We start from the raw sequence: 92,062 nt of genomic DNA, 5'->3' as shown, positions 1-92,062 counted from the left end.
CCTGCCCCACGGGCCCCAGCAGGTACCCACCGCCGGCGCCCGCGCCTGTCCACGCCTCACCACCCCCGTCGGCCCCCCCGGGTTATCCCGCGGGGGCGCCGACGTATCTGTGCCTCATTTACGCGGGCCGGGCTCGACGATCTCACCCTCGATGGCCCGACCGCCGTCCACCACGACCGGCGGCGGCTCCGGCTGCGGACGTGGCGTCGGTTGCGGCGCGCCCTGGCGCACCCGCACCGTACGCGGCCCGAACAGGTCACCGGCGACCATCGACGACACCCGCCGCTCGGCGGTGCGTTGCACCCCGGCGCGGGCCAGACGACGCAGCGGCGGCACCATCAGCAACAACCCGACCAGGCCACTGACCAGCCCGGGAACCGCCAGCAGCAGCGCACCGGCCAACCCGACAAGGCCGTCGGTGACCTGCCGCCCCGGGGGCTGCCCGGCCTGCGCGGCCGTCCGGAAGCCCCGCCACGCGCGCATCCCCTCACGGCGCAGCAGCACCAACCCCAGCAGAGACGCGGCGAACACCACAAGCACCGCCGCACCGAACCCCACCGCCCGCCCCAACAGGACGAACGCCGCCACCTCCACAAGCACCGCCAGCAGCAGGGCAACCGGTACGAACCTCAGTCCTCGCCGCATCTCACCTCATCGCTAATTTGGGCGGCACACCGACACGCGCCGCACATCCAGCATGACACGGCCGTGCTCACGGCCACCGCACCTGACCTGTGGAGGTGCCGTTGAGGCCACGCCGTACCGCCTGACGGCGGTCCTGCACACCCCACCTGGTGATCCGCCACAACGCCTCGGCGACGATGCGTGGGCTCATCTTGCTGTCCCCGTGCTCCCGCTCGGCGAACGTGATCGGCACCTCGACGATCCGCACACCGGCCTGGTGGGCCAGACGGGACAACTCCACCTGGAACGAGTAGCCCTGGGAGCAGACCGACTCCAGGTCGATGGCGTCCAGGGCGCTGATCCGGTACACCCGGTAGCCGCCCGTCGCGTCGGACACGGGCATGCCCAGCGCGAGGCGCGCGTACAGGTTGCCGCCACGCGACAGCAGCAGACGCCGCAGCGGCCAGTTCACCACCCGCGCCCCGCTGGTCCAGCGGGATCCGATCACCACGTCGGCGTCGCGGGCGGCCTCCAGCAGCGCCGGCAGGTCCTCGGGGGCGTGCGAGCCGTCGGCGTCCATCTCCACGACCGCGTCGTAGCCGCGCTCGCGCGCCCACCCGAAACCGGCCAGGTACGCCGCGCCGAGGCCCTGCTTGCCCTCACGGTGCAGAACCCGCACATGCGGGTCGTTCTCGGCCAGAGCGTCGGCGATCGCGCCGGTGCCGTCGGGGCTGTTGTCGTCGGCGATGAGGATCCGCACGGCGGGCGCGGCACGGCGGACCCGGCCCACGATCGCCGCCACGTTGTCGGCCTCGTTGTAGGTGGGGATCACCACCAGCACCTGACCCACGCCGGGCACCTCGTCGGGTCGCCGGATCGTATCGGTCGCCTGGATCACGGTTCCTCCGCTCCGCCGGCGTACCGGCTGCTGCTATCCGGGCACGACCCGCTGCCGGCGGCGCAGCACCCCCGCGCCGACCAGGGCGGCCACTGCCAACCCGGCCAGGGCCAGCTCCGGCCACCAACCGAGACGGGTGGCGAGGGTCCGTCCGTCGTGCAGCCGCAGCTCCCGCACCACGACCTCCCGGGTGTTGAACCCGGTGGCGTCGCTTACCCGCCCGTCGGGGGCGACGAACCCGGACACCCCGACAGTGGACGCCATCAACGCCGGCCGGCCGTGCTCCACCGCCCGCAACCGCACCATCGCCAACTGCTGGCGGGCCTCGGCCACATCGAACGTCGCGTTGTTCGTCTGCACCACAAGCAGCTGCGCGCCGCCGGTGACGGTGTCGCGGACCACCTCGTCGTAGGCCACCTCGAAGCAGATGACATCACCCAGGACGATCGGGCCGGCGCGTACCACGCCCGGGGTGCTTCCGGGTACGAAGTCGTTGCGGACCAGGTCGACCTTGTCGCTGACCATCCGGGCGATGTCGCGCAGCGGCACGTACTCGGCGAACGGCACCGGGTGCCGCTTCGTGTAGAGCTGCGACATGTCCGCCCCGGTGTCGGGCTGCCACAGGATGCCCGCGTTGCGGACCTGCCCCGGGCCGGGGCCGAGCAGCACCGCGCCGACCAGGATGGGTGCGCGGATCGTGTCGGCGGCCTGGGAGATGCGGGCCCCGGCGGTGGGGTTGCGCAGCGGGTCGATGTCGCTGGAGTTCTCCGGCCACACCACAAGGTCGGGTTGGCGTTGCGTACCGGCGGCGACCTGAGCGGCCAACTCGATTGTGGCGTCGACGTGGTTGTTGAGCACCGCCTGGCGCTGGGCGTTGAAGTCCAGCCCGAGGCGGGGGACGTTGCCCTGCACGATGGCCACGGTGACGGGCGCGCCGCTGCCCGTGGCGGCGAGCGGCACGAGCAGGCCCGCGGCGACCACTGCCACCGCGGCGACGGCCGGCGCGATCACCGGCGCCCACCGCCGCGCGGGCGCAGCCCCGGTAAGGGCGTTGCCGTCCGGCGCGGGGTCGCGCCCGTCGGTGTCGGCTGGTGCGGTGTCGGCTGGTGTTTGGCGGGCGGCCCTGAGGGTGGTCCAGGCGTGCCACGCGGCGGTGACCAGCAGCCCGCCGGTGAGGGCCACCGCGAAGGTGACAAGCGGAGCGCCGCCCAGCGCGGCCAGCCGCAGCAGCGGGGAGTCGTCCTGGCTGAACGCCAGCCGCCCCCACGGGAACCCGCCGAACGGCGTACGGTCGCGCAGCGCCTCCTGCCCGACCCAGAGCAGCCCGGTCAGCGCCGGCCACGCCCAGCGGCCACGGTCGGCCAGCGGCGACACCCAGGCGGTGGCCGCGCCCAGCAGGGCAAGGTAGCCGGCCTGAAGCAGCGACAGCAGCACCCACGGCAGGTAGCCGGTGTGCAGGTTCGTCCAGGACAGCAGCGGCGCGAACAGCGCCACCCCGGTGAGGAAGCCCACGCCGGCGCCGGCGCGCAACCTGCGGCGGTGCGCGGCGGCGGCCAGCAACGCCACCCCGACGGGCGCGAGCGGCCACATCCCGTACGGCGGGAACGCCAACAGCAGCGCCAGACCGGCGACGACGGCCATCGGCGCGGCGACCTTCAGCGGCAGCGGCCGCCCCGCGGCAACCGGAGGCGGCGGCACCGCCGGGGAGTGGGTCTCGTCCCGGTCCAGCATCGTCACCGCAGCATCCCCTCGATCACGGGGCGAAGGCTACCTGGCCGGGCGGCACATCGGCCGCATCGGGCTGCCGGGGACAGACCACCCGGCGGACATGAAATCGGGGCGCGGCTCGCGCCGCGCCCCGATGCTCCCAGGCCCTCCCCGGCCGGTGTGGCGAGGACGAGGAGCGCCGACCTTCGGACCGACCGGACGCGGACTGGCTGCCCCCGCCGGGCCGTTGTCTACTGGCCGTGCACCTCACCCTGCCCGTACACCGGTAACCGCGACCGGTTCGCGCCGCCCCGCCGACCCCCGCCCGCTGGACCTGGCCGCTGCGACGATCACGCTCAACTGTCGCTCGGCCAGCGGACGAAGGGACGAAGCGAACAACAGCCGCTTCCCGTGGTAGGACTCAAAGACGGTACGTGCCGACCCCCGCCTCCTGTCAACCCACCCCCGGCCTGTCGTGTGTTGTACCACGGCGTGTCGGCCGGTGTTTCTCACTGCGTGCCCAGATGGTGGCGCAGCAGTGCCCCCGCCGCCGCCCGGTGCTCCTCGGCGAGCAGCCCGCCGGCGGCTAACACGTAGTCCACGTCCACCACGGCGCGGGCCGCCCGCGGCAGCGCCCACCCGCCGGCGTGGTCGGCGAGGACCGCCGCCAGCACCTCGGCGGACACCGGCGCGGCGGCGTGCCGCAGCACCCCACCGGAGCCCACCAGCAGCCTCACGTCGCGCAGATCCCGGCCGGCGCGTTCCCCGGTGGCGGCCCCACGGGCGTGCCGCCGCAACGCGACGGTCGCGGCGAGCGTGGCGATACGCCGGTCCACGGCCCGCTCGGCGTCGTCGCCGGCCAGGAACGCCGGGTCGGCGGCCCGCCGTTCCGCCGCGACCGCCAGATCGTCGGCGTCGGCGGCGGCCAGCAGCCGCTCCTCGACGGCTGCGCGCACCACACCGGGGGCGCTCCACCGCATACCCAGGTCACCCTCGACGGTGCGGGCCCGCCACAGGCTCCCGGCCACCTCACGGCCCGGCCCAGCGGCCCGCTCGTCGGGGGTGAGCACCGAATACACGTCGGTGGTGGCCCCACCCACGTCGACCACCGCGAGGTCCCCGCCGATCGTGTCGGCGAGCACCTCCACACCGGTGAGCACGGCGTCGGGGGTGGCCGCGCGCACCAACCGGGCGAACCGGCCGCCCTTGGACAACCGTTTACCGCCGATGACGTGGCGCAGGAACACCGCCCGGATCGCCGCCCGCGCCGACGCGGGCGACAGCACACCGATGCGGGGCAGCACGTTGTCCGCGCCCGTCACCGGCACCCCGGCGGCCTCCAACAGCCCTGTCAACTCGTCGCGCACGTCACCGTTGCCCGCCAGCACCACAGGTATCCGGAAGCGGGCCCGGGCCAGCCGTGTGGCGTTGTGGGTGATCGTGTCGGCGTCACCGCCGTCGGTGCCACCCACGAGCAGCACCACATCCGGTCGGGCCGCGCGCAACGCCGCCAGATCTGCCCCACCGAGGCGCCCGGCGGCAACGTGCACCACGTGCGCCCCGGCGGACAACCCGACCCGCCGACCCGCCTGCGCCGTGACCAGCGGCTCGTAGCCGACCACGGCAAGCCGCAGCCCACCGCCGGCCGACGAGCACACGTACCACGGCACGTCACCCACGCCCAGCCCGGCGGTCGCCGCCGCGACCGCGGCGTCCAGGCCCCGCAGCACGTCGCTGCCCACCGTCGTGGGAGCGGCCGCCGCACCCACCAGCACACCGGCGGCCAGATCCACCACGGCCGCCTTGGTGTACGTCGAGCCGACGTCCGCGCAGACCGCCAGGGTCACAGGCCTCCCCTGTTCGCGACTGCGGGGCTCGCAACCCCGGCTCACTCCTCGCGACTCGCACCTGCGGCGGGAACGACCACGGTGCCGGTCGCGGTGACCGCCACGATCGGCGGGTCGAGGACCTCGGCGGCGGACTCGGAGCGGTCCGGGCGGCCCCGGCACACCACCGCGCAGCTCAACTCCAGGGTGCGGCTGCGCGAGCCCACCTTCGACACCCGCGCCGTCACCTCCACCACGTCACCGGCGCGGATCGGCGCGAGGAACCGCACATCGGCGTACCCGGCGAACAGACCCTCGTCGCCGTCGGTACGGATGCACACCTCAGTGGCCACGTCGCCGAACAACCCGAGGGCGTACGCCCCGTCGACGAGGTTGCCGGCGTAGTGGGCGTGCGCGTACGGCACATACCGCCGGTGCGTCACCGTCAACCCGAGCCTGGAGTCGGTCATGCCATCGCCTTCCGCTGCGTGATCAGGGCGTGCACGAGGTAACTGGCCACCTCGCCGGGCGTGGTGCCCCTACCGAAGATCCTGTCCACACCCAACTCGTCGGTCATCGACTCGTCGAACCGGGGACCACCGACGATCAGCAACGGCCGACGGCCCGCCGGCATCGCCTCCCGGAACGCCGCCGACATCTCCCGGGTGTTGTGCAGGTGCGCGTCGCGCTGGGTGACGACCTGCGACACGAGCACCGCGTCGGCCTTCTCCACCCGCGCGGCCTCCACCAGCTCCGGCACACTGACCTGCGCACCCAGGTTGGTGACCTTCAACTCCCGGTAGTACTCCAGGCCCTTCTCCCCCGCGATGCCCTTCACGTTGAGGATCGCGTCGATGCCCACGGTGTGCGCGTCGGTGCCGATGCACGCCCCCACCACCGACAGCTTGCGCCGCAGTCGCTGCTTCACCACAGTGTTGACCTCCTTGGCCGACAGCAGCGCGAAGTCCCGCTCCACCACCTGCACCGCGTCCAGGTCCACCAGGTGGTTCACCCGCCCGTACACGACGAAGAACGTGAACCCGTCGCCCATCGGTTTGGCGTGCACCACCATCGCCGGGTCGATGCCCATCCGGTTGGCCAACTGCACCGCCGCGCCCTCGGCCCGTTTGTCGTGCGGCACCGGCAGCGTGAACGACACCTGCACCATCCCGTCACCTGTGGTGTCCCCGTACGGCCGCACGATCTGCCCACTCACGCCGCCGCCTCCAGGATCTCGGTGGCCGGGTTGCAGTAGTCCGCCTCGTGTGCGGCGACCCCCGCGAGGCCCTTACCCCGGTCAGCGGGCCGTTTCATGATCCCGAACGTGCCCTCGGCGATCGCCGTGAGAAGCGTCTGCTCCCCGATGCGCTCCAACAGGTCCAGCGCCTCACCGAGAACCTGGTTGGCCCGGCGGCGGATGAACCCGCCCGGCGCCGGCACGAAGTCCTCGTGCAACCCGCCGGCCGCGCCCAGCACGTACCGCACGTTCTGCAGGGCGATGTCCCGGTCCGACAGCCACGGCGTCACCACCGCCTCGGTCATCATCCCCACCAGCAGGATGCCCTGCCCGGTCAGCGCGCCCGCAAGGTTGAAGAACCCGTCCAGCAGGTTGCCCCGGAAAACGTCACCTGTCATGTGCTTCGTCGGCGGCATCCACTTCAGTGGCGCATCCGGGAACAACTCCCGGGCCAACAGGGCGTGCGCCAACTCCAACCGGAACGACTCCGGCACCTCCGGGTTGATCTCGAACGCGTGCCCCAGGCCCAACTGCCAGTCCGCCAACCCCGCCTCGTGGGCGAAGAACTCGTTGAGCAGCTGCGAAACCGTCACCGTGTGCGCCTCGTCGACCGCGTCGGCGGTCGTCAGGTAGTTGTCCTCACCGGTGTTGATGATGATCCCCGCGCGAGCGTGCACCTGCCGGGAGAACCGCTGGTCCACGAACGTACGGACCGGGTTGATGTCGCGGAACAGGATCCCGTACATCGAGTCGTTGAGCATCATGTCGAGGCGTTCCAACCCGGCAAGGGTCGCCATCTCCGGCATGCACAACCCCGACGCGTAGTTGGTCAACCGCACGTAGCGGCCCAACTCCTTCGACGACTCGTCCAACGCCGCCCGCATCAGCCGGAAGTTCTCCTGCGTGGCGTACGTGCCCGCGAACCCCTCCCGCGTCGCGCCCTCGGGAACGTAGTCCAGCAGCGACTGCCCCGTGGAGCGGATCACCGCGATCACGTCCGCGCCCGCCCGCGCCGCCGCCTGCGCCTGCGGGATGTCCTCGTAGATGTCGCCGGTCGCCACGATCAGGTAGATCCACGGCCGCTGCGCCGGGTCACCGTGCCGCTTGACGAGCCGGTCCCGCTCCGCACGTCGCCTGTCGATGCGCCGTACACCTGCTCCGACGGCCTTGCGCGCCGCGGACCGGGCTGTCGTCGCGGCCCGGCCGGTCGGCACGGCGAAACGCACCGACCCGGCAGCCGCCTTCTGCGCCAGCAACGTCACGTCGGTGATGCCCTCACGGGCGAGGGCGTCGAACACCGGTACCGCCACACCGTGGCCCAACCCGATGTCCGCGACGACCGCGTCGACGAGCCGGTTCACCCACGGAATGCCGTCCGGGTCGGCGCCGCTCACCCCGGCCAGCCGCAGCACGGCCCTCTCCACCGACACAGTGGTGTGGCTACGGGCCAGGTCCACCACCGGCTGTCCGGCCCGACGCGCCAACTCCCGCGCCCGCGCCACAAGCACCGGATCAAGATCAAGCTTTCCGGTCACGCCACACCGCTCATCTGCTCGCTCACGACGACCCTTCCTCGTAGATGACCTCACCGCGCAGCACCAGACGCCGGCACACAGGCAGCGGCGTCGGATCGTCCGGACCCCGCAACTCCGGATCCTCGGCCAGCAACACCGGCAGACCCCGATCCACACCTGCCGGCGTCGACCACACCGCGAACGTCGCCGGCGCCCCCAACGCCAGCACCCCCTCGACGTCCAGGTGCACCGCCCGCCACCCACCACGGGTGTGCGCCGCGAACGCCGACCGCACACCCATCCGCTGCGCCGGATTGTGGTGCGCCGCCGCCGCCCGCACCGACCCCCACGGATCCAGCGGCGTCACCGGCGAATCCGACCCGAACGCCAACGCCACACCCACCGAATGCATCGCACCCATCGGGTTGGACTCCAACGACCGGTCCAACCCCAACCGCGACTCGTACATCCGGCCCGCGCCACCCCACAACCTGTCGAACGCCGGCTGCATGCTCGCCACGACCCCGTACTCCACGAACCCGGCGATCAACCGCTTACTCATGATCTCCGCGTGCTCGATGCGGTGCCGAGCAGCCCGCAGCCGCTCCACACCCACCGCCCGCGCCGCCGCCGCGAAACCGTCGAGAACCGTGCCGATCGCCGCGTCACCGATCGCGTGGAACCCTCCCTGCATGCCATGCGCCGCACAGTCCAGCAGATGATCACGCACCTGCTCCGCCGACAGGTACCCGTGCCCACACCCGTCACCATCGCCGTACGGCTGCGACACGTGCGCCGTCCGCGACCCCAACGCCCCATCGGCGAACAGGTCACCACCAGCGCCCACCGCACCCAACTCCCGGGCCCGCGCCGCGCCACCCAGCTCACCCCAGTACCCGTACACCTCCGGCAACCCATCACCGGAGATGCCCAGCAGACCGGTGAAGTCCTCCTCGTCGGAGATCTCCGGCCCACCGCACTCGTGCACCGCCGCGATACCCAGCGACGCCGCGTGCGCGAGCGCCACCCGCTGCGCGGCCACCCGCTGCGCACGACTCACCGACCCCTGCGCCGCCGCCCGCACCACATGATGCGCGTCGCGCCGCAACCAACCCGACGCGTCGAAGCCGGCCGCGTCGGCCGCCTGCGGGCACGCCGCCAGCAGCGCCGACGACACCAACGCCGAATGGATCGACGCCTGCGACAGATACACCCGCCGACCGTCGGCCGCCCGGTCCAGCGCCGCCGCATCCGGCAACGTCGCGTCCGACCAGCCCGACTCGTCCCAGCCGTGCCCCAACACCACAGCGTCCACCGGCAGCCCCGCCGCGTACGTTGCCACCGCGTCGAGCAACTGCCCCGCCGACCGCACCCCGGACAACTCCAGCCCGGACAGCGTCAACCCGGTGTCGGTGGCATGCACGTGGGCGTCGACGAACGCCGGCGTCACCAGCGCACCATCGAGATCCACCACCCGGTCGGCAGGCGGCGCGTCACCGTCAATGCCCAACCAGGCGATCCGCCCACCGGAGACCAACAGCGCGGTAGCGCTCGGATCAGCGGGACAGTGCAGCACACCGCCGCGGTACAACGTCGAGGGGTTCGTCATGACCTCAGTCTGCCGCCACCCGCGCCGCGAAGAGCCGACGCACCCCCGGCTCGGCACGCAGCAACCCCAACGCCAACTCCGCGTGCCCCGGCACGTAGCCGTTGCCCACAAGCATCGTCACGTCCGCCGCCAACCCCTCGGCGCCCAACGCCGCCGCGGAGAAGCTCGTCGCCATCGAGAAGAAGACCACAGTGCCACCGTCAGCCGTGGACAGCACCGCACCGTGCTCGCAGCCCGGCACGTCCACGCACACCACAGTGACGTCCGCCGGAGCGCCAAGCGCCGTCGTCACCGCCGTCGACAATCCCACCGGATCCCGCGCGTCGGCCAACGCCACCACCGAAGCAAGATCAGCCGCCACCAGCGCGTCCCGCTCCGCCGCGACCGGCACCACCCCGACGGTACGCGCCGCACCCGCGCGCCGCGCCGCCGCCAACGACAGCGACCCGCTCTTGCCCGCCCCGCCGATGACCGCCACCCGCACCGGCGTCGGATCACCGGCATGGCGCCGGTCCTCGACGTAGCGCGCCACCACCCGCGCGGTCAACGCGGGCGCCCCACACACGTCGAGCACGGCCAGGGACAACTGCGGGTCCTCGTCCTCGGGCAGCACCGCAGCGATGGAACGGGCGAACAGGATCGCCCACCCGTCGCACGGCACCTGCTCGCTGCGCCCGTCCCAGCGGGCCAACCCGTCGGTCACCACAAGCGGCGTCAACGTCAACGACACGAGCGTGGCGACCCGCTCCCCCGCCTTGAGCCCCAGCGGGGAACGCCGACCCGCCTCCTCGACAGTGCCGATCAGCATCCCGCCGGAACCGGTCACCGGGTTCTGCATCTTGCCCCGCGTCGAGATGATCTCCAGCACCTCGGCGCGGACAGCGTCCCCGTCGCCACCGTGCTTCTCCGACAACTGCCGGAAGCTCGCCGCGTCCAGATTCAGCCGCTGCACCCGGATCCGCACCTCGTTCGGCGCGATCGCGGCGGACGCGTCAAGCCGCCAGGCCGCCTGCGGCAGCACCCCCGCTGGCTCCACGACGCGGTGCAGTCCCACCGGTGACGTCACGCCGACCTCCCCTGTCCAGCCGTCCGAAGCCCTGGTCAAGGCTCGCGTAACGGGAAAACTTACGGCAGACTAATTTCTTTGCCGGATATTTTCCAGTAGCCTTCGAGCCTCATGATCAGCCGCGAGCACCGAGGAGGGGCCGTGACCCAGACCCAACCGGTCGAGACCATCGCTCAACCACGTCACGCCCCGGTCGCCGCGCCGACCGCCGGGCAGCCCTACGAATACCGCCGCCGCCCTCTCGTCGAACCCGACTGGACCCGCTTCCCCGGCTGGCGCCACGTCACCCGCGACCAGTGGGAATCCGCCCAGTGGCAACGCGTCAACTGCGTCAAGAACGTCAAGCAACTACGCGCCGTCCTCGGCGACCTCGTCGACGAGAGCTTCTACGCCGACGTCCAGGCCGACCAGCAGGCACTGGCCACCATGTCGATGCTCGTACCACCACAAATGATCAACACGATGGTGCCGTTCGCGCCCCCCACCACCGAGGCGCTGCTCGCCGACCCCATCCGCCGCTACATGATCCCGGTGGCCTCCGACCGCCGCACCGACTGGCCGTCCCACCCCTACGCCAGCCGTGACTCCCTGCACGAGCACGACATGTGGGTCGCCGAAGGCCTCACCCACCGCTACCCCACAAAGGTCCTCGCCGAGCTGCTCTCCACCTGCCCGCAGTACTGCGGCCACTGCACCCGCATGGACCTCGTCGGCAACTCCACCCCCGCCGTCGACAAACTCAAGCTCACCCTCAAGCCCGTCGACCGCTACGACGCCCACATCAGCTACCTGAAGGCCCACCCCGGCGTCCGCGACGTCGTCGTCTCCGGCGGCGACGTGGCAAACGTCCCCTGGCGCAACCTCGAGTCGTACCTCATGCGCCTGCTGGAGATCGAAACCATCCGCGACATCCGGCTCGCCACCAAGGCACTCATGGGCCTCCCCCAGCACTGGCTCCAGCCCGACGTCGTCGAGGGCCTGGAGCGTGTGGCCCGAACCGCCGCCCGCCGCGGCGTCAACCTCGCCATCCACACCCACGTCAACCACGCCCAGTCGCTCACCCCACTTGTCGCCAAGGCCGCACAGACCGCCCTCGACGTCGGCGTACGCGACGTCCGCAACCAGGGCGTCCTCATGCGCGGCGTCAACGCCACCACACCCGAGTTGCTCGACCTCTGCTTCGCACTTCAGGGCGAAGCCGGGATCCTGCCGTACTACTTCTACATGTGCGACATGATCCCCAACGCCGAGCACTGGCGGGTCCCCGTCTGGCACGCCCAGCAACTCCAGCACGACATCATGGGCTACCTGCCCGGCTACGCCACCCCCCGCATCGTCTGCGACGTGCCCTTCGTCGGGAAACGGTGGGTGCACATGCTCACCGACTACGACCGCGACCGCGGCATCTCCTACTGGACCAAGAACTACCGGACCTCCATCGAGTCTGCAGACCTGGAGGCGCTCAACAAGCGCTACGCCTACTACGACCCGATCGACACCCTGCCGGACAGCGGGCAGCAGTGGTGGACCGACCACCGCGACGACTGACCCACCGCCCGACGCCCTTGACGTCCTCGGCGAGCATGTTGTCGTCCCGTCCCGTCCCGGGGCGCGTCGGGTGCTGCGGACCGGGCCGCGGCCGTCGGCGGAGGCCGTGGCCGCCGTGGCCGCCGTGGCCGCCACGGCCTCCATGACGCCTATGACGGCCGACAGCGGAGGCCGTCATAGGCGTCACTCGTCGTAGGCGTCGGCCGCAGCCGCCGGGGTAGGTCTGCGGTGAGCGTGATACCTCTGCGTCATCAATATGACGCAGAGGTATCACGCTCACCGCTATCCAGCCCGCCATCCCCGCCATCGCTGGCACGGCTGGCGCGAGCGGCATACGGCCCCGGCGGCACGGTCAACCCGCCGCTTGCGTCCCCCATGGGCGACCGGCGACCGGCGACCGACAGCCGTGCGGCGCGCATCGGCAGCGGCATCGGCGTCCGGCTGTCGGTGGCGGATGAGGACCCTCAGCCGGCACCGCACGCACCGCACGCTCCGCGCCGATCCGGGGCAGCCGTCAGACACTCAGGCGCCGGCCAGAACCTCCGACAGCGGCGCTGGCACCAGGCCCCGCTCACGTAACCCGGCCAGGATGTGCGGCAACGCCTCGTCGGTCATCGAGGCGTTCGCCTCGGTCACGTGCATGATCACGACCGACCCGGGGCGCGCCTTTTCGAGCACCGCGCGCACCAGCGGCTGCCAGGACTTGGCGAACGGGTCACCGCTGACCACGTCACCGTCGACCACCGTCAACCCCAGCGGAGCGAGCGCGTCAAGCGCGGCCTTGTCGTGGCACAGGCCCGGAAAGCGGAAGTACCGGGTCTGTCGACCCCCGTACGGCTCGATCACCCGGAACGTCTTCGCCACGTCCTCGGTCATGGCACTCGCCGGCAGCCGGGGCAGGTCGTAGCAGTCCCCCGTGAACGCCAGATGGCCGTACGTGTGATTGGCCAGCTCGAAGCGCGGATTGCCGGCGATCCGCCGGGTCACCTCCGGATAGCGCTGCACCCACTTGCCGGTCAGGAAGAACGTCGCGGGTACCTGCTCCCGCTCCAACAGGTCGAGGATGCGCAGGTTGGCGTACGACCGCACCCGCCCGCTGCGCAGGCTGTGCAGCATCCCGTCGGTCATGTCCGCGTCGAACGTCAACGCGACCCGGTTGCCGACACGCGGCCCGTGATCGACGACCGGTGGCCTGGTCCCCGTCGGCGTCGCACCCGGAACACCAGCCGGCCGCGGGCTCACCGGCGCCGAGACAGCGCCCGACGGCGAGACAGAAAACCCCGGGTCCGGGGCCGCCGGAGCAGAGACCGCCGAGGCCGAAGCGCCCGACGGTGCCACCGACGGGGTGACCGAAGCACCGGACGGGCTCACGAAGACCGGCGACGACGCCCGGGAGGGCGGGGCCCCGCACCCTGCGACACCGAGCACGGCACCTGCCGCCAGAACACCGGTCAGAAGCCGGAGCCGAAAGTGGATCACGCAGCGGATCATGGCAGACATGAACGGGACTCGGTGTCCCCCGCTCAGCCACCTACACCGAACCGCCCCGCGGCGCGTACATGATGACGGCGACACCCAGCAGGCAGAGCGCCGCGCCGGTGACGTCCCACCGGTCCGGGCGGAAACCGTCAACCACCATCGCCCAGCCCAACGAGCCCGCCACGAACACCCCGCCGTACGCCGCCAGGATCCGGCCGAAGTTCGCATCCGGCTGGAACGTCGCCACGAAGCCGTAGCAGCCCAACGCCACCACACCGGCGGCGATCCACCACAGGCCGCGCTGCTCCCGCCAGCCCTGCCAGACCAGCCAGGCGCCACCGATCTCGGCCAGCGCCGCGAGCGCGAACAACACGAGCGAACGGAGCACTGTCACTCAGCGACAGTAGCCGCAGCACCACGGGCCCCCGGGCCGTCGTACGCCCGGGGACCCGTGGACAGCTCAGGTCACTTCGTGAAGGAGTCCTTCGCGTTGCGACCCGCGTCCTTCATGTTCTGACCGGCCTGCTTGGCGCGCGCCTCGCTCTTCTCGCTGGCGCCCTCGCCCCGCATCCGCTCGTTGTCGGTCATGTCGCCGACGCGCTCCTTCGCGGCGCCGGCCATCTGCTCAACCTTGTTACGTGCCTTCTCGGTGAAGCTCATCGCGCCTCCTCGGTCTGGCGACTGTCCCCACCCGCTTGCCCGGTCTCCCGGTGCCGAAACCGGCGGTGCCGGTCGGCACAACCTGTAAGGCATCCTAGGAAGATAGGTGAGATGGTGGGGCCAGGTGGCGTCGTCCTACCGGTGGTTAACTGGCCGGATGGGAGAGCTCCTGCTGATCCGGCACGGCGAGACCACCTGGAGCGCCGCCCGCCGGCACACGTCGTACACCGATCTGGAGCTGACCTCCGACGGTGAGCGCCAGGCCCGCACCCTCGCGGCGTTCCTGGCAGGGCGGCGGTTCACCACAGTGCTGTGCAGTCCCCGCACGCGGGCCCTGCACACCGCGCAGCTGGCAGGGCTCACCATCGACGGCGTCGACGAGGACCTCGGCGAGTGGAACTACGGCGAGTACGAGGGGCGCACCACCGTCGACATCCATTCCGACCAGCCGCAGTGGAACATCTGGACCGACGGCTGCCCCGGCGGCGAGTCACCCACGCAGGTGGGCGCCCGTCTCGACCGGGTCCTGGCCAGGGTCGCCCCCCTGCTGGACCAGGGCACCGTGGCCCTTGTCGGTCACGCACACAGCCTGCGGGTCCTCGGTGCCCGCTGGATCGGCCTGCCCCCGTCCGCAGGCGGCCTCCTACGGCTGGACACCGCCACCGTCAGCGCGCTCGGTCACGAGCACGGACGGCAGGTCATCCTTCGGTGGAACCAGCCGGCTCCGCCGGCACCCGGGACCGCGACCGACTCGGTCCCCCAGCGCTGATCTTCGGCGGCCGGCTCTCGTACGGAGTGGACAACACCACTGTCGTCCGGGTCGTCACACTCGCCGAGGTGCGGATCTCCTGCAACACCCGCTCCAGGTCAGCCGGGCTGGCCACCCGCACCAGCAGCATGTAGAAGTCCTCCCCCGCCACCGAATAGCACGAGTCGATCTCGGGCAGGTGGGCAAGCCGCTCCGGCGCGTCGTCCGGCTGCGACGGATCGAACGGCCGGATCGCCACGAACGCCGTCAACGGCAGATCCAGCGCCTCGAAGGACACCTTGGCGGCGTACCCCTTGATCACCCCGCGCTGCTCCAGCCGGCGCACCCGCTGGTGCACGGCGGACACCGACAACCCCACCTTCTCGGCCAGGTCGGTGTACGACAGGCGGCCGTCAGCGGTGAGCGCGGCGAGGACAGCGCGGTCGATCTCTTCCACGGCGAGCAACCTACCGGGAAAACGGCCCGACGGCGACGGGCACGGCGAAGCCGCCGCACCCGCCGCCGCCCGCTCAGCCCTTCGCCAGCGACCGGGAAATCACCAACCGCTGGATCTGGTTGGTGCCCTCCACGATCTGCAACACCTTCGCCTCACGCATGTACCGCTCCACCGGGTGGTCGGCCACGTAGCCGGCACCACCGAGCACCTGCACCGCGTCGGTGGTCACCCGCATCGCCATGTCGGTGGCGAACAGCTTGGCCTTGGCCGCCTCGATCGAGTACGGCCGCCCGGCGTCGCGCAGCCGCGCCGCCGCGAGGGTCAGCGCACGGGCCGCCGAGATCTGCGTCGCCGCGTCGGCGAGACCGAACCCGAGCCCCTGGAAGTCGATGATGGCCCGGCCGAACTGCTGCCGCTCGCGGGCGTAGGAGACCGCGTAGTCCAGCGCTGCCTGGGCCAGCCCGACCGCGCAGGCAGCGATGCCGAGCCGCCCCGAGTCCAACGCGGACATCGCGATCGTGAACCCTGCGCCCTCGCCACCGACGAGCCGGTCGGCCGGCACCCGGGCCTGGTCGAACACGATCTGCGCCACCGGCGAGGACCGCAACCCCATGGTCCGCTCGGCCGCCTGCGGCGCGATGCCAGGCGTCGCGGCGTCGGCGACCAGGCAGGAGATCCCCTTCGGACCGGGGCCGCCGGTGCGGCAGAACACGTTGTAGAAGTCGGCGTCCCGGGCGTGGGTGATCCACGCCTTGGTGCCGGAGAGGACGTACGCGTCGCCGTCGTGGACCGCCCGGGTCGTCAGCGACGCCGCGTCCGAACCACCCTGCGGCTCGGAGAGGCAGTACGCGCCGAGCAGTTCACCGCCGAGCATGTCCGGCAGCAGCTTGCGCTGCTCGTCGGTGCCGAACGCGGCCACCGGATAGCAGGACAGGGTGTGCACGCTCACCGCCTCGGCGACCGCGAGCCAGCGGCTGGCAAGGATCTCCAGCACCTGGAGGTACACCTCGTAGGGCTGCGCGGCCCCGCCGTACTCCTCGGGGTAGGGCAGGCCGAGCAGGCCGGCCCGGCCGATGGTGCGCAGCACGTCGCGGGGGAACTCGGCGCGTTCCTCGAAGCCTGCGGCCTTGGGGGCGAGCTCACGGTCGGCGAGCTCGGTGGCGAGGTCCAGCAGGTCGTGGGCCTCGTCGGTGGGGAGGATCCGGTCGACAGTCATAAGGCGATGAGCTCCGTGGGGGTGGTGTTGAGCCGTTGCACGCCGTCCGTTGTGCAGACGACGATGTCCTCGATGCGGGCGCCGTGTCGGCCCGCGAGGTAGATGCCGGGTTCGATGGAGAATGCCATCCCGGGTTCCAGGGGCCGATCGTTGCCGGCGACCAGGTAGGGCTCCTCGTGACCGTCCAGCCCGATGCCGTGGCCGGTGCGGTGCAGGAACGCGGGACCGTAGCCGGCGGCGGCGATCGGTTCCCGGGCCGCGGCGTCGGCCGCCGCGCCGGTGATCCCCGGCCGCACGGCCGCCACCGCCGCGCGTTGGGCGTCGTGCAGCACCGCGTAGTAGTCCAGGAATTCGGCCGGCGCGGGCCCGCCCGCGACGTAGGTGCGGGTGCAGTCGGAGCGGTAGCCCGACGGCATGGTGCCGCCGATGTCGACAACCACCGGTTCGCCGACGCCGATCGGCCGGTCGGAGGTGCCGTGGTGCGGGCTTGCCCCGTTGGGGCCGGCCGCCACGATGACGAAGTCGACGGTCACGTGTCCGGCGGCCCGGATCGCGGCGGCGATGTCGGCCGCCACCTCGACCTCGGTGCGGCCGGGGCGCAGCCATTCGCCCATCCGCAGGTGCACCTCGTCGATCGCCGCGCCGGCCTCGGCGAGCGCCGCGACCTCCACCGGGGACTTGCGGAGGCGCAACTCCCTCAGCACCTCGGAGGCGAGCCGCTGTGCGGCGCCGGGCAGCGCCGCGCGCAGCGCCAGGACCTGCTCGGCCCACATCCGGTCGGCCAACCCCACCGATGCCGGCGGGCCGTCGAGGGCGGCCACCACGAGGGGGTACGGGTCGACGCCGTCGGCATGGTCGACGATGCGCAGGCCGGTGGCCGGTGACGCCTCGGCGGCCGGCCGTTCCAGGGTCGGCACGATGAGCGTGGGCTCACCCTCGGCGGGCAGCACCAGGCAGGTGAGCCGCTCCCCCGCGTGGGCGTCGTAGCCGGTCAGGTAGCGCAGGTCGGAACCGGGGGTGAGCACAAGCGCGTCCAGACCGGCGGCTGCTGTGGCGCGCTGCGCGGCGATCAGCCGGTCGGACGGGTACAGCTCGTCGATTCCCACACCGTCAGCTTAACGGTCGTTTGGGCATCCTCAGAAGCCGCGCGGGGTCCATCGTGGGAAATCCATCGGGGTTGATTGACGCCGACAGTTAACACTCTTTTAGATTTGGCTGCCTCGAGGCCCCACCCCGCGTTTTCGCACCTCCCGCCCGTGACAACCCTGCGCGGGCGGGCGTCGTCCCCCGCTCGGGAAGGCCCCACCGATGCCCTCACCACTGCGCCGCGCCCTCACCGCCGGCCTGCTCGCGCTGGCCACCGCCGGCGCCACCCTCACCCTCGTCCCCACCGCCGCGCAGGCCGCCGTACTGCCCAACAACTTCAAGAGCGTCGGCTACCTGCCCTCGTGGGCCGGCAACGTCAACACCATCCAGTACAACAAGCTCACCCACATCAACTACGCCTTCGTGCTGCCGAACAACGACGGCAGCCTGCGCGCCGTGGAGAACCCCAGCAAGCTCTCCTCGCTGGTCTCGCTCGGGCACGCCAACAACGTCAAGGTGTCGATCGCTGTCGGCGGCTGGAACGACGGCAACGACTCGGCCTTCGAAGCCCTCGCCGCCAACGCAGGCACCCGGACCGCCTTCGTCAACAACCTCGTCAACTTCGTCAACCAGTACAACCTCGACGGTGTCGACATGGACTGGGAATACCCGGACCCGGGCACCTCGGCCAACAACTACACCCAGCTCATGACCCAGCTCGGCAGCGCACTGCGCAGCAGGGGCAAGCTCCTCACCGCCGCCGTGGTCTCCGAGGGCACCTACGTGCAGGGCGTACCCACTGCGGTCTTCGCCCAGGTCGACTGGCTCAACATCATGGCGTACGACGGCGGCAGCCCACACGCCAACTACGACTGGTCGATCGCCAGCATCAACCTGTGGAAGTCCCGCGGTCTGCCCGCCAGCAAAGCAGTGCTCGGCATCCCGTTCTACAGCCGCCCCGGCTACTACACGTACTCGGCGCTGGTCGGCATGGACCCGGCCAACGCCAACCGGGACTGCGCCACCGTCAGCGGCGTGCAGCAGTGCTACAACGGCATCCCGACCGTCAAGCGCAAGACCCAGTGGGCACTCGCCAACGCCGGCGGCGTCATGAACTGGGAACTGTCGCAGGACACCACCGGCTCGACCTCACTTGTCAGCGCCATGTACGACACCATCATGGGCGGCATCACCCCGCCGCCGAGCGGGCGTACCGGCCGGATCACCGGGATCGCCGGCAAGTGCGTCGACGTGGCCTCCGCGAGCACCGCCAACGGAACCGCCGTGCAGCTGTGGACCTGCAACGGCACCAACGCGCAGACCTGGACGGTCGCCGGTGACAGCACCCTGCGGGCGCTCGGCAAGTGCGCCGACATCACCAGCGGCTCCACCGCCAACGGGGCGAAGATCCAGCTCTGGGACTGCAACGGCACCGGAGCCCAGGTCTGGCAGGCACAGTCCGACGGCACGCTGCGCAACCCGCAGTCCAACAAGTGCCTGGACGCCAGCGACAACAGCTCCGCAGACGGCACCCGGTTGCAGATCTGGGACTGCTTCGCCGGCACCAACCAGCGCTGGACACTCCCCGCCTGACGTATCCGCCACGGTCCCCGGTCGACGCGCCCCGCGCCGGCCGGGGATCCCTGCGCGCACGCTCGCCGGCGGACGCTGTGGTTTTCCCGGTCGGACGGCCCCGGTGGTCATAGCCTGGGGTCGGGAACCCGCACGGGCTCCCGACCGGGAGGAGCGACGTGGCAGCGGACCAGGCGAACCAGGCAGCCGCACGCCGGCGTCGTCAACTGTGGGCCGGCGTCCTCGCGCTCGCCGGCCTGGTCCTGCTGGTCATCGGCCTCACCGTGGCCGACGGAGTCGCGGCCTGGATCGAGGTGCTTGTCGCCATCCTGCTGCTGGTGACCAGCTACGTCGTGCAGCACCTGGCCCGCCGGGAGACCGTCTATCGGCCCGACGACAGGCGCTGACGGCAGGGCGTACCCGAGATCGTCGGAGGGCTGTGCCAGGCTGTCCGGCGTGGCACATCGACCCCCGATCCTGCTGATCGACGCAGCCAGCCTCTACTTCCGGGCCTACTTCGGCATTCCGGAGTCCGCCGCCCGCACCGAGGACGGCACTCCCGTCAACGCGGTCCGTGGCTTCCTCGACATGCTCGCCACCCTGATCCGCGGACGCGGGGCCGACCGGATGGTCTGCGCCCTTGACTACGACTGGCGGCCGGCGTGGCGGGTCGAGCTGCTGCCGTCGTACAAGGCGCACCGGGTCGCCCCGCAGGGCGGCGAGGTCGTTCCGGACACGCTCTCCCCGCAGGTGCCGATGATCCTGGAGGTGCTGGCCGCGGTCGGCATCACCGCCGTCGGCGCGGCCGGCTACGAGGCCGACGATGTGCTCGGCACCCTGTCGGTGACCCAACCCGGCCCGGTCGAGGTGGTCTCCGGCGACCGGGACCTGTTCCAGCTCGTCGACGACACTCGGCCGGTCCGCCTGCTCTACGTCGGGCGAGGCGTGGCCAAGCTCGACGACTGTGACGACGCCGCCGTGCGGGCCCGCTACGGCGTGCCGGCTGACCGGTACGCCGATTTCGCCGCGTTACGCGGCGACCCCAGCGACGGCCTGCCCGGTGTGCCGGGTGTCGGCGAGAAGACCGCCGCCCGGCTCATCGAGCGCTACGGCAGCATCGCCGGCATCCTCGCCGCGCTTGACGAATCCGACTCGTCGTTCGCTCCGGGCCTGCGCACCAAGCTCGCCGCTGCCCGCGACTACCTTGCCGTCGCGCCCACGGTGGTCCGGGTCGCCCTGGACGTGCCGCTGCCGGAGCTGCCGACCGAGCTGCCGACCGCCCCCGCCGACCCGGACCGGCTTCTCGAACTGGCCGCGCAGTGGAACCTGGCCGGCTCGACCCGCCGCCTCGTGGACGCCCTGGCCGCCCGCGCCTGACAGCGACCATCCCGCCCGGGTGGGCCGTCGCCACGCGCGGGCCCACCCGACGTCGGTGTCACGCGGCGTCGGCGTCGACCGCCGGCTGCGCTCGGGCGACCTCAGCCGCGCAGTGCGGCCGCGAGGTCGGCGACCCTGCCCATGGTGTACCGCTGCATGCCGGGGCCGAAGGTGATGCGCGTGGCGCCCAGCCGGGCGACCTCCGCCACCGACTCCGGGGCCGGGCCGGCCGCCATGTTGATGGGCCCGGTGATGCCCTCTCGCAGGACCGGGAACACCTCGGGCGGCGCCAGCAGCGGGTAGACGCAGTCGGCGCCGGCGGCCACGTACAGCTGCGCGCGGGCCACGGCGTCCGTTGGGTCGCCGGTGCCGAACAGGAACGTGTCGACGCGCGCGTTGATGACGAGCGCGTCACCCGCCGCCGCCCGCACCTCGGCCAGCCAGTCCGCGTGCTGCTGCGGGTCCTTGAGCGTGCCGTGCCCGTCGGAGTCCTCCAGGTTGCAGCCGACGACGCCGGCCTCCAGCAGACGCTCGACCAGTTCGGCGGGGGCGAGCCCGTAACCGCCCTCGACGTCGGCGGAGACCGGCACGGAAACGGCCCGGACGATCCGCGCCACCGCGGCGAACATCTCGTCCGGCGGTGTCGCGCCGTCCTCGTAACCGAGGGAGGCGGCCACTCCGGCGCTCGGGGTCGCGAGTGCCGGGAACCCGGCGTCGGCGAACACCTTCGCGCTTCCGGCGTCCCACGGCCCCGGCAGGACAAGCGCGTCACCGGCGGCGCGGTCGTGGTGCAGGGCACGAAAGGCGGCGGCTGTCATCGGTCACGTCTCCCGACGGGTGCGCAGGGGTGCTGGGACGGGCGGAAGCTATTTGACCTTGCGGGTCGACCGGACCACGATGCCCTCGTACTCCGGGTGCTTGAGCAGCCACTCGGCGAGGAACGGGCAGATCGGCACGACCATGCGCCTCTTGGCCTGGGCGTCGTCCATCACCGCACGGGCAAGCGTCGACCCGACACCCCTGCCCTCGTACGCCGGATCGGTCTCGGTGTGGGTGTAGGCGATGATGCTGCCGGTCACCTGGTAGGTGACGAATCCAGCGACCGCGCCTGCCTCGTCGCGCGCCTCGAACCGCTCCCGCGTCGGCGCCTCTGTCACTGTGAACTGCACCGGGCCATCCAATCACAGCCGGCTCCGCTCGATCGTTCTCCGGCACGACGCACGGGCGGGCCCGCCCCTGGTTGAGGGTGGGCCCGCCCGTGCGTGGTCCTCAGTGCCGTCGGCGGCCGTACGTGCCTGCGACGATTGCCACACCGATCGCCGCGAACACGATCTGGATGAACAGTTCGATCCAGTCGACGCCTGCGGTGTCGTCGACGCCGAACACACCGGCAACGAGGGTGCCGAGGATCGCGGCCAGTACGCCGATGGCAAGGGTGAGCCAGATCGGGATGTTCTGCTTGCCCGGCACCACCAGCCGGCCGAGGGCCCCGATGATCAGACCGATGATGATGGCGGTGAAGAAGCCCGTAACCTCCACGGGAACCGTCCTTCCTCAGTGTCGTGAAGCTGAAATTTTTCGTCGGCGACGCTTTCGTGCCCCCGATGGTGCGCCACCGAAACCGGAGATCGGCTCGTCAGCCGATTTGTCACGCGACTGTCATGAAACGTATGACTGCGCCCCACGGCCGGCGGTCGCGGTCACCGCGGCACGATGAGCGGGGCGAAGTCGGTGCGGGTGAGCGGTCGTTCGGTAAGCGAGCCGTCGGCGCGCGGCACGCCGAGGGGCTTGCCGTCGCGCAGGAACGTGACGGTGGCGACGTCGTCGCGGCTGGTCAGGGTGCAGACGATCTGGCCGAAGGCGAGGACCTCGTCGCTGCGGCCCACATCGTGGCCGGGTTCGTCGACAACGACGCGGGCCTCGGCGTCGGTGACCGTCGCCCCGGCGGCGTTCACCGCACCCGCGAGCGCGCTCGTCAACCCGTCGTCCCGCTCGGCCGCGGTGGGCCCGGCGAGCAGATGCCGCAGATGCTCCTCGACAGTCGGCGGACGTTCCACGCGCCGGAGCACGGGGACGATGCGGTTGTCGCGCAGCAGACAGAGGATCTCCGCGGCGCTGCCGGCCGGGACCGTGGCATCCGTGGAAGCCACTGTCGGAAACGGCCCGCGTGGGGGCGTCACCGGACGGGCCGTGTCGTCGGTGGGGATGCCACAGCCGGCGAGCAGCGCGGCGAGCGTCAACGCGACGACCAGACGACGGCCGGTCATGGCAGGCTCTCCGCGAGGGTGACCCGGAAACGGGCGCCGCCGCCGGGCCGGTCGCCGAGGGTGACGCCGCCGGCGTGCGCGGCGGCGTGCTGGGCGACGAGCGCGAGACCGAGACCGGTGCCGTCGCCGGTGCCACGGGTGTTCGCGGCGCGGCCCCGCACGAACCGGTCGAAGATCGCCTCACGGTCCTCGATCGGCACGCCCGGGCCCTCGTCGTCGACCTCGATGACACCGACGCTGCCGTCGCGGCTCAACCGGACGGCCACCGGGCCACCGCCGTAGGTCGCCGCGTTGCCGAGCAGGTTCGCGAGGATCTGGGCCACCCGCCGCCGCTCCACCTGCCAGGTCTCCGGCACGCCCGGACCGAGGTGGACAATGCTTGCGGGCAGGTCCAGGGCGTGACAGGCGTCCCGGGCCAGCGCCACCACGTCCACCGGGGCCCGACGGGCGGGGTGGTCGCTGCGGGCCAGGTCGATCAGGTCGTTGACGAGCCGCTGGAAGCGGTCGATCTCGTCGGCGACGAGACCCGCGGCGGTCGCCGTCCGTTCGTCCTGGTGTTCGCGGCGGCGGGCCAGGACACTTGCCGCCGCGGCGAGGGTCTGCAACGGGGACCGCAGTTCGTGGCTGACGTCGGCGGCGAAGCGGCGGTCCCGTTCGATGCGCTGCTCGAGCCGGTCGACCATCTGGTTGAACGACGACGACAGGCGGGTCAGGTCGGGGTCGGTGGTCGGGTCGAGGCGGGCGGTGAAGTCACCGGCGGCGATCTTCTCGGCGGCGTCGGCGACCGCCGTCAGTGGACGCAGCCCGTGCCGGGTGGCGTACCAGCCGAGCGCGGCGCCGGAGCCCGCCACCATGATCGCGACGGTGGTCAGCGCCAACGCCAGGACCTGGAACGTCTGCTCCAGCTCGCGCAGGGAGTTGACCTCGAAATACATCGACGTATCAGACAGCGGCACCCCGACCACGAGGGCGGGCTGGCCGTCGAGGCGTACCCGCTGCAACGCCGGCTCCCCGGCGGCCACGAGCCGTCGCAGGTCGGGCGGGATGGACGTGGTGGTGCCCGAGTCGACGGTACGGGCGTACCACTCGCCGTCCAGGTGCAGCACTGGCCGGCGGCTTCCGCCGGTGTCCAGCGAGCGCAGCACCTCAACGACGTCCGGGGTGTCCGTGTCGAGGCCGGCACGCACGATGGCGGCGTCGAAGTAGGCGGCGCGCAGGGCCGTGCGCTCGCGTTCCTCAAGCAGGGAACGGCTGACCAGCTCGTACGAGACGAGGGCCATCGACGCGGCAAGCAGGAGCGCACCGACGGCGAACGCGGCGGTGACCCGGGTACGGAGTCCGAGGCGAAGTCTCATCGTTGCAGCTTGTAGCCCATACCCCGCAGGGTGACCAGGTGGCGGGGCGTGGCCGGGTCCCGTTCGATCTTCTGCCGCAGCCGGCCCACGTGCACGTCGACAAGGCGCTCGTCGCCCAGGTCGTACCCCCAGACCCGTTGCAGCAGCTGCTGCCGGGACAGCACGCGACCGGCGTGCTCGGCCAGCTCGCAGAGCAGCCGGAACTCGGTGCGGGTGACCGGCACGGGCTGGCCGGCCCGGCGGACCTCCCCCGCGTCGGGGCTGATCTCCAGGTCACCGAAGGCGAACACGGGCACCGGCGCCGGCCCCGGACCGGCGACGCCCGCGCGGGCGCGGCGACGCAGGGCGCGCAACCGGGCGGTCAACTCCTTGATCGCCACGGGCTTGACCACGTAGTCGTCGGCGCCGGCTTCGAGCGCGGCCACGATGTCGTGGGTCTCGTCGCGGGCGCTGACCACCACGATCGGGACGTCGTCGTCGCGGCGCAACTGCCGGATGCACTCGAAACCGTCAAGGCCCGGCAGCATCAGGTCGACGAGCACGTAGTCGGCCGGGTCACGGCGCTGGGCGCGCAGGCCCTCCTCGGCGGTGGCCGCGCCCACGGCGTCGTACCCCTCGTCCTCCAATGCGAGCAGCAGCGCCAGCCGGATGCGGTCGTCGTCCTCGATCACCAGTACGGCCGTCATACAGGGAATCATCCCCAGGCCGCACGTCGCGCGGCCAACCGCGTCCGCCGGTTGGTGTATTTGTCACGCAACTGTCATGGATCCGCGCGGTGACCGCCAAGCCGGCCCGGCACGGTCGTTGGCGTACAGGTCCGCGAGCGAAGGGGTACGCCATGACGGAGTCACCGGCACCGACGTCGTGGACGCTGCCGATGGTCGAGGTGTGCATCGACACGTTCGATCTGGCCGGCCTGCCGGAGACCGGGGCCGTGTTCGACAGGCTGCTGGCGCTGTGTCCCGGCCGCGTCGTGGTGGACCTGTCACGCTGCCGGCACATCGACGCCGCCGCCATCGGGCTGCTGCTCGACGTCCACCGGCGGCTGGTACGGGCCGACGGGATCCTCACCATCCGTAACCCGAACCCCCGCATCCGGCGCATCCTGCACACCGCCCGACTGGACCAGGTTCTGCCGATCGTCATCGACGCCGAGGACGGCCAGCCCGAAGCCGCTCCGCCGTCGCCGATCGCGCAGGGCCGGGCGCCCGTGACCACCCGGCACTGACGCCGGCAGCGACAGGAGAGGCAGCATGAGTGTCAGCGGGTTGGTAAGCGCCGTCGTCGTCGGTGTCGTCGCGGGGGCTCTCGGCAGGCGTGTCGTTCCCGGCCCGCACAGCGTTCCGCTGTGGGTCGCCCTGACCGTCGGCGTCGTCGCCGCGCTGATCGGGTCCACCGCCGCGCGCCTGGCCGGTGTCACCGCCCAGGGGTTCGGTTTCCTGGAGTTCCTCCTGCAGATCGGCGTCGCCGGTGTCGGCGTCGTTCTCGTCGTGGTGACAACGGGACGGGCCACCTCAGAGACGCCAGAACCGTGACGCACGGGATCCGCACCACCGATTTGAGCCCGCACCGAGGTCGTCCGCGGCCGGGCACGGACGTAGGAAGGACAGCGCCATGACCGTCGTCCCCGACGACGACCTGATGACCCTGATCTGCGACATCTGCGGTGACTCCCTCCGGGCCACCGCGTGCGTGCTGCCCGACGCGGAGGTCGTCTGGACGCTGGTGTCCGAACACGGCTGGAGTGGATCGCCGTTCGCCACCGGCCCTCATCGCTGCCCGCACTGCAGCCTGCTGCCGTCCTCGCAGGGCGCAACGGTCTCGTGCAGCGACCACGGACCCGGCGGCATCCTCGGCATCGACCACCTCGACGACGTGACTGTCGTCGCGGCCACCGGCGACATCGACCTCGAAGCCGGTGACACACTGCGCTCCGCCCTGCGGCACGCCGCCGAGATGGGTGGGCACGTCGTGGTCGACCTGAGTCGCGTGCACCTCATCGACTCCACCGGACTGGGCCTGCTCGTGCGCGCCCACCAGGACGCCCGCAGCCGTGGCGCCACGCTCAGCCTCGCCGCGCCGTCGCGGTTCATCCGCACCGTCCTGCACACCATGCGCCTGGACGGGACGTTCCCGATCTTCGAGAGCCGCGCCGACGCGCTCGCCCACCTGTCGCAGGACGCGTCCGTGTCGGGCACCCGCGTCTGATCACAGCGAACCACCAGCAAGGAGCTCTTTCGTGCACATGCCATGGCCGCTGCCTGACGAGAACTGGTTCGCCGCCAGTCAGCCCGAGCCGGACAGCCCGGACCGGCGGCTCGAGGCGCTTGTCGCGCAGCGACTGAGCATCGACTCGACCACCAGGCGGCAGCGGATCGGCGTCACAGTGCAGAACCGGGTGGTCATCCTGTCCGGGTTGGTGAGCGACACGGACGCACGCCAGGTCGCCGCGGAACTCGCCTGGGACGTGCCGGGAGTCTTCGATGTCTGCAACACGCTGCGGCTCGGCGACCAGCGCCGCAGCCGCCGTTGACGCACCACCTGCGGCGTCGGACGCGCTGACGCGCGTGCCCTGTCAGACGCGCGTGCCCTGTCAGACGTGCTGACGCGCGAGGGCCTCGCCCAGCAGGCGTGCGCCGGTGGCGAATGCCGCCGGGTTGGCGCCGGCGTAGCTGAGTCGTACGAACGGCCCGGTCGGTTCGGCGGGAAACCACTCGGCCCCGGGCGCGATGACCAGCCCCGCCTTCTCGGCGTCGTACGCGAGCTGCGCGACGTCCGTGCCGTCGGGGAGGCGGACCCACAGGCTCAGGCCTCCGGCGGGCACCCGGCCGATGTCGGCCTGCGGGACGTGCTCGCGCAGCGCGGTGACGAGGAGATCGCGGCGGGTACCGAGTTGCTGGCGCAGGCCGCGCAGGTGCGTGGCCCAGGCGGGCTGGGTCACCACGTCGAGCGCCGCAGCCTGGAGGAGACCGCTGACGTACATCGACTCGGCGGCACGGTCGGCCAGGAGCCGTGCTCGGGCCGGCCCCCGGGCGATGACCGCCGCGACGCGGACGGCCGGCGACACGCTCTTGGTGAGCGAGCGCAGGTAGATGACGTGGCCACGGTCGTCGTGCGCGGCCAGGGGCGTCGCGGTGCCGGTGATGCCCAGGTCGTGTGCCCAGTCGTCCTCGACCACGAACGCGCCGTGCTCGCGTACCACCGCCAGAACCTGCTCGTGCAACGCCACCGGCCACCGCGCACCGGTGGGATTGGCGTGGTTCGGTTGGGCGTAGAACAACCGCGCGGACGTCTCGGCGAAGGCGCGGGCCAGCTCGCGGGGGTCCGGGCCGGCCGGGCCGCTGGGGACCGGGACGAGGCGTACGCCGGCCTGCCGTGCGGCCAGGAGGGCTCCCCAGTAGGTCGGTGATTCGATCAGCAGGGGTTGCCCGGGGCCGACCAGGGCGCGGAACACCGAGGTCAATCCACTCTGGCTGCCGGGCAGGATGGTGACGTCGCTGGCGGTGGGTGGTGTCACCCCGGCCGGGGTCACGGCAGCCAGCTCGCCGGCGAACCAGGTCTGCAGCTCCGGCAGGCCCGCCGCCGGTGGCCGGGTCAGGGCCGCGTCGGAGCGCGCCGCCCTGGTGAGCGCGGCGCGGACCAGCCGCTCCGGGAGCAGCTCCCGGTCCGGGTAGCCGGCGTGCAGCGCGACGACATCGTTGGGGACGCTACGCAACGCGGTCGGGACCGCGCCGGGGCGGACCCCGGGTGCGCGCAGCGCGGCGGTCTGCCAGCCGTAGTCGGCCGGTCGCGCGGTCCGTACGGCGCGGACGAACGTGCCGACTCCGGGCCGACTCTCGATGAGCCCCCGGGCGGTGAGGGCGCGTAACGCGTGCTGCACGGTCACCGGACTGGCCTGGTAGCGGGCGACCAGCTCCCGGCTGGACGGCAGGCGGGCACCCGGCGCGGCCGTCGCGATCCAGTCGCCGAGGTCGGCGGCGATCCGCGAGCTGCTACTGTCATCCATGACAGCACAGAGTAGCGCTACTACCATCACGCGGCCGGCGATATCCTCGGCGGGCCTCTCCTGGGGCCTGGTCGGAGTAGCGGCGTTCTCGCTCACCGTCCCCCTCACCCGGCTGGCGGTGGGCGGCCTGTCGCCGCTGTTCATCGGGTCGGCCCGAGCGGTTGTCGCGGCGCTCCTGGCCGCCGTCGCGTTGACGCTCACCCGCCAGCGCCTGCCGCGCGGCGCGCAGTGGCTCCGTCTCGCCGTGGTCGGCGGTGGCGTGGTCGTCGGGTTTCCGCTGCTGACGTCGTACGCAATGACAAGCGCGCCGGCCAGCCACGGCGCCGTCGTGATCGCCATGCTGCCGGCGACGACCGCGGTGCTGGCCGTCCTTCGCGGACACGAGCGCCCGCCGGTCGGGTTCTGGATCGCCGCCGCCGCCGGCGCGGTGGCCGCCACGGCCTTCGCCTCGGCGCAGTGGGGTGGCCTCGGTCGACTGCACGCGGCCGACCTGCTGCTCTTCGGCGCGGTTCTGGCCGCCGCCGCCGGGTACGCCGAGGGCGGCCTGTTGGCGCGTGAACTGGGCGCCTGGCAGACGGTTTCCTGGGCGCTCGTCCTGTGCTCCCCGCTCATGGTGGCCCTGACGGTCGTCGCCGTCAGCCGGGAGGTCCCGCAGGGCACGCCGACGCAGTGGGCGGCCTTCGGCTACCTCGGGGTGGTCAGCATGTTCCTCGGCTTCTTCGCCTGGTACCACGGTCTGGCGATCGGACCGATGGCGCAGGTCAGTCAGGTGCAACTCGCCCAGCCCGTCATGAGCATCGCCTGGGCGGCCCTGCTGCTGGGCGAGCACATCGGCGCCACGACCCTTCTCGGCGGCCTCGTGGTCATCCTGTGCGCCGCGACCGCGGTCCGCACGCGACTCGGCACCAACCGGTGATCGGACGCGCGCCGACGCGTAACCTCTTGGCATGTGGATCGCGCGCTCCGCGAGGGGGCTCGGTGGCTGACGCGGACGACGTACGCCGGCTGGCGCTGGCCCTGCCGCACGTGGTGGAGGTCGACAGCGCCGGCTTCGACTTCCGGGTGGCCGACAAGGGGTTCGTCTGGTCCTATCCGGAGCGCCAGCCGGGGAAGCCACGGCTGATCCGCACCGACGTCGCCGTGCTGTTCGTCGGTGACGAGGCCGAGAAGCAGGCGCTGCTGCTCGGCGAGCCCGCTCTGTTCTTCACCGCGCCCGGCTACGACGGGCTGCCCCTGGTGCTGCTGCGCCTGCCCGAGGTCGACGTGGAGCGCCTCAGCGAACTGGTGACCGACGCGTGGCGGATGCGGGCACCGGACGCGCTCGTCGCCGACCTCGACGCCCCCGCCACGCTCCCGGGCTAGCGGCCCGCCCGCCCCTGACGGGCCGGACGCCAGCGGCGGAGCCGGACGCGAGCGGTCGGTCCGGCGGCGGCAAATAGCGACATCCGTACGCAACCTGGTTGACACATTGACGCGGATCTCGGCGTTCGATTACCGTGCGAGCGAGAGAGAGCGCTCTCTCAGTCGACCTTCTCCTCATTTCAGACGCAACGCGCCGGAGCGGGCACGGACCGTGACCCGGCGTGCGATGGAGGCACCATGAAACCTCCCGTCCCCCACCGTCGATGGGCCCTGGCCGCCACCACGGCCCTGGCCCTGGTCGTCGGCGGCCTCACGATTCCCCTCACCCGCGCCGCCGAGGCCGCCCCGGTCGGCGCCGGTAGCTACACCACCACCCCGGTCGGCCCGCTCCCCTCCGGCTGCGGCTCGATGTCCAGCAACCCTCGCCAGTTCGCCACCTCCAACGCGCCCGCCGGCGCCATCCCCACAAACGACTGGTGGTCCTCGCTGCTCTGGAAGCGCACCGACTGCTCCTTCAGCGAGCCCCTGCACGCCCACCCGATCTCGTACGACACGTTCACCGACGGTCTCGGGTTCTCCGCCAACTCCACGCCCGCCATCAGCGGCACCGCCACCGGTGTCGGCGAGTTCCACTACCCGTACGTGCAGGACATCCGGGTCGGCGTCGCCGGGCTCGGCGCACCCCAGGTAAAGGTCGACGGCTGGAGCGACTGGACGGTCAGTCCGCACTGGAGCGACGGCAGCCGCACCCTGCGGGCCACCATCGGCCACGGCCTGCCGTTCGCGTACTTCCAGAGCACCGGCGGCGACGCGGTCATCAGCACGAGCGGCAACCCGGAGGTCTGGTCCAACAGCGGCGCCACTATCGGGTTCCGGGTCAACGGCCATGACTACGTGGGGTACGCACCCAGCGGCGCCAGTTGGAGCGTCGCCTCCGGCCGGATCTCCTCGGGGCTGGCCGGTCGCGGGTACTTCTCGGTGGCCCTGCTGCCGCCGACCTCCAGCGCGTCGGAGCGCGCCGACCTGGCAGCGACCTACGGCAGGTACGCGCACGCCCACGTCACCGGCACCACAGTCTCGTACACCTACGACCAGGCCACGAGCGGGCTGACCACCACGTACGCGTTCACCACCACCGCCCGGGAGGGCAGCGCCACGCAGACTGTGGTCAGCCTCTACCCGCACCAGTGGAAGTCGCTGTCCGGGTCCACAGCGATCACTCCGACATACCCGTCGGCGCGGGGACGGATGAAGGTGCTCACCGGCGTCAGCCAGTTCCGCACCGCAATGAAGTTCCAGGGCATCCTGCCGGAGTTGCCGGCCGTCGGTGACGGCAGTGGCGCCGACCTGGCGACGCTCAACGGTCACCTGGCCGCCGCACGTAGCAACCCGATGGACCAGCGGGGTGGCGACACCTACTGGACCGGCAAGGGGCTCGGCCGGGCCGCCCGGCTCGCCGAGGTCGCCGACCTGGTCAACGACACGGCCACCCGCGACAGTGCGCTGAACGCCATCCGCAGCACGCTCACCGACTGGTTCACCGCGTCGAGCGGAAAGACCAGCAGGGTCTTCTACTACGACAGCAACTGGGGCACCCTGATCGGCTACCCGGCGTCGTACGGCTCCGACCAGGAGCTCAACGACCACCACTTCCACTACGGCTACTACATCGCGGCCGCCGCGACGCTCGCCAAGTTCGACCCGTCGTGGGCCTCCACCAGCCGCTACGGCGGCATGGTGGATCTGCTGATCCGCGACGCCAACAACTATCGGCGCGACGACACGCAATTTCCCTACCTGCGGGACTTCGACATCTACGCCGGCCACGACTGGGCCTCCGGGCACGGCTCGTTCGGCTCCGGAAACAACCAGGAGTCCTCGTCGGAGGGAATGAACTTCGCCAGCGCCCTCATCCAGTGGGGGCAGGTCACCGGCAACACCGCCGTCCGTGACGCCGGCATCTTCCTCTACACGACGCAGGCCGCGGCCATCCAGGAGTACTGGTTCGACGTCAGCGACCAGAACTTCCCGGCCGCGTTCGGGCACTCGACTGTCGGCATGGTCTGGGGCGACGGCGGCGCGTACGCCACCTGGTTCAGCGCCGAGCCGGAGATGATCCAGGGCATCAACCTGCTGCCGATCACCGGCGGGCACCTCTACCTGGGCAACAACCCGGCGTACGTACGCACCAACTACGCCGAGCTGGTCCGCAACAACGGCGGGCCACCCAGTGTGTGGCAGGACATCCTGTGGCAGTTCCAGGCCCTCGGCGACGGTGACGCGGCGCTGGCGAACCTGCGGGCGAACCCCAACTACACGGTCGAGGAGGGTGAGAGCCGGGCGCACACGTTCCACTGGATCCGCAACCTCGCGGCGCTGGGCACCGTCGACACGACGGTCACCGCGAACCATCCGCTGAGCGCGGTCTTCTCCCGCAACGGTTCGCGCACCTACGTGGCGTCCAACCCGACCGCGAGCCCGATCACCGTCACGTTCTCCAACGGCACCCGGCTCACCGTGGCGGCCGGAAAGACTGCCACCACCGGGGCGTACACCTGGAGCGGTGGCAACGCCTCCGGCGGCGTCAACCCGACCACGCCGCCCACCACGGCCCCGCCGACGACGGCACCGCCCACCACGGCTCCCCCGACGACGGCACCCCCGACCACGCCGCCGCCCAGCTCGGGCTCTCCGACGCGGTACCTGCTGTCGAACGGCGGGCTGGGCGCCGCCGGAAGCGCGACCACGACGACTGTCGCGGCGGCGAACGGAAACCACGACGGTACGCCGACCAACGCGCGCGTCTTCACGGCGACCGGCCTCAACCTCGCCTACTCCGGCGGGCAGAGCGCGTTCGACCTGTTCCTGGACGCGGGCACTGCGGTCGGCAACGGCGTGCAGGTGCGGATCTCCTACGACCTGACCGGCAACGGCAGTTGGGAGCGGGTGGAGACCTTCCGCTACTTCGCCACCGACCCGGTTTCCGGCTACGAGCACTACACCCACAGCGCCGGCCTGGCCTCGGCCACCGGAACGTTGGGCGCGCTGTCCAACGGCACGGTACGGGTGGAGGTCTGGTCGGCGATCGGCAACAACCCCACGACCCTGGGCATCGGCAACCAGTCGGTGCTCCGGCTCCCCTACTCCTGAGCACGCTTTCCGGGTCGCCGTCGGTCGGGCAACGACCGGTGGCGACCCGGAACCGCGTCCTGGTGGACCTGCGGCGAGCAAACCGACAGACCGCCCAAATAACGCATCGCGGCATCGACGCCAAGGATCGGACACTGATTCGGCAACCTGGACGTGGCAGCCAAAAACTTTTGTCAGGTTCCTACAACTGAGCGGCGGTCTGTTCGGCGGTTGCGCCATGGCATTCCGCGCCCCGAGCCGGAAAAGTGATCACTGTCGGGAGCCCGTCAACTCGCGACGTGCACATGATGGTCTACCAAAGGGGTCAGTCGGGTGTTCAACCGTGTCGCCATCGTCAACCGTGGTGAAGCCGCCATGCGGCTCATCCACGCGGTCCGAGAGCTGGCCGCGGAGACGGGCATCCGGATCGAGACGATCGCCCTCTACACGGACGTCGACCGCACCGCCACGTTCGTCCGCGAGGCGGACATCGCCTACGACCTCGGTCCGGCGTCCGCGCGCCCGTACCTCAACCTGGCAACCCTGGAGCGCGCCCTTGTCGAGACCGGAGCGGACGCCGCCTGGGTCGGCTGGGGCTTCGTCGCCGAGGACCCGGCGTTCGCGGAGCTGTGCGAGAAGATCGGCGTCACGTTCGTCGGCCCGAGCGCGGACGCCATGCGCCAGCTCGGCGACAAGATCGGCTCGAAGCTGATCGCCGAGAAGGTGGGCGTACCGGTCGCGCCCTGGAGCCGCGGCGCCGTGGAGACACTTACCGCCGCCCGCGCCTCGGCAGCCGAGGTCGGCTACCCGCTGATGCTGAAGGCCACCGCGGGCGGTGGCGGTCGCGGCATCCGCGTGATCCGCGACGAGGCCGAGCTGATCGACGCGTACGAGCGCACCAGCCAGGAGGCGGCGCGGGCGTTCGGCAGCGGCATCGTGTTCCTGGAGCGCCTTGTCACCGGCGCCCGGCACGTCGAGGTCCAGGTGATCGCCGACGGGCAGGGCACGGCGTGGGCGCTCGGCGTACGCGACTGCTCGGTGCAGCGCCGCAACCAGAAGGTCATCGAGGAGTCGGCGTCGCCGGTGCTCAGCCCCGAGCAGGCGGCCGAGCTGAAGACGTCTGCGGAGCGGCTCGCCATCGCCGTCGGCTACCGGGGCGCGGCGACAGTCGAGTTCCTCTACCACCCCGGCGACCGGCTGTTCGCGTTCCTGGAGGTCAACACCCGCCTCCAGGTCGAGCACCCGATCACCGAGTTGACCACCGGATTCGACCTGGTCAAGGCCCAGCTGCACGTGGCGGCGGGCGGCCGCCTCGACGGTGAGCCCCCGGTCGAGCGCGGGCACGCCATCGAGGCCCGGCTCAACGCCGAGGACCCCGACCGGGACTTCGCGCCGTCGCCGGGCCGCATCGCACGGCTGGACCTGCCCAGCGGCCCCGGCATCCGGGTGGACACCGGCGTCAGTGAGGGCGACACCATCCCCGCCGACTTCGACTCGATGATCGCGAAGATCATCGCGTACGGGCGCAACCGCGACGAGGCGCTTGGCAAGCTGCGCCGGGCGATGGCGAACACCACGGTGATCATCGAGGGCGGCGCGACGAACAAGAGCTTCGTGCTCGACCTGCTCGACCAGCCCGAGGTGCTCGACGCCAGCGCGGACACCGGCTGGATCGACAGGGTCCGGGGCGAGGGCCGGCTCGTCACGCACCGGCACTCCGCCGTGGCGCTGGCCGCAGCAGCCATCGAGTCGTACGAGGAGGAGGAGCGGGCCGAGCGGCAGCGCCTGCTGTCGACGGCCTCCGGCGGGCGCCCTCAGGTGCAGCACGCCAGCGGCCGTCCGCTGGACCTCAAGCTGCGCGGGGCCACCTACCGCCTGCGGGTGGCACGCATCGGCGCGCACCGGTTCCGCGTCGGCATCGAGGCGGGCGGCACCGTACGCACCGCCGACGTCGTCCTGGACCGCTTCGACAGGCACACCGGCCAGATCGTCGTCAACGGCATCCGGTACCGCCTGCTCACCGGCACGCACGGCCCGACCCATCTCGTCGAGGTCGACGGCGTCACCCACCGGGTCAGCCGCGACGAGGGCGGCGTCGTCCGCTCCCCCATGCCGGCGCTGGTCGTCGCCACACCGCTGGAGGTCGGCGCCGAGGTCGAGGCCGGCGCGCCGGTGCTGGTGCTGGAGGCCATGAAGATGGAGACGGTGCTGCGCGCGCCGTTCCGGGCCCGGCTCAAGGAGTGCGCCGTCTCCGTCGGTAGCCAGGTGGAGGCAGGCGCGCCGCTGCTGCGGCTGGAGCCCCTCGGCGACGAGTCCGCGACGACCGTGGCCGGCCCGAGCGCCGCCGCCGTCGAACTGGACCTGCCCGCTGCCGACGACGACGCGTCGGCGTACCAGCGCAGCCGGCGCGGCCAGGAGGATCTGCGCGGCCTGCTGCTCGGCTTCGACGTCGACCCGCACGACGACCGTCGCGTGCTCGACGACTACCTTGCGGTGCGGCGGACGGCGGCAGAGGAAGGCCACCCGCCGCTCGCCGCCGAACTGGACCTGATCGAGGTCTTCGCCGACCTGACCGAGCTGAGCCGCAACCGGCCCACCGGCGAGGACGGCGGCGCCCACGTCCGTAGTGCGCGCGAGTACTTCCACACGTACCTGCAGAGCCTGGACGTGGAGCGGGCCGGGCTGCCGGATGCTTTCCAGGCCAAGCTCGCCAAGGCGCTCGGCCACTACGGTGTCGTCGACCTGGACCGCTGCGGCGACGTCGAAGCCGCCGTCTTCCGGATCTTCCTCGCCCAGCAGCGGGCGGCGGCCGACGCCACTGTCATCGCGGCGCTGCTGCGTGCGTGGCTGCGCGAGACCCCGCCGGAGGAGGCGATGCGCGAGCCGGCCGGTCTGGCACTGGAGCGGCTGATCGCCGCCACCCAGGTCCGCTTCCCCGTCGTCGCCGACCTGGCCCGGGGCGTGGTGTTCGCCTGGTTCGCGCAGCCGCTGCTGCGCCGCAACCGCGCGCGCGTCTACGCCCAGGTCCGTGGGCACCTGCGGCACCTGGACGCGCACCCGGACGCGCCCGACCGCGGCGAACGCATCGCGGAGATGGTCCGCAGCACCGAGCCGCTGGTCCGGCTGCTCGGTCAGCGCCTCGTGCGCGACCACCTCGACAACGCGGTGATGCTGGAGGTGCTGACCCGGCGGTACTACGGCAACCGGGCGCTCACCAGCGTGCGTACCCGAGACGTCGAGGGCTGCTCGTTCGTTGTCGCCGAGCGCGCGGATTCCAGCGTGGTCTCCGCAGCGGTGCGCTTCGACACGCTCGGTGTCGCACTGCGCGGGCTTGCCGAGCTGGCCAGCGGTGAGGACGCCGTCGACGCCGACATCTACCTCGGCTGGGAGAACCAGCCGGAGGACTTCGACGCGATGGCCGCAGCCCTGCTGGAGGTCGTCACCGCGCACCCGTTGCCGGCGCAGGTGCGCCGCCTCACCACCACCGTCGCCGGTCGCGGCGGCGCGGTGATGCACCACCACTTCACGTTCCGCCCGTCGGACGGCCAGATGGCCGAGGACCGGCTGATCCGGGGTCTGCACCCGTACATCGCGCAGCGCATGCAACTGGAGCGGCTGCACAAGTTCGACCTGACCCGGCTGCCGTCGGCGGACGAGGAGGTCTACCTCTTCCAGTGCGTGGCCAGGGAAAACCCGTCCGACGAGCGTCTCGTCGCGTTCGCGCAGGTGCGCGACCTGACCGAGCTGCGCGAGCAGGACGGCCGGCTGGTGGCGCTGCCAACCGCCGAGGACGCCATCGCCGCCTGCCTCGACTCGATCCGCCGCGCCCAGACGCTGAGGCCGTCGAAGACGCGCTTCACCACAAACCGCATCGTGGTGTACGTCTGGCCGCCGAGCGAGCTGACCCGCCAGGAGATGGAGATGATCGCCGGGCGCGTACGTCCGACGACTGTGGGCGCCGGTCTTGAGGAGATCCTCTTCATCGCCCGCCAGCGTGACCGCCGCACCGGCGAACTGACCAAGATCGCTGTCCGGATCACGTTCGACGCGGCGGGCGGGGCCGAGCTGACCGTCGGCGAGCCACCGGTCGAGCCTGTCGAGCCGCTGGACGAGTACCGGCTCAAGGTGCTGCGCGCCAGCAGCCGCAACACCGTTTACCCGTACGAGCTGACCGGCCGCCTCGGTGACTTCGTCGAGTACGACATCGACGACGACCACGCGCTGGCGCCTGTAGACCGGCCGAAGGGGCGCAACCGCGCCGCGATCGTCGCCGGTGTCGTCACCACGCCGGCGCCGCTGCACCCGCAGGGCGTCACCCGGGTCGTGCTGCTCGGCGACCCGACGAAGTCACTGGGCGCCCTGTCCGAGCCGGAGTGCCGGCGCGTGATCGCCGCACTGGACCTCGCCGAGCAGATGCGGGTGCCGCTGGAGTGGTGGGCGCTGTCCGCCGGCGCCCGGATCTCGATGACATCGGGCACCGAGAACATGGACTGGGTGGCGGCGGCGCTCAAGCGCATCGTCGAGTTCACCCAGGCCGGCGGCGAGATCAACATCGTGGTGGCGGGTATCAACGTCGGTGCGCAGCCGTACTGGAACGCCGAGGCCACGATGCTCATGCACACAAAGGGCGTCCTGGTGATGACGCCGGACTCGGCGATGGTGCTCACCGGCAAGCAGTCGTTGGACTTCTCCGGTGGCGTGTCCGCTGAGGACAACTTCGGCATCGGCGGCTACGACCGGGTGATGGGCCCGAACGGGCAGGCGCAGTACTGGGCGCCGACCCTGACCGCCGCGCGGGACGTGCTGATGGCCCACTACGACCACACGTACGTCGTGCCCGGCGAGGCAGCACCTCGGCGGGCGGCGACCACGGACCCGGTGGACCGTGACGTCTCCGACTTCCCGCACGACGTGGCGAGCAGCCCGTTCCGTACTGTCGGTGAAATCTTCTCGGTCGAGTCCAACCCGGACCGCAAGAAGCCGTTCGACATCCGTACGGTGATGCGGGCGCTCTCCGACCAGGACCACCCGGTGCTGGAGCGGTGGGCTGGCATGGCCGACGCGGACACCGCGGTGGTGCAGGACGTCCACCTCGGCGGGATCCCGGTGTGCCTGCTCGGCATCGAGTCCCGGTCGGTGCCGCGGCGTGGCTTCCCGCCCACCGACGGCCCGGACACCTACACGGCGGGCACGCTGTTCCCGCGGTCGTCGAAGAAGGCCGCGCGGGCCATCAACGCGGCGAGCGGCAACCGGCCCCTCGTCGTGCTTGCCAACCTGTCCGGCTTCGACGGCTCACCGGAGTCGATGCGCAAGCTCCAGTTGGAGTACGGCGCCGAGATCGGCCGGGCGATCGTCAACTTCAACGGCCCGATCGTCTTCTGCGTGATCTCGCGCTATCACGGCGGCGCGTTCGTGGTGTTCTCGAAGGCGCTGAACCCGCGCATGACGGTGCTGGCGCTGGAGGGATCGTTCGCCTCGGTGCTCGGCGGCGCTCCCGCCGCGGCGGTGGTGTTCTCCGCGGACGTCAACGCCCGTACCGCCGCCGACGATCGGGTCCGCGCCCTACAGGCTCGCGTCGCCGCCGCGTCCGGCACCGACCGCGCCGCGCTGACCGCCGAGTTGGACGAGCTGCGGTCCTCGGTGCGGGCGGAGAAGCTCGGCGAGGTGGCCACGGAGTTCGACAGGGTGCACAACATCCAACGCGCCGTCGAGGTGGGCTCGGTGGACGCCGTCATCCGCGCCGCCGAACTGCGCCCGCGCATCATCGAGGCCATCGAGGCCCACCTGCGGTAGCACGTGCACGTACCGACGGTGCCACTGTCGATCGTCGACGGTGGCACCGTCGCTGTTTCGGGGCCGCCCGGACGCCCGAAAGTTTCAACCATCCGATGTTCGTGGCCGTGCAGCTCACTCGGCCGATTTCCGGAAGTTTTCACAGTTGACGAGGTCCATCGACGGGCTTAACGTTTCGAGCAAGTTTCCGGTTCCTCCGTGGAACCATCGGCGCCACCCCTGACCTGTCCACACCCCGGCACCCGGCGCCGACTTCCGTTTCCGTCACACCGAATCCGGGGCCGCACCCTCCCTTCAAAGATCGACATCTATCGATCAATATCGAGAGGAAGGCAGATGAAGCCAAGACGGTGGATCAGCGTCGGCGCCGTCGCCGTCGCGACCGCTGCGGCGCTGAACGCGGTGCCCGCCACCGCGAGCCGACCGTACGACCCGACAGCGCAGACCCTCGGCGCTCTCGGCCAGCGCCACGGCCTGCACATCGGCACGGCTGTCAACGCGACTGCCCTGAACGACGCCAGCGACCCGCAGTACCGCCGGTTGGCGGCCACCGAGTTCTCCTCGGTCACCGCCGAGAACGCCATGAAGTGGGAGAGCCTGGAGCCCACCCGGGGCACCTACGACTGGGCCGCCGCCGACCAGCTCATCGAGTTCGCCAAGCGCAACAGGCAGAGCGTCCGGGGCCACGTGCTGGTCTGGCACAACCAGCTGCCCGCCTGGCTGACCAGCGGCGTCGCCGACGGCAGCATCAGCAAGCAGGAGCTGCGCGACCTGCTGCGCAAGCACATCACCACCGTCGTCAGCCGCTACAAGGGCAAGATCTGGCAGTGGGACGTCGTCAACGAGGCCGTCAGCGACCCGTGGGACACCCCGTCGACCCTGCACTACAAGGGCTTCTGGGCACAGAACCTCGGCCCCGACTACATCGCCGACGCGTTCCGCTGGGCACGCGCCGCCGACCCCAAGGCGCTGCTGTTCTACAACGACTACAACATCGAGGCGTTCGGCTCCGGCAACCCCGCCGACGACAAGACGCAGTTCGTCTACGACATGGCCAAGGGGCTGCGCGCCAAGGGCGTCCCGATCGACGGCGTTGGCGCACAGGGCCACCTGGGCACCCAGTACGGCAACTTCGACACCCTCCAGGTGACTGCCGCGCTGAAGCGGTTCGCCGGGCTCGGTCTGGCCACCGCCTTCACCGAGGTCGACGTACGCAGCGAGATGACCGAAGCCGTGCATGCCGGCAACTCCGCCGAGATCAACCCCCGGTTGCAGGCGTCGGCCGCCAACTTCAGCGTGCTGATGAAGGCGTGCCTCGCCGTCCGCACCTGCCTGTCGTACACGGTGTGGGGTTTCAGCGACAAGTACTCCTGGGTGCCGGAGTGGTTCAGTGACCCGCCGGAGGGCATGGCCACCATCTACGACGAGAACTACCAACCCAAGCGGGCGTACCACGAGATCAAGTCGGACCTGATCTTCGCCGGACCGCCGTACGTGCTGCCTCGCATCGCGCCGAAGCCGCGCCGCTGAGCTGGCGCGGGCCGGGTGTGGGGCTGACCTCCCGCACCCGGCCCGCGTCGCGCGACCGCTCAGTCGGTAGGCAGGAGAGGCCGCATGAACGTCCGCTCGTAGCGCACCACACAGCCTGACTCGTCGCGGATGCGGTCCGCCGCCACGAAGTCCGGGTCATTGCCGAACAGCGCGCGATAACGCTCGTACGCGGCCAGGCTCTCGAAGCTGAACAGCGCCTCGGCCCGATCGCTGGCACCCTCGGCGGGCAGGAAGTAGCCGTGGTGCACCCCGCCGTGCCGGGCCACCAGCAGCATCCAGGCGCGGGCGAAGCGTTCGAACGCATCGATCTGCGCGGGGTCGATCGTGTAGTGCACGACACACGTGATCACGGGTCCACCATAGAACCCGACGCACCCCCGACCGGCCGTCGGCCCGCAGTAGGATCAACGGCACGTCGCCTGCACACCCGGAGTCCGCATGCCCGAGCAGCCGGGCGCCTCCGGCACCCGATCCTGGTGGCACCCGCGCGGCCTCAGCCGGCTCCGCAGTCGCGGCAGCACCGATCGCCCGCACCGACGGCTCCGCCGGGCCCTCGCCGTCGGCTGCCTGATCGCCGCCGCCGCGGTGCCGGCCGGCTCGTCGGTGGCCCGGCCTCCGATCGCCGACCTCCCCGCGCCCACCATCCTGCACATGCTTCAGATGAACCTGTGCAACAGTGGTCGTGCCGGCTGCTACACCGGCCGATCGATGACCAGGGCCGCCGAGGTGATCACCGCGGAGCGGCCCGATCTGGTCACCCTCAACGAGATCTGCCGGGACGACGTGGCCGCCCTGCACCGCGTCCTCGCCGACGCGCACACCGGCGCTACAGTCGTGTCCGCCTTCCAGGCGGCCGGCGACCGTCCCAGCGGCGCCGACACCTGGTGCCGCAACGGCCAGTCGTACGGCATCGGGTTGCTGGCCCGCCTGCCGACGCCGGACACCCGCCACACTGTGCACAGAGGAATCCACCCGATACAGGACGTCGCCGACCCCGAGGAACGGGCCTGGCTCTGCGTCCACGTCGACGGCACGCTGCACGCCTGCACCACCCACCTGGCGGCCACCAGTCGCACCGTCGCGCTCGCCCAGTGCGGCCACCTGTTCGACGAGGTCCTGCCAGCTCTTCGGGGCGGCACCGGCCACACGCCCACAGTGCTGGCCGGTGACCTCAACCTCCGCGAGGGCGGCGACCCGGACGTGCGGGCCTGCACACCGCCGGGCTATCTGCGGGTCGACGACGGCGCGCTGCAACACGTCCTGGCCAGCGGCGACATCGTCCCGGCCGGTACCCGGTCGGTGGGCATGGACGGCGCTACCGACCATCCGGCGCTGCTGACCACCCTCACCGTCGACGGCAGGCGTACCGACCGCTGACCGGCGAGTCGCCCGCGAGTCAGGGCAGCAGGATTACGTGCAACCGGCGTGGGCCGTGCACCCCCTCCACCCGGATCAGCTCGATGTCGCTCGTGGCCGACGGGCCGCTGATCCAGGTCAGTGGGCGGTGCGGCGTCAGCCGGGCGAGCGCCTCGGGCACGCTGGAAACCACCTGGCCGGCGCGGACCACGCAGATGTGCCGGTCCGGCAGGAGGCTGAGCACCCGGCGCCCCTGGTCCGGCGAGCCGTCCAGAACGACGGTGCCGGTCTGGGCGATGGCGACCGCGGCGGCGGTGACGACCGCGTCCGCGGCCCCGATCCGCGCGTTGTCGAGGCCGTCGTCGGGCATGGCGGTCACCGTCGGCGGCAGCCACGTCGACGGCAGACCCGGAGGTACGACGACAGTCCCGCCCGGAGGCAGGATGCTGGCGATCGTGTCGGCCACGGCGGCTTCGGCGACCCGGTGCACGTGTGCCCGGTAGTCGGTCAGCCGCTGCACCAGTTGGTCAAGGTCGAGAGTGCCCGTGTGCCGGTAGTCGCGGGGCACCTCCACCAGCTCGGTGCCGCCGGCGGCGAGCGCGGCCCGCAGCCGGCCGAGGACGACGTCACGCGAGCTCATCGGTCGGCCCACCAGTCACGGAACGTCTGCGCCGGCGGTTCCGGCAGGTCCCGGCTGCCGGTCCAGCCGTTCAACGGCGGCGGCAGACCCCTCCCGCGCCGGCCGGCGAACCGGCTCAGGCGGGCGGCGCGCTGCCCGGCCGCGTACAGCCGGGGATGGTCCATGGCGTACGCGGCGGCGGCCATCGCGATCGACTCTGCTGTGGGCCGGCGATGCGACTCGACGACCTCGGCCCGCAGATGCACAAGCAGCTCCGGAATGTTGATCTTCACGGGGCAGGCGTCGTAGCACGCGCCGCACAGCGTCGAGGCGTACGGCAGTGAGGCGTTGTCCTCGATGCCGGTGAGCTGAGGTGACAGCACCGCCCCGATCGGCCCCGGATACACCGAGCCGTACGCGTGCCCGCCGGCGCGCTCGTACACGGGGCACACGTTGAGGCAGGCCGAGCAGCGGATGCACCGCAGCGCCTGCCGTCCGACCTCGTCGGCGAGCACCGCGCTGCGCCCGTTGTCCAGCAGCACGAGGTGGAACGCCTGCGGCCCGTCGCCGGGGACCACCCCTGTCCACATCGACGTGTACGGGTTCATCCGCTCCCCCGTCGACGCCCTGGGCAGCAGTTGGAGGAACACCTCGAGGTCCCGCCAGGTCGGCACCACCTTCTCGACACCAAGCACGGTGATCAGCGTCTGCGGCAGGGTGAGGCACATCCGGCCGTTGCCCTCGGATTCGACGACGGCAAGCGTGCCGGTCTCGGCGACGGCGAAGTTTCCGCCGGACACCGCCACAGGCGTACTCAGGAACGTCTGTCGCAGGAAGCGGCGCGCGGCGGCGGCGAGGGCCGTGGGGTCGTCGGTAAGCGTCGAATCGACGCCAGGCATCTCGCGGAGGAATATCTCGCGGATCTCCGCCCGGTTGCGGTGGATCGCGGGGACCAGGATGTGGCTGGGCCGGTCGCCACCGAGCTGCACGATCAGTTCGGCGAGGTCGGTCTCGACAGGCGTGATCCCGGCGGCTTCGAGAGCCTCGTTGAGGCCGATCTCCTGGGTCGCCATGGATTTGACCTTGATGACCCGGTCTGCGCCGGTCGCCCGGACGAGGTCGGTGACGATCCGGTTGGCCTCCACCGCGTCCGCCGCCCAGTGCACGACGCCGCCGGCCTCGGTGACCCGCGCTTCGAGCTGCTCCAGCAGTTCGGGCAGGCGGGCCAGGGTGTCGGCCTTGATCGCCGCGCCCGCCGACCGTAGCTGCTCCCAGTCGGGCAGCTCGGCGATGACGCCGCTGGACTTCGCGCGGATCGTCGTCGTCGCGTGCCGCAGGTTGCGGCGCAGCTGCGGGTCGGCCAGGCCGCGCCGCGCGGCGGCCGGGAACGACTCCGCGCCGCGCAGGTGGCCCACACCGGGCGGCGCGGTCGCCGGCATGCCGAGGAACGTCCGGCGCGTCATGGCCGCGCCGCCGGTCGGCTGGCGGCATGGCCTGTCGCGGCCTGCTCGGTCGAGGCCAGGATCTCGGCGAGGTGCACGACGCCGACCCCGGTCCGCAGCCGCGACAGGCCGCCGCCGATGTGCAGGAGGCAGGAGGCGTCGCTGGCGGCGCACACGTCGGCGCCGGTGGCGAGCACATGGCGCATCTTGTCCGCGAGCATCGCCGTGGAGGTCTCCGCGTTCTTCACCGCGAAGGTGCCGCCGAACCCGCAGCACTGGTCGGCGGCCGGCAACTCGACAAGGGTGAGCCCGCGCACCTCGCTCAACAGTCGTCGCGGCCGGTCCCCCACCCGCAGCATCCGCGACGAGTGGCAGGTCGGGTGGTAGGTGACGCGGTGCGGGTAGTACGCCCCCACGTCGGTGACACCGAGCACGTCGACAAGCAACTCCGACAGCTCGTACGTCCGCCCCGCCACCGACTCGGCCCGCCCGGCGAGCCGATCGTCGCCCGCCCGCCGGGCCACCATGGCGTGCTGGTGCCGCACCGACCCGACGCAGGAGCCCGACGGCGCGACGATCACGTCGTACCTGTCGAAGACCTCCACGTGCCGGCGTACCAGGGGCACCGCGTCGCGCTGGTAGCCGGTGTTGACGTGCATCTGACCGCAGCAGGTCTGGCCCTGCGGAAAGGCGATCTCGTGCCCGAGCCGCTCCAACAGCCGTACGGTCGCGGTGGCCGCCTGCGGGAACATGGTGTCGGCCAGGCAGGTCACGAACAGCGCGATCCGCACGGGCCACCTCCACCTGTCGGCTCATTCTGCGGCAGCGGGGGGCGGGGCGCGACAGTCATGGCCGTACGCGCAGGTGGGTGACGCCGCCGTCGACGTCCAGGACGGTGCCGGTGGTGGAGCCCGAGCGCGGCGACGCCAGGTAGAGGATGGCGTTCGCGACCTCCTCGGGGGTCACCAGTCGGCCGATGGGTTGGCGTGCCTGCAACGCCACCCGCTCGGCGGCCGGATCGTCGGCCTGCGCCAGCAGGCGGCCGACCCACGGTGTGTCGGCGGTGCCGGGGCACACGCAGTTGACCCGGATGCCCTCGCGGACGTGGTCGGTGGCCATGGCGAGGGTCAGCGACAGCACGGCGCCCTTGCTTGCCGAGTAGAGCGCCCGGTTGGGCAGGCCGTTGAGCGCGGCGATGGACGAGGTGTTGACGACCGACGCGTGCTCCGAGCGGCGCAGCCACGGCAGGGCCGCGCTGACCACCCGGGCCATCCCGACCACGTTGACGTCGAGGACCAGGTGCCACTCGTCGTCGGTGTTGTCGGCAACCGTGCCGGTAGCGCCGACGCCGGCGTTGTTGACGACCACGTCGATGCCGCCGAGGTCGGCGGCGACCGCGCCGACCGCCTCCTGGACCGACGCGCGGTCGGTCACGTCGGCGGTGTAGCCGGCGACGCCCTCGTCCAGGCCGCTCGGGTCGAGGTCGAGGACCGCCACCCGGGCGCCCCTGGCCCGCAGTTCCAGGGCGGTGGCGCGACCGATGCCGGACGCGCCGCCGGTGACGATCGCGGTCAGCCCGGCGAACTCCCCGGTCATGCCGCCACCATCGCCTGGCGGGCACGACCCAGGCCGTCGATCTCCATCTCCACCACGTCACCGGGGCGCAGGTACGGGTGGTCCGGGAGGCCGAGCGCCACCCCGGCCGGAGTGCCCGTGTTGATCACGTCGCCCGGGTACAGGACCATGAACTGGCTGAGGTACCAGACGACGTGCGCGACCGGGAAGATCATGTCGCGGGTCGACCCGTCCTGGCGCAGCACCCCGTTCACCCACAACCGCAGCGCGAGCGACTGCGGGTCGTCGACCTCGTCGGCCGGCACGAGGCTCGGCCCCAACGGGTTGAACGTCTCGCAGCTCTTGCCCTTGTCCCACTGGCCTCCCCGGTCGAGCTGGAACTCGCGCTCGGAGACGTCGTGCGACACCGCGTACCCGGCGACGTGCCGCATGGCCTGCTCCGGCGAGTCGGCGTACCGGATTGTCGTGCCGACGACGACGGCGAGTTCGACCTCCCAGTCGGTGCGGGTGGAGCCGCGCGGGACGAGGACGTCGTCGAACGGCCCGACAATTGTCATCGGGTCCTTCATGAACACCACGGGTTCGGCCGGCAGTGCCGCACCTGTCTCCGCCGCGTGGTCGCGGTAGTTGAGCCCGATGCAGACGATCTTGTTGGGCCGCGCGAGGGGCGCGCCCACGCGTAGCGCGGCGGCGTCGGGCAGCTCTGCCAGCTCTTTGCGACCGAGCGCGGCACGGGTACGCGCGATCCCCTCCGACGCCCAGAAGGCCCCGTCCAGATCGGCGGTGAGCGGCCGCAGGTCGTAGGTGCTGCCGTCGTGCCGGACCACCGGGATCTCCCGGCCGGGCGGGCCGAGCCGCTGGAAGTTCATCGTCATCTCCTCTGTGAACGTTCGCGGTCATTCAACACCTGTCGCCTGGGCGCCGCGTACCGATCATGAAAGCTATATATCGATACTCTTGCATGTATTGCATCTGCTCGTGTAGGAAGGCTGCAGCACCACCAGGTGCTGTTTTTGGGGAGGAGCAACGATGAAACACGCTCTACGCCGCCTGCGAGCGGTCGCCGTCACAGTCGGCGCCTGCGCGCTCGGGTTCACCCTGCTGCCGCTACCCGCCGCCGCAGAGACACCCGTCCGACCTCTCGCGCCACAATCCGAACGGGCACCCGAGTCGAGCCAGTTCTCGGCCGAGGGGGTCACCACAGTAGGCGAACTCCGCGTCGTCGACGGCACCCTCTCCGACAGGCGCGACCAGCGGACCCAGGTCATCCGGCACCCCGGCGCGACGTACATCAAGGTGCACTTCAGCGCGCTGCGCCTGGGCCCCAGCGACTACGTCACAGTGTCCAGCCCGGACGGCCGGGAGAGCTACCGGTACGACAGCCACCTCAGCGCGTCGAGCGGATCGCCCTACACCACCGACGAACAGCCGGGATTCTGGGCGATGTCGGTGGACGGCGACACGGCGGTGGTGACGCTGCACAGCAGCGGCCCCTCGCGCGGCACCGTGGCCACCATCGACAGGTTCTGGCGCGGCTACGACCCCACGGAGATCACCCAGCACAACTTCTCCACGCTGTCCGTGTGCAGCACCGACGCCCGACGCGACGCGGTCTGCTACCAGAGCAGCCACCCCACCGAGTTCGCCCGGGGCCGGGCCGTGGCACGCCTGCTGATCAGCGGCGGCGGGATGTGCACCACCTGGCGCGTCGGCAACACCAACCGGATGCTGACGAACAAGCACTGCTTCTCCACCCAGGCCGCCGTGAGCGGCAGCGAGATGCAGTTCAACTACCAGTGCGCCACCTGCGGCGGCGCGAACCCGGGCGCCGGCACGAAGGTCAGCGGCGCCACCCTCTACAAGGTGAGCAGCGGCGGCTCCAGCCAGTTGGACTACGCCCTGTTCTCGGTCAACAACTTCGCAAGCATCCAGACCTTCGGCACCCTGTACCTCGCCACGAGCGCCACCACCACAGGCACCCGGATCTACATCCCCGGCCACGGTGACGGCAGCCCGAAGCGACTGTCGATCTACGAGGACACCCAGGGCGGCACGACGTGCTCCGTCAAGAACGCCAACTACAACACGTACAACATCAGCTACAGCTGTGACACCTCCGGCGGCAACTCGGGCTCGCCGGTGCTCAACGCCAGCCACCGGGTGATCGCCCTGCACCACCTCGGCGGCTGCCCGTCCAACCAGGGCGCGAAGGCGCACCTCATCTACAACGAGATCGCCAGCCTGATCGACAACAACGGCTGACGACCGACGACAGCAAACGGGCCGTCGGGGTGCGTGTTCGCACCTCGACGGCCCGCTTGTCCCCCGTGCGAGCTACCGCAGGTGCGCTCCGAGCGGTGACGATTTCCGGCAGGCGAAAAAATAGCGTTCAACCCAAGCCGCTGCGCCCGTGCAACGGCCTTGGGAAGGACTGCAATGCGTTTCGTAAAGCAACTCGTGGCCGTCGCGGCGGTCGCCTTCGCCGGCGGCCAGGCAATCGTCGCCGTGCGGGGCAACGACTGGCTCACACTGCCACTCGGTGTGCTGACGTCGGTGCTCGCCATCCTCGTCTACATCTGGGTCGTACGGCGTACCGAACGTCGCGCGGTCACCGAACTGGCGCGGGCCGGAGCTGTCTCGCAGACCGGCCTGGGAACGGTCCTCGGGGTCGGGATGTTCGTGGCCGTACTCGTCAACATCGCCCTCTTCGCCGAGTACCACATCAACGGCTTCGGTTCGGCGACCGGCGCGATGGGCCTGGTCGGGTTCATGGCCGCCGCCGCCGTGACCGAGGAGGTGCTCTTCCGCGGCGTCCTGTTCCGCATCATCGAGGAACGCGCCGGCACCTGGATCGCCCTGCTCATCACCGGCGTGGCGTTCGGCATGATGCACCTGACCAACCCGGACGCCAGCCTGTGGGGCGCGACCGCGATCACGATCGAGGCCGGGTTCATGTTCGCCGCCGCCTACGCCGCCACCCGCAACCTGTGGCTGCCGATCGGCCTGCACTTCGGCTGGAACATCACCGCGGGCGGAATCTTCAGCTCGGTGGTCTCGGGCAACGAACAGTCGAAGGGCCTGTTGGAGACGGCGATGTCGGGCCCGGCGCTGCTCACCGGGGGTGACTTCGGTCCGGAGGCGAGCGTGTTCGCGGTCACGGCGGGCGTACTGATGACCGCGGGGTTCATGTGGATGGCGCACCGCCGCGGCACCATCGTCCCGCGCCGCCGCCGCGCGGCCGTCTCCCCGGCGACGGTTACAGTCACCCCATGATCGACCGTCGGACGTTCCTGGACCGGTGGCGGCGGTATCCCGTCACGGTCCGGGATCTCCCGGTGGCGCTGCTGCTCGCCGCCGCGTCGGTGGTGCCGGCGTTGCAGGACCGCGGGACGCAGCTCGGCGACCTGCCGGGGCGTCCCTTCGACGCGCTGACCGCCGTGGCGATCCTCCTCCAGTGCCTGCCGCTCGCCGTCCGTCGACGTTGGCCGGCGCTCTGCCTCACCCTGGTGTCAGTCGGCTTCGCGCTCGACCAGCTGCGGGCCTACCACACGGTGGCGGGTGCCGGGCTTGCCATCGCGCTGGTGAGCGCGGCGGCCCACCTCGACCACCACAGGCGTACCGCAGTGGTCCTGGCCTCCGCCGCGTACCTGTCGCTTGCCGTCGCCCTGCACCGGCAGGGTGCGACCGAGGGGCTGCTCGGGTTCGGCACGTTCTACCTGATGCTGGCCTTCGCGTGGGGCGTCGGAGCCTGGCTGCGGCAGTCCAGGGCTGCCGAGGCCGAACGCCGTCACCACGTAGCCGTTTCCGCCCGCAACGCCGAACGCACACTCATCGCCCGTGAACTGCACGACGTCGTGACCCACCACGTGACGGCGATGGTCGTGCAGGCGGAGGCGGCGCGCTACCTGACCGCCGCCCCCGAGCGCCTCGACACGACCCTGACCGCCATCACCGACACCGGCCGGCGGGCCATCACCGACCTGCGGCATCTGCTCGACCTGCTCAACCCCGACCACGCCACCGACCCTCGTACGCCGGCCGTCGGCGACCTGCGCGCGCTCGTGGAGCAGACCCGCCGGGCCGGGCAGCCCGTGGAGTTCACCGAGGAGGGCAGCCCGGCGGGGGTGACCGGCGGTGCCGAGGTCGTCGCCTACCGGGTCGTGCAGGAGGCGCTGACGAACGCCCTCAAGCACGCCCACGGCAGCCGCACCATCGTCCACGTACGGCACGGCGAAAGGGACACCTCGGTGAACGTCAGCACTGACGGATCGGGCTCGCCCGCCGCGGCGCCCGGTGGGAGCGGGCGCGGCCTCGCGGGGCTACGCGAACGGGTCGACGTGCTCGGTGGCGAGTTCAGCGCTGAACAGCAGGCGGGCGGCGGTTTCGTCGTGCGGGCCCGCATCCCCACCGGGAGCCCGTCGTGACCGCGTCTATCCGGGTGCTCGTCGCCGACGACCAGGAGCTGATCCGCACGGGCTTCGCCACGATCATCGATGCCCAGCCCGACATCGACGTGGTGGGCGAGTGCGGCAACGGGCGCGACGCCGTCGACCTCGCCCGCCGGCTGCGCCCGGACGTGGTCGTCATGGACGTACGGATGCCGATCCTCGACGGCATCGGGGCGACCCGGCTGCTGGCCGGTCCCGGTGTCACCGATCCCGTCAAGGTGCTCGTGGTGACGACGTTCAACCTCGACGAGTACGTGTACGAGGCGCTGCGCGCCGGAGCGAGCGGTTTCCTGCTCAAGGACGCCCCTCCGGCCCAACTGCTGAACGGCATCCGCACTGTCGCGTCCGGTGCCGCGCTGCTGGCACCCGAGGTGACCCGGCAGCTCGTGGGCAGGTACGCCGAGCGGATCCGCCCGGCCGGGAACGCCGTGGACGACCTCGGCCTGACTCCGCGTGAGCTGGAGGTGTTGCGCCTCGTCGCCACCGGCCTGTCCAACGGCGAGATCGCCGCCCGGCTGGTGATCAGCCAGGAGACCGTGAAGACCCACGTGTCGCGGATCCTCACCAAGCTCGACCTGCGCGACCGGGTGCAGGCGGTCGTCTACGCCTACCGGACGGGCCTGGTGACCTGACTGTCGACGTCAGCGGGGCGGGTTGTCCCGCCGCGACGGGAACGGGGTGCCCGGCTGGCCGAGCGTCGAGCGGGCGCGCAGCCCGACCGGGTCCGGCGCGGCCACCGGCGCCGCCGGCTGCTCCGGAATCCGGCGTGCGTTCAGGTACGCGGCGCCGGCCAGGTCGTCGTCGGTGGGCGCGGCGAGCAGGGCGTAGAGCAGCCCGACCACTCCGAAGATCACCGCCAGGACGATCGGCACCAGCAACGCGCTCACGCCCGCGCCGGCCACGCCGCCCTGCCGCTCGTGCAGGTGCACCGAGAGGGCACTCATGCCGGTGAAGTGCATCCCGTTCACGGCGATGCCCATGACCAGGGCGGAGGCGAAGATGACAAGGCCACGGCGGACGGTCATGGCCAGCCACAGCGCGACGGTGGACGCGACGACAGCGATGACCACCGAGAGCACGACCCGGAGGGTGTCGTAGCGGAGGCTGCCGTTGAGGTGCATCGCCGCCATGCCCGTGTAGTGCATGGCCGCGACGCCGGCGCCGGTGAAGACACCTCCGGCGATCAGCCGTACCGGGTTCAACCGGCCGGTTCCCACGATGGCCAGGCCGATGCCGACCGCCACCACGGCGATCACGGTGCTGGCGGCGGTGAGCGGCACGTCGTACCGGATGCGGGTGCCGTCGACGGCGAAGCCGAGCATGGCCATGAAGTGCATCGCCCAGATGGCGGTGCCGCCGATGGCCCAGGCCGAGAGAAGACCCCACCAGGCGCGTTGCCCGCCGGTACGGGCCGTTCTGATGCGGCCGGCGCACACGAGCCCGAGGATCGAACCGAGGACGGACAGCGCGTAACTCAGCGCAGGTGTGATCCACCCGTACTCAAAATGATTGATCTCCGCCATGGCGGTCTGCTCCCCACTGGTCACCAGCGCGCGTGCACGGCGCTCGGGCAATGATCAGGGGTGCTTCGGGCCGATGCAACAGTGACCCCGGGGCTATCCGGGGCGTACTGTCACGGTGACCGTCCGCTATGCCGCCTCGTCAGCGGCCGTGACCGAAAGTGATCATCACGCCGAGGTGTGGTATGCCAGTACGCCCCTGTTGATGGCCGATATTGCCTGCCGGGCGGTGGAACGCAGCTCCGGGGCCGCGCCGCCAGAGTCAGCAAGTTGACCAAGCAGGTCAACGACCTGCCGTGCCCACCGGACGAAGTCACCGGCCGGCATCTCACCGTCGATCTCGTGGCCGCTGCCGAGCACCTTTGCCAACGCCTCGCCCCGCGCCCACCGGTACACCGGCCAGGCGAAGCCCAGATCCGGCTCCCGGGTGGCGGTCAGCCCACGTGCCGCCTCGTCGGCCTCGATCTCCCCCCACAGCTTCAGCGTCTCGTCGACGGCGTCGGCCACCGGCCCGCGCGGCAGCGACGCCCGCTCGTCGACGTCGCGGCGCGCCTCGAAGACCACCACCGACACCGCGGCGGCCAGTTCGGCCGGCGACAACCCGTTCCACACGCCCCGCCGCAGACACTCGGCCACCAGCAGGTCCGCCTCGGTCCAGATCCGGCCGAGCATCCGACCCGCGTCGGTGACAGCGCCGTCGCGGGCGAGGTAACCACGCTCGGTCAACAGCGCCACGATCCGGTCGAAGGTCCGCGCGAGCGACCCGGTACGCCCGGACACCCGCTCGCGCAACTCCTCGGTGTCCCGCTCCAGACGGCGACGGCGCTCCGCCCACCGGGCGTGCTCCTCCCGCTCCGGGCAGGCGTGGCAGGGATGCCGGCGCAGCTCCGTACGCAGTTGGGCGAGCTGGTGGTCCTCGCCCGGCGCCTGCCGGGACCGGCCACCGCGCCGGCCACCGTGGCGGTCCAGGCCCGTGCCACTGACCTCGGCGGCGAGATCGCGCCGGGCCGCCGGGGAGCGGTGGTTGAAGTGCTTGGGCACCCGGATCCGGGCCAGCACCTCGGCCGGGGTGGTGAAGTCGCCAGGGCTGACCCGCCCCGCCCAGCGGTCCTGGGTGAGCACCAACGGACGCGGCTCGCCGAAACCGCCGGTCGCCGGGTCCAACACCACGGCCAGGCCGGCCCGCCGGCCCGACGGCACCCGGATCACGTCGCCGATCCGCAGCCGCTCCAGCGACGCCACGGCTGCGGCCTTCCGCTGCGTCTGCCCCTGGCGGGCGATTGCCTTCTCCCGGTCGGCGATCGCCACGCGCAGCGCGAAATATTCGTCGAAGTCGCCGTGGTGGCAGACGGCCTCCGCGCCGTACGCCTCGATGGTCTCGGTGTTGCGCTGCACCTGCCGCGCCAGGCCGACCACCGACCGGTCCGCCTGGAACTGGGCGAACGACGACTCCAGCAGGGCGCGGGCCGGCTCCGCGCCGACGGTGCCGACCAGGTTCACCGCCATGTTGTACGACGGCCGGAAGCTCGACCGCAGCGGATAGGTGCGGGTGGACGCGAGCCCGGCGACGTGCCGAGGGTCGGTCTCCGGGGACCACACCACCACGGCGTGCCCCTCCACGTCGATGCCGCGTCGGCCGGCCCGCCCGGTGAGCTGCGTGTACTCCCCCGGGGTCAGGTCGACGTGCGCCTCGCCGTTGTATTTGACGAGGCGTTCCAGGACGACGCAGCGGGCCGGCATGTTGATGCCCAGGGCGAGGGTCTCGGTGGCAAAGACCGCCTTGACCAGGCCCCTGACGAACAACTCCTCGACGATCTCCTTGAACACCGGCAGCATGCCGGCGTGGTGGGCCGCGAGGCCGCGCTCCAGCCCGTCGAGCCACTCCCAGTAGCCCAGGACCGTCAGGTCCTCGCCCGGAATGGCGGTGACGCGGGACTCGACCACCCGGCGGATCTCGGCCCGCTCGTCGGGCGAGGTGAGCCGCAGCCCGGCGGCGAGGCACTGCTGCACCGCGGCGGCACACCCGGCGCGGCTGAAGATGAACAGGATCGCCGGCAGCAGACCCTCGCGGTCCAGCCGGTCGACGATGTCCGGACGCATCGGGCCACGCCACCGCGGCCCACGGCGGCCGGCGCCCGGACCCGCGCTGCGCCCCTCCCCCAACTCCAGGCGGCGCATCGTGTCGCGCGTGTAGCGCAGCAGCTCCGGGTGCACGTCGTGCTTGCGGGCGGCGTCGGCGTCGTGGAACAGGTCGAACATCCGCTTGCCGACAAGCATGTGCTGCCACAGCGGCACCGGCCGGTGCTCGCTGACCACCACCGCCGTCTCGCCGCGTACGGTCACCAGCCAGTCGGCGAACTCCTCGGCGTTGGACACCGTGGCCGACAGCGAGACCAGGGTCACCGAGGCGGGCAGGTGGATGATCACCTCTTCCCACACGCCACCGCGGAACCGGTCGGCGAGGTAGTGCACCTCGTCCATCACCACGTAGGCGAGCCCTTCGAGGGTGCTGGAGCCCGCGTAGAGCATGTTGCGCAGCACCTCGGTGGTCATCACCACCACCGGCGCGTCGCCGTTGATGGCGTTGTCGCCGGTGAGCAGGCCGACCTGCTCGGCGCCGTAGCGGGCGACCAGGTCGTGGTACTTCTGGTTGGACAGCGCCTTGATCGGCGTCGTGTAGAAGCACTTGCGCCGCGCCGGTGGCGTCGCCGCGCCGTCGGCCGCCGCCGGGTCGTCGGGCCGTCCCCGCAACGCCAGGTGTACGGCGAACTCGCCGACCACGGTCTTGCCGGCGCCGGTGGGGGCGCACACCAGCACCCCGCTGCCCCGTTCGAGGGACTGACACGCCTCCCGCTGGAAATCGTCGAGGTCGAACCCCAGGTCAAGGGCGAACTCGTCCAGCGCCGGGAACTGTGAGGCCTGCGCGGCCCGGCGGCGCGCCGCTGCGTACCGCTCGGCGGGGCTCGACATGGCACCAAGATTAGTGCGTGCCGGGACACGACACCCGACAAGGCCGTCCGGAGGGGCCGTCAGCGGGGGTCGGTAGGGTGCACGGCGTGCCGGACCATGCCGAACCGCCCCAGACCAGTCCGCCGGGCAGTGTCGACGCCGCCGCCGCCCCCCGGGCCTCCCGACGGCCCGTCAAGGCGGTGCTCTTCGACTTCCACGGCACCCTGGCCCAGGTGGAGGAACCTCGGCGGTGGGTGCTGGAGGCCGCCGCCGCGTGCGGGGTCACCCTGGACCCGGTCCGGGCCACGTCCCTTGCCGATCGGCTCCTGACAGCCGGGCGGGCAGGCGGCCCGTTGCCGGCCCGGGTGCCGCCCCGGCTGGCCGAGCTGTGGGCCGACCGGGATCTCTACGAGCACGCGCACCGGGCGGCGTACACGGGGCTGGCCGAGACCGTCGACGCCGGCATCGAGGGCTTCGCCGAGGCGCTCTACGAGCGGCTGCTGGTCGCCGACGGCTGGCTGCCGTACCCGGACACCACGCCCACGCTGACCGCGCTGCGCGACGCCGGTGTGAAGGTGGCGGTGGTCAGCAACATCGGCTTCGACCTGCGACCGCACTTCGACACCTGGGGCCTGACCGACCTCGTCGACGCGTTCGTGCTGTCCTACGAGGTGGGGCGGTGCAAGCCCGACCCGGCGATCTTCTGGCGGGCCTGCGGGATGCTCGGCGTCGATCCGGAGCAGACGCTGATGGTCGGCGACACACCGGCGGACGCGGGCGCGGTGGCAGCCGGCTGCGCGGTGCTTGTGCTCCCGGCCGCCGACCCGGGCCGGGAGAACGGGCTCGGCGCGGTGCTGGACCTGGCCCTACCTGCCTGACGGGCGGTTCTCCACGCCGTCAGCACCGGTCTCTCCGCTTGCGGATCGAGGCGTCGTGGTCGAGGCACACGAGCGGTTGACCTCGGGAGCCGCCCGAGAACGGCCGACGCCGATCGCCTAGCGTCGTGCCGTGACGGAGACCCTGCTGCCCGCCCCGCGGTCGGCCGACGCGCCGCCCGAGCGCCGTGGCGGCGTCGTCGCCGTGGGGCTGGTGCTCGGCGGGGCGCTGTCGGTGCAGTTCGGCTCGGCCCTGGCCGCGCTGCTCTTCCCGCGTACCGGGGTGGCCGGCGCGGTGACCCTGCGACTGGCGATCTCGGCGGTGCTGCTGCTCGTCGTCTGCCGGCCGCGCCTGCGCGGACACGACCGGTCGGCCTGGCTCGCGGTAGGCGCGTTCGGGCTGGCGCTGGCCGGCATGAACTCGCTGTTCTACCAGGCCATCGAACGCATCCCGCTCGGCCCGACGGTGACCCTTGAGGTGCTCGGCCCGCTGGCGCTGTCGGTGTTCAGCGCCCGACGGCTGGCCAGCTGGTGCTGGGCAGGGCTGGCGCTGGCCGGGGTGGCGCTGCTCGGGCAGAGCGGCTTCGACAGGCTCAACCCGGCGGGTGTCGCCTTCGCGTTCGGCGCGGGCGCCATGTGGGCCGCGTACATCGTGCTCAGCGCGCGGGTCGGCGGTCGGTTCCCGGGCGCGGACGGGCTGGCGCTCGCACTGGCCCTCGCCGCGCTTGTCACACTGCCCATCGGGATCGTCGACGGCGGCGCTGTCCTGCTCGACCCGACAGTGCTGGCGCTCGGCACGGCCCTCGCGGTACTCGCCTCCGGGCTGCCGTACACCCTTGAGCTGCTGGCGCTGCGCCGGATGCCCACCGCCACCTTCGCGGTGCTCATGAGCCTCGGCCCGGCCATCGCCACACTCGCCGGTTGGCTGGTGCTGCGGCAGGCGCTGACCCTGCTGGAGTGCGCCGCCATCCTGCTGGTCATCGTGGCGAGCATCGGCGCGGTACGCGTCAGCGCAGCAGCCGCACCGCGCCCGGCACCGCACTGACCGTCACCGGCAGGGCCAGCGACCGCTCCCCGTCGGCGTACCCGACGATGCCCTCGGCCGCCACCTCCACGGTGCGGGCACGGTAGGTGGTCACCAGCGGATGGCTGACGTGGGTGCCCTGGTAGATGCGCGGCTTCACCCGGATCAGGGTCCGACGGTCGGCCCTGCCGGCCACCACCACGTCGAGCAGCCCGTCGGTCGGGTCGGCGTCCGGGCAGATCCGCATCCCACCGCCGTACGTCGGGCAGTTGCCCACCGCCACGAGGACCGCGTCCAGTTCGTGCGGCACCCCGTCCAGGCGCAGCGTGTACCGGCGCGGTCGCAGCCGGGCCAGCTCGACAAGGATCGCCAGGTCGTACCGGCGGGGGCCGCGCGGCCACCGCATCCGGTTGGCCCGCTCGTTGACGATCGCGTCGAACCCCGCCGCGAGGACCGCCCCGTACCAGCGTTCGACGCCCTCCGCGTCGACCATCCGGGCCAGGTCGACGGCGTGGGTCCGGCCGGCGCGCAGCGCCTCGACCATCACCGCCACCGCCGCGAGGGGGTCGGCCGGGAACCCGGTGTCGACGGCGAAGTCGTTACCGGTGCCCGCCGGCACCGGACCGAACGGCACGTCGGTGCCGGCTACTGCCTGCAACGCCTGGTGGACCGTGCCGTCCCCGCCGATCGCCACGAGCGCACCGAGACCGTCCGCGACGGCCGCACGACAGGCCGCCTCCGCCTCGCCCGGACCGGACGCCGACAACAGCCGTACCACCCGGCCGGCGGCAGCCAGCCCGTCCACAAGCTGGGGCAGCAACGCGCGGTGCCGTCCCCGTCCGGCCGTCGGGTTCGTCAGCACGGCGACGGGACCACCGGCGAGCGCGCCGGGCAGGTGATCGTCTGCGGTCACGGGCAGCACCGTACCGCCCGCACACCCGCCGGTCACCTGCTGCCGTGGCGTCATGATCAGTCCCGCTGACGTTGCGGCGGGCGGCGACCGACGGGGCGCTTGTCGACAGCGGTGTAGGCGGTGGTGGGAGGCACCTGCGGGCGCTTGTCGACAGCGGTGTCGGCGGTGGTGGGAGGCACCCGCGGGCGGCGGTGGGCGGCAGACACGGCGACGCCGCCCCCGGCAGGCGGGGACGGCGTCGGCGGGACCAGGCGGCGCGCGGCCGTCAGGTCATGTCGTCGTAGCGACGCTCGATCGGCGCCGGCTTGGCGATCGGCTCGGGGGCACCGATCGGCGCTGTCACGTCGACCCGCTGCCCGGCCACCACCGGATCCGCCTCGTGCTCCAGCGGCGAGACCTCGTCGTCGTCCAGACCGGCGTAGACCTCCTTGCCGCGCCCACGCCGCTTGTCGTTGATGAACGCCACCCCGACCGCTGCGAAGTACAGCGCGCACAGACAGATCGCCAGCGCGGTCATCCCGAACGGGTCCGGGGTGGGCGTCACCACTGCGGAGAACGCGAAGAACACGAACACCGCCACCCGCCACCAGCTGAGCAGCCGCTTAGCGCTTGCCATGCCCACGAAGTTGAGCATCAGCACGATCAGCGGGAACTCGAACGCCACACCGAACAACAGGATCAGGTTGGTGACGAACGATATGTACCTGGTGACTTCCAGCGTGGTCGAGATGTCATCGCCGGACACGTTCATCAGGAACTCGAGGCCCTTGGCGGTGACGAAGTACGCCAGCACCGCACCGGCGGCGAAGAGCGGCGCCGCCAGAGCCGTGAAGGCGTAGGCGTAGCGCCGCTCGTGCCGGTGCAGACCGGGCGCGATGAACGCCCAGAGCTGGTAGAGCCAGATCGGCGCCGCGATGATCAGACCCACCCACAGGCCGATCTTCAGGTTCAGCAGGAACAGGTCCGCCGGGCCGAGCTGGACGAACAAGCACTTGCCGGTGCTCGGGTCGACCGAGCCGGGCAGGTCGCAGTACGGCCGCGACAGCAACAACCGGACCGGCTCGGCCAGCCAGATGCCGAACCCGAAGCCGATCAGGATCGCCAGCGAGGCACGAAACAGGCGGTTGCGCAGCTCGCGGACGTGCTCGATGAGCGTCATCGAGCCGTCGGCGGCCCGCTCGAACGTGCTGGGGCCGCGCTTACGCAGGGCGAAGGCCACGATGGTGGGGCCTCTCGGTCAGTTGTCGCGGCCGCGGTGCACCGGGTCGACGACCGGCTGCTGCTGCGGCGCCTGCTGGTACGGCGCCTGCTGCGGCTGACCGGTGTACGGCGCCTGCTGCCCGGCGTGCGGCGGCAGCGGCTGGTAGCCGGCCTGCGCGTCGGCCTTCTCGGCGAGGTCGCGGTCGTCATCCTGCAGGCTCTTGGTCTCGGCCTTGATGATCCGCAGCGAGCGGCCCAGCGAGCGGGCGGCGTCGGGGAGCCGCTTCGCGCCGAACAGCAGGATCAGCACAACCACAAGAACGGCGATGTGCCACGGCTTGAGGGCACCCATGAGAAGCTCCAGTCGCTCTGTGTCCGGGGGTGGTACGCAGCCCATCGTACGTGCGGACGAGCCGAATGCCACCTGCCGGGGCGGTGATGATCCAGGCCCGGCCGGGTGAAGTCTCGACCAACCGGGATGATCCGTCAACCGTCGCCGAACAGGTCACCGAGTCGGATGCCCAGCCCTGTGGGGAGGGACCGATGACGCCCGTCGATCAGCTGCGCTTGGCCTTGATCAGAGCGAGATGGTGCTGCGCGGTGTCGAGTTGCTGTTGGATTCCCTCGGCGCGCTGCTGAAGCGCCTCGGCGGTCTCCCGCAGCGCCTCGGCCTCGGCGGCCCGCCGCTGCAACGCCACCGAGGCGCGACGCAGGTGGGGCAGCCGGGTCAACACCGGCCGTACGGCCAGCGCGAGCACCACGAGCGGGAGCAGCACCACCGCGAGCACGATCCAGATCAGCACGACGGACAGCCTACTGGGTGCGGTCGGCCACTGCCTGACGAGCGTGCCGTATGCAGGAACGGGTGGCCGCTCCGCGCCTCGGATGTCACTTGTTCCATCGTGAACGGGCTGCCCCCGGTCACCGTCGCCGATCGTGCGTCGGCCCGGCCAGAGTCGGGAGTCACGTGTCTAGGACGCCGCCGAGCCGGACGTCGCGGCGTCACGGGCCACAGCCTCGGGGGCGGCGTCCCGGGCCCCGGCCGTGTCGGCCTCGGACCCCCCGGGTACGGCGTCAGTCGCGGGCACAGCGGCAGGCGCGGCCACGGCGGCGGGGGCGGCCACGGCGGCGGGGGCGGGGGCGGGCACGGCGTACGCGTCGAGGGCGGCGGCTGCCGTGGCCCTGACCTGCTCGGCCAGCTCGACCGGGGCGACAACAGTGGCGCCCGGGCCGAGCCCCAGCACGAACCGGCGGGCCCAACTGAGGTCGGTCACCCGCAGCGAGACGAGCCACTGGTCGCCGTCACCGGCCTCCACCCGCTCACACGGGTAGTACTCGGTGATCCACCGCTCGCTCCGCCCGATGCGCAGGGTGATCAGCGGCAGGTCGGGTGACGGGCGGAAGACTCCCCCGGCGAGGTCGTGCGGGACTGCCTGCGGCGGAACGGCGGCCGGCTCGTCCAGCTCGGTGATCGCGTCGATCCGGTCGGCGCGGAACAGCCGGACCGCCTCCGCGCGCCGGCACCACGCCTCGACGTACGCCCGGCCGCCGACCATAAGCATCCGCAGCGGGTCGATGACGCGCTCGGTGGTCTCGTCCCGGGCGGCGGTGTAGTAGAGGATCCGCAGGGCCCGGCCGCCCTCCACGGCGGCGCGCAGCGCCTCGACGCGCCGGGTGTCGCCGGGCAGCCGGACCGCCACCGGGGCGCCCACCAGGTCACCGGCGGCGTCCTCGATCTTGGCAAGGGCCCGCTCGATGGCCTCCCGGTTGGCCACCCCAGGCGTCTCGGCGAGCATCCGCAGCGCTACCACGAGCGCGAGCGCCTCGTCCGGGGTGAGCCGCAGCGGCCTGTCGATCCCCGCGTCGTAGGTGATCGTCACCCGGTCACCGTCGAACGCCATGTCGATCAGGTCACCGGGGCCGTAACCGGGCAGCCCGCAGACCCAGAGCAGCTCCAGGTCCTCCCGGAGCTGGCGTTCGGTGACACCCAGGTCGTCGGCCGCCTCGGCGATCTCGATGCCGGGCCGGGCCAGCAGGTAGGGCACCAGGTTGAGCAGCCGGGCCAGCCGGTCGGCGGAGGTTCGGGAAGCCGACCGGGTCACCGGGCACCTCCCGCGACGGCCAGCTCGTCGTGCCGGGCGGCGATCTCCTTGAGCCGCTGGATGACCGCCTCGCGGACCTCCGGCGGGTCGAGCGCCCGCACGTCCGGGCCGTAACCGATGAGTTGGCCGGCCAGCCCGTCCGGATCGGAGTACGGCAGCGTCAGCCGGTCGCCGTCCGGGCCGGCGGTCACCTCCACCGCCCAGCGGCGCAGACCGGCGGCGCGGCCCGGCGCTGCCAGCACAGTGGCACGGCCGGTGTGCTCCACCGGGCCGGACCAGCGCGCGACATGGCTGATCAGGTCCACCCCAACGGGCGGCTCGTAGGCGCCGGGCGCACCGGTCACCCGTACCGTGCCGACGACGCGGGACAGGCGGAAGCAGCGGGTGGCCTCGCGGTCCAGGTCGTGGCCGACCACATACCACCGGCCACGCCAGCACACCACGCCCCAGGGCTGCAATCGCCGACGGCTGGGCGAGTCCCGATCAGGTATTCGGTAGTCGAATCCGACCTCGCGACGGTCCCGCGCGGCGCTGGTCAGCGGCGCGAACGCCGGGTCGACGGTGACCATCGGCTCCAGACCGAGGGTGGCCTGCGGGTCGACGTCCACGCCTGCGGCACGCAGCTTGGCCAGCCCGGACGACGCGGCGGCCGCCAGCCCGGCGTGCTGCCACAGGCGGGCGGCGATGCCCACCGCGGCTGCCTCGTCCGGCTCGAGCGGGATGTCGGGCAACGCGTACTCACGGTGGGCGATGCGGTAACCCGGCTCGGCGTCGAAGACGCTTGCCGTCCCGGTCTCCAGTGGGACACCCAGCTCGCGCAGCTCGGCCTTGTCCCGTTCGAATTTGCGCTGGAACGCCTCGTGGTCACGCGCGTCGTCCGGATCGTGCTCGTAACCGGGCACGGTCGCGGCGATCTGCGCGGCGGTCAGGAACCGTCGCGTGGACAGCAGGCAGATCACCAGGTTGACCAGGCGTTCGGTGCGGGTCCGCGACACGGGTAGACGCTAGCAGCCGACACGCCGCAGGCGTGCACCCGCGCGGGCGTGCCGCACACTTGTTCGGATCGGCGGTGTCCACTACGTGTGTCCGGCACCGGCCATAGTGTGGCCCTCATGGCGCAAGCGGGGACGAAGACCGAGAGCGAGAGCGTCGCAACGGTGGTCGTGGCCGGTGCCGCCAACCTCGCGATCGCCGTCGCGAAGCTGGTTGCCGGACTGATCTCCGGCTCGGCGGCGATGCTCTCCGAGGCGGCGCACTCGGTCGCCGACACCACCACCGAGGTGCTGCTCTTCCAGGCGCTACGCCGGGGCGCACGACCGGCCGACCCCCAACACCCCTTCGGGTACGGCAAGGAAAGCTACGTCTGGGCGTTCTTCGCCGCCATGTTCACATTCGTGGCCGGTGCCGGTTTCGCCGTCACCCACGGCGTCACCACAATCCTGGTGCACGAGCACAGCGGCGACTACCTGATCTCGTACGTCGTGCTTGCCGTCTCGTTCGTCATCGAGTCGATCTCGCTGGCGCGGGCCGTGCGGCAGGTCCGCCGCGAGTCCCGGCGGTGGCGGACAACACCCCGGCGGTTCCTGCGGCTGACCGCCGACACCACAGTCAAGGCGGTCTTCCTGGAAGACAGCGCCGCGCTGATCGGGCTGCTGATTGCCGCACTCGGCGTCGGTCTCTCCGAGGCCACCGGCGACGAGCTGTGGGACGGCATCGCCTCGATCCTGATCGGGCTGCTGCTGCTGACCGTCGCCGGCATCCTGGCCAGCAACAACCTGTCGCTGCTGGTCGGCCGGTCGGTTCCGGAGCGGCTGCGTCGCGAGATCGAGCACGACCTGGCCGGCCTGCCCGAGGTGGAGCGGATCGACACCCTGCTGACAATGCAGCTCGGCCCGGACGACGTCCTGGTCGCCGCGAAGGTCGACTTCCGCGACGATGCCACCGGCGCGGCCATCGAGGCCATCGCCGACGAGGCCGAGCGGCGGCTCACCGGGCGGTACCCGGAGATCCGCTACGTCTTCCTCGACCCGACCAGGTCACTGCCCGGTGCTGCCGGAACGGCCCGCGACACCCAGGCCCGACCGAGTGAGGACGCCGGCGGCGAACCCGACCCGAGCTGAGCCGCGCCAACCGGCAACGGGCGACGGCGGGCGGTCCGAGCCGGCGGCCGGCTGGCCCGGGTGGACGCTCCACGCGGCCTGCCCACCCGGACGCGGGGCTGCGCGCCTGCGCCGCTAGCGTTTCCCGTCATGGTGCGATGGCGGGCGGGGACGGTGGCGGCGCTGCGACGGCAGTGGACCGGGGCGGTGGAACTCGACGTCGATCTGCCCGACGGCACCCGGATGCGGGCGCTCGCGTACCCCGAACTGGTCGGCACCCCCGAGCCCGGCGACCGGGTGCTGCTCAACGCCGGCGCGCTGCTGATGGGACTCGGCACCGGCGGGTACGCCCTCGTCGTGGCGCTGCCGGACCGGCTGCCGCCGGACCCGCCGGACGCCGGCGACACCCGCGACGCCGGGCACCTCGTCAAGGCCCGCTACACCCCGCTCCAGCCGATCCTGCTCGGCGTCGACGAGGAGGCGTCGCCGTACCGGGACGTGCTGGCCGACGCCGACGACCTGGACGGGATGCCTGTTGTCACCGCGGACCTGCACTCGGCGCTGCCGGCGATCCTGGCCGGTATCCGGGCCGACGCCCCGCACGCCCGGGTGGCGTACCTGCTGACCGACGGCGGGGCGTTGCCGGCCTGGTTCTCCCGCACCCTGGCCGGTCTGCGCACCGAACTGGTCGGCACCATCACCGTCGGGCAGTCGTTCGGCGGCGACCTGGAGGCCACCTCGCTGCACGGTGGCCTGCTCGCCGCCCGGCACGTGCTCGACGCCGACGTGGCAATCGTGGCGCAGGGCCCGGGCAACCTGGGCACCGGCACCCGCTGGGGTTTCTCCGGAGTGGCAGTCGGCGAGGCCGTCAACGCGATCGTCACGCTCGGCGGCCGGGCGGTCGGCTCGCTACGGATCTCCGACGCTGACGCCCGTCCCCGGCACCGCGGCGTGTCCCACCACAGCCTCACCGCGTACGGCCGAGTGGCGCTCGCCCCGGCGGATCTGGTGGTGCCCGACGACCTGGAACCGGCGCTGGCCACCGAGGTCGACGCGGCGCTGGCGCCTCTGGCGGCCCGGCACCGGATCGTGCGGGTGCCCACCGCCGGCCTCGACGCCGCCCTGCGGGCCACCCCGGTGCCACTGTCCACGATGGGCCGCGGCCTCGACGCCGACCACGCCTACTTCCTGGCCGCAGCAGCAGCCGGCCGCCAAGCAGTAACCCACCTCCCCTGACCCCGGAACCCCGGAACCCCGTGACCCCAACCCCGTCGATCATGGAGTTGTGGTGGGGGACGAAGGCGGCGCATCACCAGAAGCCGGGCACCACAACTCCATGATCGACGCATGAGGCGGAGGGCACGGGGGCGCGCGGGGGCCGGGGTTAGGCCAGGAAGATCAGGGCTAGCCAGCCGCCCACGATGAGGGCCAGGGCCAGGGCAAGCACCCACGTCGGCACTGTGTAGTCGCCGCGCCGGTTGCGGTCGATCTCGGCGCGGATCTTCTCCCGCCGGCGCTCGACCCAGTTCTGCCGCGCGCCGCGCTCGGAGCCGTCGGAAGGTCCAGAAGTCGTCATGGCGCGCCCAGCCTACCGGGCCGGTCGGCCCCGCCGGCGATGACCACCGACGGGACCGGCACGACCGTCACATGCTGGCGATCAGCCGCTCCACCCGCTCGTCGTACGCGCGGAACGGGTCCTTGCAGAGCACTGTGCGCTGCGCCTGGTCGTTGAGCTTCAGGTGCACCCAGTCGACTGTGAAGTCCCGGCGCTTCTCCTGGGCGTGCCTGATGAACTCGCCGCGCAGCCGCGCCCGGGTGGTCTGCGGCGGGGTCTCCTTCGCCTCGAAGATCTCCGGGTCGGTGGTCACCCGGTCGACCTCGCCGCGACGCTCCAGCAGCCCGTAGAGGCCGCGTCCGCGGCGTACGTCGTGGTAGGCCAGGTCGAGTTGCGCGACCCGGGGGTGCGACAGCGGCAGGTCGTGCTTGCGCTGGTAGCGCTCGATCAGCCGCAGCTTGCTGACCCAGTCGATCTCCCGGGAGACCGGCTCCAGGTCGCCGGTCTCGACCGCGTTCAGGACCCGGCCCCACAGCTCGACGACCCGCTTGGCGGCCTGGTCGCCGCCCCGACGCTCGACGAACTCGGTGGCCTTGGCCAGGTATTCCTGCTGGATGTCCAGTGCGCTGACCTCCTTGCCGGAGGCCAGCCGGACCTTGCGTCGGCCGGTGATGTCGTGCGAGACCTCGCGGATGGCCCGGATCGGGTTCTCCAGCGACAGGTCGCGCATCACCACACCGGCCTCGATCATCCGCAGCACGATGTCGGCGGTGCCGACCTTGAGCAGCGTGGTGACCTCGTTCATGTTGGAGTCGCCGACGATGACGTGCAGCCGCCGGTAGCGCTCGGCGTCGGCGTGCGGCTCGTCGCGGGTGTTGATGATCGGGCGGCTGCGGGTGGTCGCCGAGGAGACGCCCTCCCAGATGTGCTCGGCCCGCTGCGACAGGCAGTAGACAGCGCCGCGCGGGGTCTGCAGGACCTTGCCGGCCCCGCAGATCAACTGCCGGGTGACGAGGAACGGGATGAGTACGTCGGCGAGCCGGCCGAACTCACCGTGCCGGGACACCAGGTAGTTCTCGTGGCAGCCGTACGAGTTGCCGGCCGAGTCGGTGTTGTTCTTGAACAGGTAGATCTCACCTGCGATGCCCTCGTCGTGCAGTCGCTTCTCCGCGTCGACGAGCAGCCCTTCCAGGATTCGCTCGCCGGCCCGGTCGTGGGCGACCAGGTCGGTCACCGAGTCGCACTCCGGTGTGGCGTACTCCGGGTGCGACCCGACGTCCAGGTAGAGCCGGGCCCCATTGCGCAGAAAGACGTTGCTCGACCGGCCCCAGGACACGACGCGACGGAACAGATACCGCGCGACCTCGTCCGGGGACAGCCGCCGCTGCCCGCGATAGGTGCAGGTGACGCCGTACTCGGTCTCGAGGCCGAAGATTCGCCGCTCCATGGTGTGACATTAGCCGCCCGGAGGCCCCGTTCGTCACTGTCACACCACAGGTGGTGTTCCGGGCGTGGTCACATACCGGTTGAGTGCGACATTCCGTCCGGCCCGAGGCTCGCCACGAACCGCCGGCAGTTGTCGTACTCCGGCAGCAGGCCGCTCTCGCGGGCCTGGGCGAGCGTCGGCGCCGCGTCGTCGCGGGCGGACAGCAGCGGTACGTCCGCCGGCCATTCGATGCCCAGCTCGCCGTCCAGCGGGTGGATCGCGTGCTCACCCGTCGGGTTGTACGTGGCCGAGCAGAGGTAGCTAAGCGTCGCGTCGTCGGTAAGCGCGCAGAAACCGTGCCCCAGGCCCTCGCTGAGGTAGACCGCCCGACGGTCGGTGTCGTCCAGCCGTACGCCCTCCCACCGGCCGAAGGTCGGCGAGCCCACCCGCAGGTCCACGATCACGTCGAGGACGGCGCCACGCACGCAGGTGACGTACTTGGCCTGGCCCGGAGGGACGTCGGCGAAGTGGATGCCGCGCACCACACCCCGCGCGGAGACCGACAGGTTGGCCTGCGCCAGACGCAGCGGGTGGCCGACCGCCTCGGCGAGCTTGTCGAAGCGGTACCACTCCATGAACATGCCGCGCGGGTCGCCGTGCTGCTGCGGAGTGATCTCCCAGGCGCCCTCGATGGTCAGCTCGCGGATCTTCATCGTTGCCCCTGCCGCTCGTGCTTCTCGGCCAGCAGGCCGAGCAGATAGTCGCCGTAGCCGCTCTTGGTCAACGGCTCGGCGAGGGCACGCAACTGGTCGTCGTCGATGAGGCCGGCCCGCCAGGCCACCTCCTCGATACAGCCGATCTTCAGGCCCTGCCGCTCCTCGATGACCCGGACGAACTCGCCGGCCTGCATCATCGAGTTGAACGTGCCGGTATCCAGCCAGGCGGTGCCCCGGTCGAGCAGGGTGACGGACAGCTCGCCGCGCTCCAGGTACGTCTCGTTGATCGCGGTGATCTCCAGCTCGCCCCGGGCGCTGGGGGTGAGCTTGGCCGCGATGTCGACCACGCGGTTGTCGTAGAAGTACAGACCGGGCACCGCGTAGCGGGACTTCGGCCGGACCGGCTTCTCCTCGATCGAGAGCACCCGGCCGTCGGCGTCGAAGTCGACGACGCCGTACGCCTCGGGGTTGGCCACCGGGTAGGCGAACACCCGGCCGCCGACCAGGTCGCCGTGGGCGGCCAACTGCCGGCCCAGGCCGACGCCGTGGAAGATGTTGTCGCCGAGGATCAGCGCGACCGATTCGTCGCCGATGAAGTCGGCGCCCAGCACGAACGCCTGCGCGATGCCCTCCGGGCGGGCCTGCGTGACGTACTCCAGCCGCAGCCCGAACTGGCTTCCGTCGCCGAGCAGCCGGCGGAACTGGTCCTGGTCCTCCGGTGTGGTGATCACCAGAATCTCCCGAACCCCGGACATGACCAGGGTGGAGAGGGGATAGTAGATCATCGGCTTGTCGAAGACCGGCATCAGCTGCTTGGACACTGCCCGGGTGATCGGCCAGAGCCGGGAACCGGTGCCGCCGGCGAGTAGGATTCCGCGCACCGGGGGAGCTTAGCCGCAACCGGCCGCCGGCATGTCGGTGGTCGCCGCCCCCGGCTGACCGTCCGTTTCGCGTACACTCCTGGACCCGTGAGGATCCTCGTCACCGGCGGTGCCGGCTTCATCGGTTCGGAATACGTCCGCATGCTGCTCGGCGTGCCTGGTGGCAGCGCCTCGGGCGTGCCCGCGGTCGATCCCACCGCCGTGACAGTGCTCGACAAGCTGACCTACTCGGGCAACCTGGCCAACCTGGAGCCGGTGCGCGCCGACCCCCGGCTGCGCTTCGTGCGGGGCGACATCTGCGATCCGGCCACCGTCGACGAGGTGGTCGCCGGGCACGACGTGATCGTGCACTTCGCCGCCGAATCGCACGTCGACCGCTCGATCGCCGGTGCCGCGCCGTTCGTCACCACGAACGTGCTGGGCACCCAGACGTTGCTGGACGCCGCCCTGCGGCACGGCACCGGCCGGTTCGTGCACGTCTCCACCGACGAGGTGTACGGGTCGATCGACGAGGGTTCCTGGACCGAGACGTGGCCGCTGGCCCCGAACTCGCCGTACTCGGCGTCGAAGGCCGGCTCGGACCTGCTCGCGCTCGCCTACCACCGCACCCACGGCATGGACGTGGTGGTCACCCGCTGCTCCAACAACTACGGGCCGTACCAGTTCCCGGAGAAGGTCATCCCGCTGTTCGTCACCAACCTGCTCGACGGCGGCACCGTCCCGCTCTACGGCGACGGTGGCAACATCCGCGACTGGCTGCACGTGCACGACCACTGCCGGGGCATCGCGCTGGTCCAGCAGAAGGGTCGCGCCGGCGAGGTCTACAACATCGGCGGCGGCACCGAGCTGACGAACAAGGAGCTCACCGGTCTGCTCCTGGACGCCTGCGGCGCCGGGTGGGACCGGGTCGTTCCGGTGGCCGACCGCAAGGGCCACGACCGCCGCTACTCGCTGGCCATCACCAAGATCAACGAAGAGCTGGGGTACGCCCCGAGCATCGATCTCGCCGACGGCCTGGCGCAGACCGTGCAGTGGTACCGCGACAACCGGGCCTGGTGGGAGCCGTTGAAGGCCGCAACACCCGCATGACCCGACTGCTCGTCACCGGCCCCGGCCGTACCTTCTGGTCCGGCCTGGTCCGGTCGGTGTCGGCGCCGCACGGCCGGGATTCCGCCCGGATCCGGCCGATTCGCGGCGACCGGTCCCCCCGTTCCGCCCCCCGATCGGCGTACAGTCTGCTAGGGAACGGCCGTCGGGCCGCCACGTGTGTGCCACCCCCTGTGGGCTGGCACACCACCCTGGCCGCCGCGTTCGCCTCCGCCGCTCCACCCGCCCCGTGGAAGGTCGCATGAAGCTCACCCTCGTCACCGGCTTGACCGGCCTGATACTGCTGGCCACGATCGTCGAGCTGCTGCGCCGCCGCCAGCTCCGCGAGAAGTACGGCATGCTCTGGCTCGGCGTCCTGGTGATCGTCATCCCGCTGTCGCTCTTCCCCCGCCTGCTGGACAACGTCGCCGAACTGCTCGGCGTCGCCTCCGGCGTGAGCCTGGTGCTCTTCCTCGGCATCGTCTTCCTGCTGCTGGTCTGCGTGCACCTCAGCTGGGAGGTCAGCGCCCTGGAGGAAGAAACCCGCACCCTTGCAGAAGACTTCGCCCTGCTCCGCGCCGAGATCGAGGCGGACCGGGCGGCCCGAGACGAACTGGTGTCGCACGATGGTTAACGGCAAGCGGGTCCTGATCATCATCCCGGCGCTCAACGAGTCCGGCTCGATCGCCGAGGTGGTCGGCGAGGTCCGTGGCGAGTTGCCGGGCGTCGACGTACTCGTCGTCGACGACGGCTCCACCGACCGCACCGCCGCCGTGGCCGCCGCTGCCGGCGCCCGGGTCGCGAAACTTCCGTACAACCTTGGTGTCGGCGGTGCCATGCGGCTGGGCTACCGGTTCGCGCGGGACCACGACTACGACGTGGCAATCCAGATCGACGCGGACGGCCAGCACGATCCCCGGTACGTGCCGAAGCTCGTCGACCTGCTCGACGAGACGGACCTGGTGATCGGCGCCCGGTTCGCCGGCGAGGGCGACTACAGCGTCCGGGGCCCCCGCCGCTGGGCGATGGTCATGCTCTCCGGCGTGCTGTCCCGGGTGGCCCGCACCAAGCTCACCGACACCACCTCCGGGTTCCGGGCCGCCAACCGGCGGGTCATCGACATGTTCGCCACCTGGTATCCGGTGGAGTACCTGGGCGACACAGTCGAGACGCTCGTGCACACCGCCCGGCGCGGCTACACCATCCGCCAGGTGCCGGTGGCCATGCGCAAGCGGATGGCGGGCACCCCCAGCCACTCGCCGGCCAAGGCGATGATCTACCTCGGCCGCGCCTTCGCCGTACTCACGTTGGCGCTCATCCGCAGGTGATCCGGCGGCTTCTGAGTCTGGTCCCACCGGGCACCCTCGCCGTCGGCGCGGGCCTGGCCCTGCTGGGGCTCGCCTCCTACGTCCACCTGGCTGTCGCCGGCCACAGCCTCACCAAGGCGGACTACTCGTCGCTGTCGGTGCTCTGGTCGATCGTCTTCACCCTGGGCATCGGCCTGTTCATGCCCGTCGAGCAGGAGGTCGCCCGGCTCGTGGCCGGGCGGCACAGCCAGGGCCTGCCCCCCGGGCCGGTGCTGGCCCGGGGGGCCGCTCTGGCCCTCGGTCTGCTCGTGGCCATCGTCGCGCTGATCATCGCCGCCCGAGGGCCGCTCACCGACCGGTTCTTCGCCGGCGACAGCCGCATGGTCACCGTGCTGATCGGGTCGCTCGCCGCGCTCGCCGTCGCGCACACCACCCGCGGTGTGCTCTCCGGCCTGCAACTGTTCCCCTGGTACGGCACCCAACTCGGCGTCGACGGCGGCCTGCGCATCGCCCTCGTGGCAGTGCTCGGCCTGACCGGGGTCACCTCCCCCGTGTGGTTCGGCGCGGTGCTGATCGTCGCCCCGCTGGTCGGGGTGGCACTCACCGCCCCGCCGGTGCTGCGGGCCATCGGCGGCGGCGTCCCGGTGGCCTGGGCGCCGTTCCTGCGCGGCCTCGGCCTGCTCATCGTGTCCAGCCTGCTCTCCCAGGTCGTTGTCAACATCGGCGTGATCAACGTCAAGGTGCTGGACCCGTCCGACGTCGCCACCGCCGGCGCGCTGCTCTCCGCGCTCGTCCTGGTCCGGATCCCGCTGTTCGTCTTCGCCTCGTTGCAGGCATCCCTGCTGCCCGGTCTCGCCACCACCGCCACCACCGGCGACCGCGTCGGCTTCCACAGCCTTCTGCGCCGGGCACTGGGGGTGGTCACCGCACTCGGCCTCGCCGGCGGCGTGGTCGCCGTACTGCTCGGCCCGTGGCTGGTGCAGACCCTCTTCGACGCGCCGGCCGTCCTGGGCCACGGTGACTTCGCCTGGCTCGCGGTCGCCACCCTCGCCTACCTGTGGGCGATGGTCCTCGGTCAGGGGCTGCTCGCCCTCGACCGGCACCGCGCGCAGGCAGCCGCGTGGGCAGTGGGCGTGGCAGCGCTCGTCGTCGCCACCCTCGCCCCGGTCGCCACCACGCTGCGGGTCGAGCTCGGTTACGCCATCGGCTCCGCAGTTGTCGCCGCCACGATGATCGTCCTGCTGCGCGCCCGTACCTCCGGCCTGGGTTCCGTCCCGTCGCCCGAGGTACGGGAGGCTGTCACGCCGGGAGTGCCCGGAGGGGCATGACCCCGGTGCCGTCACGGCCTCAGACGGATGATCGACTCGCTTTCCTGCAAATCTGGGTGTCCCAGCAGGTCGGATGCCCCGATCTCCAGGAAGGCGAGTCGATCGTGGCTGGGCCTGTGCCGAGCGTGGGCGTTTGTCTGGCCTCGGCCCGGGCTGGCTTGCGCTGGACGCCGCCGGAAGGTGTATTTGGCTCGCCCAGGGACGGGGACCGGTGACGCACAGCACCGCAGCAGCGGAAACAGATACCCCCGGGGGTATGTTGGACGGAGACAGTAGCGGGGTTCGTACATACCCCCGGGGGTATCCTGGCGACGGAGGTGGGTTCGCATGGAGATGGGTCCGATCATGCTGAAGGACGCGCTGACCCGACTGAAGCGGGCGCAGGGGCAACTCGGCGCCGTGATCGCGATGATCGAGAACGGTGACGACTGCAAGCAGGTCCTCACCCAACTGGCCGCCGTGTCCAGCGCTGTCGACCGGGCGGGCTTCAAGATCATCGCCACCGGCATGCGGGAGTGCCAGGCTGCCCGCGGGCGCGGCGAGGAGCCGCCGATGAGCGAGGAAGAACTCGAAAAGCTGTTCCTGGCCCTCTCCTGACCTACCCCAGACGGGGGACGACCGGTGCATTCCAGGTCCCCCGGGGTATCCGCTGGTGAACGCTGCCGCGCGACAGGGGTTGAAGGAACCGCACCGCACGGCGGGATGGGGGCACAACGCCCAGCCAGCTCGCTGGATGAAACCTGCCGATCGATGCAGCCGTGAGGCGCCCCGTCCTGGCGGCGGTGTGCCACTGCGGCGGGCTGGTCGCCGTACATCCGCCGGCTGACGACAGACACCGGCGCTGGCGGGCCGACCGCCCCGAGATAGCTGGCGGGCCGACTGCCCCGAGACCGGCCGCTCACCTACTTACCGCAACCGAACGAGGAGATAGAGCAGTGACTGACCTGAGCGTGGAGGTCGTGCAGACCTCGTCCCTGGGCGACCGCAGCTATCTTGCCCACGACGGCCAGGTGGCGATCGTCGTCGACCCGCAACGCGACATCGACCGTCTCCTGGCACTGGCCGGCAGCCTCGGCGTACGCATCACCCACGTCGCCGAAACCCACCTGCACAACGACTACGTCTCCGGAGGGCTCGCCCTCGCCCGGCTCACCGGCGCGACGTACCTGGTCGCGGCCGACGACGAGGTCGACTTCGAGCGGCAGCCGGTCACCGACGGCGACACGATCACGGTGTCGGAGCGGATGCGGCTGCGGGTCGTGGCCACCCCCGGACACACCTTCCACCACCTGTCCTACGTCCTCGACGGCGACGACGGCCCGATGGGTGTGTTCACCGGCGGCTCCCTGCTGTTCGGCACCACCGGCCGCACCGACCTGCTCGGCAAGCAGCACGCCCACACCCTCGCCGAGCGCCAGTACGCCTCCGCGCACCGGCTGGCCGACCTCCTGCCCGACGGCGCCCAGGTGTGGCCCACCCACGGCTTCGGCAGCTTCTGCTCCGCCGCCCAGGCCGACGCCCCCGAGTCGACAATCGGCCGGGAACGCACCGCCAACCCGGCGCTACGCCTGGAGGCCGACGACTTCGTCCAGCAGACCCTCGCCGGGCTGGACGCCTACCCGGCCTACTACGCGCACATGGGTGCCCGTAACACCGCAGGCGCCGATCTCATCGACCTCACCCCGGTCGCCGTCGCCGACCCGGCCGCGCTGGCTCAGCGGATCGCCGACGGGGAGTGGGTGGTCGACCTGCGCTCCCGCAAGGCGTTCGCGCACCGGCACCTCACCGGCACCCTCAGCTTCGGCCTCGACGGCCCGATGTCGACCTGGCTGGGTTGGATGGCACCGTGGGGCGCACCGATCACCCTGCTCGGCGACAGCGAGCAGCAGGTCGCCGACGCGCAGCGGGAACTGGCCCGCATCGGGATCGACAGGCCCGCCGCCGCGGCCACCGGCAGCCCCGAGCAGTGGGCCGCCGACGACGACACCCGACTGGCCACCCTCACCACGGCGTCCTTCGCCGACCTCGCCGCCGCCCGCGCCGGCAACCACGGCCTGCCCGCCGCCGACGTGGTGCTCGACGTACGGATGACGAACGAATGGCGCACCGAGCACATCGACGGCGTGACCCACATCCCGCTGCCCGACCTGCCGCACCGTCTCGACGACGTACCGGCCGGCACGGTGTGGGTGCACTGCGGCTCCGGTTACCGGGCGGCGATCGCCAGCAGCCTGCTGCAACGAGCCGGCCGTGAGGTCGTGCACATCGACGACTCCTACGCCGTCGCCGCTGACGCCGGCCTGCCCACCGTCCCCGGAAACTGACCCCTCCCCGAAACCGAACAGGAGCACCAGCACCACATGACCACGCCCACAAGCACCCCGGCCAGCCTCGACGTCGCCGCCCTGCAGGACCTCATCGGCACCGGCCAGGCGCCTCGACTGATCGACGTGCGTACCCCTGCCGAGTTCGAGAGCGCGCACATCCCCGGCTCCTACAACGTGCCGCTGGACCTGCTGCGCGAGCACCGCGACGAACTCCGCGCCCACCTCGACGAGCAGGTCGTGCTCGTCTGCCGCTCCGGGCAGCGCGCCGCCCAGGCCGAACAGGCCCTCGCCACTGCCGGCCTGCCGAACGTGCGGGTCCTCACCGGCGGCATGAACGCCTGGCAGGCAGCCCACGCGCCGACCACCACGGGCACGCCCCGCTGGGACCTCGAACGGCAGGTCCGCCTCGTCGCCGGCAGCATCGTCCTGGCCGCCGTGCTCGTCAGCGCCCTTGTCGAGCCGGTCAAGTGGGTCGCCGCGTTCATCGGCGCCGGCCTCACCGTCGCCGCACTCACCAACACCTGCGCCATGGGCATGATGCTCGCCAAACTCCCGTACAACAGGGGCCCCCGCACCACCGTCGACCAGGTCGTCAGGGCCCTCGCCACGGACCAGCGGTAGCACCATGCGCTGTCGGTGCAGCAGCACCCGTTCCCGGCCGACCGGCGCGGGTCGGCCGGGAGGAGGTGACGCATGATCGCTGCGATCGGGTTCGGTGCCCTCGTCGGCGTCCTGCTCGGCCTGCTCGGCGGGGGTGGTTCGATCCTGGCCGTCCCCGCCCTCGTCTACGGCGCCGGCCTCACGCTCGCCGCCGCGGTCCCCACGTCCCTGCTCGTGGTCGGCGTCTCGTCGGCCACCGCACTGCTCCCCCGGCTGCGAGCCGGCCTGGTGCGGTGGCGCCTGGCCGCCATCATCGGCGGCACGGGAGCAGCGGCGACCTTCGCCGGCGCCGCCGTCAACCGGCTCCTCGACCCCCGCGTCGTCCTCGGCGGCTTCGCCGCCCTCATGGTCGTCGCCGGCCTGCGGATGCTGCGCGACACCGACGACTCCGGAGGCGACTGCGCCCTGCCCGGCGGCGGCATCAACTGGCGTGGCTGCCTGCCCAAATCCGCCGCTGCCGGCCTCAGCGTCGGGTTCCTCACCGGACTGTTCGGCGTCGGCGGCGGCTTCCTCATCATCCCCGCGCTGGTGCTGCTGCTCGGCCTGACAATGCCGACCGCCGTCGCCACCTCACTGGCCATCATCGTCATCAACTCCGCCGCCGGTTTCGCCGCCCACCTCGGCGACGTCACCCTCGACTACGGCATCACAGTGGCCTTCACCGCAGCCGCCATCATCGGCTCGCTCGCCGCGGGCCGGCTCGCCACCCGGCTGCCCACCCACAGGCTGCAACGCGCCTTCGCCTGGCTCGTCTTCGCCGTCGCGGCGTTCGTCGCCACCCAGGCGCTCGTCAACCCCGCCCCGGCCTGATCGGCCGAAGTTCCCAGGCGGGGGTACGTGCCGCAGGACGTCCATGCTCGTCAGAGGAACGTCGGCGTAGCCCTGGGAAACGATCACCAACGCAGGCGGCAGCGCTCACCAACGGCTGGTGGCGGCAGCGCTGGCCGCCGGCAGGCGACGCAGTGCTGCCGCCACAGTGGGCAGCGCGCAGTGCTGGTGTTACTTGCCGTCGGCCGGCTTGTCCTCCAGGTCGGCGGAGCCCGCCGACGTCGTCGGCTTGTGCGGCTCGGTCGTCGGTACCGCCGGCGTGTCGGGGCCGCCCGCCTCGGCCGGCTGGTCGGTGGCGGCGACGTCACCGTCCAGCAGCGCCGTCAGGGCAGCGCCCGTGATGCGGCGGAACGTACGCCCCACCCGCTGGCGGTCCAGCACCGCCACCTCAAGCTGGTTGGCGGCGATCGTACGGGCCGCGCCGCCCTCCCCGCCGACGGCGCTCAACGCCTGCACCGCAACGCGGGCCGCCTCGGCGAGGGACATGTCCGGACGGTGCTGCGACTTCAGCACACCGGTGATCGCCTCGGCCTGGCCACCCATGGCCATCCGCCCCGGCTCGTCGTTGACCGAGCCGTCGTAGGTGAGCCGGTACAGCTCGTCCTCGTCGGCCGTCGCACCGACCTCCGCTACGCAGATCTCCACCTCGAACGGCTTCGACTGCTCCGTGAAGATCGCACCGAGGGTCTGCGCGAAGGCGTTCGCCAGCGCGCGGCCTGTGACATCACGCCGGTCGTAGCTGAGCCCGTTCAGGTCGGCCATCCGCACACCGGCCCGGCGCAGATTCTCGAACTCGTTGTAGCGGCCGACCGCCGCGAAACCGATCCGGTCGTAGATCTCGCTGACCTTGTGCAGGGCACTGGAGAGGTTCTCCGCGACGAAGAGCACGCCACCGGAGTAGCTCAGGACCACCGCGCTGCGGCCCCGAGCGATGCCCTTGCGGGCCAGCTCGGAACGGTCGCGCATGATCTGTTCGGGCGAGGCGTAGAACTGCATGGCCACGGCGGCGGTTCTCCTTACGGCGCTGTGCTGACGACTGCTGACGGGTGGGGGTGGGCGGGGCTCAACCGCCCGGGTTCTCCATCCGGCCGCTGACCACACCTTCGGCGATAGCTGCCGTCTCGGGATCGGTCAGCCGACGGGTGCCCTCGGCGGTGGCGGTCATCACCACCGGATAGATCCGGCGGGTCAGGTCCGGGCCGCCGGTCGCGGTGTCGTCGTCGGCCGCGTCGTAGAGCGCCTCGACAGCGAGCCGGGTCGCGTCCTCGACGGACAGGCCCGCCCGGAAACGCTTCTTCAGGGCCGACTTCGCGAAGAGAGAACCGGAGCCGATCGCGTCGTAGCCGGTCTCCTCGTACGGGCCGCCGGTCACGTCGAAGCTGAAGATCCGCCCGGCCTTCGCCGGGTCGGCGGCCGCCAGGTCGAAGCCGGCGAACAGCGGCACCACCGCGAGGCCCTGCATGGCAGCGCCCAGGTTGCCCCGGATCATCGACGCCAGCCGGTTGGCCTTGCCGTCGAGCGAGAGCATCGCGCCCTCGATCTTCTCGTAGTGCTCCAACTCCACCTGGAACAGTCGCATCAGCTCGATGCCGATGCCCGCGGTGCCCGCGATGCCGACAAGCGAGTACGCGTCGGCGGGGTGCACCTTCTCAATGTCACGCTGGGCGATCAGGTTGCCCATGGTGGCCCGTCGGTCGCCGGCCATCACCACGCCATCGGCGGCCGAGATGGCCACGATTGTTGTCGCGTGCGGCGCCAGGTCGGCGGCCATGCCCGGCGGCAGCGGACGCCGTCCGGGCAGCATCTCGGGGGCCACCCGACTCAGGAACGTGGTGAAGGAGGACGTCCCCGCGTTGGTGAACACATCTGGTAGACGCCCGGATGGATCAAAGCCCGCTGCCACGTGGTTCCTCTCAGGTACGTGATCGCCCTGGCCAGCCTCATGGGACTGTCACGGAACTGGCCAAGACCACCGTTGCAGTTGAAGCAGAGTATCCCGCGCACCCATCCGGTGCGATGATCGTGGTCCAGATGTTCCGGATCGGGGCGCTCACAGATGGCGCAGACGCCGCCCTGCTCCGCCAGGAGTTCCTGAAACTCCTTCTCCCCGACGCCGTACCGCCGCCGCAGGTGGTATTCGCGGTTTCCCCCGTACAGCCGCTCTTTGGCCTCTCTGGTCTTGGTGTTGTGGCAGGGCTTGCAGTAGGTGGCATAGCCGGAGGTGTCGGCGCGGTTGCGGGGGAAGGCATCAAACGGCTTGACCGCGCCGCAGGCCGGGCAATGCTTGTGCCCTTCCGGCACGACGCGACCTTCGCGCACCTCACGGTCGAACTTCGCCCTCACCCGACGCGCGTAGCTTGCCTTGGACCGCTCGTTGAAACAGAGCTTGCAGTAGCTGCCCCGCCCTGTCGGTCTCTTCGCGCTCGCACAGAACTGATCGAGTTCCTTCCATTCGCCACAATCTCGGCAGCAACGAAGGCCGTCCCGGTCATCACCTGTTCTCGCCATGTCCGAATTGACCCTATATGATCATTGACCTCCTTTTTGTACGTAGCCTCTCACGAATTCCTCGGCGTTCTCTTCGAGGACGGAGTCGATTTCGTCGAGCAGGTCGTCGACGTCCTCGGTGATCTCGGCGTGCCGCTCGGCCACCTCGGGGTTGGCCTCGGTGGTGACGTCCTCGATCTCCTCGCCCTGCCGGGACTTGCCGGACTGCGACTGGCCGCCGCTGTCATGAGTGGCCATTGCTGCCTCCTCCACGATCGTCTGCGATGAACTTACCTCGCGGGGGCGACGAAAAGCCCGCCGCGCGCCGGGTTACGGCACACGGCGGGCATCCGGACGCGGTTTCAGCCTCCGGTCAACGTCTCCAGCAGGTCCTTGGCGCTGGCGCAGCGGTCGAACAGCGCACCGACGTGCGCGCGGGTGCCCCGTTCCGGCTCCATCATCGGTACCCGGACCAGCGACTCCCGACCCACGTCGAAGATCACCGAGTCCCAGCTGGCGGCGACCACCTCGGAGGCGTACTGGGCGAGGCAGCGGCCACGGAAGTAGGCCCTGGTGTCCTCCGGCGGCTCGGTCATCGCGGTGCGGGTCTCGTCGTCGGTGAGCAGCGTCTTCATAGCCCCTCGCGAGACCAGGCGGTGGTAGAGGCCCTTCTCCGGCCGTACGTCGGAGTACTGGAGGTCGACGAGCTGGAGCTTGTGCGAGCCCCAGCCGAGCTTCTCCCGCTCGCGGTAGCCCTCCAGCAGCCGCAGCTTGGCCACCCAGTCCAGCTCGTCGGCGCAGAGCATCGGGTCCCGGCCGAGTCGGTCCAGCACGCTCTCCCACCTGTCGAGCACGTCGGCGGTCTGCTCGTCGACGTCGGTGCCGTAGCGGTCGTCGACAAAGGACCGCACCCGCTCCAGGTACGCCCATTGCAGGTCCAGCGCGGTGAGCCGGCGACCGTCGCGCAGCCGCATCAGGTGCGACAGGGAGGGGTCGTGGCTGACCGCGCGCAGCTCGCTGACCGGGTCGGCGATGCCGAGGTCGGCGGTGAGCGCCTTCTCCTCGATCATGGTGAGGATCAGCGCGGTGGTGCCGACCTTGAGGTAGGTGGAGATCTCGGAGAGGTTGGCGTCACCGATGATGACGTGCAGCCGGCGGTACTTGTCGGCGTCGGCGTGCGGCTCGTCGCGGGTGTTGATGATCGGCCGCTTGAGCGTGGTCTCCAGGCCCACCTCGACCTCGAAGAAGTCGGCACGCTGGGAGATCTGGAAGCCGCTCTGCCCGCCGTCCTGCCCGATGCCGACCCGGCCCGCGCCGCAGACGATCTGCCTGGTGACGAAGAACGGCGTCAGGTACGCCACGATGTCGGCGAACGGCGTCTGCCGGCGCATCAGGTAGTTCTCGTGGGCGCCGTAGCTCGCGCCCTTGTTGTCGGTGTTGTTCTTGTAGAGGTGGATCGGTTGGGTGCCGGGGATGGTGGCGGCCCGGCGGGACGCCTCGGCCATCACCCGCTCCCCCGCCTTGTCCCACCGCACCACGTCCCGGGGGGTGGTGACCTCGGGGGTGGAGTATTCGGGGTGGGCGTGGTCCACGTAGAGCCGGGCGCCATTTGTGAGTATCACGTTGGCCAGGCCGAGGTCCTCGTCCGCGAGAGCCTCGGCGGGGTCGTACGCGGCGCCGGAGTAGGTGAAGCCGCGGGCGTCGCGCAGCGGCGACTCCTCCTCGTAGTCCCAGCGGGCGCGCCCGCCCCGGTTGAGCTCGGGCCGGGCCCCGTAGGCGTTTACCACCTGCGACGAGGTGACCATCGGGTTGGCTCCGGCCTGGCCGGGCACGGAGATGCCGTACTCGACCTCGGTGCCCATGATCCGTCTTACGCTCATCGACCTACCCGCTTCGCTCGCCCGACCCGGTCCCCCGTCATGTCGAGCGTAGTCCGACTGTTCGGGGAGGGGGGCGCGCCGGTGCAGCCGGGTTCCCGGTGTCGCTGCTCGCGGCGTCGCGTCAGTACTTGACGATCATTGGCACGACGGTGACCCGGGCCCGCAGTTCGGGGTGCCCGGCCAGCAGCCGGTCCACGCGCCGCCGCGCCGCCGAATCGGCGACGAGCAGCCGGAGCCGTCCATCGGCCGCGCGCAGGATGTTCCTGGTGCGGTCGGGTTCGTCGAACATCGGCAGGTAGATGACCTGCTCGGTCTGCGCGGTGGTGCCCTGCAGTGCCGACAGGCAGATGGACTCGATGTAGCCGCGGTAGCCGGCGCGGTCCAGCACCACAGTGACGGTACCCGGCTGCGCCGGGTGGCGGCGGTACGCGGCGTCGCAGACCTGGGCCACTCTCGACGGTTTGTCGACGCTGTGCTGGACCCACAGCTGGGTCCAGCTCTGTTTGTCGACCACGAGCAGGCTGCCGCGCCACCCCGTGAGCCCGCAGAGGGTCACGACAGTGAGCACGGCCACGGCGGCGGCGAGCGCGGGGATCGCGGCGGCGCGGGCCGACCGGGCGGCACCGGACGGTACGGGCAGCAGCCGGACCAGCGCGGCGACGCCGACGATAAGCAGGGCGGTGGCGAGATGCACGCCCTTCATGAAGTAGTACGCCGGTTGCACACCGTCGAGGACGTTGACAAGGGCGATGGCCAGGGCGAACCCGACGGCCACCAGTACGGCGGCGAGGTGCCGGCGCCAGGCGCCCTCGGCGCGGCGTGCCTGGATCACCAGGCCGGTCAGCACGATCGGGGTGAGGCCGAGCAGTGCCCGCCACGCCTCGGCGAGTTCCGGCCCGGCCTTCGCGTCGATCGCGTCGGTCTGGCCGCCGCCGAGCACACCGACGAGCAGGGGCAGTGGCGCGAGCACGGCAGTGACCAGGGCGACGGTCAGCAGCGTCCGGCGGACCTGGAGCAGTTCCCGGCGGTGCCCGATCAGCCAGCCCAGCACCAGCAACCCGGCCGGGGGAAGGAGCAGGTAGTAGGTGAAGCCGATCCCCGTCAGCAGGGCGGCGAGCAGGACGAGTTGTTCGCGGTTGCCGGCCAGCGGGCGTACGACGAGGGCGGCCAACGCGACGGCGAGGGTGAGCCCGAGCACCTCGCTGGGGTAGCCGGCGATCAGCAGCCGGGGCATCTGGCTGCCCAGGATCAGCGCGGCGACGACGACGGTCAGCACGCCACTGTGCAGCGGGTGCAGTGGGCCGGGTAGCCGCTGGGCGGCCCAGAAAAGTGTGAGCACGAGCAGGCCGACGGTGGCGATGCACCACCATCCGTAGTGGGTGAGGCTGCTGGCCCCGCTGGGCGTGCCGGTGGCCGACCGCAGGTGTGAGTCGAGCAGGGCGGTGGTGAGGTGCCAGCCCTGTGGGTAGCGCACCAGCAGCGAGACGACCTGCTCGCGGGCGCCGGCCGGGTCGAGGAATGCGTACCCGCCGAGCCGGCCGACGGCGTCGACGAGCGCCAGGTGGCGGAAGTTGTCCTCGCCGAGGGCGAGCAGGCTGAGGCGCCCGGCGACGGTGCTGGCACGCAACCACGGCAGGGCGAGGTAGCCGACGACAGCGACCGAGGCGACGACCGGCAGCAGGTCGGCCCAGCGCGGGCGGGGCAGGGCGGGCCGTCGGCCGGTGGCCGCGGCGATGAGGGTCAGGGCGGTGAGCGCGGTGCCGCTGACCGCGACCGGGTGCAGCCCCCAGGGCCAGACCGAGAAGAGCAGACCGGCGGCGGTGGTGGCGCCGACGAGCAGCAGCGCGGCGAGCAGCAGCCGGTCGAGCAGGGTGCGGCCGCCGCGCAGCAGGCTGGCCGTGGCCAGCAGCACCAGCGGCGGCAGCAGCCACGCCAGGTGCAGAGGGTACGTCGCCGCCGGCACCAGCCAGGCCGCCGCCAGCGCGATGAGCAGCCACCGGTACGGGCGTACGGGCGGTGGGCGGTCCGGGTCGATCGCTTGGCGTGCCGACGGGTCGGTGAAGGTGAGCTGGGGCGGCACGCGGATCCTCGACGTTCAAAGAGTGGGAACGCCACAGCGTACCGACCGGATGGTTGCCGGTGGGGGCGGCACAGCGGAGCCCGGGACGCTTCTGCGTCCCGGGCTCCGCTGTGCTACCGGTGGTTCAGAGGTACTGGCCGGTGTTGCTTGCGGTCTCGATGGACCGGCCGGCCTCGGCGCCCTTGCCGCCGGAGACGAGCGTGCGGATGTAGACGATCCGCTCGCCCTTCTTGCCGGAGATGCGGGCCCAGTCGTCGGGGTTGGTGGTGTTGGGGAGGTCCTCGTTCTCGCGGAACTCGTCGACGCAGGCGTCGAGCAGGTGCTGCAGGCGCAGCCCCTTGCGACCGGAGGTGAGGAACTCCTTGATGGCCATCTTCTTGCTCCGGTCGACGATGTTCTGGATCATCGCGCCGGAGTTGAAGTCCTTGAAGTAGAGGACTTCCTTGTCACCGTTGGCGTAGGTCACTTCGAGGAAGCGGTTCTCCTCGGTTTCGGAGTACATCCGCAGCACCACGGCGTCGATCATCGCCGCGACGGTGGCCTGGGGGTCGGCTCCGTGCTCGGCGAGGTCGTCCGGGTGCAGCGGCAGCCCGGAGAGGATGTACTTGGAGAAGATGTCCTTCGCCGCTTCGGCGTCCGGCCGCTCGATCTTGATCTTCACGTCAAGCCGACCGGGGCGCAGGATCGCCGGGTCGATCATGTCTTCCCGGTTGGAGGCGCCGATGACGATGACGTTCTCCAGACCCTCCACGCCGTCGATCTCGCTGAGCAACTGCGGGACGATGGTGTTCTCCACGTCGGAGGAGACACCTGACCCACGGGTACGGAAGATCGAGTCCATCTCGTCGAAGAACACGATCACCGGGGTGCCCTCGCCGGCCTTCTCCCGAGCCCGCTGGAAGATCAGCCGGATGTGCCGCTCGGTCTCGCCGACGTACTTGTTGAGCAGCTCCGGGCCCTTGATGTTGAGGAAGAAGCTGGTGTGCTTCTCCTTGCCCTGCCGCTCGGCGATCTTCTTGGCCAGTGAGTTGGCCACCGCCTTGGCGATCAGCGTCTTCCCACAGCCGGGCGGACCGTAGAGCAGGATGCCCTTCGGCGGGCGGAGCTGGTGCTCGCGGAACAGGTCCGCGTGCAGGAACGGCAGCTCCACCGCGTCGCGGATCTGCTCGATCTGCGACTGGAGGCCACCGATGTCGCTGTAGTCGACGTCGGGCACCTCCTCCAGGACCAGCTCCTCGACCTCGCTCTTCGGGATCCGCTCGTACGCGTACGCCGAGCGGGGCTCGATCATGAGCGAGTCGCCGGCCCGGATCGCCGAGCCGATGAGCGTCTCGGCGAGGTGCACGATGCGCTCCTCGTCCGAGTGGGAGACCACAAGCGCCCGGTCACCCGGCCCGCCGCCTGGTCCCTCCAGGATCTCCTTGAGCATCACCACCTCGCCGACCCGCTCGAACCCGAACGCGTCGACGATGTTGAGCGCGTCGTTGAGCAGGACCTCCTGACCACGACGCAACTCGGCTGTGTCCAACGAGGGCGAGACCGCGACCCGCAGCTTGCGGCCGCCGGTGAACACGTCCACCGTCCCGTCCTCGTGCTTGGTTAGGAAGACGCCGTAGCCACTCGGCGGTTGCGCGAGGCGGTCGATCTCCTCCTTGAGCGTGACGATCTGCGTGCGAGCCTCCTTGAGGGTGCTCACCAGCCGGTCGTTGTTCTCGGTCAGCCGCGCCAACTGTGCCTGGGTGGCCGCCAGCCGCTCTTCGAGCTGCCGGACGTGTCGGGGGCTTTCGGTCAACTTACGCCGCACCAGAGCGAGTTCCTCCTGAAGGAACGCGACCTGCGTGGAGAGATCGTGGGCTTCCTTCTCCCACCGTGCGGCGCGCGAGTCCGCGTCGTCGCTGCGTGCTGCCACGTCCCACCTCCCCGGGGGGCTTGAACGTTCTGAGCTAACACTAGCCGCTATGAGCCCGATTCGGTCCCACGCAACACCCTCGTCACTGAACCTTGATCGCCAAGGGGTGGTCTGCCGGGCCGGTACCGGCGTTCGGGTACCGTCGGGTGGTGGCACGGGAGAACATGGGGGGTGCACCAATGGCCGAGGTCGCGACCGATCAGTTGCAGGTCTGGGTGGACCAGGATCTCTGCACGGGCGACGGGCTCTGCGTGCAGTACGCGCCGGAGGTCTTCGAGTTCGACATCGACGGCCTGGCGTACGTCAAGGGCGCCGACGGTGAACTGCGGATGACGCCGGGCAGCCGGGTCGACGTTCCCGAGCATCTGCGACTCGAAGTGATCGACTCCGCGAAGGAATGCCCGGGCGACTGCATCCACGTCGTCCGCGGTGACGGCGTCGAGGTGGCCGGCCCGGACGCCGAGGACGACTGAGTCGACCGCCGGCCGGGCCGCGTGGCCCGGCCGGGGGTACGCCTCAGAGCAGAGGCCTGCCGACCACCGAGGCGACCAGCCGGGCGAACTCCTCCAACCGGGCGATCTGCCCGGCCCCGCCGTCGTCCAGGGTCTTGCCGAAGCGCAGCGCGTCGTGCCGCGGCGTGCCGGCCATGTCCTCGCTCGGCGGCGCCTCGTCCAGCGAGGACAGCAGCAGGTAGACGTCGATGCTGTCGACCCGGATCTCGCCGCTCTCGGAGCGGTTGAGGCGTCGCCGGCAGCCCACCTCGGTCACCGTGGACACCGGCACCACCCGCAACGACGAGGTCATCGACCCCGGCGGCCCCTCCCCCGGCGGCACGTCCTCGCCGTGCCAGAGGATCAGCCGGCTGCCGTCGCAGACGACGACCTCCTGCCACACGCCGTTCACCTCGTTCACGAAGCGTTCCAGGGTGAAGCCGAGCACCGAGGCGCCGCGCAACACCCCGCCGAGCGCCTCCAGGGCGACGTCCGGGTCACGCAGGTAGGCCCGCGCCGCCGACTCCAGGTCCTGGTAGGGAGACCAGTCCGGAAACACTGCGGGAAGGTCGCCTCCGCCGTAGCCCGGTCGGCTCATGCCGCCCTCCCCCGCCCGGTGAGGCCGGCGCCCAGGTCGATCCGCCTGGTCACGCCGGCGCCCAACTCGATGGTCACGGCCGTTCCATCTCCCCCGTCGCGTCGGGCTGCGCGCCGGCCGCCTGCGCGGCTGCGGCCTGCCGGGCGGCCTCGGCCTCCCGCAGGTCCTGGCGGCGCTGCGCGTACGCCTCGGTGCCCTTGCTGGGCTTGCGGCGGCGCGGCGGCGCGGTGACGCCCGGGGCCAGCTTGCGCGCGGAGACCAGGAACGCGGTGTGCGCGATCATCCGGTGGTCCGGACGGACAGCCAGGCCCTCGGCGTGCCAGTCGCGCACCAGCGACTCCCAGGCGCGCGGCTCGGTCCAGCCGCCGCGCTCGCGCAGCGCCTCGACAAGCTCGGAGAGCTGGGGCGTGGTGGCCACGTAGCCGATGAACACGCCGCCGGGCACCAGCGCCCGCTCGACCATGTCGAGGGTCTCCCAGGGGGTGAGCATGTCCAGGATGATCCGGTCGAAGCCGGTCTCCTGGCACTGCGCCACGTCGCCGACGTGCAGCTGCCACGCCGGGTGCGGCCCGTTGAAGAACGCCTCGACGTTGCGCTTGGCGATCTGGGCGAAGTCGTCGCGCAGCTCGAACGAGTGCAGCTCGCCCTCGGTGCCGACGGCCCGCAGCAGCGAGCAACTGAGCGCGCCCGACCCAGCGCCGGCTTCGAGGACCTTAGCGCCGGGGAAGATGTCACCCATGGCGACGATCTGCGCCGAGTCCTTCGGGTAGATCACCTGGGCGCCGCGCGGCATGGACAGCACGTAGTCCGACAGCAGCGGGCGCAGCGCCAGGAAGGCGGTGCCGCCGCCGGAGGTGGTCACCACGCTGCCGTCGGGCAGCCCGATCAGCGCGTCGTGCGCCAGGATGCCGCGGTGGGTGTGGAACTCCTTGCCGGGCTCCAGCGTCACGGTGTGCATCCGCCCCTTGGGGTCGGTCAGCTGCACCCGGTCGCCGGGCCGGAACGGGCCACGGTGCACGGGTGTCAGCGTCGGGGCGGCGGCCGGGACGGTGGAGGGAATTGCGGTCACGATGTCATCTTCCGGTTGGGTTCGAGGAGCTGCGCCAGATCCGCGATGTGCAGAACGCCGACGACATCTTCGCCTGCCGTCACGACGTACTGCGCGCCCGGGTGGGTCTGCACGGCCTCGATCACCCGCTCCCCGTCCAGCCCGACCGGAAGGGTGGGAAGCGTGCCCAGGGACCGGGCGACGGCGTCCACCGCCAACCAGGGTCGACGCTCGGCGGGTACGGCCGCGGCGGCGGCCGGGTCGACGAGCGCGACCGGGCGGCCTGTGGAGTCGGTGACCAGCAGCGCGGCTGCCGGCTGCCCGCCCTCGGCACGGCGGCGTTGCGCCTCGGACAGCGGCGTGCCGGTGGCCACCGGCCAGACCGGTCGCGCCAGCCGGGACAGGTCGATGAGCGGGAACCGGCGGCTCACCCGGGCGGACCGGATCGACTGCCCGGCGCCCCGCCAGAGGGTGAGGGCGACAAGGAGCATCAGTGGGAGCGCCAGGGGTGCCAGGAAGTCGGCCAGGGTGAGCAGCAGGACCAGGCCGGCGGTGCCGACGGCGACCACACGCCCCGCCCAGCCGGCGACTTCGGTGCCGCGGTGCCGGTCGCTTGTCAGGCCCCACACGGCGGCGCGCAGCGCCCGGCCGCCGTCCAGCGGCAAGCCGGGCAGGATGTTGAACAGCGCGACGATGACGTTGCTCAGCGCGAGCTGGAAGGCGAGCTGGTGGGCGACAGTGCCCTGGGGCAGGGCGAGGGTCGCGGCCACCGCGAGGACGCCGAGCACCGCGGAGACCGCCGGGCCGGCAAGCGAGACGAGCAGGTCGATCCGGGGCGTCGGGGCGTCGCGGTCCATCTCGGTGTACCCGCCGAGGAGTTCCAGGGTGATCCCGCGCACACCGATGCCGTAGCGCCGGGCGGTGAGCGCGTGGCCCAGCTCGTGCAGCAGCACCGAGCCGAGCAGTGACACCACGAACCCGAAGCCGATCAGGTAGCCGCTGATCTGCGGCAGGTCCAGCTGTCGGCGGGCGAATTCGGCGTAGAGCACGGCGACCAGCACGGCGAGCAGGAGCATCGAGACGTTGAGGTGCAGCGGGACCCCTAACACCCGGCCCACGCTCAGGCCGGGACGCCGGTCGGGCCGGTCGGGACGGCGCGCCGGCCGAGATGTCTGCTCCATCGCCACGATGCTACGGACCGGCCGTACGCGGGGCGGGCGGCGGTCGGTGTCATACGGGTGCCCTACCCTTTGCGCACATGACGGCGGAACCGGTCACCAGCCCCAAGCCCCCCTCCCCGGCACAGACGCCGCCGACGGTGCGGGCCTCGCTGTCCCCCTCGCGGGCGGCGGACTTCAAGACGTGCCCGTTGCTCTACCGTTTCCGCAGCATCGACCGTCTGCCCGAGCGGACGACCATCGAGCAGGCCCGCGGCACCCTCGTGCACGCCGTGCTGGAGCGGTTGTTCGACCTGCCCGCGTCGGGCCGCACCCCGGCCGCGGCCGGGGACCTGGTGGCCCCCCAGTGGGACCGGCTGGTCACCGAGCAGCCGGAGCTGGCAGCGATCTTCGACGGCGCGGAGCCCGCCGGCCCTGTGGAGTTCCTACGCTCGGCGGCAGGGCTGCTTGAGGGTTACTTCGCGGTGGAGGACCCGACCCGGCTGGAGCCCGCCGAGCGGGAGAGCCTGATCTCGGCGGTTGTCGACGACGAGCTGCTGATCCGTGGCTACCTGGACCGCCTGGACGTCGCACCGGACGGCGCACTGCGGGTGGTCGACTACAAGACCGGTGGTGCCCCGCGGGAGGCGTTCGAGGCGCGGGCGCTGTTCCAGCTGAAGTTCTACGCCCTGGTGCTGTGGCGCACCCGGGGGGTGGTGCCCAAGGTGCTGCGGCTGCTCTACCTGCGCGACGCCGAGGTGTTGGATTACGCGCCCGACGCCGACGAGCTGGTCCGCTTCGAACGCACTGTGGTGGCGCTGTGGCGGGCCATCGAGCAGGCCACCGAGCGGCAGGACTTCCGGCCCCGGCCGAGCCGGCTCTGCGACTGGTGCAGCCATCAGGCCCTGTGCCCCAGCTTCGGGGGGACGCCGCCGCCGTTCCCGGTCGCGGGGCCCGGTGCCGATCCCCTGCGCGACGCCCGGTCCCGTCCGGTGGCACCGGGCGCCGACGACTGAGGTTCGAGGGCGCGGGCCGGTTATCCGGCGTCCACGCTCGCGGTGAAGGCGAGAAGGGCCTTGGCCAGTTCCTCCGGGGCCTCCATTGCGGCGTAGTGGCCGACGCCGTCCAGTGTCACCGACCTGACGTCGGTCGACGTCGCCTGGGACATGGTGGCGGCGGTGAAGGCACCGCCGCCCGCGCCGATCGCCAACACGGGCACGTTCAGACCGCGGGTCTGTGCGAGGGTCGTGATCTCAGGGCCCTCCCGCAGCATCGACTGGTAGAGGCCTATCGCACCGCGCCAGCCCTCCGGGCGTGCGTAGGTGCGCGCGAACTCGTCGATGTCGACGTCGGTGATCGCTCCGGGGATCGCGGTCATCGCCGGGAAGGCGTACTGGCCGAGGAACTCACGTTCACGGCCGGCGAGCAGCAGCTCGGGGATGCCGGGCGCGGCGAGGACGCCGATGTGCCAGGCGCCGCCGTGGGTGATGTCGGCAAGCATCTCGAGGCCGAATCCGGGCAGGCCCATCTCGATGGCGGTGAAGGTGAGCACGTCCTCCGGGTAGGTGGTGGCCAGGCGGAAGACCGTCGCCCCGCTGATGTCCTGCCCGGTGAGGTGGACGGGGCCGACGTGGAGGTGCGCGATCAGCTGGTGCAGGTCCTCTGCCGAGGTCGTGCTGTCGTACTCGCCCGGCCGGTTGTCCGAGTCACCGAAGCCGCGCAGGTCGACGGCGAAGACGCGGTGGTTGACCGCGAGCAGCGGGATGAGCTTCCGGAAGGTCCACCAGGTCTCGGGGAAGCCGTGGACCAGCAGGATCGGGGATCCGCTGGTTCCCGCGGCCACGTAGTGCAGGGTGGTTCCGTTGACCTCGACGGTGTGGTGGGTGATCCCCGGCACCGTGGGGCCAGCTGGTGTGACGGTCATGCCACTCCTCAATTAGACAGCCTAGGTGACCAATAATAGGCAGCCAGGCTGTCTTTCTGCCACTGTCGTAGCCTTCTTGCATGCCTGGCTCTGGTGCGGAACTCGCGCGACTGCTTCTCGGGGGCTTCCGCACGCTCACGGACGCCGTCATCGTCGAGTTGGCCCGACGCGGCTACGAGGACGTCCGCCCCGTTCACGAGTTCGCCATGCGGGCCATCACCGCCGGTGCCGACAGCGCCTCGGAACTGGGCCGCCACTTGTCGATCTCCAAGCAGTCCGCCGCGAAGACCATCGCGGTGCTGCAGGAACGCGGATATGTGACCCGCGACAAGGACCCTCTCGACGCCCGCCGCAAGCGCCTTCAGGTCACCGCACTGGGCTTCACGGTGCTGCGGCAAGGAGAAGCGATCTTCGACGAGCTACGCGATCAGTGGGAGCAGCAGATCGGCACCGCCGAGCTTGAGGTATTCGAGCGGCACCTGACCGCGCTGGTGGGAACCCGGCCCACGCGCTTCGACACACTGGGCCAGCTCACCCGTGACCTCGGCGAGACGGGATGACCGAGCGGGTGGCTCCGGCGCGGCCGGTGCGGATCCTGATCGCCGACGACCAGCCGTTGCTGCGCACCGGGTTCCGGATGGTGCTGGGCGCCGAGCACGACCTGGACGTGGTGGCCGAGGCCGGCGACGGTGTGGAGGCGGTGGAGCTGTCCCGCCGGCTGCTGCCCGACGTGGTGCTGATGGACGTCCGGATGCCCCGGATGGACGGGATCGCCGCGACCCGGGCCATCGTCGATTCCCGGCTGCCCGTCCGGGTGCTGGTGCTGACGACGTTCGACCTGGACGAGTACGTGGTGGGCGCGGTGCGCGCCGGTGCCAGCGGGTTCCTGGCAAAGGACGTGCCCGCCGAGGAGTTGATCGCGGCCATCCGCACGGTGGCCGGCGGGGACGCGGTGGTGGCGCCCCGGATCCTGCGGCGGCTGCTGGACCGCTTCGCCGACCTGCTGCCCGACCCGACGGCAACCCCGTCGGCGGCGCTCAGCCCGCTCACCGAGCGGGAGCGTGAGGTCCTCGTGCAGGTGGCACACGGGTTGTCGAACGCCGAGATCGCCGCGGCGCTGTCGGTGAGCGAGACGACAATCAAGACACACGTCGGGCACGTGTTGACCAAGCTGGGTCTGCGTGACCGGGTGCAGGCGGTGGTGCTGGCGTACGAGTCGGGGTTGGTCCGACCCCGGGCGTAGCCGCCGTTCGGTGACTACGCCGCTCGGCGTACCAGAGGATCACACCGTGGGGGGACGGCCCGGTTGCCGTGGTCACATACCGTGACCGGAGACGGCCCGGCGCGGTTGACCCTCCTGTGACGTGAGGCGGAAGGCTCGACTGCGGCGGTGGGAAACCGCTCGACCGGCCGTCGGGTCAGGGGCAACCCTGACCCGGCATGGGGGTGCACCCTCAGCCGGAAATCCGCTCCGGGTCCGCCCACGGGCGGACAGGATCGGCGTGACAGGCGCCGAGAATGGAGCTGCCGCGCCGGACCATCGGGGGGCGGCGCGGTGTTTGACAGACGGAAACAGACGGAAGAGGTAGATGACGTGACCGCGACGGTAGGCCAGCAGGCGCAGGCCGCGGCCCGGGCGAACGACGTGTGGAAGGTGTACGGCAGCGGCGAGGCTCAGGTCATCGCCCTGCGGGGGGTCAGCGCGGAGTTCGAACGGAGCCAGTTCACCGCGATCATGGGTCCGTCGGGTTCCGGCAAGTCGACGCTGATGCACTGCCTGGCGGGCCTGGACTCGGTGACCCGGGGGACTGTGGCGATCGGCGAGACCACTGTCACCGGCCTGGGCGACTCGGGGCTGACGAAGCTGCGCCGGGACAAGGTGGGGTTCATCTTCCAGCAGTTCAACCTGCTGCCCACGCTCACCGCCAAGGAGAACATCCTGCTGCCGCTGTCGATCGCCGGGCGTAAGCCCGACCCGGCCTGGTACGACACGGTGATCGACACGGTCGGTCTGCGGGACCGGCTGGATCACCGGCCGGCGCAGCTCTCCGGCGGCCAGCAGCAGCGTGTGGCGTGCGCGCGTGCGCTCGTCTCCCGCCCCGAGGTGATCTTCGCCGACGAGCCGACCGGCAACCTCGACTCGCGCTCCGGCGCGGAGGTGCTGGCGTTCCTGCGCAACTCGGTCCGCGAGCACGGGCAGACCATCGTGATGGTCACCCACGACCCGACGGCCGCCGCGTACGCCGACCGGGTGGTCTTCCTCGCCGACGGGCAGATCGTCTCGGAACTGATCGAGCCGACGGCCGAGACGGTGCTGGACACCATGAAGAAGCTTGACACTCCCGCCGAGGTGGGCAACTGATGTTCCGGGCGACACTGAAGAGTCTGCTGGCCCGCAAGGTCCGGCTGATCCTGTCCGGGCTGGCGGTGGTGCTCGGCGTGATGTTCGTCTCGGGTGCCTTCGTGCTCACCGACACGCTGGGCCGCTCCTTCGACTCGACCTTCGCCGACGCCTATTCGGAAATCGACGTGAACGTCGCGGCGAAACCGAAGGTGGATGTCGACGAGTTCGAGGGCGAACAGACCGCCAATCCGCTGCCGGCCTCCGTGGTGGAGCAGGTCAAGCAGGTGCCGGGGGTGGCGTCGGCGACCGGCGTCGTCGCTGCCGACGGCGCCCGGATCATCGGCAGCAACGGCAAGGTGGTGACCTCGTTCGGTCCGCCGCAGCTGGGCGAAAACTGGATCGGCGAGAGCGAGCTGCTGCGACTGCGTGAGGGGCGCGCGCCGCAGGCCGACGACGAGATCGTCATCAACAAGGCCCTTGCCACATCGGCGAAGGTGCAGGTCGGCCAGAAGGTCGGCGTGCTCACCGCGTTCGAGTCGAAGAAGCGGGACTTCACGCTTGTCGGCATCTTCGGTTACAGCGGTGACCGGGACTCGATCGGTGGCGCCAACGAGGTCTTCTTCACCACGCCCGTGGCGCAGCGGCTGATGCTCGGCGAGCCGGACGTGTTCAGCAGCGTCACCGTGCGCGCTGCCGGTGGGGTTTCCGACGAGAAGCTGCGCGACGACCTGGCCGGTGCCCTCGGCGCCAACTTCCAGGTGAAGACCGGCGAGCAACTGGCCGCGGACGCCGCGGACGGCCTGAAGGAGGGTCTGTCCTTCTTCAACAAGATCCTGCTCGGCTTCGCCGCGGTGGCGCTGCTGGTGGGCACCTTCCTGATCCTCAACACCTTCTCGATCATCGTCGCGCAGCGGACCCGGGAGTTGGCGCTGATGCGCGCCATCGGGGCAAGTGGCCGGCAGATCATCGGCTCGGTGGTGCTGGAGGCGATAGCCGTGGGGCTGATCGCCTCGGTGCTCGGCCTGGCCGCCGGCATCGGCGTGGGCGCGCTGCTGGCGTTCCTGTTCGGCAAGCTGGCCGGTGGTCTCGCCCTGGCCGGCGTCGGTGTGCCCGCGTCGGCGGTGATCGGTTCGTTCGCCGTCGGCCTGGTGATCACCGTGGTGGCGGCGCTGCTGCCGGCGCTGCGGGCGTCCCGGATTCCGCCGATCGCCGCCATGCAGGACGTGGCCACACCGGACCGGCCGTTGACCAAGGTCACCGTGGCCGGGTCGGTGGTCACCGGGATCGGCGCCGTGCTGCTCTTCCTCGGGCTCAGCGGCAACGCCGGCGGCCAGACACTGACCACCATCCTGGGCGGGGTGCTGTTCGCCTTCATCGGGGTGGCGCTGCTGACCCCGCTGCTCAGCCGGCCGGTCGTGGGCCTGCTCGGGGCGATCTTCTCCTGGTCGGTGCCGGGCAAGCTGGGCCGGCTGAACTCCGGGCGCAACCCGCGCCGCACCGCGATCACAGCCGCCGCGCTGATGGTCGGCATCGCGCTCGTCACAGGCGTCACGGTGATCCTCGACTCGGCCAAGGGCAGCATCGGGGCGCTCGCCCAGGACAACATCAAGGCCGAGCTGGTGATCGCCGGGAGCCAGGGCGGCCCGCGCCCGCCGAGTTTCGACCCGGCGGTGCTGGACCAGGCCAAGACTCTGCCCGGCGTGCAGCTGGTCACCGGCGAGTACGGCGACATGGCGAAGATCAACGGCGAGAGCACCTGGGTCGGGGCCAGCAGCGACATCGCGTCGCTGCGGCAGATCTTCAGCGCCAAGCCCACCGCCG

At 71.4% G+C, this 92,062-nt stretch carries 88 protein-coding genes and 1 pseudogene (1 of these 89 only partly in view); 37 read left to right on the top strand and 52 right to left on the bottom strand.

The genetic code is table 11. The features are described 5' to 3' along the window. Positions 1-114 precede the first annotated feature (114 nt). From ACLQ23_RS05685 to ACLQ23_RS05645, 9 genes are all read right to left on the bottom strand, one after another. The gene (locus tag ACLQ23_RS05685) at positions 115-645 is read right to left on the bottom strand and encodes an FxsA family protein (protein ID WP_425880403.1); all 531 of its coding nucleotides are present in this window, start codon (positions 643-645) and stop codon (positions 115-117) included. A 67-nt stretch (positions 646-712) separates the two neighbouring features. Next, positions 713-1,522: a polyprenol monophosphomannose synthase gene (locus ACLQ23_RS05680; RefSeq protein ID WP_053661226.1), complete on the bottom strand. Its 810-nt coding sequence runs from the start codon at positions 1,520-1,522 to the stop codon at positions 713-715. 33 nt (positions 1,523-1,555) lie between these two features. Next, the gene (lnt, locus tag ACLQ23_RS05675) at positions 1,556-3,253 is read right to left on the bottom strand and encodes an apolipoprotein N-acyltransferase (protein WP_387157355.1); all 1,698 of its coding nucleotides are present in this window, start codon (positions 3,251-3,253) and stop codon (positions 1,556-1,558) included. A 485-nt stretch (positions 3,254-3,738) separates the two neighbouring features. After that, a complete protein-coding gene (locus ACLQ23_RS05670; RefSeq protein WP_334549842.1) occupies positions 3,739-5,076 on the bottom strand; it encodes a glutamate mutase L in 1,338 nt (445 codons plus the stop codon). 41 nt (positions 5,077-5,117) lie between these two features. Further along, positions 5,118-5,525, bottom strand: coding sequence for a hotdog domain-containing protein (locus ACLQ23_RS05665; RefSeq protein ID WP_053661229.1), 408 nt, complete (start codon positions 5,523-5,525; stop codon positions 5,118-5,120). Beyond that, entirely contained in the window at positions 5,522-6,271 is a 750-nt protein-coding gene (locus ACLQ23_RS05660) for an OAM dimerization domain-containing protein (RefSeq protein WP_082377749.1), read from the bottom strand. The genes ACLQ23_RS05665 and ACLQ23_RS05660 overlap by 4 nt, the downstream gene beginning before the upstream one ends. Further along, positions 6,268-7,827: a lysine 5,6-aminomutase subunit alpha gene (locus ACLQ23_RS05655; RefSeq protein WP_425880402.1), complete on the bottom strand. Its 1,560-nt coding sequence runs from the start codon at positions 7,825-7,827 to the stop codon at positions 6,268-6,270. Before ACLQ23_RS05655 ends, ACLQ23_RS05660 begins: the two co-directional genes overlap by 4 nt. Positions 7,828-7,849: 22 nt before the next feature. After that, the gene (locus ACLQ23_RS05650) at positions 7,850-9,415 is read right to left on the bottom strand and encodes an amidohydrolase (RefSeq protein ID WP_053661234.1); all 1,566 of its coding nucleotides are present in this window, start codon (positions 9,413-9,415) and stop codon (positions 7,850-7,852) included. 4 nt (positions 9,416-9,419) lie between these two features. Beyond that, positions 9,420-10,469: a zinc-binding alcohol dehydrogenase gene (locus ACLQ23_RS05645; protein WP_355632789.1), complete on the bottom strand. Its 1,050-nt coding sequence runs from the start codon at positions 10,467-10,469 to the stop codon at positions 9,420-9,422. A gap of 153 nt (positions 10,470-10,622) precedes the next feature. Between ACLQ23_RS05645 and ACLQ23_RS05640 the strand changes: the two genes are divergently transcribed. Beyond that, entirely contained in the window at positions 10,623-12,029 is a 1,407-nt protein-coding gene (locus tag ACLQ23_RS05640) for a KamA family radical SAM protein (RefSeq protein WP_355594583.1), read from the top strand. 522 nt (positions 12,030-12,551) lie between these two features. Here ACLQ23_RS05640 and ACLQ23_RS05635 read toward each other — a convergent pair. From ACLQ23_RS05635 to ACLQ23_RS05625, 3 genes are all read right to left on the bottom strand, one after another. Then, positions 12,552-13,271: a polysaccharide deacetylase family protein gene (locus tag ACLQ23_RS05635; RefSeq protein ID WP_355594585.1), complete on the bottom strand. Its 720-nt coding sequence runs from the start codon at positions 13,269-13,271 to the stop codon at positions 12,552-12,554. 289 nt (positions 13,272-13,560) lie between these two features. Beyond that, a complete protein-coding gene (locus ACLQ23_RS05630; protein ID WP_347660959.1) occupies positions 13,561-13,902 on the bottom strand; it encodes a YnfA family protein in 342 nt (113 codons plus the stop codon). A gap of 71 nt (positions 13,903-13,973) precedes the next feature. Then, positions 13,974-14,168: a CsbD family protein gene (locus tag ACLQ23_RS05625; RefSeq protein WP_053661241.1), complete on the bottom strand. Its 195-nt coding sequence runs from the start codon at positions 14,166-14,168 to the stop codon at positions 13,974-13,976. A gap of 157 nt (positions 14,169-14,325) precedes the next feature. On the opposite strand from ACLQ23_RS05625, the gene ACLQ23_RS05620 reads away from it, so the two are divergent. Then, on the top strand, positions 14,326-14,937 hold the full coding sequence (locus ACLQ23_RS05620) for a histidine phosphatase family protein (protein WP_355628886.1): 612 nt from the start codon (positions 14,326-14,328) through the stop codon (positions 14,935-14,937). Here ACLQ23_RS05620 and ACLQ23_RS05615 read toward each other — a convergent pair. The 3 genes from ACLQ23_RS05615 to ACLQ23_RS05605 all read right to left on the bottom strand — a co-directional run bounded on the left by ACLQ23_RS05615 (position 14,867) and on the right by ACLQ23_RS05605 (position 17,695). Next, positions 14,867-15,373 (bottom strand): Lrp/AsnC family transcriptional regulator, encoded by a 507-nt coding sequence (locus tag ACLQ23_RS05615; RefSeq protein ID WP_167943825.1) that lies wholly within the window; start codon positions 15,371-15,373, stop codon positions 14,867-14,869. The two genes, ACLQ23_RS05620 and ACLQ23_RS05615, sit on opposite strands and share 71 nt — an antisense overlap. Before the next feature lie 73 nt (positions 15,374-15,446). Continuing rightward, entirely contained in the window at positions 15,447-16,589 is a 1,143-nt protein-coding gene (locus tag ACLQ23_RS05610) for an acyl-CoA dehydrogenase family protein (protein ID WP_355628889.1), read from the bottom strand. Next, entirely contained in the window at positions 16,586-17,695 is a 1,110-nt protein-coding gene (locus ACLQ23_RS05605) for a M24 family metallopeptidase (protein WP_355628892.1), read from the bottom strand. Before ACLQ23_RS05605 ends, ACLQ23_RS05610 begins: the two co-directional genes overlap by 4 nt. A gap of 202 nt (positions 17,696-17,897) precedes the next feature. Between ACLQ23_RS05605 and ACLQ23_RS05600 the strand changes: the two genes are divergently transcribed. From ACLQ23_RS05600 to ACLQ23_RS05590, 3 genes are all read left to right on the top strand, one after another. Next, positions 17,898-19,268, top strand: coding sequence for a glycosyl hydrolase family 18 protein (locus ACLQ23_RS05600; RefSeq protein ID WP_355628895.1), 1,371 nt, complete (start codon positions 17,898-17,900; stop codon positions 19,266-19,268). A 158-nt stretch (positions 19,269-19,426) separates the two neighbouring features. Next, positions 19,427-19,654 carry a hypothetical protein gene (locus ACLQ23_RS05595; RefSeq protein WP_355628897.1) on the top strand — a complete coding sequence of 76 codons (228 nt, stop codon included), beginning with the start codon at positions 19,427-19,429 and terminating at the stop codon, positions 19,652-19,654. A 49-nt stretch (positions 19,655-19,703) separates the two neighbouring features. Beyond that, on the top strand, positions 19,704-20,624 hold the full coding sequence (locus tag ACLQ23_RS05590; RefSeq protein WP_355594596.1) for a 5'-3' exonuclease: 921 nt from the start codon (positions 19,704-19,706) through the stop codon (positions 20,622-20,624). Positions 20,625-20,725: 101 nt separating this feature from the next. On the opposite strand, the gene ACLQ23_RS05585 is transcribed toward ACLQ23_RS05590, so the two are convergent. From ACLQ23_RS05585 to ACLQ23_RS05560, 6 genes are all read right to left on the bottom strand, one after another. Beyond that, positions 20,726-21,442: an isocitrate lyase/PEP mutase family protein gene (locus tag ACLQ23_RS05585; RefSeq protein ID WP_355628900.1), complete on the bottom strand. Its 717-nt coding sequence runs from the start codon at positions 21,440-21,442 to the stop codon at positions 20,726-20,728. 48 nt (positions 21,443-21,490) lie between these two features. After that, positions 21,491-21,793 (bottom strand): GNAT family N-acetyltransferase, encoded by a 303-nt coding sequence (locus tag ACLQ23_RS05580; RefSeq protein ID WP_355594600.1) that lies wholly within the window; start codon positions 21,791-21,793, stop codon positions 21,491-21,493. A 100-nt stretch (positions 21,794-21,893) separates the two neighbouring features. Next, positions 21,894-22,163, bottom strand: a complete 270-nt coding sequence (locus ACLQ23_RS05575; RefSeq protein ID WP_355594602.1) for a GlsB/YeaQ/YmgE family stress response membrane protein — start codon at positions 22,161-22,163, stop codon at positions 21,894-21,896. A gap of 161 nt (positions 22,164-22,324) precedes the next feature. Next, complete coding sequence (locus ACLQ23_RS05570; protein WP_355594604.1) at positions 22,325-22,891, bottom strand: GerMN domain-containing protein; 567 nt, start codon at positions 22,889-22,891, stop codon at positions 22,325-22,327. Further along, a complete protein-coding gene (locus ACLQ23_RS05565; RefSeq protein ID WP_355594606.1) occupies positions 22,888-24,246 on the bottom strand; it encodes a sensor histidine kinase in 1,359 nt (452 codons plus the stop codon). Before ACLQ23_RS05565 ends, ACLQ23_RS05570 begins: the two co-directional genes overlap by 4 nt. Beyond that, a complete protein-coding gene (locus ACLQ23_RS05560) occupies positions 24,243-24,932 on the bottom strand; it encodes a response regulator transcription factor (RefSeq protein ID WP_053661267.1) in 690 nt (229 codons plus the stop codon). Before ACLQ23_RS05560 ends, ACLQ23_RS05565 begins: the two co-directional genes overlap by 4 nt. Before the next feature lie 152 nt (positions 24,933-25,084). Here ACLQ23_RS05560 and ACLQ23_RS05555 point away from each other — a divergent pair, with 152 nt between their 5' ends. The 4 genes from ACLQ23_RS05555 (at position 25,085) to ACLQ23_RS05540 (ending at position 26,779) form a co-directional block, all read left to right on the top strand. After that, on the top strand, positions 25,085-25,474 hold the full coding sequence (locus ACLQ23_RS05555) for an STAS domain-containing protein (RefSeq protein ID WP_355594608.1): 390 nt from the start codon (positions 25,085-25,087) through the stop codon (positions 25,472-25,474). A 25-nt stretch (positions 25,475-25,499) separates the two neighbouring features. After that, positions 25,500-25,781 (top strand): hypothetical protein, encoded by a 282-nt coding sequence (locus tag ACLQ23_RS05550; protein WP_053661269.1) that lies wholly within the window; start codon positions 25,500-25,502, stop codon positions 25,779-25,781. A 79-nt stretch (positions 25,782-25,860) separates the two neighbouring features. Continuing rightward, entirely contained in the window at positions 25,861-26,454 is a 594-nt protein-coding gene (locus tag ACLQ23_RS05545) for an STAS domain-containing protein (protein WP_355594610.1), read from the top strand. Positions 26,455-26,485: 31 nt separating this feature from the next. Next, entirely contained in the window at positions 26,486-26,779 is a 294-nt protein-coding gene (locus tag ACLQ23_RS05540) for a BON domain-containing protein (RefSeq protein WP_425735587.1), read from the top strand. Between the two features lie 60 nt (positions 26,780-26,839). Here ACLQ23_RS05540 and ACLQ23_RS05535 read toward each other — a convergent pair whose 3' ends face one another. Then, the gene (locus ACLQ23_RS05535; protein WP_355594612.1) at positions 26,840-28,252 is read right to left on the bottom strand and encodes a PLP-dependent aminotransferase family protein; all 1,413 of its coding nucleotides are present in this window, start codon (positions 28,250-28,252) and stop codon (positions 26,840-26,842) included. On the opposite strand from ACLQ23_RS05535, the gene ACLQ23_RS05530 reads away from it, so the two are divergent. From ACLQ23_RS05530 to ACLQ23_RS05510, 5 genes are all read left to right on the top strand, one after another. Beyond that, positions 28,251-29,168, top strand: coding sequence for a DMT family transporter (locus ACLQ23_RS05530; protein WP_355594614.1), 918 nt, complete (start codon positions 28,251-28,253; stop codon positions 29,166-29,168). The genes ACLQ23_RS05535 and ACLQ23_RS05530 overlap by 2 nt on opposite strands. A gap of 62 nt (positions 29,169-29,230) precedes the next feature. Further along, on the top strand, positions 29,231-29,614 hold the full coding sequence (locus tag ACLQ23_RS05525) for an MmcQ/YjbR family DNA-binding protein (RefSeq protein WP_355628958.1): 384 nt from the start codon (positions 29,231-29,233) through the stop codon (positions 29,612-29,614). Between the two features lie 237 nt (positions 29,615-29,851). Next, positions 29,852-32,764 carry a glycosyl hydrolase gene (locus tag ACLQ23_RS05520; RefSeq protein ID WP_355628906.1) on the top strand — a complete coding sequence of 971 codons (2,913 nt, stop codon included), beginning with the start codon at positions 29,852-29,854 and terminating at the stop codon, positions 32,762-32,764. A gap of 312 nt (positions 32,765-33,076) precedes the next feature. After that, positions 33,077-38,536 carry a carboxyl transferase domain-containing protein gene (locus ACLQ23_RS05515; RefSeq protein WP_355628908.1) on the top strand — a complete coding sequence of 1,820 codons (5,460 nt, stop codon included), beginning with the start codon at positions 33,077-33,079 and terminating at the stop codon, positions 38,534-38,536. 336 nt (positions 38,537-38,872) lie between these two features. Then, positions 38,873-40,066 (top strand): endo-1,4-beta-xylanase, encoded by a 1,194-nt coding sequence (locus tag ACLQ23_RS05510; RefSeq protein WP_355594621.1) that lies wholly within the window; start codon positions 38,873-38,875, stop codon positions 40,064-40,066. 59 nt (positions 40,067-40,125) lie between these two features. Here the strand turns inward: ACLQ23_RS05510 and ACLQ23_RS05505 are convergent, their stop codons facing one another. Continuing rightward, on the bottom strand, positions 40,126-40,437 hold the full coding sequence (locus ACLQ23_RS05505) for an NIPSNAP family protein (protein ID WP_355594623.1): 312 nt from the start codon (positions 40,435-40,437) through the stop codon (positions 40,126-40,128). Between the two features lie 88 nt (positions 40,438-40,525). Between ACLQ23_RS05505 and ACLQ23_RS05500 the strand changes: the two genes are divergently transcribed. After that, on the top strand, positions 40,526-41,464 hold the full coding sequence (locus ACLQ23_RS05500) for an endonuclease/exonuclease/phosphatase family protein (protein WP_355628914.1): 939 nt from the start codon (positions 40,526-40,528) through the stop codon (positions 41,462-41,464). A 19-nt stretch (positions 41,465-41,483) separates the two neighbouring features. On the opposite strand, the gene ACLQ23_RS05495 is transcribed toward ACLQ23_RS05500, so the two are convergent. The 5 genes from ACLQ23_RS05495 to ACLQ23_RS05475 are packed head-to-tail and all read right to left on the bottom strand — an operon-like array spanning position 41,484 to position 45,948. Then, positions 41,484-42,083 (bottom strand): LutC/YkgG family protein, encoded by a 600-nt coding sequence (locus tag ACLQ23_RS05495; protein ID WP_355594627.1) that lies wholly within the window; start codon positions 42,081-42,083, stop codon positions 41,484-41,486. After that, positions 42,080-43,525, bottom strand: coding sequence for a LutB/LldF family L-lactate oxidation iron-sulfur protein (locus ACLQ23_RS05490; RefSeq protein ID WP_425880401.1), 1,446 nt, complete (start codon positions 43,523-43,525; stop codon positions 42,080-42,082). The genes ACLQ23_RS05495 and ACLQ23_RS05490 overlap by 4 nt, the downstream gene beginning before the upstream one ends. Next, entirely contained in the window at positions 43,522-44,295 is a 774-nt protein-coding gene (locus ACLQ23_RS05485) for a (Fe-S)-binding protein (protein WP_355594631.1), read from the bottom strand. Before ACLQ23_RS05485 ends, ACLQ23_RS05490 begins: the two co-directional genes overlap by 4 nt. Positions 44,296-44,350: 55 nt before the next feature. Beyond that, entirely contained in the window at positions 44,351-45,100 is a 750-nt protein-coding gene (locus ACLQ23_RS05480; RefSeq protein ID WP_355628919.1) for an SDR family NAD(P)-dependent oxidoreductase, read from the bottom strand. Then, complete coding sequence (locus tag ACLQ23_RS05475; RefSeq protein ID WP_355628921.1) at positions 45,097-45,948, bottom strand: fumarylacetoacetate hydrolase family protein; 852 nt, start codon at positions 45,946-45,948, stop codon at positions 45,097-45,099. The genes ACLQ23_RS05480 and ACLQ23_RS05475 overlap by 4 nt, the downstream gene beginning before the upstream one ends. Before the next feature lie 160 nt (positions 45,949-46,108). Here ACLQ23_RS05475 and ACLQ23_RS05470 point away from each other — a divergent pair, with 160 nt between their 5' ends. From ACLQ23_RS05470 to ACLQ23_RS05455, 4 genes are all read left to right on the top strand, one after another. Continuing rightward, the gene (locus ACLQ23_RS05470) at positions 46,109-47,341 is read left to right on the top strand and encodes a trypsin-like serine peptidase (protein ID WP_355628924.1); all 1,233 of its coding nucleotides are present in this window, start codon (positions 46,109-46,111) and stop codon (positions 47,339-47,341) included. A gap of 174 nt (positions 47,342-47,515) precedes the next feature. Continuing rightward, positions 47,516-48,352, top strand: a complete 837-nt coding sequence (locus ACLQ23_RS05465) for a CPBP family intramembrane glutamic endopeptidase (RefSeq protein ID WP_355628927.1) — start codon at positions 47,516-47,518, stop codon at positions 48,350-48,352. Continuing rightward, a complete protein-coding gene (locus tag ACLQ23_RS05460; protein WP_355628930.1) occupies positions 48,349-49,503 on the top strand; it encodes a sensor histidine kinase in 1,155 nt (384 codons plus the stop codon). Before ACLQ23_RS05465 ends, ACLQ23_RS05460 begins: the two co-directional genes overlap by 4 nt. After that, positions 49,500-50,159 carry a response regulator transcription factor gene (locus ACLQ23_RS05455; RefSeq protein ID WP_355628933.1) on the top strand — a complete coding sequence of 220 codons (660 nt, stop codon included), beginning with the start codon at positions 49,500-49,502 and terminating at the stop codon, positions 50,157-50,159. The genes ACLQ23_RS05460 and ACLQ23_RS05455 overlap by 4 nt, the downstream gene beginning before the upstream one ends. 9 nt (positions 50,160-50,168) lie before the next feature. Here ACLQ23_RS05455 and ACLQ23_RS05450 read toward each other — a convergent pair whose 3' ends face one another. Next, positions 50,169-51,050 carry an MHYT domain-containing protein gene (locus tag ACLQ23_RS05450; protein ID WP_355594645.1) on the bottom strand — a complete coding sequence of 294 codons (882 nt, stop codon included), beginning with the start codon at positions 51,048-51,050 and terminating at the stop codon, positions 50,169-50,171. A gap of 165 nt (positions 51,051-51,215) precedes the next feature. After that, on the bottom strand, positions 51,216-54,017 hold the full coding sequence (locus ACLQ23_RS05445) for a DEAD/DEAH box helicase (RefSeq protein ID WP_355594647.1): 2,802 nt from the start codon (positions 54,015-54,017) through the stop codon (positions 51,216-51,218). Positions 54,018-54,103: 86 nt separating this feature from the next. Between ACLQ23_RS05445 and ACLQ23_RS05440 the strand changes: the two genes are divergently transcribed. Both ACLQ23_RS05440 and ACLQ23_RS05435 read left to right on the top strand, forming a co-directional pair. Further along, positions 54,104-54,874: an HAD family hydrolase gene (locus ACLQ23_RS05440; RefSeq protein WP_355594649.1), complete on the top strand. Its 771-nt coding sequence runs from the start codon at positions 54,104-54,106 to the stop codon at positions 54,872-54,874. A gap of 130 nt (positions 54,875-55,004) precedes the next feature. After that, positions 55,005-55,916 (top strand): EamA family transporter, encoded by a 912-nt coding sequence (locus ACLQ23_RS05435; RefSeq protein ID WP_355594651.1) that lies wholly within the window; start codon positions 55,005-55,007, stop codon positions 55,914-55,916. Here ACLQ23_RS05435 and ACLQ23_RS05430 read toward each other — a convergent pair. From ACLQ23_RS05430 to ACLQ23_RS05400, 7 genes and pseudogenes are all read right to left on the bottom strand, one after another. After that, the gene (locus tag ACLQ23_RS05430; protein ID WP_425735584.1) at positions 55,879-56,862 is read right to left on the bottom strand and encodes a diacylglycerol kinase; all 984 of its coding nucleotides are present in this window, start codon (positions 56,860-56,862) and stop codon (positions 55,879-55,881) included. The genes ACLQ23_RS05435 and ACLQ23_RS05430 overlap by 38 nt on opposite strands. 2 nt (positions 56,863-56,864) lie before the next feature. Continuing rightward, positions 56,865-57,014, bottom strand: a complete 150-nt coding sequence (locus ACLQ23_RS05425; protein ID WP_355594652.1) for a hypothetical protein — start codon at positions 57,012-57,014, stop codon at positions 56,865-56,867. Positions 57,015-57,073: 59 nt separating this feature from the next. Next, positions 57,074-58,027, bottom strand: a complete 954-nt coding sequence (gene tatC, locus ACLQ23_RS05420) for a twin-arginine translocase subunit TatC (RefSeq protein ID WP_053661301.1) — start codon at positions 58,025-58,027, stop codon at positions 57,074-57,076. 18 nt (positions 58,028-58,045) lie between these two features. Next, on the bottom strand, positions 58,046-58,360 hold the full coding sequence (gene tatA, locus ACLQ23_RS05415) for a Sec-independent protein translocase subunit TatA (RefSeq protein ID WP_053661303.1): 315 nt from the start codon (positions 58,358-58,360) through the stop codon (positions 58,046-58,048). Between the two features lie 205 nt (positions 58,361-58,565). Further along, complete coding sequence (locus ACLQ23_RS05410) at positions 58,566-58,811, bottom strand: hypothetical protein (RefSeq protein WP_355594655.1); 246 nt, start codon at positions 58,809-58,811, stop codon at positions 58,566-58,568. 312 nt (positions 58,812-59,123) lie between these two features. Continuing rightward, a pseudogene (locus ACLQ23_RS05405) lies at positions 59,124-60,110 on the bottom strand (helix-turn-helix transcriptional regulator); the annotation flags it as partial. Beyond that, on the bottom strand, positions 60,107-61,105 hold the full coding sequence (locus ACLQ23_RS05400) for a helix-turn-helix transcriptional regulator (RefSeq protein WP_355594657.1): 999 nt from the start codon (positions 61,103-61,105) through the stop codon (positions 60,107-60,109). The gene ACLQ23_RS05400 and the pseudogene ACLQ23_RS05405, both read right to left, overlap by 4 nt. 117 nt (positions 61,106-61,222) lie before the next feature. On the opposite strand from ACLQ23_RS05400, the gene ACLQ23_RS05395 reads away from it, so the two are divergent. Together ACLQ23_RS05395 and ACLQ23_RS05390 are read left to right on the top strand one after the other, a co-directional pair. Further along, positions 61,223-62,230 (top strand): cation diffusion facilitator family transporter, encoded by a 1,008-nt coding sequence (locus ACLQ23_RS05395; RefSeq protein ID WP_355594659.1) that lies wholly within the window; start codon positions 61,223-61,225, stop codon positions 62,228-62,230. 129 nt (positions 62,231-62,359) lie between these two features. After that, complete coding sequence (locus tag ACLQ23_RS05390) at positions 62,360-63,445, top strand: DUF3866 family protein (RefSeq protein WP_355594661.1); 1,086 nt, start codon at positions 62,360-62,362, stop codon at positions 63,443-63,445. 148 nt (positions 63,446-63,593) lie between these two features. Here the strand turns inward: ACLQ23_RS05390 and ACLQ23_RS05385 are convergent, their stop codons facing one another. From ACLQ23_RS05385 to rfbA, 4 genes are all read right to left on the bottom strand, one after another. Next, positions 63,594-63,785, bottom strand: a complete 192-nt coding sequence (locus ACLQ23_RS05385) for a hypothetical protein (RefSeq protein ID WP_355594663.1) — start codon at positions 63,783-63,785, stop codon at positions 63,594-63,596. Positions 63,786-63,852: 67 nt separating this feature from the next. Next, a complete protein-coding gene (gene pafA / locus ACLQ23_RS05380) occupies positions 63,853-65,211 on the bottom strand; it encodes a Pup--protein ligase (RefSeq protein ID WP_355594665.1) in 1,359 nt (452 codons plus the stop codon). 68 nt (positions 65,212-65,279) lie between these two features. Beyond that, complete coding sequence (gene rfbC, locus ACLQ23_RS05375; protein WP_355594667.1) at positions 65,280-65,903, bottom strand: dTDP-4-dehydrorhamnose 3,5-epimerase; 624 nt, start codon at positions 65,901-65,903, stop codon at positions 65,280-65,282. Next, entirely contained in the window at positions 65,900-66,787 is an 888-nt protein-coding gene (rfbA, locus tag ACLQ23_RS05370; RefSeq protein WP_355594669.1) for a glucose-1-phosphate thymidylyltransferase RfbA, read from the bottom strand. Before rfbA ends, rfbC begins: the two co-directional genes overlap by 4 nt. An 87-nt stretch (positions 66,788-66,874) precedes the next feature. Here rfbA and rfbB point away from each other — a divergent pair, with 87 nt between their 5' ends. The 8 genes from rfbB to ACLQ23_RS05330 all read left to right on the top strand — a co-directional run bounded on the left by rfbB (position 66,875) and on the right by ACLQ23_RS05330 (position 74,305). Beyond that, positions 66,875-67,876, top strand: a complete 1,002-nt coding sequence (gene rfbB / locus ACLQ23_RS05365; protein WP_355594671.1) for a dTDP-glucose 4,6-dehydratase — start codon at positions 66,875-66,877, stop codon at positions 67,874-67,876. Between the two features lie 259 nt (positions 67,877-68,135). Further along, entirely contained in the window at positions 68,136-68,507 is a 372-nt protein-coding gene (locus tag ACLQ23_RS05360) for a DUF2304 domain-containing protein (protein WP_355594673.1), read from the top strand. Next, positions 68,500-69,201 carry a glycosyltransferase family 2 protein gene (locus ACLQ23_RS05355; protein WP_355594675.1) on the top strand — a complete coding sequence of 234 codons (702 nt, stop codon included), beginning with the start codon at positions 68,500-68,502 and terminating at the stop codon, positions 69,199-69,201. The genes ACLQ23_RS05360 and ACLQ23_RS05355 overlap by 8 nt, the downstream gene beginning before the upstream one ends. After that, positions 69,198-70,508, top strand: coding sequence for a polysaccharide biosynthesis protein (locus tag ACLQ23_RS05350; RefSeq protein ID WP_355594677.1), 1,311 nt, complete (start codon positions 69,198-69,200; stop codon positions 70,506-70,508). Before ACLQ23_RS05355 ends, ACLQ23_RS05350 begins: the two co-directional genes overlap by 4 nt. 345 nt (positions 70,509-70,853) lie before the next feature. Further along, positions 70,854-71,105, top strand: coding sequence for a metal-sensitive transcriptional regulator (locus ACLQ23_RS05345; RefSeq protein ID WP_387132521.1), 252 nt, complete (start codon positions 70,854-70,856; stop codon positions 71,103-71,105). Positions 71,106-71,443: 338 nt separating this feature from the next. Beyond that, positions 71,444-72,832 (top strand): MBL fold metallo-hydrolase, encoded by a 1,389-nt coding sequence (locus ACLQ23_RS05340; RefSeq protein ID WP_425880400.1) that lies wholly within the window; start codon positions 71,444-71,446, stop codon positions 72,830-72,832. Positions 72,833-72,868: 36 nt separating this feature from the next. Further along, positions 72,869-73,456, top strand: a complete 588-nt coding sequence (locus ACLQ23_RS05335; protein ID WP_355594683.1) for a rhodanese-like domain-containing protein — start codon at positions 72,869-72,871, stop codon at positions 73,454-73,456. Positions 73,457-73,528: 72 nt separating this feature from the next. Beyond that, entirely contained in the window at positions 73,529-74,305 is a 777-nt protein-coding gene (locus ACLQ23_RS05330; protein WP_355594685.1) for a sulfite exporter TauE/SafE family protein, read from the top strand. Between the two features lie 189 nt (positions 74,306-74,494). Here the strand turns inward: ACLQ23_RS05330 and prcA are convergent, their stop codons facing one another. From prcA to arc, 7 genes are all read right to left on the bottom strand, one after another. Further along, complete coding sequence (gene prcA, locus ACLQ23_RS05325; protein ID WP_377666387.1) at positions 74,495-75,325, bottom strand: proteasome subunit alpha; 831 nt, start codon at positions 75,323-75,325, stop codon at positions 74,495-74,497. Positions 75,326-75,386: 61 nt separating this feature from the next. Beyond that, on the bottom strand, positions 75,387-76,226 hold the full coding sequence (prcB, locus tag ACLQ23_RS05320) for a proteasome subunit beta (RefSeq protein ID WP_197281689.1): 840 nt from the start codon (positions 76,224-76,226) through the stop codon (positions 75,387-75,389). Beyond that, positions 76,145-76,666 carry an endonuclease VII domain-containing protein gene (locus ACLQ23_RS05315; protein ID WP_425735581.1) on the bottom strand — a complete coding sequence of 174 codons (522 nt, stop codon included), beginning with the start codon at positions 76,664-76,666 and terminating at the stop codon, positions 76,145-76,147. The genes prcB and ACLQ23_RS05315 overlap by 82 nt, the downstream gene beginning before the upstream one ends. A gap of 186 nt (positions 76,667-76,852) precedes the next feature. Next, on the bottom strand, positions 76,853-77,068 hold the full coding sequence (locus tag ACLQ23_RS05310; RefSeq protein WP_030332902.1) for a ubiquitin-like protein Pup: 216 nt from the start codon (positions 77,066-77,068) through the stop codon (positions 76,853-76,855). A gap of 104 nt (positions 77,069-77,172) precedes the next feature. Beyond that, a complete protein-coding gene (dop, locus tag ACLQ23_RS05305) occupies positions 77,173-78,690 on the bottom strand; it encodes a depupylase/deamidase Dop (RefSeq protein WP_377666393.1) in 1,518 nt (505 codons plus the stop codon). Positions 78,691-78,811: 121 nt separating this feature from the next. Continuing rightward, on the bottom strand, positions 78,812-80,770 hold the full coding sequence (locus ACLQ23_RS05300) for a hypothetical protein (RefSeq protein ID WP_355594691.1): 1,959 nt from the start codon (positions 80,768-80,770) through the stop codon (positions 78,812-78,814). 124 nt (positions 80,771-80,894) lie between these two features. Further along, positions 80,895-82,679, bottom strand: coding sequence for a proteasome ATPase (gene arc / locus ACLQ23_RS05295; RefSeq protein ID WP_355594693.1), 1,785 nt, complete (start codon positions 82,677-82,679; stop codon positions 80,895-80,897). Between the two features lie 179 nt (positions 82,680-82,858). Here arc and ACLQ23_RS05290 point away from each other — a divergent pair, with 179 nt between their 5' ends. Next, the gene (locus ACLQ23_RS05290; RefSeq protein WP_355594695.1) at positions 82,859-83,152 is read left to right on the top strand and encodes a ferredoxin; all 294 of its coding nucleotides are present in this window, start codon (positions 82,859-82,861) and stop codon (positions 83,150-83,152) included. Positions 83,153-83,195: 43 nt separating this feature from the next. On the opposite strand, the gene ACLQ23_RS05285 is transcribed toward ACLQ23_RS05290, so the two are convergent. The 3 genes from ACLQ23_RS05285 to ACLQ23_RS05275 form a co-directional block, all read right to left on the bottom strand. Then, on the bottom strand, positions 83,196-83,768 hold the full coding sequence (locus ACLQ23_RS05285; protein ID WP_053661352.1) for a hypothetical protein: 573 nt from the start codon (positions 83,766-83,768) through the stop codon (positions 83,196-83,198). Between the two features lie 73 nt (positions 83,769-83,841). Continuing rightward, positions 83,842-84,837, bottom strand: a complete 996-nt coding sequence (locus ACLQ23_RS05280) for a tRNA (adenine-N1)-methyltransferase (RefSeq protein WP_053661354.1) — start codon at positions 84,835-84,837, stop codon at positions 83,842-83,844. Continuing rightward, positions 84,834-85,925 carry a M50 family metallopeptidase gene (locus ACLQ23_RS05275; protein ID WP_355594809.1) on the bottom strand — a complete coding sequence of 364 codons (1,092 nt, stop codon included), beginning with the start codon at positions 85,923-85,925 and terminating at the stop codon, positions 84,834-84,836. Before ACLQ23_RS05275 ends, ACLQ23_RS05280 begins: the two co-directional genes overlap by 4 nt. Positions 85,926-86,074: 149 nt before the next feature. Between ACLQ23_RS05275 and ACLQ23_RS05270 the strand changes: the two genes are divergently transcribed. Continuing rightward, positions 86,075-86,989, top strand: coding sequence for a RecB family exonuclease (locus ACLQ23_RS05270; protein ID WP_355594697.1), 915 nt, complete (start codon positions 86,075-86,077; stop codon positions 86,987-86,989). 20 nt (positions 86,990-87,009) lie between these two features. On the opposite strand, the gene ACLQ23_RS05265 is transcribed toward ACLQ23_RS05270, so the two are convergent. Next, on the bottom strand, positions 87,010-87,897 hold the full coding sequence (locus ACLQ23_RS05265) for an alpha/beta fold hydrolase (protein ID WP_425735580.1): 888 nt from the start codon (positions 87,895-87,897) through the stop codon (positions 87,010-87,012). 80 nt (positions 87,898-87,977) lie between these two features. Here ACLQ23_RS05265 and ACLQ23_RS05260 point away from each other — a divergent pair, with 80 nt between their 5' ends. The 4 genes from ACLQ23_RS05260 to ACLQ23_RS05245 all read left to right on the top strand — a co-directional run. Next, positions 87,978-88,457, top strand: a complete 480-nt coding sequence (locus tag ACLQ23_RS05260) for a MarR family winged helix-turn-helix transcriptional regulator (protein WP_425735579.1) — start codon at positions 87,978-87,980, stop codon at positions 88,455-88,457. Continuing rightward, complete coding sequence (locus tag ACLQ23_RS05255; protein WP_355594703.1) at positions 88,454-89,140, top strand: response regulator transcription factor; 687 nt, start codon at positions 88,454-88,456, stop codon at positions 89,138-89,140. The genes ACLQ23_RS05260 and ACLQ23_RS05255 overlap by 4 nt, the downstream gene beginning before the upstream one ends. 351 nt (positions 89,141-89,491) lie before the next feature. After that, complete coding sequence (locus ACLQ23_RS05250) at positions 89,492-90,259, top strand: ABC transporter ATP-binding protein (protein WP_355594705.1); 768 nt, start codon at positions 89,492-89,494, stop codon at positions 90,257-90,259. Further along, positions 90,259-92,062, top strand: partial view of an ABC transporter permease gene (locus ACLQ23_RS05245; protein WP_355594707.1) — the 5' portion only. It continues 752 nt past the right edge of the window; only the first 1,804 of its 2,556 coding nucleotides appear in the window; the start codon lies at positions 90,259-90,261; its stop codon lies off the right edge, out of view. The genes ACLQ23_RS05250 and ACLQ23_RS05245 overlap by 1 nt, the downstream gene beginning before the upstream one ends.

The organism is Micromonospora sp. DT41, assembly GCF_049841715.1.
Lineage (GTDB): Bacteria > Actinomycetota > Actinomycetes > Mycobacteriales > Micromonosporaceae > Micromonospora > Micromonospora profundi.
This window is presented reverse-complemented; position numbering and strand designations above follow the sequence as displayed.

Coding starts and splice junctions, on each gene's coding strand:
- ACLQ23_RS05310 (WP_030332902.1), bottom strand. CDS start 77,068: ATGGCCACTCATGACAGCGGCGGCCAGTCGCAGTCCGGCAAGTCCCGG.
- ACLQ23_RS05560 (WP_053661267.1), bottom strand. CDS start 24,932: ATGACGGCCGTACTGGTGATCGAGGACGACGACCGCATCCGGCTGGCG.
- ACLQ23_RS05445 (WP_355594647.1), bottom strand. CDS start 54,017: ATGTCGAGCCCCGCCGAGCGGTACGCAGCGGCGCGCCGCCGGGCCGCG.
- ACLQ23_RS05460 (WP_355628930.1), top strand. CDS start 48,349: ATGATCGACCGTCGGACGTTCCTGGACCGGTGGCGGCGGTATCCCGTC.
- ACLQ23_RS05470 (WP_355628924.1), top strand. CDS start 46,109: ATGAAACACGCTCTACGCCGCCTGCGAGCGGTCGCCGTCACAGTCGGC.
- ACLQ23_RS05535 (WP_355594612.1), bottom strand. CDS start 28,252: ATGGATGACAGTAGCAGCTCGCGGATCGCCGCCGACCTCGGCGACTGG.
- ACLQ23_RS05255 (WP_355594703.1), top strand. CDS start 88,454: ATGACCGAGCGGGTGGCTCCGGCGCGGCCGGTGCGGATCCTGATCGCC.
- ACLQ23_RS05585 (WP_355628900.1), bottom strand. CDS start 21,442: ATGACAGCCGCCGCCTTTCGTGCCCTGCACCACGACCGCGCCGCCGGT.
- dop (WP_377666393.1), bottom strand. CDS start 78,690: ATGAGCGTAAGACGGATCATGGGCACCGAGGTCGAGTACGGCATCTCC.
- ACLQ23_RS05480 (WP_355628919.1), bottom strand. CDS start 45,100: ATGACCGGGGAGTTCGCCGGGCTGACCGCGATCGTCACCGGCGGCGCG.
- ACLQ23_RS05545 (WP_355594610.1), top strand. CDS start 25,861: ATGACCGTCGTCCCCGACGACGACCTGATGACCCTGATCTGCGACATC.
- ACLQ23_RS05285 (WP_053661352.1), bottom strand. CDS start 83,768: ATGAGCCGACCGGGCTACGGCGGAGGCGACCTTCCCGCAGTGTTTCCG.
- ACLQ23_RS05610 (WP_355628889.1), bottom strand. CDS start 16,589: ATGACTGTCGACCGGATCCTCCCCACCGACGAGGCCCACGACCTGCTG.
- lnt (WP_387157355.1), bottom strand. CDS start 3,253: ATGCTGGACCGGGACGAGACCCACTCCCCGGCGGTGCCGCCGCCTCCG.
- ACLQ23_RS05555 (WP_355594608.1), top strand. CDS start 25,085: ATGACGGAGTCACCGGCACCGACGTCGTGGACGCTGCCGATGGTCGAG.
- ACLQ23_RS05625 (WP_053661241.1), bottom strand. CDS start 14,168: ATGAGCTTCACCGAGAAGGCACGTAACAAGGTTGAGCAGATGGCCGGC.
- ACLQ23_RS05360 (WP_355594673.1), top strand. CDS start 68,136: ATGAAGCTCACCCTCGTCACCGGCTTGACCGGCCTGATACTGCTGGCC.
- ACLQ23_RS05495 (WP_355594627.1), bottom strand. CDS start 42,083: ATGAGCTCGCGTGACGTCGTCCTCGGCCGGCTGCGGGCCGCGCTCGCC.
- ACLQ23_RS05290 (WP_355594695.1), top strand. CDS start 82,859: ATGGCCGAGGTCGCGACCGATCAGTTGCAGGTCTGGGTGGACCAGGAT.
- ACLQ23_RS05395 (WP_355594659.1), top strand. CDS start 61,223: ATGGCGCAAGCGGGGACGAAGACCGAGAGCGAGAGCGTCGCAACGGTG.
- ACLQ23_RS05330 (WP_355594685.1), top strand. CDS start 73,529: ATGATCGCTGCGATCGGGTTCGGTGCCCTCGTCGGCGTCCTGCTCGGC.
- ACLQ23_RS05600 (WP_355628895.1), top strand. CDS start 17,898: ATGCCCTCACCACTGCGCCGCGCCCTCACCGCCGGCCTGCTCGCGCTG.
- ACLQ23_RS05265 (WP_425735580.1), bottom strand. CDS start 87,897: ATGACCGTCACACCAGCTGGCCCCACGGTGCCGGGGATCACCCACCAC.
- ACLQ23_RS05550 (WP_053661269.1), top strand. CDS start 25,500: ATGAGTGTCAGCGGGTTGGTAAGCGCCGTCGTCGTCGGTGTCGTCGCG.
- ACLQ23_RS05520 (WP_355628906.1), top strand. CDS start 29,852: ATGAAACCTCCCGTCCCCCACCGTCGATGGGCCCTGGCCGCCACCACG.
- ACLQ23_RS05665 (WP_053661229.1), bottom strand. CDS start 5,525: ATGACCGACTCCAGGCTCGGGTTGACGGTGACGCACCGGCGGTATGTG.
- ACLQ23_RS05650 (WP_053661234.1), bottom strand. CDS start 9,415: ATGACGAACCCCTCGACGTTGTACCGCGGCGGTGTGCTGCACTGTCCC.
- ACLQ23_RS05270 (WP_355594697.1), top strand. CDS start 86,075: ATGACGGCGGAACCGGTCACCAGCCCCAAGCCCCCCTCCCCGGCACAG.
- ACLQ23_RS05260 (WP_425735579.1), top strand. CDS start 87,978: ATGCCTGGCTCTGGTGCGGAACTCGCGCGACTGCTTCTCGGGGGCTTC.
- rfbC (WP_355594667.1), bottom strand. CDS start 65,903: ATGAAGATCCGCGAGCTGACCATCGAGGGCGCCTGGGAGATCACTCCG.
- ACLQ23_RS05530 (WP_355594614.1), top strand. CDS start 28,251: ATGACAGCACAGAGTAGCGCTACTACCATCACGCGGCCGGCGATATCC.
- ACLQ23_RS05355 (WP_355594675.1), top strand. CDS start 68,500: ATGGTTAACGGCAAGCGGGTCCTGATCATCATCCCGGCGCTCAACGAG.
- ACLQ23_RS05390 (WP_355594661.1), top strand. CDS start 62,360: ATGGTGCGATGGCGGGCGGGGACGGTGGCGGCGCTGCGACGGCAGTGG.
- tatA (WP_053661303.1), bottom strand. CDS start 58,360: ATGGGTGCCCTCAAGCCGTGGCACATCGCCGTTCTTGTGGTTGTGCTG.
- pafA (WP_355594665.1), bottom strand. CDS start 65,211: ATGGAGCGGCGAATCTTCGGCCTCGAGACCGAGTACGGCGTCACCTGC.
- ACLQ23_RS05430 (WP_425735584.1), bottom strand. CDS start 56,862: ATGACGCCACGGCAGCAGGTGACCGGCGGGTGTGCGGGCGGTACGGTG.
- ACLQ23_RS05490 (WP_425880401.1), bottom strand. CDS start 43,525: ATGACGCGCCGGACGTTCCTCGGCATGCCGGCGACCGCGCCGCCCGGT.
- ACLQ23_RS05685 (WP_425880403.1), bottom strand. CDS start 645: ATGCGGCGAGGACTGAGGTTCGTACCGGTTGCCCTGCTGCTGGCGGTG.
- ACLQ23_RS05335 (WP_355594683.1), top strand. CDS start 72,869: ATGACCACGCCCACAAGCACCCCGGCCAGCCTCGACGTCGCCGCCCTG.
- ACLQ23_RS05620 (WP_355628886.1), top strand. CDS start 14,326: ATGGGAGAGCTCCTGCTGATCCGGCACGGCGAGACCACCTGGAGCGCC.
- ACLQ23_RS05475 (WP_355628921.1), bottom strand. CDS start 45,948: ATGAACTTCCAGCGGCTCGGCCCGCCCGGCCGGGAGATCCCGGTGGTC.
- ACLQ23_RS05450 (WP_355594645.1), bottom strand. CDS start 51,050: ATGGCGGAGATCAATCATTTTGAGTACGGGTGGATCACACCTGCGCTG.
- ACLQ23_RS05465 (WP_355628927.1), top strand. CDS start 47,516: ATGCGTTTCGTAAAGCAACTCGTGGCCGTCGCGGCGGTCGCCTTCGCC.
- ACLQ23_RS05500 (WP_355628914.1), top strand. CDS start 40,526: ATGCCCGAGCAGCCGGGCGCCTCCGGCACCCGATCCTGGTGGCACCCG.
- ACLQ23_RS05345 (WP_387132521.1), top strand. CDS start 70,854: ATGCTGAAGGACGCGCTGACCCGACTGAAGCGGGCGCAGGGGCAACTC.
- ACLQ23_RS05570 (WP_355594604.1), bottom strand. CDS start 22,891: ATGACCGGCCGTCGTCTGGTCGTCGCGTTGACGCTCGCCGCGCTGCTC.
- ACLQ23_RS05385 (WP_355594663.1), bottom strand. CDS start 63,785: ATGACGACTTCTGGACCTTCCGACGGCTCCGAGCGCGGCGCGCGGCAG.
- ACLQ23_RS05565 (WP_355594606.1), bottom strand. CDS start 24,246: ATGAGACTTCGCCTCGGACTCCGTACCCGGGTCACCGCCGCGTTCGCC.
- ACLQ23_RS05510 (WP_355594621.1), top strand. CDS start 38,873: ATGAAGCCAAGACGGTGGATCAGCGTCGGCGCCGTCGCCGTCGCGACC.